Below are 115343 nucleotides of genomic sequence, written 5' to 3'. Positions count from 1 at the left end.
CGGCAGTGGGAGGTCACTGTGGTGATCGCCGCCCAGGCCGGGCTGGCGGCGGCGCTCGCGGCCCTGATCGCCAAGCACTTCCTCGGCCCGGGTTCGCACGTCTTCGCTCCGGCCGCCGCCGTCGGTACGATCGCCACCGCCATCGGGCAGCGGGCCCGACGCACTTTCGAGCTGCTGTTCGGCGTCGGACTGGGCATCGTCATCGGCGACACGCTGCGCTTCTTCCTCGGTTCGGGACCGTGGCAGACCGGGGTGGTCGTCGGCCTGGCCATCGCCACCGCCCTGCTGGTGGCCGGGAAGGGCGGCCCGCTGGTCGGTCAGGCCGGCGGTACCGCCGTACTGATCGCCACGCTCGCTCCGATGGACCGGGGCCTGGAGGTGCCCCGGATCTTCGACGCGCTCGTCGGTGGGGTGGTCGGTCTGGTGGTGGTCGCGCTGTTGCTGCCGGTCAACCCCATGCGGGTGCTGGACCGGGCGGCGGCGCCGATCTTCACGGTCCTCGCAGAACAACTCGAGAAGCTGGGGCAGGTGCTCCGGCAGCGCGACAGCGATGGGACGAGACACGTCCTGGAAACGCTGCGCGGCACCGAGGGGGATCTGAGTCGATTGCACGACGCGCTGAGCGGCGCGGAGGAGGTGGTGACGATCGCGCCGGCCCGTTGGCACCGCCGCCAGCAGTTCCACAGGTACGCGCGCAGCTCGGAGCACCTCGAACGGTTACTGCTGGACAGCCATGCCCTCGCCCGCTGGTCGACGACCGCTCTGCAGTACGACGAGCCGATCCCGCCGGAGCTGCCGAACGCCATCGGGCGGTTGGGACAGGCGGTGACGAAGATGCGGGCGGAGTGCCGTACCGGCGGCGATCCACGGCGGACCCGGAAGCTGGTCGAGGAGTGCGCCGAGTTGGCCGGCCAGGCCGCCGCGAGTGGAGTCCGGTCGTTCGGCGACGCGATCGTCACCGGCCTGCGTACCGCGTCGAGCGACCTGCTCCGGGCCTGTGGCTACGACCCGGACGACGCCAACCGGATCGTGCGCCGGGCGGCCGGCGCCGGCGAGTCGGCCATCGCCCCGCCGGCCCGGCGTGAGCTGCACCGCGCCCCGCCGACACGGGCTATCCGCGCGCGTCGCCGGGCGCATCTGGCCAACCGCAGACGGAACGACCGGGCCGGCCCCTCCGCGCGGGAGAGGCCGGCCCGGTGAGCATCGGGTCAGGAGGAGTAACCGCGCTCGGCGATCCAGTTGGCGACCTTCGGCAGGCTCATCCAGTACTCGCCCAGCGCCGGGTCGGCCGGGTCGGCGACCCGGATGAGGTCCCCGCCGTCGCGGTAGCCGACAAGCGTCAGGTAGTGGCCACCCTCGTACGAGTGCGGGTTGCCGTCGGTGTCCACGGTCGTGCCCTTGATGTTGGCCACCACCGGGCGGCCGGCGTCGATCGCGGCCAGGACATCCCGGCGTAGCTGCTCGACCTGGTCAGGGCGGGCCACCGAGTCACGGATCTCGGTGGTCCGGTAGTGACCTCCGGTCAACTCGTTGAGCACGCGGGTGGTGTCGAGGGCGGACGGGGTGCCCGCCTCGGTGGTGCCGAGCAGCTTGGCCACGTCGTCCTGGGAGAGCGCCTTGCCCTGGGCCGAGAGCGCGATGCGGGTGGCGGCGGGGCCGCAGTAGAAGAAGTTCGGCTGTGCCTGGTAGTCGACGTCGAGGACCCGCTCGGCGCTGCGGCTGGTCTGGCTCGACGAGGATGGGGCCGCCGGCGCGGGGGCTGCCTGCGCGGCGACGGCGGGGCCGAGGGCGCAACCGCCGGCGACCAGCAGGCCGACGACGGACAGGCCGCTCTTCTGCACGATCGGGTTCATGGTCGAGTCTCCGTTCGGGGGTAGCCGCCTCCGTGGCGGTCTCGGCCGTGGTTACCGGGGACGTAACGGCCCTGCTCCGGGCGGCATTCCGCCGCCGGCTGCCGGTGCGGGCGTCGCGACCTGGCGTAACGACCGCCGACGGTGGGGGATTCCGCGCGCAGGGTGGCTCACGTTCACTGACCGGCAGCGGGGCGCGAATACGACACAGGCGACGTAACGGACGTCAGAGGCTGCCGAGTAGTCCCGTCACAGTGATCTCGATGACGACGCGCTCCGGATTCGGACGCGGGGTCCGATAGCGCTCGGCGTACCGGCGCTCCGCCTCCGCCACGCAGGCCCGGTCCGATCGGAGCACCGCCCGGCCCTCGATCGTCAGCCAGCGACGGCCGTCCACCTGGCAGACGGCCACCGGAGTGCCCTCCGGCCCGGCGGCGGCCACCTGCCGAGCCTTGCGGGACGTGCCGGAGGTGATCACGCGGGCCAGCCCGGCCACCGGATCGAGGGTGACCCCGACGGGTACCACGTGCGGGGTGCCGTCGGCGCGCAGGGTGGTCAGCGTCGCGAGGTGCCGCTCCGCGCAGAACGCCGCCACCCGGTCGTCGTGGATGTCCAGTCGATGATCACCGGCCACGTGCGTCCTCCGTCGTGTGCGCCAAAGCTGATCATCGTACGGAGCGGGTGCGGTCCGGGGCCGACGGGCCGTCCGGCTGCCCGGGCAGACGACGGCCCGCCGCCCGGCGCTTGTGGACGAGCCGCGTGAGGTAGATCAACGCGCCGGCCAGGACGCCCATGTCGTCCAGGTAGATCGGGTCCGGGAGGATGTCCACCGGGAAGATCGTGTAGATCAACGCCCCGTAGAAGGCCACCTTGCCGCCCGCGCCGAGCCCGGTGAGCAGCCGCCTCGTACGCACCACACGCACCGCCAGCACCACCGCGCCGACAAGTGTGGCGAGCGCCAGGATGCCGGCGATCACCACGAGGACCCACGACTGTCGGGACATGCCGTCACGCTAACCCACCGACGCCGAACCGGCCCGGAACGCCCGTCCCGCGCGACTCGTGCGAGCCGCTCCTCCGGGTCAGAACACCGGCACCGCCGCCCGACCACGGGCGACCACCGCGTTCTCCCGGGTCTGCTCGGCGGCCGGCCGGAGGACCTCGCTGAGCGGCAGCACCGAGGCCGACTCCGCCGTGCGCCGTCCGGTGGCCGCGTGGACCTCCGCACGGAGACTGCGCGCCGCCGCCACGGCCAGCTCCGCGGCCCGCCACGCTGCCTGCTCGGTCTCCACGGCGGCGGCGTGCTTGGCCGCCAGGTTGTCGCGGACGGCCCGTTGCAGCACGAGCTCCTGCTCGACGGGGTGCAGCCGCGGATCCCAGCCGTCCCGGTGGGCGAAGACGTCACTGAGTTGCTCCACCGACAGTTCCCGCCGCCAGTACGCGTCCAGCGCGGCCCGGTGCAGGTAGCGCTCGCGGTCGGCGTACTCGGCGGGAGTCCGGGCGGTCTGCGGCAACGGCATCGCGGCTGCCGCGCCGAGCCGCCGTACGCCCGCCTCGGCCGTCTCCAACGCCTGCCAGGCCGCCTCGACGGTCTCCTGCGCGGCCACCCACTCGGCCCGTCGGCGCTGGGCGGTGGCGGCGGCGCGTTCGGCGGCCACCGCGATCTCCTGCGCGTAGCGGCGCTGTTCCCGCTGCTCCTGCACCTGTTCGAGGTGGCTGGGCATGGCCGCGTCGCGGATGCGGGCGGCCGGGTCGAGGCGGAGGCGGAGGCGGCCGGGCCGTACCAGGAGCGCGGCGACGGCGAACACGACCACCCCGAGCAGGCTCAGCCAGATGGCGGCGGCCCGGGGTACGTCGGGCAGGACGGCGGAGAGGACGGTCTGCATGATCAGCACCTCGCGGTCGAATGACGGTGTCGAGGGATGGGTCCCGACCGGAACCGCCCGTCGCTTCGACGCGTCGGGCTCGGGGTGGTCGGGGTGAGCTGTTCCGATGGCGGGCCGGGGCGCAGAGCCGTCGCTGGGCTGGCGTGCCCGAACGGGCGCGGCTGCGCGTCGGGCACCCGGACGACGACCCGGAGGTGGGTCAGACGAAGCGGCGGGTGACCTGGCGGACCGGGGTCAGCGCGCGGGAGGGCCGCGTCGGGGCGGGATGCCGCGACCGGGCACGCCGGCCGGAGCGTGCTCCGTGCCCACGAGGACCGGACCGGCGGGCGCGGCGACCGCGTCGGCCGGCGTGGCAGGGGCCGGCCGGCTCGTACGCTCGGTGGTCGGTGCGGTGTCGGGCCGGACGGTGTCCACCCGGCTGCTCACGGCGGTCGGGCGCAGTTGCGCCTCCGCGGGCGGCGGGGTGGCGGCGAGGGCGCCGCCGAGACCGACCGCGAGCACCAGCGCGGTGACCGCCAGCCGGGTCAGCTCCCGTAGCGACCGCAGCACGGCCCAGCGGGCCGGGCGGACCAGAGCTACGGACGACACCCGACCAACCTATCGCCCGGCGGGGCGCGGCGCAGCACGACGGTGGGCACAACGGGAGTGACCACGACCACCGTGAGCACAGTGGACGGTGCCGACCAGCGGTCGGGCGGCGGGCCGAAGCACGTGACCCCGCCGGAGTGGGTCCGGCGGGGTCACGTGGGGTCGTGTGCGGTGGCCGGCGATCAGCCCCCGGTGCCGAGCACCGGCGGCGCGGCGTCCCCGCCGTCGCCCCACACCATCTCGTCCTCGGTGAGCCAGGTCAGCCGGTCGTCGGACTCGTCATCCTCGGCACGGCCCCGACCGCCGAGCACTCCGGGACGGCCGTTGCCCGTCAGGCCCTGCCGGCCGGCCGCGGCGGCCCGACCGGGCTCACCGCGCCGGCCGTCGATGCTCCGCCCCACGCCGCTTGCCGAACGGCTCTCCGCCCCGGCGGTGCCGCCGGTCGGCCGGGCCGACGTGGTGGGAGTGCTGCCGGAACCGGCGAGCGCGGAGGTGCGCAGCACCCCGCCGGCCGGTGCGCCGCCCGGTGCCCCGAAGAGCAGGCCCGGGCCGCCCCCGGCGCTCGCGGGCAGGGTGGTCGGCCCGGACAGGCCGGCCAGTCCGGCCGCCCCGCCGGCGAGCAGGGCCCCGCTGACCAGCGGGTCCGCGCCGGCGAGGGAGGTGCCCGCCGGGTCGCTGGCGGCGCCCTCCGGCCCGATGACGACGACCGACGTGCCACCGTCGTGGCCGGGAACCGAGTCACCCCCGGCGGTCGGCCCAGGAGCCACGCCCTCGGGTGTCGCGATCGTCGCGTCGCCCCGGTGCGCGGTGAGACCGGTGGCGATCGGAGCGCGGGACGGCGTCGTGCTGGACGGGCCGCTGCGTGGCGTCGGCCGGTCGTCGTTGACCGTGCGCGGCGTCTCCGGATGCGGCGGAGGCGGGTCCACCACCCGGTCGTAGGCGGAGAGGTCGTAACCGGCGGCCAGCTCGGCCACCAGGTTCACCATCCGCTGGTGGGCCTTCTCCTGCTCTTCCTTGTCCTGCTGGTGGCCCATGATGCCGCCGACCACCGCGCCGGGCAGGCCGAAGGCGGAGCCCTTGAGCACGCCCGAGATGGCCTGGTCGTTGTCGTCGGTCTCCTCGGGGCTCTCCGCCTTCTTGTGCGCGGTGCGCAGTTGGCCGGCCATCATGGTCAGACCCTGCTTGACGCCGGACATGCCCTCGCCCAGGGCATCGGAGTGGTCGACGATCAGCGTCAGCCGCCGCTGGAACTCCCGGCCCGCCGGGCCCGTCCAGGTGTTGCCGAGCTTCTCGAGGTCGCCGCTCAACTCACGGCCGAGACCGTCCAGGATGCCCTTGAGGGCGGCCCACTGGGCGGCGACCCCTTCGATCTGCTCCGGCTTGCCGACCATCACCGCGTCGTACAGCTCCTGGTGGCTCCGACCCTGGTAACGCTGGGTGTACTCAGACACGCCCGTCCCCCTTCGGCTGCAACGCCCGGTCGACCCCGGTCAGCGCCGCGGTGATGTCGGTGGCGTTGGCCGCGTTCCGCGCCTCGGCGGTGCGGTAGTTGGCGAGGATGGTGCCGGTGGCCTGCTGCGCCGCCTGCACGGCCTGCCGGAGCCGTTCGGCCTGCTCCACGTAGGACTGGTGGACCTCGCTGTAGCGGCGCGAATTCTGGGTTGCGTCGGTGAACGAGCCCAGGGCCGGCGGAGTGCACTGCATCTCGGTGTTGAGCTTGCGTAGCACCGACTCGGCCTGACTGAGCCGCATCGCGAGGTGCTGGTGGAAGTCCTCAAGGGACAGCAGGTCGACTTCCGTACGCCCGGTCATGGCAACATCCCCGTCGTTCTGGTTGACAACCGTCAGCGGATCCAGGTTAGTCCACCTCCGCGAGCCGGGGCGACCCGTATGAACCGCTCAGTCGTCGGTGCCGGTCGATACCTCGGGAACCCAGCCGCCGGTGCCGCCACTCGCCGGGGCGCTCGTGTCGGGCGTCGGCGAGCTGGACTGCGAGGGCGGCTGCGACGGCGGCGTGGTCGCCCCCGCGTCACCCGGCGCGAACTGCGCGAGCGCGGACTCCTGGTCCAGGGTCGGCCCGGTCGGGATCAACGCGAGCAGCGAGCCGGGCACCGCCAGCGGGGTGACCCCGTCGTAGCCGAGGGCGGACCGCGCCTCGGGCGAGCCGAGCGGGTACCGGACACCCTGAGGGCTGATCAGGTAGACCGTCGTGCCGGCGGCACCGGAGCCGCTGGTGCCGGCACCGGGCGCAGCCTGGGCCAGTACGCCCTTGCCGCCGGGCAGCAGCACCGACTCGGCCGTGCGCACCGCGTCCCGGGCGCCCTGGCGTACCGGTACCGAACCCGGCTCGGTGTCCGCCAGCTCCGCCGGCACCCGGTCGAACACCTCCAGCGTGGTGGTCGGCGGGCCACCGGCGGTGCCCTCCCGGTACGTCGCGCAGAGCAGCGTCTGTCCGGCCCGGGCCGGATACAGGGTGGGCAGCGTCCTCGGCATCCCGTCCGCGTCCACCCGCTGCTCCGTCAGGAGACGCCCGGCCTGATCGGGCGTGATGTCGGTGATCCGACCGCCGCCACTGATGAGCAGCAGCGCGGTGATCTCACTGATCGAGACGAGACCCTCGCGCGCCAGCACGTAGTGCTGCCCGGCCGCCTGGAAGACCTGGCCGATGGTGGCGGGCCGGCCGGCCACGCTCAACCCGCTGCGCTCACCCAGACCGGGCAGCGACGGCTTGCGCAGCGGCGGTCCGGCCGGTACGGCGTTGAGGAGCTGCTGCCCGACCGGCAGCGGAGCCGTACCCGTCATCCGCAGTGCCGCGACGGCCTGGTCACCGCCCCGCACCTCCAGTCGGGAGTCGGCGGCGAGCAGGTGCCGCTGCCCGTCCACGGTGACCAGCACCGCGCGGTCACCGAGCGGCGTACCGCCGGGCAGCGCCCGATTGATCACGACGCGGGTGGTGGAGTGGCGCGGGTCGACCGGGTCGGGCACGTCGCAGACCGACCACGGCAGACCCGTCAACGACTTGCGGTCCGGCAGCGCGTCCGGGGCTCCGACGATGCCGACGGTACGGCCGCGTGGCCGGTCCCGCAGCGACGCCTGCGACATGGTGCGCACCGTGGGGTCCGGCTCGTTCAGGATTAGCCGCGCGGAGGTGTAGTTGAGCGTCGGGTGCAGCTGCCCCTGGGCGTACACGTAGGTGGCGCCGGTCTCCCGCTCGATGACCAACGTGTTCTCGTCCAGCGGTGCGGTGTTCCCGGTCAACTGGCCGTACGCGCCCACGCCACCGAGGACCACCGCGGCGGCGATCACGCTGCCGAAGACCGCCATGCCGAGCCGTCGCATCGGCAGGTTGGTGGTCTCCGGATCACCCGACAGCAGCGCGGAGACGATCCGGCGGGTGACGAAGCGGTACGCCTGCACCTGATCACGGCGGGTCCGCATGACTTACCTCCGGCGGGGTGGATCCGCGACGATGTCCTCGGGGTGCCGTCGCGGGCTTCCCTACGATAAGGGGCCGACGGCCGGTCCTCGGGGCCACCGCCGGGCCACCCCGCGGCTCAGGGCCGTACCGTCCAGGAGGGACAGTCAGCGATGACGCAGGTTCAGGCGCCACCCGCGGATGCCGCCGTGCGGCCGTCCGGCGTTCCGGCGCGGGTCACCGCCGCGGCCGACCGGCCGGGCCGGGGGCGCATCGGTCCGCTGCTGGTCGGCCAGCTCGTCGTACTCGAGGTCTGTGCCGTCGCCGTCTGGGCCGCGACGGCCGGTCCGACCTGGCTGCTCGCGACGGTGGCTGTCGTGGCGGCGGTGGTCGTGCTGTCCGCGTTCGCCCGACGTGGTGGTCGCTGGTGGTTCGAGGACGTGTTGCTGCGCCGCCGGATGCGTCGCCGACGTGAACGGGCCGCCGCGGCCCTGGCCGGCGGGACGGCCGCAGACCCCCGGCTGGCCGCGCTGGCGCCCGAGCTGGGTGTGATCGAGCTGACCGACCGGGGCACCCGGCTGGGCATCGGGCAGGATGACCAGGGTTGGTTCGCGGCGGTCGCGTTGCAGCCGGCCACCGGCGCCGCGGTCGGCTCGGTGGAGGCGTCGACCGTCGACCGGGCGTTGCGGGTGCTCGGGGACTTCTCGGCGCCGGTCTCCCGAGCCCAGGTGGTCGCGCACACCCTGGTCTGGTATCCGGCTGCGGGCGCGCCACCGGCCGCACACCGGACCGTCTGGGTGGCGCTGCGGCTCACGGTCCGCGACGCACGGGTGGAGACGGTCAGCCGGGGCGGCGGTCTGCCGGGCGTCCACCGCACGCTGGCCGCCGGGATCGGCCGGTTGGGCAAGGCGTTGACGGCGGCCGGGCTGGCCCACCGGCCGCTGGGCCGCGACGAGCTGCGCGCCGCGGTGGTCTCGGCTGCCGGACTGGACCTGGTGCCCGAGCCACCGACGGAGACCTGGTCGGGGCTGCGTGGCGGTGGTTGGACGCACCGCTGCCTGACCCTGCGCGCCCGGCCGGGCGCGCCACTCGGCCCGCTGGTGGACGCGATCACCGCCACGTCCGCGCCCTCGCACACGGTGGCGGCCACGGTGTCGCCCGACGGGCGCGTGGCGGCCCCGCTGCTGCGGGTCGCGGCCATGGACAACCACGTCGAGGCGCTGGTCAAGGTCGTCGGGGACATGGCGCAACGGGCCGGCACGCCGGCCCGGCCGATGGACGGCCAGCACGGGCCGGGCGTCTACGCCAGCGCGCCGGTCGCCTCGGCGCTCGGCGGAGTCGGCCGCCGACAGCCCCGCTGACCGTTCCTTCCGGGCCCAGCCCGGCAGGCGCATCAACCTGCAGTCAGTCGCCCAGGAAATCTAGTCTCGAAAGACTAGATTTCCTGGGCCGGGCCAGTTAGTGTTGTCCCCGTTGACGAGGAAGATCGGTTGAAGACGCCGACGTAACAGGCCGAGCGTCGAAGCAGGGCCCGGAAGTTCTCGGGGCCCGCTCGGTAACCGCGGTGGAACCACATCACCGCGTGCAACATGGCACGTGCACGACAAGACCTTGACGTAACTCCAGGTCAGGGCAACCGCAGGCAGGGCCGATGCAATGTTCGGGGCTCCGCCTGACGCGGCAGGGATCCGCCGCACATGCTCGGGGCCAGGAAGTCGCGTGGGGCTCCGGCATCGACGGACAGCACAGTAGGTCGGTTAAAGCAGAGGAAAGGGAGGGTTTGACGCCGTTGGATCGCCCGCCGTCGGGACGTAGTTCCAGTTCTGCGGTGGACACCGTAATCACTTTGAACGCGAGGTGGTCTCCGGTCACGCTTATGCGATCCTCGCACCGCCTGCTGATGACGGCATGGTGCGGAAACGAGAACCCGACGAACCTGTCGGTAGATGGTGTATTCAACCCGTAACCCTGGGCCCCGGCGCGACATGCGCCGGGGCCCTCGTTCACGAAGAAGGAATGTATGGCCCAACCCGACGACATGCTCAACGATGACGACTACCCCGCCTACACCATGGGCCGGGCCGCCGAGATCGTCGGCGCCTCGCAGGATTTCCTGCGCCGCCTCGACGAGGCGAAACTGATCGTCCCGTTCCGCTCCGCCGGCGGCCACCGCCGCTACTCCCGATACCAGCTGCGCCTGGCCGTACGAGCCCGGGAGATGGTCGACCACGGCACCGCTCTGGAAGCCGCCTGCCGGATCATCATCCTCGAAGACCAGCTGGAAGAGGCCCTTCAGCACCACCGCGACCACGTATGCCGCCAGCAGGGCGGCGCCGCCTGACCCGCACGCTGCACGGTCCTTCTCGGGGTGGAGAAGGACCGTCTGCCGCCAAGGCGGCAGAACGAGATCAACGGGCGGTCGCGGTCTTCGCTGAAAACTACGGCCGTCCCGTCAGGGGCGCAGGTTGACGATCCAGTCGTACATGCCGCAGACCCAGACGGCGAGCGGCACCAACGCGATGATCAGCAGGATCTCGACGATGTCGAGCAGCCGACCCCACACCGGTGAGATCCGCTTGCCGGCGACGGACAGGCCGTAGATCAGGCTGACCACGGCCGCCAGCAGCAGCCCACCGAGGATCAGGCCGAGCCGGACCGCCAGTGCGCCGCCCGCGAAGGTCGCGGCGGCCGCCAGGCCCAGCCCGACGGTGCCGGCGAGCAGCACCGGAACGCGCTGCGCCCGGCCCAGTAGCGGACGCGCCCGCAGCAACGACAGCAGGGCCAGCACCAGACACAGCAGCACGGCCGCCAGCCCGCCGTCCAGGGCCAGCACCACCTCCGCGCCGAGGACCAGCAACGACAACGTCCACAACAGAGCGGTGAGGAACGCGTCGGCGCGGTCGCTGCGCTCAAGCACCCGCCGCCCGTCCACCGTCTCGCTGTCGGTCTTCAGGTCGTCCGGGCCGGTGGGGATCGACGGCACCGGCAGGCGGGCCAGCCGGTAGGCCACCATCGGCAGCGCCGGCACCAGGCCGAAGGCGACGGCCGCCACCACCGCGGCGCCGGCTGCGGCGTCGATGCTGAGGAGCAGGCAGAGCAGCGCGCCCACGCCGGCCCCCGCGCCGAGACCGATCGCGGCGAAGAAGAGGGGGTACCGGTCGTCACCGACCGCCAGCACGGCCACCGCCCCGGCGACCACCACGGCGGTGGCCGCGAGCAGGACGTGTGGGCTGGCCAACTCGGTCAGCTTCCGGTCCCCGGCGAGCAGCAGCAGGCCACCGGTACCCGCGTAGAGCAGCCCGGCCATCGCCAGCACCGAGCCCGTCCGACTGTCGCCCATGGCCCGGGCGAGCACCGCCGCGCCGACCAGCAGCGCCACCGCGACCAACAGGGCGGCCAGCGCGGCGGGCAGGTGCGGAGGGCCGGTGAACAGGGCCGCCACCGCGCCCGCGCCGAACGCCGCCGCGGCGAACAGCACGGCGAACGACCGGGTCGCGTCGACCTGCCAGGAGCCTGGCCGTTGCGTGGTGGCGGTGGCGACCGCGTCCACCACGTCGTCGAAGACGATCTCCGGGGCGGCTGCGGAGCGCGGGTTGAAGTACAGCACCTCGCCGTCGCGGACACCGAGCTGCGCGGCGGTACGACCACCGTCCAGCGGCGCCGAGCCCAGCCGGGACAACGCCCAGCCGCCGTGCCGCACCCCGTCGTCGGCCAGGTCCTCCCCCGCGTAGCGCAGCAGGGTGGGCAGCAGGTCGGCCATCGGTACGTCCGAGGGCAGCGCCAGGTCCATCCGGGTACGGGGGGCCACAATGGTGATCCGGCTCAGACCGCCGGTCGCCGACTTCGTAGCCACAGTGGCCTCCTGGTGTCCATCTATGATCAGCGGGCCGCGGCGCCACGGTGCGGGTGCACCGCGCCCACGGGAGATTACCTACGATGACGGGCACGTACAGTGCCCACCCGCGAGCTTCGCGTCGCGTCGGCACGACGGCAGGGCCGCTTCTGGGGAGGAGACAGCCGTGAGCACGGTGGTGTTCCGCCGACCTCCGCGTCAACCGGGGCCGGCATTGCCGCGTGGCGAGGTGGTGCTGGAGTCCCCGCCCGAGCTGCCCGAGCCGACACCGCGCGGGATGGGGCAGCTGCTCATGATCCTGCCGATGGTCTGCGGCGTCGGCGCGATGGCGTTCCTCTACGCCGGTCGGGGCAGCGGCATGATGACGTACGTCGCCGGTGGCCTGTTCGGAGTGTCGATGCTCGGCATGGCCATCGGCTCGCTCGGCAACGGCGGCAACGACAAGGCCGAGCTGAACGCCGACCGCCGCGACTACATGCGTTACCTGGCGCAGATGCGCAAGCGCACCCGTCGTGCGGCTGCCCAGCAGCGGGACGCGATGGACTGGCGGCACCCCGAGCCCGACGCGCTCTGGTCGATCGCGGCGTCCCGTCGGCTGTGGGAGCGTCGGATCACCGAGCCGGACTTCGGCGAGACGCGGATCGCGATGGGCCCGCAGCGGCTCGCCGTGGAGATCGTCCCCCCGGAGACCAAGCCGGTCGAGGACCTGGAGCCGATGAGCGCCATCGCGCTGCGCCGGTTCGTCCGCGCGCACACCACGGTGCCCGAACTGCCGACCGCGCTGTCGGTCCGCGCGTTCAGCCGGGTGGTGCTGCGCGGTGACCGGGACCCGGTGCTCGACCTGACGCGGGCGGCCCTGGGCCAGCTCGTGACCTTCCACGCCCCCGACGACCTGGTGGTCGCGGTGGTCGCCGCGCCCGACCGGCAGCCGGTCTGGGAATGGGTGAAGTGGTTGCCGCACGCCCACCACAGTGGTCGGACGGACGCCGCCGGAGCGCGTCGTCTGGTCTTCGCCAGCCTGGCCGAGGCCGAGGAGTCCCTCGCCGCCGAGCTGGCCGGGCGACCCCGCTTCGCGGCCGAGGCGAAGCCGCTGACCACCGCGCCGCACCTCGTCGTGGTGGTTGACGGTGGCGAGATCTCCCCGACCTGCCAACTGGTGGGTCAGGGTCTGCTCGGCGTCACCCTGATCGACCTGTCCGGGACGGTGCCGCGCGACGCCGGCCGCTGGTTGCTCTGCCTGGACGCGGGCGACGGCAACGCGCTCGACCTCATCCGGGGCAATTCGACCTCGCGTCTCGGCCGGCCCGACCGGCTCTCCGCCGAGGCGGCCGAAGGGCTGGCCCGGCAGATCGCGCCGTACCGGCTGTCGCAGCAGCAGACCAGCAACGAGGAGCCGCTGGCCCGCAGCATGGAGCTTCCGGACCTGCTCGGCGTCGGCGACGCCGCGGCGGTGGACGTACACCAGACGTGGCGGCCGCGCGGTCACCGCGACCGGCTGCGCATCCCGCTGGGTGTCGGCCCGGACGGCAACGTGGTCGAGCTGGACTTCAAGGAGTCCGCGCACGAGGGCATGGGCCCGCACGGCCTGGTCATCGGCGCGACCGGTTCCGGCAAGAGCGAACTGCTCCGTACGGTGGTGGCCGCGCTCGCGGTGACCCACTCGTCGGAGGAGCTGAACTTCGTCCTGGTGGACTTCAAGGGCGGCGCGACGTTCGCCTCGTTGGAGGCGTTGCCGCACACCAGCGCGGTGATCACCAACCTGGCGGACGAGCTGCCGTTGGTCGACCGGATGCGTGACGCGCTCGCCGGCGAAATGGTACGGCGGCAGGAGTTGCTGCGGGCGGCGGGCAACTACGTCTCGCGGTTCGAGTACGAGAAGGCGCGTGCGGCGGGGGAACCGTTGGCGCCCATGCCGAGCTTGTTGATCATCTGTGACGAGTTCAGCGAGTTGTTGGCCGCGAAGCCGGACTTCATCGACCTGTTCGTGATGATCGGCCGATTGGGTCGGTCGTTGGGCGTGCACCTGTTGCTGGCCTCGCAGCGGCTGGAGGAGGGCAAGCTGCGGGGTCTGGACACCCACCTGTCGTACCGGATCGGGTTGCGGACCTTCTCGGCCGTGGAGAGCCGGATCGTGCTCGGCGTACCCGACGCGTACGAGCTGCCGAGCGCGCCGGGGCACGGTTACCTGAAGACGGACACCAACACCATGCTGCGGTTCCGGGCCGCGTACGTCTCGGGGCCGTACCGGGCGCCCGGCCAGCAGGCCTCCACGTCACAGGCCCTCGTGCAGCGCCGGATCGTGCCGTACGGCGTCAACTTCATCCCCGCGCAGGTTCCGCAGGTGTCGGTGGACACCGCGCCGGAGCCGGAGCAGCCGACCGACGGCAAGGCCGTGGCGATGTTGGACGTGCTGATCGAGCAGCTCAAGGGGCGGGGCCGACCGGCTCACCAGGTGTGGCTGCCGCCGCTGGCCGACCCACCGGGCCTGGGCGAGCTGCTCGGCCCGCTGGCCGTCGACCCGACCTACGGGTTGTGCACGGCGTCCTGGCCGGGCCGGGGACGCCTGACGGTGCCGGTCGGCGTGGTGGACCGCCCGTACGAGCAGCGCCGCGATCCGATGATGGTCGAGCTGGCCGGCGCGGGCGGCAACGTGGTCATCGTGGGCGGGTCGCTCAGCGGCAAGAGCACCATGCTGCGGTCGCTGCTGGCCTCGTTGGCGCTCACCCACACGTCCCGCGAGGTGCAGTTCTTCTGTCTGGACTTCGGCGGTGGCGCGCTGCGCAGCCTCGAACGGCTGCCGCACATGGCCGGGGTGGCCGGGCGACGGGACGTCGAGGCGGTGCGCCGCACGGTGGCCGAGGTGGTCGCGGTGCTGGACGACCGGGAGACACGCTTCGCCCAGCACGGCATCGACTCGGTGGCGAGCTACCGACGTCGGCGGGCGGCCGGCGAGTTCGCCGACGACCCGTTCGGCGACGTGTTCCTGGTGGTGGACGGCTGGAACACGCTGCGCCAGGACTACGAGGAGCTGGAGCAGACCATCACCACGCTCGCCAACCGGGGCCTCGGCTTCGGGGTGCACGTCGTGCTCACGGCGGTGCGGTGGGCGGAGATCCGGATCAACATGCGGGACCTGCTCGGCACCAAGCTGGAGCTGCGCCTCGGCGACGCCGCCGAGTCCGAGATCGACCGGCGCTCGGCGATGAACGTGCCGGAGAAGTCGCCCGGTCGCGGCCTGACCCGGGACAAGCTGCACTTCCTGACGGCCATCTCGCGGATCGACGGTCGGCGCGACATCGAGGACCTGAGCGAGGCGTCGATCGCGCTCGCCGGACACGTGGCGGCGAACTGGCCGGGGCGTCCCGCGCCGAAGGTACGGCTGCTGCCGCGCCGGCTGCCGGTGCCCGAGCTGGCGCGCATCATCGACCGGTCGGCGCCCGGCCTGCCGATCGGTGTCAACGAGTCGGCGCTCGCGCCGGTCTACCTGGACCTGGCGAACGAGCCGCACCTGACCGTCTTCGGCGACGCCGAGTGCGGCAAGACCAACCTGCTGCGGCTCATCGCCCGGGGCATCACCGAGCGGTACACGCCCGCCCAGGCCCGGCTGGTGATCGCCGACTACCGGCGGGGCCTGCTGGGCGCGGTCGAGGGCGATCACCTGCTCGACTACGCGCCGTCCAACCAGGCGTTCGCGCAGGGGCTCGCCTCGATCCGCAGCGCGCTGTCCAACCGTCTGCCGGGCCCGGACGTGACCACCGCCCAGTTGCGGGACCGCAGCTGGTGGAAGGGTCCGGACCTGTACATCCTGGTCGACGACTACGACCTGGTCGCCTCCGGTGGCAGCAACCCGCTGAGCGCCCTGCACGAGCTGCTGCCGCAGGCCCGGGACATCGGCCTGCATCTGATCATCACCCGCCGGGTCGGCGGCGTGGCGCGGGCGCTCTACGAGCCGGTGCTGCAACGCCTGCGTGAGCTGGATTCGCCCGGCCTGCTGATGTCCGGCAACCGGGAGGAGGGCGCCGTGTTCGGCACGCTGCGTCCGAGCCCGCAGCCACCCGGTCGGGGCACCCTCGTGCGGCGGCGCGACGGTCAGCAGCTCATTCAGACCGCCTGGTCCGAGCCGGCCTGATCGAGCCGTCCGGGTGGTCCGTACGGGTCGTCCCACCGGTCCGATCCACCATCATCCATCGAACCGTCCCGGTCAGGGCTGCGGTGGCTGGACGGATTCCGCTACCGTCTCTGGTGGAGTGTCCGTCGGTGGGGTGTTGCTGCCTTGCCGCGGGGGAGAGGCGCGGCAAAGCCGCAGCCACACAACATGACGGAAGGGTGTGAAGCATGGCGTTCGAGGTCTCAGCTGCGAGTCTGCATACTGCCGCGAGTGACGTGCGGTCCACGCGCAGCGAGGTCGACGGTGAGCTGAAGAAGCTGTGGAACGTGGTCGACGACCTGGCCATGGCGTGGAAGGGTCAGGCGTCCACGGGGTTCCAGTCGCTCATGGCTCGCTGGAACGAGGACACCGTGAGTCTGCTGACCGCGATGGACAACATCGCGGACCTGCTCGACAAGTCGGGTACGACGCACCAGGTCAACGACGAGGAGCAGCAGCAGATGCTGGACAAGTTCCACTCTGCTCTCAACCCGTGATCCGTAGCCAGCAGAGGAGGAAAACGTGACGATCAAGGTTGACTACGCGGTCCTCGAGAGCAGCAACCAGCAGATGCAGGCCATCTCGAAGACCATCGACGAGAAGCTGGACACGCTGCGGTCGATGCTGTCCAAGCTCGAGTGGGAGGGCGAGGACCGCACCGCCTACGAGCAGCACCAGGCGAAGTGGGACTCGTCGGTCCGGGACATCAACCGGATCCTGAACGAGATCGGTGGTGCCGTCGGCATCGCCCGCGAAAACTACGTCTCCACCGAGATGAGCAACTCCAAGGTGTGGGGCTGACACAATCACCGATGCGGCTCCGGTCCGGCTCGACCGGGCCGGAGCCGCATCGTGTTGGCGTCGGTGAGATACGGGAGAGCGATGCGTACGGGGAAGCCTTTCCGATCGACACGGGCCGTGGGCGCGGCCGCGCTGGCGCTGTGCGCCGCGCTGGCCCCTGCGGTGACCGTCGCGCCGACGCCGGCCCGGGCCGCTGACACGGTCCGTGGCCTTCAGTGGTACCTGGACTATCTCAAGATCCCCGCCGCGCACCAGATCACCAAGGGTGCGGGTGTCGTGGTCGCCGTCGTCGACACCGGAGTCGAGGCAAGTCATCCTGACCTGCGCGGTCAGGTGCTCGCGGGGCACGGCACCAACCCCCTTGCGGCCTCGGACGGCCGGCGTGACGACGACAAGGTCAAGGGGCACGGCACCTCGATGGCCGGCATCATCGCCGGGCGCGGCGGTGGCGCGATGCACGAGTTGGGCATCGCCCCGGCCGCGAAGATCCTCCCGGTCTCGACCGGTGCCGACTCCGACGGCCAGGACGTGGTCCTGGGCGTCCGGTGGGCCGCGGACAATGGTGCCGACATCATCAACCTCTCGCTCGGCGACGAGGGGGCGGCTCCGCCGGAGCTGGTGGACGCCATCAACTACGCGCTGAGCAAGGATGTCGTGGTGGTGGCGTCCGCCGGCAACACCGAGCAGGGCGACCGCCAGGTCATCGCGCCGGCCAACATCCCCGGCGTCGTCGCCGTCAGCGGATTCGACAAGCGGGGCGGCTTCTCTTCCGGCTCGGTGCAGGGCCCGGAGACCGTCCTCGCGAGTCCGATGGAGAGCATCATCGCCCCGGCGCCCAAGGCGGTCTCGCCGAACGGATATACGGTAGCCAGCGGCACCAGTCCGGCGGCGGCCATCATCTCCGGGGTGGTGGCGCTGATCCGCGCGAAGTACCCGAAGCTCGACGCGCCCAATGTCATCAGCCGCTTGATCGAGACCGCTCGCGACGCCGGTCCGGCCGGCCGGGACCCGCAGTTCGGCTTCGGCCGGGTCGACCCGGTCGCCGCCCTGACCCGCTCGGTACCCACCGTGACGGCGAACCCCCTGTTGAAGGGCGAGGCGGCCGGCCCGACCGGCCCCGGCCGCGCGACCCGACCGGGTGAGGACGACGGCCCGGCGGTCGAGTTCGGCGTATCGAACAAGGCCGGTGCGATCGTTCAACTGGGACTCTGCCTCGGCGTACCGATCATCGGGTTGATCGTGCTGTTCGTGGTGCTGCGACGCCGCAAGCGGCGCACGCCGCCGGCGGCCGTCGGCCCGTACCCGGGCGCACCCGGCATGCCGCCACCCGGCTGGCCCGCCACCCAGTCGGCACCGGCCGGCTACGGCCCGCCGCAGCAGCCCGGCCCGGGGTACGGCCCGGCACCGGGCCAGCCCGGCCCGGGGTACCCGCCGCCCGGCCATCCCACCCAGGGTTATCCGCCGGCGCCGACCGCTCCGGCGACACCGCCGGCCGGGTCCGGCTGGCCGGGCTCGGGCCCGCCGTCGCCGGGCCCACACCAGCAGCAGTGAGCGCACACCACCAGTCAGGGTTTCGGGGAGGGGACCGATGACGGACGACAGGACCACCCAGCCGGAACGGTACGTGAACGACGACCTCTACATCCCGGTTCCGGTGGGCGGGATACCGACGTCGGGCCTCGCCGTGACCGGCCTGGAACTCGACAACGTCAACCACGCCGCGACGCCGGAGGGCCTGATCGCCGCGCCCGGTGAGGCCGGCGTCAAGACCGAGTGGGACGCGACCAGCCTGGACTCGGCCATCACCTGGCTGGAGACCCACGCCGCGTACCTGAACAAGCTCTCCTACGACATGGTCGACATCCAGGACCTGATGGGTGGGGCGGCCAGCGGCGTGGCGGGCGGAGCCGGTGGCCAGCCGAGCCCGCTCGGGGGGTTCGACTGGGCGGCCCGGCTGGCCGCCAAGCACCAGGGGCTCTACCAGGGCACCGAGTCCGGTGTCCGCAAGCTCTCGCAGAGCCTGTACGACGCGGCGGAGGCGCTGCGCCAGGTCAAGCAGAACTACGAGACGGCGGAGGAGCAGAACAGGATGTCCGCCGCCGAGATGCAGCGTGTCTTCGGCGACGTGGCCGGCAACGGCGACGGACGCTAGGACGGGGGAGGACAGCAGATGGGCCTGAGCTGGGAAGAGATGTGCCAGAAGGTCGTCATCGACGGCCGGCCGGGTGACGTGGAGAGCGCCGCACTCGGTTGGGAGCAACTGCTCAAGAATCTCAACAACGTCAAGCAGAGCCTCGAGTCCAACATCAAGGATCTGGGTACGACCTGGAAGGGCCCGGCGTACGAGGCGTTCAAGGGTCACGTCGAGCAGATCGCCAAGGACACCGGGCACATCGTGGCGGACGCCGAGAAGGGCAACGGCATCGTCCAGTCGCTCAAGTCCGCCGCCGACGATCTCACCAAGGCCCAGCGGGAGTTCCCGATCCCGGCGACCTGCGTCAACGACGTGCTGGAGGCGCGCAACGCCAAGCTGACCCTCGGGGTGGGCTTCTTCGAGGCGAAGGTCTCGCCGGACTTCCTGGGCTGGTTCGACCCGGTGACCGCCATCGCCGACTGGATCAACGACCAGTCGGAGGACGCCGCCCGGGTCTACGAGCAGGTGCGCGGTGACTACCAGGCCAAAGCCCCCGGCACCCCCGGCGACGCTTACAACCCTGCAGAGAAGGCGACGCAGCCCGAGATTCCCGACCTGGACACCGGTGGTGGCGGCGGTGGCGGTGGCGGTGGCGTGCCGAAGCTCGGCGGCGGTGGCGGCGGTGGTGGCCTCGGTGCCACCCCCTCGATCGGTACCAGCGACCTGCCGGGCACCGGCGACCTGCCCAGCGGGTCCGGCACCCACCCCGACCTCTCCGGCGGGTACGACACCCCCGGCACGGGTGACTACCCGGGCACCGGCGGTGTACCCGGCGTGGACGACGAGTTCAGCAGCGGCCTCGCGGGCGCGGGCGGTGGCGGTTCCCCCGGGCTCGGCTCCGGCCTCGGCTCCGGTGGCCTGGGCTCCTCCGCCGGGCTCGGCGGCGGTGGCGGCCTGGGTAGCGCCGGGGGAGGCGCCGGCGCTCTCGCGGGTGGCGGCGCGCTCGGTCGGGCGGTCTCCCCGGGCGTGGGCCCGATGATGGGTGGCGGCGCGGCGGGTGCCGGTCGCGGTGGCGGCCGGGGTGCCGGTGGTCGGCTCGGCGCGGGCGGCAAGCTGGCCGGTGGCATGGCGCCCGGTATGGGTGGCGTCGCCGGTGGCGGCGGCGGTGCGGGCCGCGGCGGCGCCGGTCGCGGCGCGACGGGCCCAGGGGGGCGTGGTGCGGGCGCGCGCGGCGCCGGTGGCCTGGCCGGCGCGGGTACCGGTGCCGGTTACGGCGAGGAGGACGGCGCCCGCAACACCTGGCTGGAAGAGGACGAGGACGTGTGGGGCGCGGACGGCGGCGGCACCTCCGGCATCCTGCGCTGAGCGCTGCGGCACGGCGCTGGTGAGGTAGACCGCATCAGCGCCGTGACCGGGCTCAGCCGGCGACCGGCTGGTCGGTGCGGCGGCCGGCACGCCAGCCGCGTTGGCGGCCCCGCGCCACGATCGGCCGAGTGATCAGCAGCAGTACGGTGAGCAGGGCGCCGACCACGGCCGCCCAGATCGCCGCGGTGCGCTGCCAACTCAGCGGATCGGCTGCGGAGGCGGGCGGGGCGAGCGCGCCGACCGGCGGGTTGGTGCGGGTGCCCAGCAGGCTCGACACCGCCCGGTACGGGTTGACCACCCCGTACCCGACCTCGGCGTTGCGGCCCTGCGGCGGGTTGTCCGCCGTACGCTCCAGCCGGTCGGCGACCTGCTCCGGAGTGAGGTCCGGGTAGGCGGCCCGGACGAGCGCCGCCGTCCCCGAGACGTACGCGGCGGCGAAGCTGGTGCCACCCGCCGGCTCGGGGAGGTAGCCGGCCCCACCGGGCGCGGGGCCGACGATGTTGAGGCCCGGCGCGGCGACGTCGACGTAGCTGCCACTGACCGAGGTGCCGACGTGCCCGTCCTGCTCGTCCACGCCGGCGACGGCGATGACGCCCGGGTAGGCGGCCGGGTACGCCGGCTTGTCCTCCTGTGTCTCCTGCCGGTTGCCGGCGGCGGCGACCAGGATCACCCGCTTGGCGAGGGCGCGTTCGACGGCCCGGGCCAGTTCGGGTCGGGGCAGGGTCACCAGGGACAGGTTGATCACGTCGGCGCCGTTGTCGACCGCCCAGTCGATGGCCGCGGCGATCTGCCCGGGCAGCGCCTCGTCGTTGGTGCCCTTGGCGTTGGGCAGCACCCGGATGGGCAGGATGCGGGCCGCCGGGGCGATACCGCTGAACGGCGCTCCGGTGCCGTCCTGGCCGGCGATGATGCCGGCGACCATCGTGCCGTGGCCCGCCAGGTCGCACTGGCCTCGGTTGTCGGTCAGGTTGTTGAAGTCGCGCCCGGGGAGAACCTGGTTCTTCAGGGCGGGGTGGATGGCCGAGACCCCGGAGTCGATGACCGCCACCGTCACCCCGGCGCCTCGCGAGATCGGCCAGGCCGAGACCGGATCGAGCCGATGTAGCGCCCACGGCATCTCCACCAGGCCGTCCTCACCGGGCGGGCCGCAGACGGGTGCCGCCGCTGCCGCTGAGACGCATGGGGCCACTACCAGGGTGATCCCGAGCAGGGTCGCGATCGTTCCATTGAGGACAGCGCGGACGGTACGGCGGGGTGGTTCGGTCGCGCTCGGCGGCAGGCATTCGCGCACCCGCAGAGATTACCGCTGCGCCGCGTCGCGCAGCGGCCCGGCGACGCCGGCCGACGTCGGGGCGCACGACGGTCGTCAGGGAGTGTCGTCGCCGGGGGTGGGGGTGAACAGCGCGAGGAGGTCACCGACCTGCACTTCGGCCTCGGCGGGGTGCCGGAACCGGCCGGCGGGGTTGAGGGTGTACTCGTTGCGCCGCCCCACCCGGGTGCGGTGCAGGTAACCCTCGGCCTCCAGGTCGGCGACGATGGCCTGGGCGGCCCGCTCGGTGACGCCCACCTCCGCCGCCACATCACGGAGCCGGGCGGTGGGGTCGCGGGCGATGGCGAGCAGCACATGGCCGTGGTTGGTAAGAAATGTCCAGTTCCGGCCGCCTCCGGCCGTCGTGCTCGCCATCGTGGGGGGCCGCCTTTCCGGGTCAACGTATGAAATCTAAATCACGCATATCTTGACGCATCTTGCCGTGCGTGTGACCGTTGAGCGCGAGCCAGCGCCCGCCGCCGGCCCGGTTGAAAAGACCGTTGAGCAGGTCAAACGCGTGAGACGAGGTGCGGGGATGAGCCGTTCCGGTACGCCCGGCGGGCAGCCGGGCACGCAGCGGACCGTCGAGCAGGCGCCGGTCGCCACCGAGCCGGCCCGAGCGTACGCCGAGCTGGTCTCTGGCAACCGTCGCTTCGTCGCCGGAGAGCCGCGCCACCCCAACCAGGATGCCGGGCACCGGGCCGCCGTGGCGGACGGGCAGCACCCCTTCGCGGTGATCGTCGGCTGCTCCGACTCGCGGCTGGCCGCCGAGATCATCTTCGACCGGGGGCTGGGTGACCTCTTCGTCGTCCGGACCGCCGGGCACACCACCGGGCCAGAGGTGCTGGGCAGCGTCGAGTACGCGGTGGCCGTCCTCGGCGCTCCGCTGGTGGTGGTGCTCGGGCACGACTCCTGCGGCGCCGTGCAGGCGGCCCGCGAATCGGCGGCCACCGGCATCGCGCCCCCGGGACATCTCCCAGCGGTGGTCGACGCGGTGCTGCCCAGCCTGCGACGAGCCACGGCCGAGGGCGTGCACGACATCGACGGCATCGTCGACATCCACATCGCGCAGACGGTCGAGACGCTGCTCGGGCAGTCGCCCGTGCTGGCCGACGAGGTGGCGCGGGGGCGGTGCGCGGTGGTGGGGATGTCGTACCGGCTCGCCGCCGGGGCGGTGCGACCCGTGACCCCCGTACCGGCCGGCGACGCCTCGGACGACCCGGCCGCGACCGCCGCCGCCTGACACGCGACGAGGGCCGCCCCGCTCGACGCGGGACGGCCCTCGAACTGTTGGGCGTCGGATCAGAGCAGCGACATGTGTACGTGGTCGGTGTGGTTCGACGGCCCGCTGTACGACTTCCAGCCGGTCGCCGGGAACCAGATCTGCCGGTTCCAGATCACGTAGTAGATGCCGAGCCGGTCGGCGTTGCGGATGAGGAACGCGGCCACGTTGTTGCCGTACATCCGGGTGTCGTCGTTGTGCCACGGGCTGAAGCCGCTCTTCTGCAACGACCAGTCACAGGCGCGACCCTTCGGGTGCTCGTACGGTCCACCGTTGCGGTGGCAGCCCACGAACCGGTTGAACCCGGCCCGCTTGACCTCCTTGTACGCGTGCAGCGTGCGCGGCGTGACGCAGCCGGAGGTGGTCGGGTCCTTCTCGCTGCACGACTGGGGCTTCCAGTCGCCGTCGGCGGTGCGACCCGGGCCGATCCGGGCGACCGGGGAGGTGGCGTCCACCAGACCGCCGGTGAAGCCCTTGCCGCCGACCAGCGCGAGCGCCTTGTCCGCGTCGCGCTTGTCCTTCGCCATCAGCGCGGTCTGCTTCTGCTGCTCCCGGACCTCGGTGTCGAGGGCCAGCTTGGCCTCCTCGGCGCGGGACTTCACCGCGTTGACCTCGGCGAGCTTCTTTTCGTTGACCATGTTCATCTCGTCGAGCGCCGCGGCCCGCTGGACGAACGAGTCCGGGGCGTCGGCCTCCAGCAGCATCGCGATCGCGCCGACCCGTCCGGTCCGGTACGACTGAGCGGCGATCTGCGCGACCTGCGGGGCCAGCGCGGCCAGGTCGGCCTTCGCCCGGTCGACCTCTGCCGCGAGTTCGACCTGCCGCTTCTTGGACTTGTCCAGTTTGGACTTGGCCGCCACGTAGTCCCGGTTGGTCTGCTCGATGACGTCGGTGAGCAGCTTGGGCTCGTCGCCGTCCTCCTCGTGCCCGGACGGTGTGGGGGTCGTCGGGGCGGCGTGGGCCGGGAGGGGTCCGGCGAGCACGGTCAGCGCGGCGAACACGGCCACCACGGGCGTCAACCAGCGGCGTAGGGGTGCCGTCACAATCTTCCCTTCCGTCGACCGCCGACCGGGTTAGCTGACGGGTTCGGGGCGGAAGTGGCCCCTACCGCTGTCGCGGATTCACCCCAGGTACCTGGGTCCCCGGCTCGCCGGTTGGCGATTGGGCGGTGGCACCGCAGGCGCCGCTGCGCGCCTTCGTCGGTGACCGGCAGCGAGGTTACCCGAGAGTCCACCGCCTGAGCTACGTCCTGATGCCGACTAAAAGCGTCATTTCGCCATGGCGTTGAGTGACCAGTGACGCGGTTCTCAGGGCGGGTGCCCGATCCGGTCACGCTGAGGAGTGTCACCATGCCGTATCCGTGCTCCTGTTCGGCTCTGGCCACCCGGTGGTGGCGGTGGATGGGGGTGTGTTCCGCTGTGGATCGGGCCGGTCGGCCCGATCCGTCGGCGGGGAACTGAGAGCGGCGAGCGCCTCCGCGCGGTCCGCGCGGGGGCGCGGTGGCGGGGCGTCCGCGTCGGGCGTGGCCGTCGACCCGGCCGCGGTCACCACCGCGGCCAGCCCGGTGGTGAGGGGTACGGCGGCGATCAGGCCGAGGGTGGCGACCGCGCTGCGGACGATCTCCTGTGCGAGGAACTCGCTGGTCAGAATCTGCCCGATGGGGCGCGAGTCGGCGGTGAGCAGAAGCAGCAGCGGCAGTGACGCGCCCGCGTACGCCAGCACGATGGTGTTGACCGTGGAGGCGATGTGCGCCCGGCCGACCCGGGTGGCGGCCCGGTAGAGCTGTCGTCGACCCAGCCCGGGGTTGGCGTTCGCCAGCTCGGTGACGGTGGCGGCCTGGGTGACGGTCACGTCGTCGAGTACCCCGAGTGAGCCGATGATGATCCCGGCGAGCAGCAGGCCGCGCAGGTCCACCTCCGCCTGGAACATCGAGAGCGTGGTGGCGTCCTCGCTGCCGAAGCCGGTGAGCTGGGTGGCGGCCGTGGCGATGGTCGCGAGGACGCCGGTGAGCACCAGGCTGCCCAGGGTGCCGAGGACCGCGACGGAGGTCTGCGCGGTCACCCCGTGTGTCAGGTAGAGCACCACGAACATGATCAGGGCCGCGCCGACCACCGCCACCAGCAGCGGTGACCGGCCCGCGCCGATGGCCGGCAACACGAAGGTGAGCAGGATGGCGAAGCTGGCGGCTAGGCCGGCGAGCGCGGCCAGACCCCGCCACCGGCCGAACGCGACGATGGCGGCGGCGAAGACCCCCACGAGCCACACCAGTGGCGTCCCGCGCTGGTGCTCGGCGATGTTCCAGGTGCTGAGGGTGGGATCGGTCGGATCGGTCAGCTCGACCAGGACGACGTCGTCGCCCACCTCGACCCGAGGCGCTCCGGGGCCGGCGGGGACGGGCGTGCTCACCTGCCGGTCGGCGCGCGGCCCGTCTTCGAGGAGTACGTCCACCGTGCCGCACGGCCCGCCGCTCGGCGTGCCCTCCGGGCTCGTCGAGGGTGGGCACGGTTCGGTCACCACCCGGGTCACCGTGCCGTGGTGGCGCGGCAGATCCGCCCCACCGCCGCTCTTCGGTGCGCCGTCCCGTGGCCACAGCACCACGGCGGCGACGACGGTGGCCACGAAGAGCGGCACCACCGTCGCGATGAGGATCCGTCGTACCCGGGGCGGGGCGGGTCGAGCGGAATGGCTGTGGTCGGAACCCAATGCGAGACTCCCAACGATCCGGTGCGGGGTACGTGCCGGCGGCCTCTGCGGTTCAGTTCCGCCGGACGAACGCGGGCACGAGCGCGTCGGTTCGCCGCCTGACGACCCGGCAATCACGGAGAGTGATGAAGTGGTCGGGTCGGCGCCGTACGGGGCCGCGCCGTGGCGGCGCCGTCGCCCGTCTCGGCGGCGGGATCCGGTGGGTCATCGCTGGACGATGCTAACCAGCGCGGCGGGGGGTCGCAGGTCGTGCGGACGTGTCGGGGGAGTCGAACCGCTGACACCGCCCCGGGCGCGGCGGATGGTGGAGTCATGCCTGAGCCACCCACCGAGCACCGACAGCACGACAAGCACGCCGGGCACGACAAGCACGCCGGGCACGACAAGCACGCCGGGCACGACAAGCACGCCGGGCACGACAAGCACGCCGGGCACGACCCGGCCCTGTTCCGTCGGCGGTTCTGGGTCTGTCTGGTGCTCACCGTGCCGGTGGTGCTGACCAGTGACCTGGTGGTGGACCGGCTCGGGCTCCGGCTGGACGCGCCGGGTCGCTCCTGGGTGGGGCCGGTGCTCGGTTCGGTGGTGTTCCTCTGGGGTGGCTGGCCGTTCCTGGTCGGCGCGGTACGTGAGATCCGGGACCGCGCGCCGGGCATGATGCTGCTGGTCGCGATGGCGATCACCGTGGCGTACACCGCGTCGCTGGCGACCAGCCTGGGCGCCTTCGACCTGGACTTCTGGTGGGAGCTGGCCGCGCTGGTCACCATCATGCTGCTCGGGCACTGGCAGGAGATGAAGGCCATCGGGCAGGCCCGTGGGGCGCTCGCGGCACTGGCGGCGCTGCTGCCCGACGAGGCCGAGCGGGTGGCGGCGGACGGGCGGGTCGAGCGCGTACCTGTCGACGGGCTGCGGGTCGACGACGTGGTGCTGGTCCGACCCGGGGGTCGGGTGCCGGCCGACGGCCGGGTCGTCGACGGCGACGCGGAGTTGGACGAATCGATGATCACGGGCGAGTCGCGCCCGGTTGCCCGGTCGGCGGGCGATCGGGTGGTGGCCGGCACGGTCGCCACCGATTCGGCGATCCGGGTCCGGGTCGAGGCGCTGGGCGACGAGACCGCGCTCGCGGGCATCCAACGCATGGTCGCGCAGGCGCAGCGCTCGGGCGGGCAGGCTCAACTGCTCGCCGACCGGTTCGCCGCCGCGCTCTTCTACGTGGCCGCCGGTACCGCCGTGCTCACCCTGGTGGTCTGGACCGCGCTCGGTGAGCCCGACGAGGCGGTGGTGCGTACCGTCACCGTTCTGGTGATCGCCTGCCCGCACGCGCTCGGCCTGGCCATCCCACTCGTCGTCGCGCTCTCCACGGCGCTGGCGGCGCGAAGCGGGATCCTGGTCAAGGACCGGCTCGCGTTGGAGCGGATGCGGACCGTCGACGCGGTGCTGTTCGACAAGACCGGCACGCTGACCCGGGGCGCGCACGAGGTCACCGACCTGGTGACGGCCCCCGGCGTGGGCCGGGACGAGGCGCTGCGGATCGCCGCCGGTGTCGAGTCCGACAGCGAACATCCGCTGGCCCGCGCGATCGTGGCGGCGGCCGGACCCGGTGGGTCGGCCCGTGCCGGCGGCTTCCGCTCGCTGCCGGGTCGCGGGGTGCGGGCCATCGTCGACGGTACGGAGTACGCGGTGGGCGGGCCGACCCTGCTGCGTGAGCGGGGTGGACCGCTGTCGGACGAGCTGCGGGAGGCGACCGGCCGCTGGTCGTCACGCGGTGCCGTGGTGCTGTATCTCCTGCGGTTGCCGGACACGGTGCTCGGGGCGTTCGCGCTCACCGACGCGGTGCGGCCGGAGGCCCGCAAGGCCATCGCCGAGCTGCGGGCCGATGGCGTCCGCACCATTGCCATGATCACCGGGGACGCGCGGTCGGTGGCCGAGTCGGTCGCCGCCGACCTGGGCTTCCGGGCCGGGGTGGACGAGGTCTTCGCCGAGGTGCTGCCGGCCGACAAGGACAGCCGGGTGGCGGAACTCCAGCGGCGCGGGCTGACCGTGGCGATGGTCGGTGACGGGGTGAACGACGCGCCGGCGCTGGCCCGCGCCGACGTGGGCATCGCGATCGGGGCGGGCACCGACGTCGCGATCGAGTCCGCCGGGGTCGTGCTGGCGTCGTCCGACCCGCGTGGCGTCGGGGCCGTGGTCCGGCTCTCCCGGGCGTCGTACCGCAAGATGCGGCAGAACCTGGCCTGGGCTGCGGGCTACAACGTGGTGGCGCTGCCGCTGGCGGCGGGGGTGCTCGCCGGGGCCGGGGTGGCGCTGAGCCCGGCGGTGGCGGCCGTGCTGATGTCCGCGTCCACCATCGTGGTGGCGCTCAACGCGCAGTTGCTGCGCCGGGTACGTCTCGATTCCGGGCGGGAGTGAGGCGCTCAGCCGCGCTTCATGAGTCGGCCGACGGCCGCCATCATCTCGCTGGCCATCTCGTCGGCCCGACCCTCGGCCGCCCCCTCGTGCATGCAGTGCCGGGCATGCCCGTCGAGCAGGCCCAGGGCCACCTTGTCGAGCGCGGCCTGGATCGCGGAGATCTGGGTGAGCACGTCGATGCAGTAGCGGTCCTCGTCGACCATCTTTTCGATGCCCCGGACCTGCCCCTCCACCCGGCGCAGGCGCGCGAGCAGTTGGTCCTTGCTGGCGGTGTACCCGCGGATCGGTGTGGGTGCGGTCATGGCGACGAGGATAGCGTACCCCTGGGGGGTATGGTAGCGTCCGTTCCTGCCGGCATACCCCCACCGGGTACCGGTACTACGAGAGGAGACGTCCGATGGTCGACACGACGTACCAGGTCAAGGGCATGACCTGCGGGCACTGCGTCAGCGCGGTCAGCGCCGAGGTGGGCGCGATCGAGGGCGTACGCGACGTGCGGGTCGACCTCGCCACCGGCCAGGTCACCGTCAGCAGCGAGCAGCCCGTGGACACCGGGGCCGTCCGGGCCGCTGTCGACGAGGCCGGCTACGACCTCGTCGAGGCGTGAGCGGAGGTCCGCGATGACCACGGTGACCAGGCTGGGCGCGTTCGCCCTCGGTCTCACGGCGGTCTTCGGCGCGGCGTACGGGGTCGGTCGGGTGGTCGACCCGGTCGACCCGGTAACCCAGAACCGGCCCGACGTCGCCCACACCTCGGGCCTCACCACGAGCGGCGAGGTGGCCGACCTCGTTCCCGGCGGGTTGCTCGTCTCCGACCGGGGCTACACGCTCCAACCGGTGACCGCGCCCGCCGGCCAGTTCGCGTTCCGGATCGACGGGCCGGACGGTCGGCCGGTCACCAGGTACGACGTCGCGCACGACAGACGGATGCACCTGATCGTCGCCCGCCGGGACCTGTCCGGCTTCCGGCACGTCCACCCCGATCTCGCCCCGGACGGCACCTGGCGGGTCGCCACCCCGCTGGCCGGCGCCGGGCAGTGGCGGGCGTTCGCCGACTTCACCCCGACCGGGGGCGAGCCGTTGACCCTCGGCGTGGACGTGGCCGTCCCCGGCGAGCTGACCGAGCGGACGCTGCCCGCCCCGGCGGCCAGCACCACGGTCGACGGTTACACCGTCACCCTGGCCGGCACGCCGGAGCCCGGCCGGACCTCGGCGCTCACCCTGACGGTGAGCCGTGCCGGGCAGCCGGTCACCGACCTGGAGCCCTACCTGGGTGCGTACGGGCACCTGGTGGCGCTGCGTCGGGGCGATCTGGCGTACCTGCACGTGCACCCGGACGGGACGCCCGGCGACGGACGCACCCCGCCCGGCCCTGCCGTCACCTTCCACGCCGAGGTGCCCTCGGCCGGCGCCTACCGGCTCTACCTCGACTTCCAGCACGGTGGGCAGGTGCACACCGCCGAGTTCACCATCCTGGCGGGCGCCGCCCCGGCCGCGACGGGCGAGCCGACACCGACCGGCGGGGCCGACCACGGCACCCCCGGGCACGGGCACGACTGACGGGACTGGACGATGACCACCACCAGCAGCAGACCGCTGCCCGAGGCGCCGAACCGGATCGAACTGGCGATCGGGGGGATGACCTGCGCTGCGTGCGCGGCGCGGGTCGAGAAGAAGCTCAACCGGATGGACGGCGTGAGCGCCACCGTCAACTACGCCACCGAGAAGGCGACCGTCCGGTACGCCGACGACGTCACCCCGGACGACCTGATCGAGACCGTCCAGAAGACCGGCTACACGGCGGCCCTGCCGACGCCGCCGACCGCCGAGCCGCCGCCGCAGGACCCGCTGCGCGGTCCGCGTACCCGGCTGTGGGTCTCGGCGGTCCTGAGCGTGCCGGTGGTCCTGCTGGCCATGGTGCCGCCCTGGCAGTTCGACTACTGGCAGTGGCTCTCGCTGACGCTGGCCGCCCCGGTGGTCGTCTGGGGTGGGCTGCCGTTCCACCGCGCGGCCTGGACCAACCTGCGGCACGGCGCGGCCACCATGGACACGCTGGTCTCGATCGGCACGCTCGCCGCGTTCGGGTGGTCGCTGTGGGCGCTGTTCCTCGGTGACGCCGGTATGCCCGGGATGACGCACCCGTTCCGTTTCGCCATCACCCGCGGCGACGGCGCCGGCAACATCTACCTGGAGGCCGCCGCCGGGGTCACGGTGTTCATCCTGGCCGGTCGCTACTTCGAGGCCCGGTCCAAGCGGACCGCCGGCGCGGCCCTGCGCGCCCTTCTCGACCTCGGCGCGAAGGAGGTGGCGGTGCTGCGGGACGGGGTCGAGACCCTGGTCCCGGTGGACCGGCTCGCCGTCGGTGACCGGTTCGTGGTCCGTCCCGGCGAGAAGATCGCCACCGACGGTGTCGTCGACGAGGGCACGTCCGCCGTGGACGCCAGCATGCTGACCGGTGAGTCGGTGCCGGTCGAGGTCGGTCCGGGCGACGCCGTGGTCGGCGCGACGATCAACGCGGGCGGCCGGCTGATCGTCACCGCCACCCGGGTCGGCGCGGACACGCAGCTCGCCCGGATGGCCGACCTGGTCGAGCAGGCGCAGAGCGGCAAGGCGGCGGTGCAGCGGTTGGCCGACCGGATCTCCGGGGTGTTCGTGCCGATCGTCATCGCCCTGGCCGTGGGCACCCTCGGCTGGTGGCTCGGCACCGGGGCCGGTCCGACCGCCGCGTTCACCGCCGCCGTGGCCGTGCTGATCATCGCCTGCCCGTGCGCCCTGGGTCTGGCCACGCCGACCGCGCTGCTGGTCGGCACCGGTCGCGGGGCCCAGCTCGGTGTGTTGATCAAGGGACCGGAGGTGCTGGAGTCGACCCGCCGGGTCGACACCGTCGTGCTGGACAAGACCGGCACCGTGACGACCGGTCGGATGACCGTGGTGGGCGTGGTGCCGGCCAGTGGCGAGGACCGCGCGGAGCTGCTCCGGCTCGCCGGTGCGGTGGAGGCCGCGTCCGAGCATCCGATCGCCCGTGCCGTCGCGGTGGCCGCCGCCGAAGCGGGCGAGCTGCCCCGGGTGACCGGCTTCGCCAACCTCGAAGGGCTGGGCGTGACCGGCACGGTCGACGAGCGGGTCGTGCTGCTCGGCCGGGTCCGGCTGCTGCGCGAACGCGGTGTCGAGGTGCCGCCGGAGGTCGAGTGGGCCGTGCGGGACGCCGAGGCCGCCGGTCGTACGGCGATCGTCGCGGGCTGGGACGGGCGGGCCCGGGGCGTGCTCGCGGTCGCCGACGTGGTCCGGCCCACGAGCCGGGCGGCTGTGGCGCGGCTGCGCGCCCTGGGGCTCACTCCGGTCCTGTTGACCGGCGACAACACCACCGTGGCCCGGGCGGTCGCCGCCGAGGTGGGCGTGGACGAGGTGATCGCCGAGGTGCTGCCGGCCGGCAAGGTGGACGTGGTCAAGCGGCTCCAGGCGCAGGGCCGCTCGGTGGCGATGGTCGGTGACGGCGTCAACGACGCGCCGGCGCTGGCCCAGGCCGACCTGGGGCTCGCCATGGGCACCGGCACCGACGTGGCGATCGAGGCGTCCGACCTGACCCTCGTCCGGGGCGACCTGGACGCCGCGGTGGACGCCATCCGGCTGTCCCGGCGCACGCTCGGCATCATCCGGGGCAACCTGTTCTGGGCGTTCGGCTACAACGTGGCGGCCCTGCCGCTGGCCGCCGCCGGGTTGCTCAATCCGATGATCGCCGGCGCCACCATGGCGTTCTCGTCGGTCTTCGTGGTGGCCAACAGCCTGCGGCTGCGCCGCTTCCGTTCGGCCGCTGGCGAACTGTGACGACCGCGATGGTTGGACCGGGGACGACGGGGGTACCTCTGAGTTCGTAGCGACGCTTGCGATGGAGGTTGGCAATGGGATTCGACGACAAGGTCAATAACGCCACCGAGGACGCGGCCGGCAAGCTGAAGGAAGGCGCCGGTCGGGCCACCGACAACGAGCAGCTCGAGGCCGAGGGTCGCGCCGACCAGTCCACGGCCAAGCTCAAGCAGGCCGGCGAGAAGATCAAGGACGCCTTCAAGAGCTGACGTACGACGTAATCCGCACGCCGGGCCGGTGATCATCACCGGCCCGGCGTGCTGTCGTGTCCGGGGCGCCGAACCCTGAGATCCCCCTGATTCCGTCTTCGTGCCGCGCCGCCGCGCCGCCGTACCTGCTAACTTCTATTGGCATGTGCAAGGGCTGGTTATGAGCGCGGCTTCGCCGCCGACCGGCGACGACCTGATCCGGGTGCTGGCCACGCTGGCCAACCCGCACCGGCTGCGGGTCGTCGCCGCGTTGGCCCGCGAGCGCGCGTACGTCAGTGGGCTGGCCCGGCAACTGGGCATCAGCCGCGCGCTGTTGCAGGTCCACCTACGGAAGCTGGCGGCGGCCGGACTGGTCACCGCCCGCATGGAGTTGTCGGAGGACGGGAAGGCCATGAACTACTACGAGGTGGAGCCGTTCGTGCTCACACTCACCCCCCAGGTCATCGCGGCGGCGATCGAGACGCTCACCGTGCCCGACTCGGGCGAGCAGCCGGAGGCGCGGTCATGAGCGAGCACGACTGGACCGAGGTGGTCGGCGCGTTCGGGGTGTTCGCCCTGTTGATCAGCGTGTTCACCGTGACCGTCGTACAGCTCGCCAAGACCCGGCGGGCCCGGTACGAGGCGAACCGCGCGGACGACTACCGCAAGCTCGCCGAGACCGCCGCACAGGCGCAGGCGGAGAACGCCCGACTGCTCGCCGCGATGGACAGTCGGCTGGGCGGAATCGAGACCCGGATGACCACGCTCGAACGTGTCCTGCGCGAGGTCGACTGACCCGCGTGTCGAGGCCCCGGGCCGTCGAGCGGCCACTCGACGGCCCGGGTGGAAGAAGCACCACCTCGCCCGCTGGGCGAGTTTCACCAGCAACGCTCCTTCCAGGAGAGGACAGCACCCCATGCTGCGCGTACGCAAATCCGGAGTCGGCTGGGCGGTGGCCCTGGCCCTCACGGCCGCCGGCCTGACCCCGGCGAGCCCGGCCGTCGCCCGACCCGCCATCGATTGGCACCCCTGCGCCGAGGACACCCCCGAGGAGGAGCCGCCCGTCGCGGAGACCCCGCCCGAGTGCGGCAGCCTGTCGCTGCCGGTCGACTGGAACCGGCCACGGGGGGAGCGTTTCGAACTGGCGTTGGCCCGCCGGGTCGCCACCGACCCGACCGCCCGACAGGGCACCCTGGTCTTCGGCCCGGGCGGGCCGGGTGACAGCGGGGTCGACCGGGTGGTGAACGGCAGTTCCCGGTTCAGCGCCGACCTGCGCCGCCGGTTCGACATCGTCAGCTTCGACCCGCGCGGCACCGGCGGCAGTCACCCGGTGCGCTGCTCCCGCGACCTGCTCGCCAGGCAGCCCCAGGTGATCGCCGACCAGGCCCAGTTCGACGCCACCCTGACCAACAACGCGCTGCTGCGCGCCGACTGCCGGGCCCGTACCGGCGCGCTCTACGACCACGTGGACACGACGAGCGCCGCCCGTGACCTGGACGCGGTCCGTGCCGCGCTCGGCGAACGGCAGCTCACCTTCCACGGCAGCTCGTACGGCACCCTGCTGGGCGAGCGGTACGCCGAGTTGTACCCCGACCGGGTGCGGGCCATGGTGCTGGAGGCCGCGATGGACCACAGCCTGGAGACCCGCGCCTTCCTCGACACCCAGGCCGTCGCCGCCGAGGACGCGTTCGACGAGTTCCTCGACTGGTGTGCCCGGTCCGCCGCCTGCGTCCTGCACGGTCGGGACGTGCGGGCCATCTGGGCCGGGCTGCACGACCGGGCCGAGGCCGGCACGCTGACCGACCCGGACCGGGCCGGTGCCCCGCTGGCCCCCTTCGAGCTGAGCCGCCTCGCCCACAAGCGGCTCTACGAGACCGACCGGTGGCCGGGGCTCGGGCAGTGGATCGACAAGCTGGCGGGTCCCCCGACGCCGGGCGTCACCACGCTGGCGGACGACGCCGTGGTCCCGTACCCCTTCGCGGTCTTCTGCCAGGACTGGAGCCTGCCGGTCCGCGACTACCGCGAGTACGACGCGCTGCTGCGCCGCAGCGCCCGGCTCGCGCCCGACCTGCGCTACCCGCCGGCGCTGTTCGCCCTGGTCACGTGCCTGGGTACGCCCACGGTCGCCAACCCTCAGCACCGGCTGCGGGTACGCACCGACGTGCCGCTGCTGATCGCCGCCACCGTGCACGATCCGGCGAGCGGCTACGCCTGGGCCCGCGCGGTGGCCCGGCAGTTGGGTCGGCACGGGGTGCTGCTCACCTACCAGGGCTGGGGACACGGCAGCTACACCACCAGTCCGTGCGTGGGGCGAGCCGTCGACTCGTACCTGATCGATCAGGTCGTGCCGGCGCGGCCGGCGAGCTGCCCGGCGGTCGACCTGTGACGGGCGGGCGGCGCGGCGGCGGTCACCGCCGCGCCGCCAGTCGGGTGGCGCGCAGCTCCAGGTATCGCTGCTCGGGCAGGCTCGTGGTGCCGCGCGCCGCCGCCAGGTACGCCTCCCGCGCCGCCGCCGGCTCGCCGGCTAGCTCCAGCAGGTGCGCCCGCACGGCCGCGAGGCGGTGGTGCCCGGCGGTGCGCTCGTCGGCGTCCAACGGGCCGAGCAGGTCGAGCCCCGCCCGGGGCCCGTCCACCATCGCCACCGCGACCGCCTGGTTGAGCGTGACCAGCGGGTTCGGGGCGATTCGGCCCAGCAGCCGGTAGAGCGCGACGATCTGCCGCCAGTCCGTCTCCGCCGCCGTCGCCGCCTCCGCGTGCACGGCGGCGATGGCGGCCTGCAGCTGGTACGGGCCGGGCGGCGACCAGGTCAACGCCTCGGTGATCAGCGCGACCCCCTCCGCGATGGCGGCGGCGTCCCAGCGGGAACGGTCCTGTTCCGTCAGCGGCACCAACTCCCCGTCCGCGCCCACCCGTGCCGCCCGGTGCGCGTCGGTGAGCAGCATGAGCGCCAGCAGCCCGGTGACCTCGCCGTCGTCGGGCAGCAGCCCGTGCAGGACGCGGCCGAGTCGGATCGCCTCGGCCGTCAGCTCGGCCCGGCGCAGGTCCGGCCCGCTCGACGCCGTGTACCCCTCGTTGAAGATCAGGTAGAGCACCCGCAGCACCGTCCGCAGCCGCTCCTCCCGCTCGGCCGGTCCGGGCATGGCGAACCGTGCGCCAGCCGCCTCGATCCGCTGCTTGGCCCGCCGGATGCGCTGGCTCATGGTCGCCTCCGGCACCAGGTGCGCCCGGGCGATCTGGGCCGTGCTGAGGCCGCCCACCGCGCGCAGCGTGAGCGCCACCTGCGCCGAGGGGGCCAGCGCCGGATGACAGCAGAGGAACAGCAGGGTCAGCGTGTCGTCCGCGTCCGGCACCGCCGGCTGCGCGTCCGCCGGAGGCGCCACCTGGGCGTACGCCGGCTCGCGCAGCGCCACCGCGACCTCGCGCTGCCGGCGGGCGCTCTCGCTGCGCCACTCGTCGGTGAGCCGGCGGGTCGCCACGGTGAGCAGCCAGGCGCGCGGGTTGTCCGGTACGCCCTGCCCGGGCCACTGCGTCGCGGCGGCCAGCAGCGCCTCCTGGACCGCGTCCTCGCACCTGTCGAACTGGCCGTGCCGACGGACCAGCAGGCCGAGGACCTGCGGCGCGAGTGTGCGCAGCAGATCCTCGACCGTCCGGTCGTCGGTCACATCTCCGTCCCGGCCTCGTCCATGATCGGGCGGACCTCCATCGCGCCGCCGTAGCGCACGTCCGGCCAGCGGGCGGCGATCTCGGCGGCCCGTTGCGGGCTGTCGCAGTCCACGGCCAGGTAGCCGGCGAACTGCTCCTTGCTCTCCATGAACGGCCCGTCGACGATCTCGGGTTGACCGCCGGCCAGCCGGACCGTCTGCGTCTGCGACGGGTCGGCCAGCGCCTGGCCGCCGATCAGCTCACCGGTCTCGGCCAGCTCCTTCATGATCTCGTCGACCTCGCCGAACAGGGCGGTGCGGTCCTCCTCGGTCAGCCCTTCGGTGAAGCCGGGCCGGTTCCAGATCAGCAACATGTACTTCACGGGGATGCTCCTCGGTTCCTGGTCGCGCCCCGGCTGGGGTGCGGCTCACCGGAGGGTCGGAGCCGTCACCCCGTTCCCTACCGCCTACCGAAGAAAATCGCAGAAACGTCCGGCCGTGGCGCTCCCACGCCGGGCGGATCAGGGTCGGCCCGGCACCTGCCGAGGCGTGGAGCCGCCGCCGACGTCCAGGGACGCCCGGTCGGCGGCCGAGGTGCCGGACGACCAGCCCTCGGCGTCGCGCACGCTGAGCCGGTGCCGGGTCACGCCGGGGAACAGCGTCTCCAGCCGCTCCCGGACCGCCTCGCCCCGCGCGGCGAGCACCGGCAACAACCGATCCGCCCCGGCTTCCGTCTGCCCCGCCGCCTCGGTCGCCGCGTCCGTGGCCGTGCGCAGCCGCTCACCGATCCGCAGCGCGAACGCGTTGAGGAAGGACTCGTCCCACACCTTCGTCCGGCGGCCCGACCCCGGTCGACGCTCGGCCCGCCCGCGCAGCATCGCGGCCGTCGCCTGCACCAGCAGCGACGTGTAGAGCAGCTCCACCGCCACGAGGTCCGCCGGCCACCCCAGCACGGTGGTGAAGCCGAGGTCGTCGGACCAGATCGCCTCACACCGGTTCGCCGCCGCCACCTCCTGCACGAGCAGCGCCTTCGCCCCGGCGTACGGGGTCTCCACGCCCAGGCGCACCCCGCTCGGCACGTCGCCCCGCTCGGTGCCGGCCGCCAGCAGCGCCTCGTCGATGCTGTGCCGGGCGATCAGCTCCTGCGCCTTGCCGGTCAACGCCTCCGCCTCGGCCGGGAAGGTGGTCGACTCCGCCTTCGCCAGCAGCGCGCGTACCCGGTCCAGCATCGGCGACCCGCTGCGGGCCGTACCGGCGGCGCGGGGGAGCGCCGCTCCGGTCGATCCCGGCGGCGGGCGCAGCACCGCGATCGGCGGCAGGCTCTCCACCAGCGCGAGTACGTCGACCGCCGCGCGCAGCGCGTCGACCCGGTCCAGCCCCTCCGCGCGGGTCCAGTCGGCCACCAGGTCCTCCGGGCCGACGTCCCGGCCGGCCTTCGAGCCCTGGCCGGCGTCCCGGCCCCGGCTGGCCTTCGAGCCCTGGCCGGCGCTTGAGCCCTGGCCTGCGGCGTCCCGGTCCTGGGCGGCGAGCACGCGGAGCTGGTCGTCCCACCAGGCGGGGACCGGCTCGGCCTGCTCGCGTCGCTGCGCGGCCAGCGCGTCGCGGACCAGTCGGGCCGCGCCGGCGTCGAGCCGACGCCGGACGATCCGGTGTACGTCGACCGGCTGCCAACCGCGCGGCCAGAGCCGCCCGAGGCCGCGAATCAGTCGTCGCGCCAGGGCGGCGTCCACCGCCGTCGCGCCGTCCGCCGTTCCGGTGCCGACCATCAGCCGGTCGAGCTGCCGTTCGGTCTGTCGTACGTCGGTGCCGCGCACCGCCGCCAGCGCGTCGGCGACGAGGTCCTCCGCGTCCGGCACCGGCACCCCCTCGGCCCAGGCGGCCCACAGCGACCCGCCCCCACCATGATCATGCCGTCCCCCACCCCGGACACCCAAAACAGGAAGGTCGACCCCGCCCGTTAGGCGGTGATCAAGAGGTTTGCGTCAGGGTGCAGCCGTTTTCTGACGCCAACCTCTTGATCAACTCTGGGAAGGGGTGGCGGCCAGGGCGGCCGACAGCCGGCGGAGGAACGCGCGGATGTCGTCCTCGCTGTGGGGGGTCCCGGCCTGGTCGTTGAGCGGGTCCGGGTAGCGCAGCGCCTGATCGATCGCGTCCCGCGTCTCGGCCCGGTCGCCCGGGTAGAGCCCGGCGTCCACCCCTTCGGCGACCCGGGTCACCACCGCGTCGTCGAGCGCGCTGTCGAACTGGACCCCGTACAGGATCCCGTTGACGTGGCCCTTCCAACTGTCCGTACCCATGCACTGACTCCCCCCGGACCGTCGGTGCACGACCGTATCAACGCGACACCGGCACGGCTGTCCCGCCGGCTACGACCAGGCGGTCAGGATCTCCTCGACCGGCGACGCGTCCCGCTCCGGATCGGGCGCCGGGACGGGCGGCCCCGTCGGCGTACGGTCGAAGCGCGGCGCCGGTGCGGGTTGCACCTCGCCGTCCACCTCGACGAACGTGCCCCGGGCCGCGTTGTGCGGGTGCCGGTGCGCGTCGCCGGGGGCGAGCACCGGGGCGACGCAGGCATCCCGCTCGGCGAAGACCGCCGTCCACTCGTCGCGCGTCCGCTCGGCGAACCGTTCGGTGAGCCGCCTGCGCAGCTCGTCCCAGCCGCGCGGGTCGTACTGGTGGGGCAGGTCCGCGTCGGTGAGGCCGAGACCGGCCAGCAGTTCGCCGTAGAAGGCCGGTTCCAGCGCGCCGACGGCCATGAAGCCACCGTCGGCCGTGGCGTACGTGTCGTAGAAGGGCGCTCCTCCGTCGAGCAGATTCCGCCCCCGCGGGGCCGCCCACCGGCCGGTGCCGAGCAGCCCGTGCAGAAACGAGGTGAGCAGCGCCGAACCGTCGACCATGGCCGCGTCGACGACCTGGCCGAGGCCCGAGCGCTCCCGTTCGAGCAGCGCGGCCAACACGCCCACGGCCAGCAGCATGCCGCCACCGGCGAAGTCGCCGATCAGGTTCAACGGCGCGTGCGGGCGCTCACCGGCCCGGCCCAACGGTTCCAGCGCTCCGGCGACCGCGATGTAGTCGATGTCGTGGCCGGCCCGTGCGGCCAGCGGGCCGTCCTGACCCCAGCCGGTCATTCGCGCGTACACCAGACGCGGGTTGCGGTCCCGGCAGACGTCCGGGCCGAAGCCGAGGCGCTCGGCGACCCCCGGCCGGTACGCCTCGACCAGCACGTCCGCCCGCTCGACGAGACGCAGCAGGTCCGCCACACCGGTCGGGGACTTCAGGTCCAGCGCGGTCAGCCGCCGGCCGCGCTGCAACGGTCCTCCGCTCGGCGCGGCCAGCCGACCGGCCCCCGGGCCGCCCGGCCGGTCGACGCGCACCACGTCCGCTCCGAGGTCGGCGAGCACCATGCAGCCGAACGGCGCCGGCGCGAGACTGGCCAGCTCGACCACCCGTACGCCGGCCAGCGGTCCGCCTCGCGACGATCCGTCCGTGCCGCGCGTGGACGCCTCAGAGGGCACGGGCGATCAGCTCCTTCATGATCTCGTTGGTGCCGCCGTAGATCTTCTGTACCCGGGCGTCGGCGTACATGCGGGCGATCGGGTACTCCGTCGTGTAGCCGTACCCGCCGAAGACCTGGAGGCACCGGTCGACGACCTCGCACTGCCCGTCGGTGAGCCACGACTTGGCCATCGCGGCCGTCGCGACGTCCAGGTCGCCGCGCGTGTGCCGGACGACGCAGTCGTCCAGGAAGACCCGACTGACCCGGGTACGCGTCGCACACTCCGCGAGCACCATCCGGGTGTTCTGGTGGCCCATCAGCGGCTTGCCGAAGGCGGTGCGCTCCTTGGCGTACGCGACGGTCAGCGCCACCGCCCGTTCCATGGCCGCCACCGCGCCGACGCCGATGACCAGGCGCTCCTGCGGAAGCTGCTGCATCATCTGGACGAAGCCCAGCCCCTCGACGCCGCCGAGCAGGTTGGCCGCCGGCACCCGGAACTCGTCGAAGAACAGCTCGGCCGTGTCGTTGGCGTGCAGCCCGATCTTGGACAGCAGCCGGCCGCGACGGAACCCCTCCGGGTCCCCACCCACCTCGCAGACCAGCAGTGAGATGCCGGCCGCCCGTTGCTCGGGGTCGGTCTTGACCGCCACGATGACCAGGTCGGCCAGACCGCCGTTGGTGATGAACGTCTTCGCGCCGCTGACCAGGTAGTCGTCGCCGTCACGGACCGCCCGCGTCCGCATCGCCTGAAGGTCCGAGCCGCCGTCCGGCTCGGTCATCGCGATCGCGCCCACCAGTTCACCGCCGCACAGGCCGGGCAGCCACCGCCGCTTCTGCTCCTCGCTGCCGTACGCCACGAGGTAGCCGGTGACGATGCCACTGTGTACGGCCAACCCGAGGCTGCCCTCCCCGGCGTACGCCTGCTCGTGCAGCACCACGGCCTCGTGGGTGAAGTCGCCGCCCCCGCCGCCGTACTCCTCGGGCACCGACGGGCCGAGCAGTCCCAGCTCACCCGCGCGGCGGTAGTGCTCGCGGTCCGGGTGCCCCTGCGCCAGCAGGCGTTCGGAGTGCGGCAGCACCTCCTTGGTGAAGAAGGCGCGGGCCAGTTCGGCGAGGTCGTCGTGTTCGGGCCGCCGCCAGGGCGCGGGGGAGCCGTCGGGCGTGGGCATGGCACCACCCTCGCGCCCTGTTGGCAGCATGTCAATAAGCCCTCAACGCCTTGATCGACTCCGCTTCCATGAAGTCGGGCCATCCGCCCGAGCAGGACACCCCGCCTTGCAGGAAATCGAGTCGATCAAGCGGCCTGCCCGGGTGAGGATCGTGCCATGAGAGCAATGCCGCCGGCCCGGCTCGACGGAGCCCAGGTCACGCTGGTCGCCAGCCTCGCGCCGGGGCAGTTGGCGACCGGGGCGACACGGCACTCCGTCAGCAACTTCGCGGAGGTTGTCGCCCATCTCGCGATCGCTCGCTACGACGAGGCCGACGCGGACTTCTACGTCTTCTACTGCACGGGCGACTGGCAGGTCTTGACGGACACGTGCCATTCGACAGAGGCAGAGGCGGTCGCTCAAGCGGTGTTCGAGTTCGGAGACGTGACGTTCACGCGGTCGGTGAGGGAGGGCTACTAAGCCCGCATGCGACCCTCATGGACCCCCGCACGGGGTGATCCACTCCAGATTGGCGATGTGGCGGTATTCAGGCGATCGGATACGCCCAGGTCGGCGATCTCGTGTGGATCAGCCGCCAGATGGGTGCTACTCGGCCTCGTCGCCGTCGGTCGGGCGGGGCGGGCGGTGCTCGGCGATCCACGCCTCCACGTCAGCACGCAGCCAGACCGTGGTGCCGTGCAGTCTCTGGAACGGGGCGGGGAAAGTCGGGTAGCGGATGAGCTGGCGCATGCGGGTCCGGCTCACGCCGAGCAGGTCTTGCACCTCGTGCGGACCGACCAGTGGACCCGGGACTTCACCCATTACCTGACGGTAGGGCGATCAGGCATGCCGAATTAGGTCTACCTACTTGCGCAGCCCTTCCGGATGGGTGAGGGTGAACGTGACGGTCCGAGAAGCGATCGGGTGGTGGCGCGGTGCGGCGAGAGGTGGGCGTGATGGACCAGGCGACGGAGTTGGCGTGGTTGCGGGAGCGGGTCGGGGGACTGGAGACTGCGTTGCACTGCGCACGGCGGGAGCTGTTCGACCTGCGGTGTCGGCTGACGTTGATCGGCCGGGTGGTGCGGGACGTCGACCGGGTGCAGCGCGCGCCGGGAGTGGCGGTCGGTGCGATCAACGCGGCGCTCTACTCCGAGCCGTCAAACCTGCGGCACCTCGGCCGACACCTGGTCCGCCGTCACCGGCTCCGGTGATCACTTGATGCTCACCAGTTGCCAGGAACGCCCGCCGAACTGGTGAGCATCAAGTGATCACTGCCCGGAAGGTGCGCACGCCCCACCGCCTCCGCCGGGCGTCGGGGGAGACGGAATCGAGACGGAGACGGTGGGGCGCGGGTCTCCTAGCGCGGGTGCTTCGGCGGGGTCGGGAACTGGCTCAGCAGCACCGCCACCTCCTGGCGCAGGGTGCCGAGGTACGGGTGGAAGGCGTCGCCGGGGCACTCGGTCGGGTCGGCCCCGATGGTTGCCCAGTCCCGGTGCCCGGAGATGACGTCGACCGTGCCACTCGCTCCGCTGACCGGGTTGACGTAGTCGGTCCGGCCGGCGGGGGCGAGTCGACCCGCGGCGGCGAGGCCCGCCAGGACGAACACCAATGACCGGTGCGCGGCGGCGCTGGGCTGGCGGGACGTGAACCGGCCCAGCAGGCAGACGCCGATGTTGCCGGCGTTGTAGCCGCCGACGTGCGCCGCGTTGACCATGAGCGGCCGGCGGTCGCTGCCGAGGCCCGGCCCGTACACCGGGAGGGGTCCCGGATCGGAGTAGCGGCCCTCGTAGATCCGCCCCGCCTCGTCGATCAGCAGGTGATAGCCGATGTCGCCGAACTCCTGGAGGACGCACTGGTCGTAGTAGATGGCACGGACCGTCGCGGCCGGGTCCGGGTCCTCGTTGTGCTCGTACACGCCGCTGTGGTGGACGGTCAGCGTCTGCACCGGAAAGAACTCGGCCGGCCACAGTTCGCTGCCGTCGTCGGCGAGGCGCAGCGACTCGTCCGCACCCCACCGGGATCGGGGCAGGTACGTCGGCTTCCGGCCACCTCGCGGAACCGGAAGGTTGTTCGTTCGCGGGTTGGCGACCGTCCGCCGGGGCCCGTCGACCGTGTTCAGCTCGGCGACGGTGGCGTCGGAGCCGTCGGCGGTCTGCACCTCGTACGCGGTCGCGCCGTTGGCGACCACGACGTTCGAGCGGGCCGCTGGCCGGCCGCCGTCCCGGCCGTTCTGGCACGCGTTCAGCTCCAGCCAGTCGCTCCACCCCTTGCCGGTGCGCAGGCGTACCGCCGCCGAGGGGCCGCCGTGCCGGATGGACAGGTGGGTCAGCGGGATGGCCGGCGAGGTCACCACCGTCCTGCTCATCAGGCGACCGCGCCGAGCGGCCAGCGGAGATGTCACTTCGGCGGAGGTGGCCGGTGCTGCCGTCGCGGAGCCGGCGAACGTGCCGGCGGCCGACAGGCCCACCGCCGCGCCGGCCGCGCCGGAGAGGACTCGACGTCGAGAAACCACAGTTGTGCTCCCTTGCTTGGTGCGCCAGGCGTCAGCCGGCATGCCGGCCGACGGCCCGGGGCCGTGGTGCCCTGGCGAGCCCTGCGGATACATCGCCAGGATGGGGCACTACAGAGGCTAAAACGGCACTCTGGACTTTTGGTTTATTGCCACTGGAGAGCCGCACGAACTCGTTACCTAGCGTGATCATGGCGAGGGCGTGGCCGGCCGGGCGCTGCCGCTAGGGTCGGGCAGATGAGTGTCGAGACCGCTCCCCGCCGCCGCCGGCTGGAGCCGGACGCCCGGCGCGGCCAGATCCTGGCCTGCGCGGTCCGCCTGTTCGGCGAGCAGCCGTACGCCGACGTGTCGACCACCGACGTGGCCCGGGAGGCGGGCGTCGCCCGAGGGCTGGTCAACCACTACTTCGGCACCAAGAAGGACCTCTACCTGGAGGTCGTCCGGGTCATGGTGACCATTCCGGAGGTCGCCCTCGAACGACTGCCCAAGGGTGATCTGCGGAACCGGGTTGACGCCAGCGTCTCGTGGTTCCTCGACGTGGTGTCCCGGCACAGCACGTCGTGGCTCGCGGCGGTCACCGCCCGGGGGATGGGCGGCGACGCCGACGTGGAGCGGGTGCTCGCCGAGGCCGAGGAGGTCGCCGCGGACCGGATGCTGGTCGCCGTCGGGCTGGCCGACGAGGCCGAGGACCACGAGGAGTTGCGGGGAATGGTCCGGGCGTACTGCGGGCTGGCGACGTCCACCGCCCGGGAGTGGCTCCAGCGCGGCGCGTTGACCCGCGCCCAGGTTCACCTGCTGCTCACCACCACGCTGCTGGCCATCGTCGAACAGGTCATCCCGCAGGTCATCGCCGCCGACGAGCCGCTGGGCCCGGTCGACCCCCGCGCCTAGTCACCCGCCCCACAGCGGGCAGGTCCTTGGGGACGACGCCCGACAGCGGAGCAGGCCCCGCGGGCAACGCCCGACGGACGGCAGGCCTCCCGGGCGACGCTCCGCCTCCCGGGCGGCGACCCTGCCCGGCTCAGGCCGCCTGGCGGTCGCCCGTCCGGTCGGCGCGCGTGGCCCGACCGGTCCGCGCCGCCGGGGCAGCGTGCCGGTCGGCGGCCTGCCCGGGGTACGCCCCCGCGTTGACCACCCGCAGCGGCCGTTCGCCCTCCTCGGTGCCGAAGCGCCAGCGCGACGGCGTGGGCTGCCGCTGCGGCGCGGGCCCGCCGGGACGCAGCCCGGGGCGGGACAGCAGCACGGTGATCAGGTAGCCGACCACCAGGAAGCCGTGGCTGACCAGCCGCTCCCCGCTCACCGACCCGGTGGCCAGGTCGTTGACCGAGAGCAGCAGCAGGGTGCCGACGAACGCGCTGAGCATCGGCAGCAGACCCGCCGGTGGGCTGCGGCGTACCGCCACGAAGAGGAAGCCGGCCCCGACCGCCACGTTCCAGGCGGCCGACTCGTGCCACAGGTGCTGGCCGGAGGCGTGCAGGTGCTCCGCGGCCGCTCCCCGGCCCACCTGGGCGAGGCCGAGCACCAGTTGGACCGCGCCGAGCAGCCCGAGCGCCGCGCGCAGCCCGACGACCAGGGTGCCGCGTCCGGGCAGGTGGAGCCGCCACCGCGACCGGCGGGCCGCCGGCGCGTCGTCCGCCCCGGCCCCGGCAGCGCCGCCGATGGCGGCCATGATCGCGTCGGTCCGGTCGGGGACATCAGTGACCAATCGGGTACGAACGCGGCGCGTCACCGCCGCCGCCGTCGCGAACCAGGCCCGGCACGTGGCGCACTCGTCCAGGTGCCCCTGCGCCGCCGCCCGTTCGTCGGCGGTCTCCTCCCCGTCCAACTGCGCGGACAGGATCTCCCGCCACTGCTCACACCCCATGTGTGGGTAGTCGGTCCGCGCGTCGCTCCGGTTCCCGGCGGTCGTCACCCGTTGTGGAATACTCGCCCGATCATGACGCGCTACGGCCTGCTGATCCTGCCCGCCACCAACCGGGTGTACGCCCGATCCGCCATCGACCTCACCCGGGCCGAGCTGGAGATCTTCGGCCGCTCGGCGCTCGACGGCCGGATCGGCGAGCTGGACACCGAGGTCGTCGGCGGCGCGACGTACGTCACGTTCGCGGGTGACGGGCTGACCGAGCGGGATCTGGCCGTCCTGGGCAACCTCTCCGCCGGGTACGCGCTGTTCGAGATCGTCGGTGACCTGCTGCGCCCGGTCGAGTGGAGCCGGCTGGACCGGTACGACGACGACCTGCTCACCATCCAGAAGTACGTGGGCAAGACCAACGAGCAGTTCACCAAGCTGCTGCTCAACGTCACCCTGCTCGCGTCGGACTGGGCCGGCGAGCTGACCGACCGTCGGTTCCGGGTGCTCGACCCGCTCTGCGGTCGGGGCACCACCCTCAACCAGGCGCTGATGTACGGCTTCGACGCGGCGGGGATCGAGCGCGACCAGAAGGACGTCGAGGCGTACCGGGCCTTCGTCACCACCTGGCTGAAGCAGAAGCGCGTGAAGCACCGGGTGCTGGAATCGGGGCCGGTGCGGCGCGAGCGCAAGGTGGTCGGCCGGCGGGTACGCATCGAGCTGGCCCCGACCCGCGAGGAGCACAAGGCGGGCCGCACGCAGTTGCTGGACGTGGTCAACGCCGACACCACCCGGGCGGGCGAGTTCTTCCGGCCGGAGACCGTCGACGTGGTGGTAGCCGACGCCCCGTACGGCGTACAGCACGGCAGTCGTACCGCCGATCAGGGTCTGTCGCGCGACCCGCTGGCGCTGCTCGCGGACGCCGCGCCGGTCTGGGCGCGGTTGCTACGGCCCGGCGGCGCGCTCGGCATCTCGTGGAACACCCACGTCGCGAGCCGGGACGACGCGGCGGCGGCGCTGGCCGACGCCGGCCTGACCGTGGTCGATGACGAGCCCTACCGCGCGTTGCGGCACCGGGTGGACCAGTCGATCATGCGCGACGTGCTGGTGGCCCGCCGCCCGGCCTGACCGGCCCGGCTCCTCTCCTCGGTCTCGGACCGTCGGGTTTGTGCCGCATTTCACCTGATCAGGTGCGTGCGTGAAAACCGCGTCAAGAAAAGGTTCGCCGCCGTCATGGTCGCGTTATGGCCCGTGCCGTCTGAGGCGCACGTGGGCTTTGCTTGCCCGGCGCGACCGGAAGGCGGTCGCGACGAACCTTTCCGGTAAGAGGAGTCAGCGTGTCTGACGTGGTGTTCGTGGTCCTCACGGTGGCGCTGTTCGCAGTGCTCGCCCTGGTGGTCCGGGCGGTGGAGAAGCTGTGAACGCGGTCAACGCCGTCGGTCTGGTGCTCGCGATCGTCCTGGGCGCGTTCCTGGTGTTCGCCCTGCTGTTCCCGGAGCGCTTCTGATGACCATGACAACAGCGGGCGTCATCTTCGTGCTGACGCTGGTGGCGGCGCTCGTCGCCGTCTACAAGCCGTTCGGCGACTACATGTTCCGGGTCGTTTCCGGGACGAAGCAGTCGCGCGTCGAGCGGGGGATCTACCGCCTGGTCGGCGTCGACCCGGCCGCCGAGCAGACCTGGGGCGTGTACGCCCGCAGCGTGCTCGCGTTCTCGGCCGTCTCGATCCTGTTCCTGTACCTGTTTCAGCGGGTGCAGAACCACCTGTGGCTGTCGCTGGGCTTCGACCCGGTGATGACCCACGGCGCGTGGAACACTGCCGTCTCGTTCGTGACCAACACGAACTGGCAGTGGTACTCGGGTGAGTCGACCATGGGCCACCTCGTGCAGATGGCCGGTCTGGCCGTGCAGAACTTCGTCTCGGCGGCGGTCGGCATCGCGGTGGCGGTCGCGTTGGTCCGCGGCTTCGCCCGCAGCCGCACCGGGCAGCTCGGCAACTTCTGGGTCGACCTGACCCGGATCGTGCTGCGGATCCTGGTGCCGATCGCGGTCCTCGGCGCAGTCGTGCTGATGATCGGCGGAGTGGTGCAGAACCTGTCCGCCGGCACCGATGTGAGCACGCTGACCGGCGGCAGCCAGACGATCACCGGTGGCCCGGTCGCCGGCCAGGAAGTGATCAAGGAGCTGGGCACCAACGGCGGCGGCTTCTACAACGTCAACAGCGCGCACCCGTTCGAGAACCCCACCACCTGGACGAACTGGCTGGAGATCTTCCTGATCCTGCTGATCCCGTTCAGCCTGCCCCGGGTCTTCGGCCGGATGGTCGGGCAGAACCGGCAGGGCTACGCCATCGCCGCGGTGATGGGCATCCTCGCCTTCCTCAGCGTCGCCATCACCAACATCTTCGAGCTGGCCGGCCACGGCACGGTCCCGCAGGCGGTCGGCGCGGCGATGGAGGGCAAGGAGGTGCGGTTCGACGTCTCCAACTCGGCCACCTTCGCCGCCGCCACCACGCTGACCTCGACCGGTGCGGTGAACTCGTTCCACGACTCGTTCACCTCGCTCGGTGGCGGGATGCTGCTGGGCAACATGATGCTCGGCGAGGTCGCGCCCGGCGGCACCGGTTCCGGCCTGTACGGCCTGCTGATCCTCGCGGTGATCACGGTCTTCGTGGCGGGGCTGATGGTCGGTCGCACCCCCGAGTACCTGGGCAAGAAGATCGGGTCGCGGGAGATCAAGTTCGCCTCGCTCTACTTTCTGATCACGCCGATCCTGGTGCTCGTCGGCACGGCTGCGGCGTTCGCCACCGGAAACAACTCCACGGCGCTCAACGTCGGGCCGCACGGCCTCTCCGAGGTGCTGTACGCGTTCACCTCGGCCAGCAACAACAACGGCTCCGCCTTCGCGGGCATCACGGTCAACACGGCCTGGTGGAACACCGCACTCGGGTTGTGCATGCTGCTCGGCCGGTTCCTGCCGATCATCTTCGTGCTCGCGTTGGCCGGCTCGCTGGCCCGCCAGGCACCCACCCCCGCGTCCGAGGGCACCCTGCCGACCCACCGACCGCTGTTCATCGGGATGGTCGTCGGCGTCACGGTGGTCCTCGTCGCGCTGACCTTCCTGCCCGCGCTCGCGCTCGGCCCGCTGGCAGAAGGGCTCTGACCATCATGAGGAACGAGGACATGTCCGTCACGTCCGCCCCGACAGAGCAGCTTCCCGGCAGCCCGGCGACGCAGGGCAACCGGATCGGTGGAGGCCTGCTCGACCCCAAGCAGCTCGTCCGGTCCCTGCCGGACGCCGTACGCAAGCTCAACCCGGCCACCCTGTGGCGCAACCCGGTGATGCTGATCGTCGAGGTCGGCGCGGCCTTCACCACCGTCCTGGCGGTGACCGACCCGTCGGTGTTCGCCTGGGCGATCACCGCCTGGCTGTGGCTGACCGTGATCTTCGCCAACCTGGCCGAGGCGGTCGCCGAGGGTCGGGGCAAGGCCCAGGCAGCCGCCCTGCGGCAGGCCAAGCAGGACACCATCGCCACCCGGCTGGTCGACTGGAAGCCCGGCGCGCGGGCCAACACCTACCGCGACGAGGCGGTGCCCGCGCCGGAGCTGCGCCAGGGCGACGTCGTCCTGGTCGAGGCCGGCGGGATCATCCCGGGCGACGGCGACATCGTCGAGGGCATCGCCAGCGTCGACGAGTCGGCGATCACCGGTGAGTCGGCCCCGGTCATCCGCGAGTCCGGCGGCGACCGCAGCGCGGTCACCGGCGGCACCAAGGTGCTCTCCGACCGGATCATCGTGAAGATCACCCAGAAGCCGGGGGAGAGCTTCATCGACCGGATGATCGCCCTGGTCGAGGGCGCGAACCGGCAGAAGACGCCGAACGAGATCGCGCTGAACATCCTGCTCGCCGCGCTCACGGTCATCTTCCTGCTGGCCGTGGTCACCCTCCAGCCGCTGGCGATCTTCTCCAAGGCGTACCAGGCCGCCGCACCGGACAGCGGGGCGATCAACGGCTCCGGTGTGACCGGCGTCGTGCTGGTCTCGCTGCTGGTCTGCCTGATCCCCACCACCATCGGCGCGCTGCTGTCGGCCATCGGCATCGCCGGCATGGACCGCCTCGTCCAGCGCAACGTGCTGGCCATGAGCGGTCGGGCCGTCGAGGCGGCCGGCGACGTCAACACGCTGCTGCTGGACAAGACCGGCACCATCACGCTGGGCAACCGGCAGGCCGCCGAGTTCGTCCCGGTCGAGGGCGTCGACGCCGCGACCGTGGCCGACGCCGCCCAGCTCTCCAGCCTGGCCGACGAGACCCCGGAGGGGCGCTCGGTGGTCGTCCTGGCGAAGAACGAGTTCGGGCTCCGCGAACGCGAGCCTGGCGTCATGCCGCACGCCACCTTCGTACCGTTCACCGCGCAGACCCGGATGAGCGGCGTCGACCTGACCCCGGACGCCAGCGTCGACGGTGGCGCGTCGGGCACGGCCCGCCGGGTCCGCAAGGGCGCCGCCGCAGCGGTCATGAAGTGGGTACGGGAGAACGGCGGTCACCCGACCGAGCAGGTCGGCGAGATCGCGGACGCGATCAGCGGCACCGGCGGCACCCCGCTCGTGGTCGCCGAGCACGTCGACGGTGAGCCGGCCCGTGCGCTCGGCGTCATCCACCTCAAGGACGTGGTCAAGTCCGGCATGCGCGAGCGGTTCGACGAGATGCGCCGGATGGGCATCCGGACCGTGATGATCACCGGTGACAACCCCCGTACCGCGAAGGCCATCGCCGATGAGGCCGGAGTGGACGACTTCCTGGCCGAGGCGACGCCGGAGGACAAGCTCGCGCTGATCAAGCGGGAGCAGGAGGGTGGTCGGCTGGTCGCGATGACCGGTGACGGCACCAACGACGCGCCGGCGCTCGCCCAGGCCGACGTCGGGGTGGCGATGAACACCGGTACGTCGGCCGCCAAGGAGGCCGGCAACATGGTCGACCTCGACTCCGACCCGACCAAGCTGATCGAGATCGTGGAGATCGGCAAGCAGTTGCTGATCACCCGGGGAGCGCTGACCACGTTCAGCATCTCCAACGACATCGCGAAGTACTTCGCGATCATCCCGGCCATGTTCGCCGGCCTCTACCCGAGCCTGGACGCGCTGAACATCATGCGGCTGGCCAGCCCGGAGTCGGCGATCCTGTCCGCCGTCATCTTCAACGCCCTGGTGATCATCGCGCTGATCCCGCTCGCCCTGCGCGGCGTGCGGTACCGGCCGGCCGCCGCGTCGAAGCTGCTCAGCCGCAACCTGCTGGTCTACGGGCTGGGCGGCATCATCGTGCCGTTCATCGGGATCAAGATCATCGACCTGCTCATCCAGTTCATCCCGGGGATTTCGTGATGCGTCTACCCACCTGGATCGCCCAACACCTCGCCGCCCTGCGCGCCCTGCTCGTCTTCACGGTGCTGCTCGGCCTGGTCTACCCGCTGGCCCTGGTCGCGCTCGGCCAACTGCCCGGCCTCAACCACAAGGCCGACGGTTCGCTGATCACCTCGGGCGGCGCCACCGTTGGCAGTTCGCTGATCGGCCAGTCCTTCACCGACGCGGACGGCAACCCCGTCGCCCGCTACTTCCAGTCCCGCCCGTCGGCCGCCGGCGACGGCTACGACCCGACGTCCACCTCGGCCAGCAACCTCGGCCCGGAGAGCGTCGTCGACACCATCGCCAGCGACCCGGAGGAGTCCAGCGAGAGCCTGCTCACCCAGGTCTGCGGGCGCAGCAAGGCGGTCGGCGAGCTGAACGGCGTCGACGGTCGGCGTCCGTTCTGCACCGACGACGGGGTGGGCGCCGTACTCGCGGTGTTCCGCGCCGACGGCCTGACCGGCCCGGTCACCCGGGTGGTCAGCGTCAACCAGGTCGCCCCGGCGACGCCGTTCGTTCCCTCGTACCAGGGGGTCACCGTGGAGCTGGCCAAGCCCGGCGAGGACTACGTGGCCGCGGGCGGAGTGGTCACCCCGATCCGGGGCGACGCGCCGGCCGACCCGGCGGTGCCCGCCGACGCGGTCACCGCCAGCGCCAGCGGTCTCGACCCGCAGATCAGCCCGGCGTACGCCGAGTTGCAGGTGAACCGGGTCGCGCGGGAGCGCGGCGCGGACCCGGCGGTGGTCCGCAAGCTCGTCGAGGAGCACACCGACGGGCGGGGGCTCGGCTTCATGGGTGCGCCCGGCGTGAACGTGCTGGAACTCAACATCGCCCTCGACAAGCAGTTCCCGGCGCGCTGAGCGTGAAAGGAAGGGCCCCTTACTAACGCATAGCGTTAGTAAGGGGCCCTTCCTTCGACATTGAGAGGATGGTTCCCGTGCCACGCGGAGAACTACGCATCTATCTCGGGGCCGCTCCCGGCGTCGGCAAGACGTACGCGATGTTGGAGGAGGCCCAGCGGCGGGCCGCGCGCGGCACCGACGTGGTGATCGGCTTCGTGGAGACGCACGGCCGGCAGCACACCGCCGCGATGATCGGCGACCTGGAGCAGGTGCCCCGCCGCACGATGACCTACCGGGGCGCCGAGTTCACCGAGATGGACGTGGACGCGGTGCTGGCCCGCCGGCCGGAGATCGCGGTCGTCGACGAGCTGGCCCACAGCAACGTGCCCGGCTCGCGGCACGACAAACGCTGGCAGGACGTCCAGGAACTGCTGGACGCGGGGATCGACGTGCTGTCCACGGTCAACGTGCAGCACCTGGAATCGGTGAACGACGTCGTCGCGCAGATCACCGGCACCACCCAGCGGGAGACCGTGCCGGACGAGATCGTCCGCGCCGCCGAGCAGGTCGAGCTGGTCGACATGACCCCCGAGGCGCTGCGCCGGCGGATGGCGCACGGCAACATCTACCGCCCCGACAAGATCGACGCCGCGCTGGGCAACTACTTCCGGGTCGGCAACCTCACCGCGCTGCGCGAACTGGCGCTGCTCTGGCTGGCCGACAAGGTCGACGAGCAGCTCGACAGGTACCGCAGCCAGCAGGGCATCGCCGCCACCTGGGAGGCCCGGGAACGGGTCGTGGTGGCGCTGACCGGCGGCCCGGAGGGTGAGACGCTGATCCGCCGGGCCGCCCGGATCGCGGCCCGCAGCAAGGGCGCCGACCTGCTCGCCGTGCACGTGGCCCGCAGCGACGGTCTGGCCGGCGCCGACCCGGCCCAACTCGCCCGCCAACGGGTGCTCGTGGAGAGCCTGGGCGGCACATACCACCAGGTGCTCGGCACCGACGTGCCGGCCGCGCTGCTCGACTTCGCCCAGGGCGTGAACGCCACCCAGCTCGTGCTCGGCGCGAGTCGGCGGGGTCGCCTCGCGCAGATCTTCGCCCGGGGCGTCGGGGTGACCACCACCGCGCTCTCCGGCTCGATCGACGTACACCTGGTCACCCACAAGCAGGCCGGCAAGGGCCGGCGGGCGTCGGCCGTGCCCGCGGCGCTGTCCCGACGTCGCCGGCTGCTCGGCTTCGGCCTGGCGGTGCTCGGCATGCCGCTGCTCACCCTGCTGCTCAAGGCGCTGCCCGACCTGACGCTGACCAACGACATCCTGCTGTTCCTCGCCGGAGTGGTCGGGGTCGCGCTGGTCGGCGGGGTGTGGCCGGCGCTGGTGGCCGCGCTCGGCGGGTCGCTGCTGCTCAACTGGTTCTTCACCCCGCCGTACCGGACGCTCACCATCGCCGAGGCCGACAACCTGCTCGCGCTCGCCGTCTTCGTCGGGGTGGCCCTCGCGGTGAGCTGGATCGTCGACGTGGCCGCCCGGCGGACCCGCGAGGCCGCGCGCGCCGCCGCCGACGCGCAGACCCTCGCCGCCGTCGCCGGTGGGGTGCTGCGCGGCGAACGTCCGCTGGCCGCCCTGCTCGACCAGCTCCGCGAGACGTTCGGGCTGCGCGCGGTGAGTCTGCTGGAGCTGGCCGAGGAGGCGAGCGGTCGCCCCGAGCGGGCCCGCGAGGAACACGCCTGGTGCGTCGTGGCCAGCGTCGGTGAGCAGCCGGCCTGCACGCCGGACGACGGCGAGACCGCGGTACCCGTCGACGAGCGCATCACCGTGGTGCTCAGCGGCCGGCGGTTGGAGGCCGCCGACCGGCGGATCGTCGAGGCGTTCGCCGCCCAGGCCGCCGTCGCGCTACGCCAGGAACGGCTCGCCGAGGAGGCCGCCACCGCCCGGCCCCTCGCCGAAGCCGACCGGATGCGCACCGCGCTGCTCGCGGCGGTCAGCCACGACCTGCGTACGCCCCTGGCGTCGGCTAAGGCGGCGGTGACCAGCCTGCGCAGCCACGACATCGAGTTCGACGAGGCGGACCGCGAGGAGTTGCTGGAGACCGCCGAGGAGTCGCTCGACCGCCTCGCCCGACTGGTCGCGAACCTGCTCGACATGAGTCGCCTTCAGGCCGGCGCGCTGGGCATCACGTCGACGACCATCGGTCTGGAGGACGCCGTACCCCTGGCCCTGGACGAACTTGGCCCGGCGGCCGCGACCGTCGCCACGGACATCCCGGCCGACCTGCCGGCGGCCACCGCCGACCCCGGCCTGCTGGAACGGGTGCTGGTCAACGTCATCGCCAACGCGCTGCGCTACAGCCCGCCCGACCAGCCGCCCACGATCACCGCCAGCGCGCACGCCGGTGAGGTCGAGCTGCGGATCATCGATCGTGGGCCCGGCATCCCGGAGGACAAGTGGGAGCACGTCTTCCTGCCGTTCCAGCGCCTCGGTGACCGGGACAACCAGACCGGCGTCGGCCTCGGGCTCGCCCTGTCCCGGGGGTTGGCCGAGGCGATGGGTGGCAGCATCACCCCCGAGACCACCCCCGGCGGGGGTCTCACCATGGTGCTGCGGCTGCCCGCCGCCGCCCAGACCAGCCCGGAGGAGCCGCAGGAATGACGCGCATCCTGGTCGTCGACGACGAACCGCAGATCCTGCGGGCCCTGCGGATCAACCTGCGCGCCCGCCGGTACGACGTGGACGTCGCCGCGACCGGGGCCGCCGCGTTGAAGGCCGCCGCCAGCCACCCGCCCGACCTGGTGGTCCTGGACCTCGGCCTGCCCGACATCGACGGCGTCGAGGTGATCCGTGGCCTGCGCGGCTGGACGGCCGTGCCGATCATCGTGCTCTCCGGTCGGGCCGGCAGCGAGGACAAGGTCGCCGCGCTGGACGCGGGCGCGGACGACTACGTCACCAAGCCGTTCGGGGTGGAGGAGCTGCTGGCCCGCATCCGCGCGGTGACCCGGCGGCTCGGCGGCCCCACCGAGGCCGTGCCGGCGCTGCGGATCGGCCGGCACACCGTCGACCTGGCCGACCACCGCGTCTGGCGCGACGACGACACCGAGGTCAAGCTGACCCCCACGCAGTGGAGCGTGCTGGAGAAGCTGCTGCGCCACCCCGGCAAGCTGGTCAGCCAACGCCAGCTCCTGCAGGAGGTGTGGGGGCCGGAGTACCAGAACGAGACCAACTACCTGCGGCAGTACCTGGCCCAGCTCCGGCGCAAGTTGGAGGACGATCCGGCCCGCCCCCGCCACCTCATCACCGAGCCGGGCATGGGCTACCGCTACCGTCCCTGACCGTTGACACCCGCCCGCCGAGATTGAAGAATTTCGCTAGCAGTGGCAGCGGCGTGCTTCTGTAACCGTCCCCTCCGGTTACCCCTTGGAGTGCGCCGTGTCCCTGCCCCTGTCCCGTCGCCGGCTGTTGACCGCCGGGGGCGCCGGCCTCGTCCTGGCCGGCCTGGCCGACCCGTTCCGCGCCGGCCCCGTCAGAGCCGCCGTCACCACCGCCGACCTGGTCGTCTACGGCGCCACCGCCGGCGGGTTGGCCGCCGCGATAACCATGCGCCGACTCGGCCGCACCGCCGTGGTGGTCGAACCCACCAGCCACGTCGGCGGGCTGAGCACCGCCGGGCTCGGGGCCACCGACACCGGCGTCCAGGCGTCCATCGGCGGGCTGGCCGCCGAGTTCTACCGCCGGGTGTACGTCAAGTACCACGGCGGGACGCTCACGCCGACTTCCCCGCTGCGGATGACCTTCGAACCGCACGTCGCCACCGAGATCTTCGCCGAGATGCTGGCCGAGGCGGGCGTCCCGGTGGTCGTCGGAGCCCGACTGTCCAGCCTCGGCCGCGCCGGCAACCGGATCACCGAGCTGCGCACCGAGGACGGCTCGGTCTACGCAGGTGGCGTGTTCGTCGACGCCACCTACGAGGGTGACCTGCTCGCCATGGCGGGGGTGAGCTTCACCGTGGGGAGGGAGTCCAACGACACGTACGGCGAGACGATCAACGGGGTGCAGTCCCGCAACACCCACCAGTTCGTCTACCCCGTCGACCCGTACGTGACGGCCGGCTCGCCGGCCAGCGGCCTGCTGCCGGGCATCTCCACCACCCCGCTCGCCCCGCAGGGCAGCGGTGACGACCGGATCCAGGCGTACTGCTTCCGGATGTGCCTCACCCAGGCGGCGAACCGCATCCCGTTCGCCAGGCCGTCCGGCTACGACCCGATCCGGTACGAGCTGCTGTTGCGCCACATCCAGGCCGGCTACACCGGGCCGTACTTCACCACCGCATCCATCGGCGGCGGCAAGACCGACTCCAACAACAACGGCGCGGTCTCCACCGACGACATCGGCTTCAACTACGCGTACCCGACGGCGAGCTGGGCCGTCCGCGAGAGCATCATCGCCGAGCACCGCACATACCAGCAGGGACTGATGTGGTTCCTGGCCAACGACCCCCGGCTGCCGGCGACCGTGCGCGACTCGACCGCCCGGTGGGGGCTGCCCGTCGACGAGTTCACCGGCACGGGTGGCTGGCCACCGCTGCTCTACATCCGCGAGGCCCGCCGGATGGTCTCCGCGTACGTGATGACCGAGGCCGACTGCCGGGGTCGGACGCGGGTCACCGACTCGGTGGGCCTGGCCAGCTACACGATGGACTCACACAACTGCCAGCGGGTGGTGGTCGACGGGCGGGTCCGCAACGAGGGGGACGTGCAGATCAGCGTCCCGCAGCCGTACCCGGTGAGCTACCGCGCGATCGTCCCGCACCAGAACCAGTGCGCCAACCTGCTCGTGCCCGTCTGCCTGTCGGCCAGCCACATCGCGTACGGCTCGATCCGGATGGAGCCCGTGTTCATGATCCTCGGGCAGGCGGCGGCCACCGCGGCGTCGCTGGCGCTCACCGGCGACCTCGCCGTGCAGGCCGTCTCCGTACCCGCCCTGCAGGCCCGGCTGCGCCAGGACGGCGCGGTGCTCGACTGGGGAACGCCCGGCGAGGTGATCGTGGACAACGCCTCGACCAGCGGGGTTACCCGGGCCGGGACGTGGCTGCGCAGCACCAGCATCGGCGGCTACTACGGCGCGGACTACGAGCACGACGGCAACACCGCCAAGGGCGTCAACCGGCTGCGGTTCCGCCCGACGCTGCCCACCGCCGGCTCGTGGACCGTGCACCTGCGCTGGACCGCCGACCCGAACCGGGCGACGAACGTGCCGGTGGACATCGCGTACTCCGGTGGGGTGACCACCCGGACCGTCGACCAGCGGCAGTCCGGCGGCCAGTGGGTGTCGATGGGCACCTACCCGTTCACCGCGGGCAGCGACGGGAGCGTGCTGATCCGCACGGAGGACACCGACGGCTACGTGGTCGCCGACGCCGTGCGCTTCGTACCGGCCTGAACGGGCGCGTCTCCGCTCAGTACTCGACGCCGACCAGCCCTTCGGAGACGGTCCACAGCCGGGCCGCGTCGTCCGTACTGCGGGCCGCACGGTAAACGGTCAACTCGGTCGGCGCGCCGGTGAACTGCCCCAGACCGTCCGGCCCGTAGAACCGGCCGCCCTGCGCCCGCTCGCTGCTGGCCGCGTAGAGGGCGGGCCGCAGGCCGGCATCCACCGACTGGACCAGGATGCCCCAGCGGGCCAGCCGGCTCATCAGGGCGTGGTGTGGCGAGGGCCGGCTTCGGCCCAGGTTGGGCCCGGACGCGTACAGGTTGGTCATGGTGGTGCCGGGGTGCGCCACGTTGCTGGTGACGCCCCAACCGCCGGCCCGACTGCGCCTGTCGAACTCCAGCCCGAAGTGCAGCGTGGCCAGCTTGGAGGCGTTGTACGCGCGGACCGCCCCGTACCGTCGGGTGCTCTGCAGGTCGTCCCAGTCCAGCCTGCCGGAGCGTGCGGCGCTGCTCGACATGGACGTGACCCGGGCTCGTCCGGCCCGCAGCAGCGGCAGCAACCGTCCGGTCAGCGCGAAGTGGCCGAGGTGGTTGGTGCCGAACTGCAGCTCGAAGCCGTCGGCGGTGGTGTGTCGGGTGGGTGGCGTCATCACACCGGCGTTGTTGATCAGGAGGTGGATCGGTCGCCCCTCGCCGAGCAGTGTGTCGGCCAGTGCGGCCACCGAGTCCAGCGAGGCGAGGTCGAGCTGCCGGGTCGACACGGTGGCGCCCGGCGCGGCGGCCCGGACGGCGTCCAGCGCGGCGTCACCCTTGGTTGGGTTGCGGACCGGCAGCACCACCTCCGCTCCGGCGCGGGCCAGCCGCTTGGCCAGGGCGAGCCCCAGCCCGTCACTGCCGCCGGTCACCACGGCGAGCTTTCCGGTCAGGTCCCCAACGGTCTCATCGAGCACGACAACCTCCACGTCGCGGCGTCCTTCATCGGTCGCCGACAACACTGGGTCGGTTCGCGCCCGGTATTCAGGGTGACCTCGTCCAGGGATCGCCGATCCCTGGCTGGCGGACCGCTGCTCAGACAGGGCGAGTAACGTTCCGAACGGACCAAGATCGGCGTACGAGGAGGCTCGGTGCAGACGACGACGGTGGACATCCCGACCAGCGACGGAACGGCGGACGCGAGCCTGACCCGGCCCGACGGTGACGGCCCGTTCCCCGCCGTGCTCCTCTTCATGGACGCCTTCGGCCCCCGGCCCCGACTGGTGGAGATGGCCGAGCGGATCGCCGAACGCGGTTACCTGGTGCTCACGCCCCACCTGTTCTACCGGGCCGGCCGGGCGCCCCTGTTCGACCTGTCCCGGCTCGGCGAGGCCGACCAGCGAGGGGCCCTCTTCGAGAAGATCGTGCCGCTGATCGGGGCGCTGACCCCCGACGTGATCAGCCGGGACACCGCCGCGTACCTGGACTTCCTGGCCGCCCGCGACGACGTCCGGCCGGGCCCGGTCGTGATCACCGGCTACTGCATGGGCGGTACGAACGCGCTGCGGGCCATCGAGGCGTACCCGGACCGCGTCGCGGCCGTCGCCAGCTTCCACGCCGGGCGGGTCGTCACCGACGCGCCGGACAGCCCGCACCTGGGCGTCGGCTCGATCAGCGGCGAGCTGTACTTCGGGCACGCCGACGCGGACCAGTCCATGACGCCCGAGCAGATCGCCACCCTGGAGCAGGCGCTCGACGCCGCCGGGGTGCGCTACCGCTCCGAGGTGTACGAGGGCGCGCACCACGGCTTCACGATGGCCGACACCCCGATGTACCACGAGCAGGCCACCGAGCGGCACTGGGCGGCCCTGTTCGACCTGCTGGACCGTGTCCTGCCGGTGCGCTGACGCGGGCGAACAGCGCGAGGTGCATGACGCTGCCCCGAACCACGATCTCCACCAACGGGGTGTCCGGGACGAACAGCTCATGTCGGTCGGCCACCCGACGGGCTACCCGCCGCCCGCACGGCCATGCCTACCCGGTCAGGGGCGCAGCAGCACCGGGCCGGCGTCGATCCTCACCCGGAACAGCGCGTACGGCTTGCGTCGCAGGTCCCGGCCCCGCTGGTACTGCGGCTGCCGGTGCAGCTGGTTCGCGGTCACGTAGAGGTGCCCGTCGGCGGCCACCGACATGGTGTCCGGCCACAGCAGGCGCGGGTCGTGTACGAAGGTCTCGTACTCGCCGTCCGGCAGTCGCCGCAGCACGGCGTTGTGCTCGTACGAGGTGAAGTAGAGCCGCCCCTTGTCGTCGGACTCCAGGCCGTCCGACCCGGTGCCCTTGTCCCCCTCGTCGACGACGGTCGCCGCGACCGCCTCCTGCGTCACCGACGGGTCGGCCAACGCCTCGGCCGAGACGCTGTGCAGGTGCCGGGACAGCAGCGGGGAGTAGTACAGCCGCTCGCCGTCGGCCGAGATGGCGATGCCGTCGGAGCCCATCGCCAGCGGCTTCGGCGGGCCGTCCGGCGGCCGGTTCATGAGCGGACGACCCTCGACGAAGGGGCGGAAGGTCGTCACCGGGTCCGCCTTCGTGGACGGGTGATCGTGCAGCCGCCGCCAGGAGGCGCCGCTGGCCAGGTCCACCACGATGATCCCGTTCGGCCCGGAGTCCGTCGAGTCGGTGAGGTAGGCGACCCCGGCCTCGCTCCGACGCAGGTCGAAGCGGACGTCGTTGAGGTACGTCGTCGGCGGCGCCACGTCCTGCGGAAAGGTGATCACCTGGGCCACGGTGTCGCTGTCCAGGTCGATCCGCACCAGCTTCGGCCCACCCGGCTTCGTGGGCTGGAGCTTCGGGCTGCCGGTGTCCACCACCCAGAGCCGGTCCGCCGGGTCCACCACGATGCTCTGCACCGACACGAACGCCCCCGCGTCGTCGATGCCGGACGGGCTGTTCCACGCCTGGTCGGGGAAGGGCACCTCCCGGCCGTCGCGCAGTTCGACCACGCCGGCCGGCGGGTCGTCACCCCACTGCGGGAAGTTGACGAAGATCCGCCCCTGGTGCGAGACGCTCACCCCGGTCGGCATCGGGCCGGTGAAGGTGTGCACCAATTCCAACTCGCCAACCGGCTCGTCGCCGACCGGCTCGTTCATGACGAACGCTCCACGGTGCTCATCGTCCAGCCCCCTGTCGGTCGACCCACTGCCGCTTCCGGCGTGGCTATTCCCGCCCCGGCGTCCGATATGCCTCTGCCGCTCGCCGCAGTCCGGCGTGGCTCGTCGGTGGCCGCCCGACGTCGGGTCAGACCGGTTCGGCGTGGGTCGTCGGTGGCCGTCCGACGTCGGGTCAGACGGCGTGGGCGTGGGAGATGGGCAGGCCGGGGACACCGACGTCGACCGCGAGCAGCGCGCCGTCGAGCGGACCGGGCGACGTGAGGCCGACCGAGGCGGTGCCGATGAAGAGACGCCGCAGGTCGGCGCCGCCGAGGCAGATGCCGGCCGGCTGGGCCGCCGGTAGCTGGATCTCCCGGTCCAGGCTGCCGTCCGGCCGGTAGCGGCGGACGGCGGAGCCGCCCCACAACGCGACCCAGAGGTGCTCCGCCGCGTCGACCGTCATCCCGTCCGGGCTGCCCTCGTCCGGGGACAGCCGCACGAACGGCGTCCGCCCGTGCAGGTCACCGGTGGCCGGGTCGACGGCGAACCGGTCGATCTCGCCACGCGGCGTGTCCGCGAGGTACATGGTGGTGCCGGTGGCGTCGAACGCCGGCCCGTTCGGGATGGACATGCCGGTCACGGCGGACACCGGCGCGGTGCCCGGGGTCAGCCGGAACAGCGTGCCGCCGCCGGGGGTCTGCGCGTACGTCATGCTGCCGGTCCAGAAGCGGCCGTGCGGGTCGGCGACCGCATCGTTCATCCGGGTGGGCTCGGGCGCGTCGGCGACCAGTTCGGCGATCGGCCGGGGAGCGCCGGCAGCGGGCAGCACGGCGACGCCGGTGCCGGCGGCGGCGAGCCACTCGCCGGGTCGGTCGGCCACCGGGGCGACCGCGCCGAGCGGGACGTCGAGCCGGCGTAGCTCCTTCAGCGGGGCGGGCCGGTCGCCGTCGGTCTCCAGCAGACGCCCGGCCAGCAGGTCGACCAGGACCAGCCGGTCGTCGACCCAGCGCAACCCCTCGCCCAGCTCCAACCGCTCCGTGTTCCAGACGGTCGGTTCGGTCAGCTCCATCTCGTTCCTCCTGCGGTTTCCCGGCGGTGGCAGGGGTCCGTGCCGTTGCGCGGACCGTACCGCGCGCCCACCCCATCCACGCTCCCGCGCCGGCTCAGGCCGGGACCAGCTCCCGGCAGCGACGCAGCGCGGCGAGAGCGAGCGGCGCGTCCCGGCCCGCGATCCCGGCCTCCAGTTCGGCGACCGCCCCAGCCGCGCGGGCCGGATCAGCCGCCGTCACGGCCGCCTCGGCCAGCACCAGTACGGCATCGGCGGCCCACGCCAGGATGCCCTTGGCCCGCACCAGCGTCAGCGCCTCGGTCGCGTGCCGCACTGCCTCGTCCGGCAGCCCGCGCAGGACCAGCCGAGCCAGCGCCGAGAGCGCCTGCACCAGCGGCCAGATCGCGCCGACCCGCCGCGCGTCCGTCACCACCAGACGCAGCGCGCCGTCGGCCGCCCGTACCTCGTCGTCGCCGGTGGCCGTGCGGGCCAGCACGGTGGCCAGGTCGGCCCGCGCGTCGAGCAGGGTCACCGGCATCCGCTCGGCGCTGACCACCAGCCGGGACAGCCGTTCGGCCAACCCGTCGAACCGCCCGGCGGCCCGGTCCAGCGACAGCTCGGTCGCCTCCACGAGGGAGGCGAGCCGCTGGTAACCGGTCTCCTCGACCAGCTCGCGGCCGTCCGCGAGAAGCGCCGTGGCCCGGGACAGGTGCCCGGCGTGCAGCGCGCCCTGCGCCCAGTTCAGGCAGGCCCGCGCGTGTTCGCGGGGTCGGTCGACCAGGTCGGCGGAGCCGCGCAGCTCCTCGACGATCGCCCACGCGCCCGGGTCGCCCAGCTCCAGCAGCAGCGAGGCGCGCGCGATGCGTACCGCGAGGTGCGCCGCCGGGTCCCGGCTGGCGACCGCGGCGGCCTCCGCCTCCGTGCACCGCGCCAGGTGGTCGTCGACGTGCCGGCCGACCACCGTGTCGGGGGCCGCCAGCACCGCGAGGGCCGGGGCCCGGCGGCGCGGTGCCCGCAGGTACGGCACGGCTCGTTCGATTTCGGTGTACCCGCGCAGGGCCTCGCCCTGCTGACGCAGCATCCGGCCGAGCACCAGACCCAGTTCGCCCCGGGTGCCGGGCGGCAGCCGGCGGTCGGCCAACAGCCGTTCCAGGACCGGGATCGCGGTTGCCTGGCTGAGCCCGTCGATGGCCGACCGGCCGAGTTTGCCGGCCAGCCGTGCCCGTACCGGTCGGGGCAGCTCCGCGACGTCCATCGTCTGGAGCAGGAAGTCGGCGGCGGTCGCGTCGTCGCCGCGCTCGGTGGCCAGGTCGGCGGCGGCTTCGGCGTTACGGACGAAGTCGGCGCCGCTACCCGCCAGCCGGTAGTGGTGGGCGAGCTGGGCGACCGGGCGGGGCAACTCCTGCTCCAGCACCCGGGCGACGCGCAGGTGCAACCACTCCCGGGTCTCCCGGGGCATCAGGTGGTACACGATCTGGCGGGCCAGGTCATGACGGAACCGCAACCCCTCGCCGTCGTCGTGCAGCACGCCGGCCCGGTGCGCGGCGGCCAGCGCCGCGCCCACGGTCGTCCGGTCCTCGGCGAGCGCCGCGGCGAGGACACGTTGATCGGGCGCCCGACCGAGCACGGCGGCGGCGCCGAGCACCTCGCGGGTGGCGTCGTCGAGCGGGCGTAGTCGCCAGAGCAGCACATCCTGTAGGACGAACGGCACGCTGTCGTCGGCCAGGGGGTCGCCGCCGCGCTCGGCGAGCGTCCGCAGCACCTCCTCCACCACGAACGGGATGCCGGCGGTGCGGTCGAGCAGGGTGGCGGTGAGCCGGGGCGACGGCTCGTCCAACCGCAGGGTCCGGGCGGCCAGTCGACGCACGTCGTCCGCGTCGAGAGGACCCAACGGAACGCGGGTGACCGCCCGGGGCGTACGCGAGAGCACGTCGTGGATCGGTGTGCTGCCACCCGGCGGCGGCGTGCGGGCCGTGAGCAGCACGGCCAGACCGTCCACCGGGCGGGCGCTGAGGTAGCCGAGGAATTCGCAGGTCGCCGGGTCGGCCCAGTGCAGGTCCTCGAGCAGCAGCGTGGCCGGGCTCAGCGCGGCCAGCACCGCGGCGGCGGCCCGCAGCAGGCGGTGCCGTTCGGCCGCCGGGTCGGCCAACGGTGGCGGCGCGGCGGGCAGCGCGTCGGCCAGTTCGGGCAGGAGCGGCGCCAGGGCGCCCGCTACCGGGTTGAGGGTGTCGACCGGTCCGAGCCGGTCCGCGCCCGCTCGGATGGCATCCAGCAGGACGCCGAAGGGAAACGGCTCCGGTACGTCGTCGCACTCGCCGACCAGGTGCGGTCCGCCAAGTGTGGCGAGGAGTTCGGTGACCAGTCGGCTCTTGCCGATGCCGGGCTCGCCTTCGAGCAGGACCAGGCAGGGCGGGGCCTCGACGAGGCGGCGTAGCTGGGCCAGTTCGGCTCTGCGTCCGACGAACTCGACGGGTCCGCGCAGGCGTGCGGGGCGAACGGAGGTGGAACCCCCGCCGCCCCGCGTCGTGTTGTCGTCGTCGCCGCTCACCGTGGGGCGAGCAGATCACCCGTGCGCGGGGGGTCGGCCGCCCGGCGGTCCGGTGGTGACTCAGGTCACACGCCGTCCGCCGGGCGTTGCCGATGTCAGGACTGGACGGTGACCGGCACGGTCTTGAGCGACCCGTCGCCGTTGCGGAACTCCAGTACCCCGAGGTAACGCCGCCCCGGCAGGAGCCCCGACCAGCGCAGGGTGAGCTTCGCCGTCGCGCCCGGCTGCACGCTGCGCTGCGCCGGGTCGATGGTGGACCGGCCGGTCGAGGTGCCCGGCGCGCCCGGCAGGTAGCTGGTGATGGTGTACGCGTTGGTCTCGTCCGCGATGTTCTCGGTGAACTCCTGCTCCACGACCACGATGTAGTCGCCGGGACCGTCCGGGAGCGTCACCTTGGCACCGTCACGGCCGCTGGCCGTGGCGGTGACGAACTTCCCGTTCCGGTCGTAGACGTTGAGGCTGAACTCCGTGCACTCCATCACCCCCTCCTCGTCGTCCCAGTCGATGTGGGAGCAGGTGGGCCGCGCCGAGGTCACCTGCACGAGTGGACTGCGGGTGCCGGACGGCACGTGCAGGGTGGTCCTGCTGATCGAGGCGGGCAGCGGGACCGGAAGGTTGTCCGACGTGCTCCAGTCCCAGCTCGGCCCGTCGCCCTTGAGGGTCACCGCGGTGCTGGTGCCCGAGGTCAGGCCGGCGAGCTGGGAGATCAGCTTGCCCCGGTAGCCGACCTCGGCGGCGATCGAGACGCTGCCGGAGGTCCCCTTGCCGACGACGGCGTCGGGGGCGACCAGCCCCGAGTTGTGCACGATCAGCGGGGTGCGTACGCGGTGCTTGAACTGGTCGCTCCAGGTGAGCGAGCCGTCGGCCCAGGTGTCGAACGCGCCGCCCGTGTTGGTGACCTCCACGCTGAAGCGCGCGGACTTACCGGGACGGATCTGCATCTTCGCCGGGGTGACCTTGACCTTGTAGCCCGGTGGGGCCTGCACCGAGGAGGAGTAGGTGCTGGTCTTGTCGCCGACGTTGGTGACGGTCCGGGTGACCGTCTGCTTGCCCACCATCCGGCCGAACGCGATCGACGGGTAGTTGAGCTGTGCGGTGTCGATGGCGCCCGTGGTGTCGCAGCCCTCCAGGTCGCCGAGGCCGAAGTCGCCGCCACGGTCGGCGGAGACCCCGCAGAGGTACCTGATCCAGTCCCGCTGGTCGGAGTCGTACACCAGGCCCGGGTCGAAGGCGCCGCCCGGCTTGACCTGACCGGCCCCGTAGTTGAGCGGGGTGGCGTCCCGGGTGCCGATCTTGATCGGGTTGCCCTTGTCGGTCTTGTCGGTGGCGCTGGTCATCAGCGCCGACCGGACCGCGGCCGGCGACCAGTCGGGGTGCTTGGCCAGCAGCAGAGCGGCGATACCGGCGATGTGCGGCGCCGCCATCGAGGTGCCGGACTCCAGCGCGAAGTCCTCGCCGCCGATGGACGGCGAGAACGCCGCCACGATGTCCTGCCCGGGAGCGCTGATGTCCGGCTTGAGCAGCTCACCGGCGTTCAGGTTTGACGGTCCCGCCGACGAGAACGCGGCGACCGACGGCGCTTCGACGATCTCCAGCTTGGCCGGCGAGATGGTCGCCGTGGGGTTGCCCTTGGCGACGTACGCGGTGACCGTAGCCAGGTCCACCTCGTTGATGTGCACGGTGGGGACCGTCTGGACGTCGGCGTTGAGGGAGTTCAGCTCGTCGTTGTAGAGCACCATCCCGATGCCGCCGGCCCGCGCCACCTCGACGCTCTTGTCGGTACGCGGGATCTCGCCGCGGAGGCAGAGCACGATCGCGCCCTTGACCTTGGCCGGGTCCAGCGTGTCGTCGGCGCAGAGGCCCGCGCCGTACGCGCCGTCCGGGTCGAGCGCGCTGTCCCGCGCGAAGACCAGCCGCGCCGGCCCGACACCGGTCTCGCCCAGGCCCGCCCCGGTGATCCGGGTGCCGTCACCGAGGGTCAGCGTCCGGTTGTTCTGCCGGTCGGTGGTGCTCGCGGCCACCGTGGTCACCCACGGCGTCGAGTTGTCGACCGTGTTGGGGTACGGGCCGGAGTTGCCGGCGGCCGCCGCCACGAACACCCCGGCCGCCGCCGCGTTGAAGAACGCCGCGTCGACCGCGCCGAACTGCTCGCTGTCGTCACCGATCGAGTAGTTGATCACGTCCACGCCGTCGGCGACCGCGTCGTCGATAGCGTGCACGATGTCGATGTCCGTACCGGACGCCGAGCCGGCGCCGTTGTCGTACAGCGCCTTGTAGATCGCCAGCCGGGCGGCCGGCGCCATACCGGAGATCATGCCGAGGTCGCGGCCGCCCTGCGTCGCCCGTACGCCGTGGTTACCGGCGGCGGTGCTGGCGGTGTGGGTGCCGTGACCGTTGCGGTCCCGGGGCGAGGCGTAGTCGTCCGGGAACGCGTCGGCGATGCCGCTGTCGTTGTACCAGCGCGCACCGATCACCTTGTTGTTGCAGGTGACCGGCGCCTCGACGCCGACATCGCAGGTGCCCTTCCACTTGGCGTCGATGATCGCCTGGTCCGGCCGGGGCGTGGGCAACGCCGCGAAGCTCGCGCTCTCCGGCCAGTACCCGCTGTCGATGACGCCGACGATGACGCCCTCACCGGCGCGGGACTCACCACCGAACTCCTGCTTCCACACCCCACCCTTTCCGGTGAGGCCGAGGTAGTCGGGCGTGTGCGAGGTGGCCGCGTGCACCGTGCGGCTCTCGTACACCGCCCGCACACCGCGCGTCGCGCGCAACCGGGCCGCCTGCGGCCCGGTCAGGTCCGCGGCGAAGCCGTTGAACGCGGTCTCCAGGGTGACCCGGGTGCGGTCGGCCGGTACGCCGACGCTGGCCAGGACAGCCGAGCGCTTCTGCCGTAGGTGCTCGCGGTAGGCGTTGGCGGTGCCGGAGGTGCGGTTCAGCTTGCCGCCGGGCGCCGGCTTCGTCGCCGCGATCCCAGGGACCCCACCGGTGTACGTCGCCAGCGGCTCCTCGGCGAGCTGGACCAGGTAACGGGCCGTCGGGCCACTGCTGGTCGGGGCGGCGGTGGCGCTACCCGGCAGGCTGGTCAGGCCGGCCGCGGTCAGCGCCACGGCGGCCAGCATGCCGACGCCGCGTCTGGTCCGTCCGGGCCGATGTGTGATCGGTTGTGGCACGTCGTTGCCTCCACGTTCGGTGCCGGCCGTCACGACTGATGACGGTGGCCGAAACGTAGGATCGGCGCCGATCTTCCAGAAGCACTCGTAACCTTCCCGTCATCTTGGAAACAAGCTCGTAACGCAACGGGTACTTTGCGCGTCATTTCCAACGGCGATTCCGCTGCTGCTGCTGCTGCCGCCGCCACTGGTCGTGCTAGTGCGCGTGCCAGGCGGTGCCTGTGTTCGTGCTCGCGCCGGGATGCCGGTGCTCGTGCCGGTGTCTGTGCTCGTGCCGGTGTCTGTGTTCGTGCCGGTGTCTGTGTTCGTGCCGGTGTCTGTGCTCGTGCCTGCCGGTGTCTGTGTTCGTGCCGGCCCGCCTGTGCCTGTGCGGCCCGACGCTGTCGAGAGAGCAGCAGGCCGTCGTGCTCGTGCGGTCCGTGCCCGTGCGTGCCCGTGCCCGTGCCGCCCATCTCGCAACCTGTCCATGGCGTGCCTGTTTCCTCTTCTGCGCACGGACGCTCCTGGTCGCGGGCATGGTTCGCCTACTGAAGGTCTTGCTCGTCGGACGGGTTGGCTTATCTGCGTCGGTGGTAGTGGTTGCGGCGTGGGACTTGTTCGGGATCGAGCCATGCCGGTGGGACGAACACCGGGTGGCCGTCACCGCCGAGTCGGACGTGCCAGTCGCCGTGATGGATGTGGCGGTGGTGGTGGCCACAGAGGAGGACGGCATTGTCGAGGCTGGTCTCGCCGCCATTTGCCCAGTGTCTGATGTGGTGGGCTTCGCACCAGCGGGGTGGGCGGTCGCAGCCGGGGAATGCGCATCCACGGTCACGTAGGACGAGCGCGCGGCGCAGCGGCCCGTTGATCAGGCGACGTTGTCGACCGACGTCGAGGACCTGTCCGGCGCTGTCGAGGACGGTGGGCAGGATGGCGGCGTCGCAGGCGAGGCGGCGCACTGTATTCGGGGTCAGCGTGGGGCCGGTGTCGAGAAGGCCGCCGCTGAGCTGCCGGGTCAGCGTGTCGTAGGCGGTGGTGACGACGAGCTGAGCGGAGTCGCCGCCCCTGGTGGGCAGCTCCCCGGTGCGCAGGGCGAGTCGACAGATGTCGGCGAGCGCGTCATGGCGGCGCTGGCCGGGACTGCGTGTGTCGTCGAGGCCGGTTGGTGCGGTCAGTGGATCGATGGCGGCGCGGAGCAGGCCGGCGGTTTCGGCGTCGAGGGTGCCGGTGAGGCGGAGGCGGCCGTCGGTGAGGGTGGAGAGACTGACGTGGCGCTCGCGGGCGGCGCGCCGGGCTTCGGCGTCGAGGGCTGCCTTGGCGGTGGCGTCGGCGGTCTCGGGCGCGACGTGGTCGAGGATGCGGGTGCCGAGTTTGCGCAGCAGGGTGGGCTCGAATTGCCCGGCCCAGTCGACGAGCACCGTGACGGCCTTGTCGGCGGCTTCCGGGCCGGCGGTAGCGTGAACGGCGGTGACGGTGTCGATGATGACCCGAGCCTGGTCGAGCGTGATGTCGGCGTCGGCCAGCGCCTGTCGTATCGCGGGGTGGCCGGCGTCGAGGGTGCTGGCGAGGTCGACGAGGCGGCGGGCCGTCGGGTTGGTGAGGTGGAGGCGTTCGCGCAGCCATATCGCCGTGGACGACGCGCCTTGAGCGATCGCCGTTCCCCTGCCGTCCAACTCTCGAATCAGGGCCAGTTTGACGGCGGCGAGGCGCTGCTCGGTGCGGTGTGCGGCGTCGAGGGCGGCGATGAGATCGTCCGCGGGAAGGGCCCAAACCGCCGTTTCGGCGCAGGCCACGACCGCAGCCTCTGCCTGCGTCAACCCCTCCAGCATGACTTGAGAATAGAACACCTGTACGACAATTCTACGACCAAGATCGATCGGTGCCTGGTGCCTGGTGCCTGGTGCGCGGTGCCCGGCCCGGTGCGCGGTGCCCGACCGCCCTGGCCGCACCGAACGGCTGCCTGATTGCCCCCGACCACACCGAACGACAACCTGACCGCACCGACCGCCTGACCGCACCGACCGCCTGGCCGCGCCGACCGCCTGACCGCCGCACCGACGGGCTCGGTCCCGAACCGCCCCGACTGGCCCTGACCGCGCCGAGCGGCCTGACCGCCCCGAGCGGCCCCGAGCGCCCCAAGTGGCCCCGAGCGCCCCGAGCGCCCGGAGCGCCCCGAGCGCCCCGAGCGGCGGCGGCAGGCCTGGCTGCGTCACTGTCGGCGGATCAGGCCCGGTCCCGCGGTGATGTCGATCTCGCCGTCCTCGACGTCGTGTCCGGCGGCGCAGCGGAGCACCGCGCGGACCGGCTCGCCGCAGTCGTGGTGGGTGGCGCGGATGCCGGGGCCGGCCTCGTCGGCGCTCCAGGTGTCGCCCCAGTTGCGCAGCGCGGTGATGACGGGCAGCAGGTCGTGGCCCTTGCGGGTGAGTTGGTACTCGTGGCGGGTGCGCTGGCCCGGCTCCCGGTAGGGGATTCGTTCGAGGAGGCCGGCGGCGACCATCTCCTTGAGTCGGGCCGCCATGGCGGGCTCGCCGACTCCGACGCGGCGGACGAAGTCGTCGAACCGTCGCGTGCCGAGCAGTGCCTCCCGCATGATCAGGATGGTCGAGCGGCTGCCCACGATGTCCATCGCCCGTGCGACGGAGCAGTTCTCCATCGACCAGGATTCGCGGTCGTCCCGTAGGTCCTCCATGTCATCCAGCTTACCTGACTTGCGTTGACGCTAGCCAGGTGATTCACTGGGAGTCGCCTGACTTGCTCACATGTAAGCCAGCCTGAACTCCGACCCGAGGACGTCCAGTGACCACCAGCAGCACGGTCCCGAGCGGAACCGCCGTCAGCACCCGAGCCGCCGTTCGCGGTTCCCGCCCGGTGACGCTGATCGCCATGTGCCTGGGCGCGATGATCACGTTCCTGCAGATCACCGCCACGGTCTCCGCCCTGACCACGATCCAGGCCGACCTCGAGGTCGATCCGACCACCGTGATCTGGATCCCCAGCGCCTACACCCTGGTCGTGGCGAGCCTGGTGCTGTCCGCCGCCACCCTGGGTAACCGCTATGGACGCCGGCGCATGTTCGGCGTCGGCATTCTCGCGATGATCGCCGGCGGCGTCGCCGTGGCCAGCGCGCCCACCGTGGCCTGGGTGATCGTCGGGCAGTTGGTCGCCGGCCTCGGTGGTGCCCTGATCCTGCCGAACAGCCTGGCTATCCTCGGCGCGACGTTCACCGACCCGCACCGCCGTACCGAGGTCATCACCGCCTGGTCGGCCGCCTCCGGCATCGGCCTGGCGATCGGCCCGCTCATCGCCGGTGCGCTGCTGCGTCAGCACTCCTGGCACAGCGTCTACGTGTCGACGATCGTGCTCGGCGTGGTCACCCTTGTCGTCACCGCGATCGGGGTGGCCGAGTCGCGGCCCAGCGCGGGCCGACTCGACCTGCCCGGACTGCTGCTGGGCACCGTCGCCATCGCCGCCGCCGTCTACGCCATGATCCAGGGCGGACGGGACGGCTACACCAGCGGAGTCGTGTCGACCGCATGGATCGTCTCGGCCGTCGCGCTCGTCGCGTTCGTGCTGATCGAGTTGCGCACCAGCGCGCCGATGCTCGACGTACGGCTGTTCCGCTCGGCGTCGTTCAGCGCCGTCATGGTCGTCGCCGCGGTGTCGCTGTTCGGCTTCACCGGTGTGGCGATCCTGCTCGTCCTCTTCCACGAACGTGCCCAGGCGCTCAGTCCGCTGGATACCGGTTGGCGGATGCTGGTGCTCTTCGGCGCGTACGTCCTCGTGGCCTTCGCCGCCGGGCGGGCCATCCGGCGTACCGGATTCAAGGCGCCGCTCACCCTCGGCCTGGTGCTCGGCGCGGTGGCCGCCTTCGGGCTGGCGGCGCAGGGCCCGACCACGACGTTCGACCACCGCTGGGCGCTGTTCGTGCTGTTCGGCGCGGCCAGCGGTCTGGTGGTGGCGCCGGCGACGGCGGCGGCGCTGGCCAGCGTGGCTCCCGCCCAGGCCGGCATGGCCTCCGGCGCGGTCAACGCCTCCCGGCAGGTCGGCTCGGTGCTCGGCTCGTCCCTGCTGGGCACGCTGCTCACCACCACGATGGCGGCCGACCTGCCGGACCGCCTCGCCGCCCACCAGGTGGGCGAACCCACCCGCAGCGCCGTGCGGGCGGCGGTCGCCGCCGGCGCGACCGGCGACCAGCCGCTGCCCGAACCGGTCCGGTCGGCGCTCGCGGAGGCCATGACCTCCGGAGTCCAGGCCGGTCTGCGGGTCACCGGCATCGTCTTCCTCGTCACCGCCGTCCTCGCGCTCACCCTCATCCGCAACCGCCCCCACCAGCGCTGACGCGAGCCCCGCCAGCGCCGGGCCGCCGCCCGGCAAGCACGAGCCGGGGGTACGCGTCAGCGCCCGGTTCCGCGATCAGCCGCCGATCGTGTCGAGGTCCTCGATCGCGTCGGCCGGCAGCGTCAGGTCGGCCGCGGCGAGGTTCTCCCGGAGGTGCGCCAGCGTCGACGTGCCGGGGATCAGCGCCATGGCGGGGGAACGCTGCAGCAGCCAGGCCAGCGCGACCTGCTGCGCTGAGGCGCCCACCCGGTCGGCCACGGCGTTGAGCGTGTCGGACTGCAACGGCGTGAACCCGCCGAGCGGGAAGAACGCGGCGAAGGCGATGTTCTCCGCCGCGCACCGGTCGACGAGCGGGTCGTCCTGTCGGTTGGCGAGGTTGTAGAGGTTCTGCACGGTGACCACCGGGGCGATGGCCTGGGCCTCGTCGAGCTGGGCGAGCGTGACGTTGCTGAGCCCCAGGTGTCGGATCAGGCCCTCCTGTCGCAGCTCGGCCAAGGCGCCGAACTGCTCGGAGAGGGGATCGTCGCCGGTGCCCTCGGCCACGCCGACCCGCAGGTTGACCACGTCGAGGACGTCCAGGCCGAGGTGCCGGAGGTTGTCGTGGACCTGGGCCTTCAGCTCGTCCGGTCGGAGCGCGGGGAGCCAGGAGGCGTCGTCGCCGCGCCGCGCGCCGACCTTGGTGACCAGGTGCAGATCCTCGGGGTACGGATGCAGCGCCTCGCGGATCAGCTCGTTGACCACCACCGGACCGTAGAAGTCGCTGGTGTCGATGTGGCGTACGCCCCGGTCGACCGCCTCGCGGAGAACGGCGAGAGCCTGCGCGTGGTCGCGCGGGGGGCCGAAGACGTGCGGGCCGGCGAGCTGCATCGCGCCGTAGCCCATCCGGCTCAGGGTGAGGCCGTCGGCGGGAGTCAGTGCGCCGCCAGGAAGATTGTCGCTCATGTGGTCCCTCTATCCGTTGTCGTAGCGGTTATGCGCACGACAACTCTCCTTCGTCTCCGCCCGACCGGCGGGGCGAGGTCTTCCTCAGCGTGACGCGGCCCGGGACAGGGGCTTGACGCGGCTTTGTTTGTGAGTGCACACTTACAAACATGCGATCCACCGCCGAGGCCCGTCGGGCCGTCGTTCTGAACGCCGCCGTGTCGGCCTTCGCGCGTACCGGCTTCCACGCCACGCCGGTCACCGCGGTCGCGGCCGCCGCCGGCATCTCCGAGGCGTACGTCTTCCGGCTCTTCGCCGGAAAGCTCGGGTTGTTCGTGGCGGCGGCCGAGGCGTGCTTCGAGCGGATCGTCGCGGCGCTGGAGATGGGCGCGGAGCGCGCCGGGGACGCCGGCCCGGACGAGATCCTGGACGCGATGGGCCGCGCCTACGCCGAGTTGATCGCCGACCGCGATCTCCTGCTGCTCCAGGTGCAGGCGCAGGCCGTCACGGACGTCCCCGAGATCGCCGCGGCGGTGCGGGCCGGCTACAAGCGCGTCGCCACCTTCGTGCAGAACCGGTCCGGCGCGGGCGATGCCCAGGTGCAGCAGTTCTTCGCGTACGGCCAGCTCTGCCACCTGATCGTGACGGCCGGCCTGGAGCAGGTGCCCGAGCCGTGGGCCCGGGCGCTGACCGCCGGCATCCAGCACCCCTGATTTCGACGTCCCACCACGGGCCGCTGCGGCGGCCCACTTTTTCCACCCGACACGTGAGTGAGTGAACACTCACAAACCAAAGGAGAGTAGCGATGACCAGCAGCGAGATGATCACCGAAGTGGTGCTGCCCGGCGTGGTCGAGCCGGATGGGCTCCAGATCAACCGACGCTCCATGCCCGTACCGGCCGCCGGACAGGCGCTCGTCGAGGTCGAGGCCACCGGCATCTCGTACGCCGAGCAGAGCATGCGCCGGGACCTCTACCCCGGTCAGCCGGCGTTTCCGTTCGTACCCGGCTACGACCTCGTCGGCACCGTTCGCGCGGTGGGACCGGGAGGGGACGCCTCGCTGGTCGGCACCCGGGTCGCGGTGGTCACCAAGACCGGCGCCTGGACCACGCACGCCGTCGTGGACGTCCACGACCTCACGCCCGTACCGTCCGGCCTGGATCCGGCCGCGGTCGAGACCGTCGTCGTGAACGGGGTGACCGCCTGGCAGATGCTGGACCGTGCCCGGCTGCGGTCCGGGCAGACCATCCTCGTGCACGGCGCGAACGGCGGTGTGGGGACGGTCCTCGTCCAACTCGGACGCCACCTCGGGTTGCGGGTCATCGGCACCGCGGCCCCGCGACACCACGAGGCGCTGCGGGCGCTCGGCGTCGAACCGCTCGACTACCGCGCCCCGGACCTGGCCGCACGTGTCCGGCAGTTGTCTCCCGACGGTGTCGACGCCGTCTTCGATCCGGTGGCCGGACCGGGCGTACGCACCTCGTACCGACTGCTCGCCCCCGGTGGCACGCTCGTCGTCTACGGCAACGCCTCGGCCAACGGTGCCGCACGGTCGATCGTCTGGGTCTTCGTGAAGCTGCTGGCCCGCCTCTACACCTGGAACGCCCTGCCGAACGGCCACCGGGTCGGCTTCTACAACTTCTGGGCCGGCAGCCGCACGCGCGGCGCGGCGTTCCGGCGGCGGCTGCGCGCCGACCTCGGCAGCGTGCTCGACCTGCTCCGGCAGGGCGTGCTCGTGCCGCAGATCGCCGCCCGCTACCCCCTGACCGAGGTCTCCGAGGCGCTGGCCTTCGCCGAGGCCCGCACCCGGCCGGGCAAGGTGGTGCTGGAGCCCTGAGCCGGCTCAGCCGGCCTCCTCGCCGAGATGCCCGCGCAGGCTGACCAGCGCCCGGGTGAGCAGCCGGGAGACGTGCATCTGGGAGACGCCGATCCGCTCGGCGATCTGGACCTGGGTCAGGTTGCCGTGGAACCGCAGGCTGATGATCCGGCGCTCGCGTTCGGGCAGCGTGGCGAGCGCCGGGCCGAGGGCGACGCGGAGGTCGACGAGGTCCAGTTCGTGGTCGTCCACCCCGAGGGTGTCGCCGAGTTCCAAAGTGCCGTCGGCGCCCATGGGCGCGGACAGGGACGTCGTCCGGTACGCCCGGGCCCCCTCCAGCCCTTCCAGCACGGCCTCCTCAGAGACGTCGAGGTGGGTGGCGATGTCGGCGACCGTCGGCGAGCGGCCCAGGGTGTGCGTCAACGTGCTGTTGGCGGCGCTGATCGACAGCCGGAGTTCCTGGAGGCGGCGAGGGACCCGTACGGCCCAGGTGCGGTCCCGGAAGTATCGCTTGATCTCGCCGACGATGGTGGGGATGGCGTACCCACTGAAGTCGACGCCGCGGGCGGCGTCGAAGTGGTCGACGGCCTTGACGAGACCGACCATGGCGGTCTGCGTCAGGTCCTCGTCGGGCACGCCGCGCCCGGAGTAACGGCGGGCCAGGTGGCGGGCGAGCGGCATCCACGCCTCGATGGCACGGTCCCGCAGGGCCGGTCGGCGCGGATCGTCGGCCGGGGTGGTGACCAGTTCGACGATGAGTTGTTCGGTGCTGGCGGTGCTCCGACGGGTGGTGCCGGTGCCGGTCGTGTGCTCCACAGTGGTGACCATGAAACTGGTCCTCTCCACGGGTGCCCATCAGCGAGGTCGACCGGAGAGAGATCCGAACCGGCTGCCGCCGGAGCGCATGGACGGACGGCTGCGCTGTCGAGGAGGGTCCACAACCCGGGCCTCGCCACCGCGTCATGTCGTTCACGTGCCGGCCCCGACGCTACCCGAAAGTGCCAGCCATTACTAGCCGAAAGTATGAGTGGGTCAAGGTAGGGCGAGGTCAGGCGCACATTGGCAGTTCGCTTCCGGGCTTCTAGGGTGGTCAGGACACGGGGGAGGTGGAGCGTGGTCGACGCTGGCGACGCGGCGCGTTGGCTACAGCTCAACGCACCCCGGGGTGGCCCCGACGAGCTGTCGCTCCTCGTCGCTCGGGTGGCCCCGGCGATCGGCGCCACCGAGATCGTGATCTACCTGGCGGACTACACCCAGTCGTGCCTCGTGCCCATGCCGGACGCCGGTCCGACCCGGGACGAGCTGACGATCGAGACGACCCTGGCCGGACGGGCGTTCACGACCCTCGACGTGCAGCGAGCCGCGGACAGTCCGGACCGACTCTGGGTGCCTCTGCTGCTCGGCTGCGAGCGGCTGGGTGTCCTGGAGGTCGTGTCGCCGGCCGCCGGTGACCCGGCGTTGGACGGGCCCGCCTGGGAGTTGGCGGTCAACGTCTCCCAGGTCCTGGTGAACCGCCGGCTCTACGGCGATGTCGTCGAGCGGATGCGACGTCGCCTCCCGATGCAGGTCGCTGCCGAGATCGTGTGGGGGCTGCTGCCGCCGCTGACCTTTGCCACCGACGAACTGGTGATCACCGCGATCCTCGAACCGTGCTACGACGTCGGCGGGGACATCTTCGACTACGCGCTCAACGGCGACGTGCTCAGCGTCGGACTCTTCGACACCTGCGGGCACGGCATCAAGGCGAGCACCCTGGCCTCGCTGGTGGTCAGCGCGTACCGCAACGCTCGCCGGTCCGGCCTCGACCTCGTCGACACGGCGATCAGTATCGACCGGTGGGTGCGCTCCGAGCACCCCAGCTACTTCGCGACCGCGCTGCTCGCCGAGCTGGACCGGCGGACCGGTCGGCTCAAAATGATCAACGCGGGCCACCCCGGCGCCATGCTGCTGCGCGCCGGCAAGGCCATCCGGGAGCTGCCGGGGCCGACCGCGCTGCCGCTCGGCCTGGGTCACCTGACGGCGGCCAGACCCGAGGTGTACGAGGAGGAGCTGCACCCGGGCGACCGCATCCTCGCCTACACCGACGGCATCACTGATGCGCGCAGCGCCGACGGGGAGCGGTTCGGGCTGGACCGGCTCGTCGACTTCGTCAACCGTGCCCTCAATGACCGGCTGCCCAGCCCGGAGACGATGCGCCGCCTGGTGCGTGCCGTCCTCGCGTACCAGGACGAGCAGCTCGACGACGACGCCACCGCCCTGATCCTGGAGTGGCAACCGCCGCACGTGCCGCTGGGGCACCTGCGTCACGTCGCCGTGCCCCACCCCTGACCGCCGAGTGGGATTTTGCACTCCCAGTGCACTTGTCTGGGGTTCGGAGGCTGTCTAGCGTCACACCATGGCTGACTCGTGGACCTTCGCCGTGGCCCGTGACGATCTCTCCCGGACCACGCTCACCGACGACGACGTGCCCGAGTTGCCCGATGGTGCGGCGCTGCTGCGCGTCGACCGCGTCGGCCTCACCGCCAACAACGTGACCTACGCGGTGCTGGGCGAGGCGATGCGCTACTGGGAGTTCTTCCCGCCCGGCCCGCGCGGGCTCGACGCGCAGTGGGGGCTCGTCCCGCTGTGGGGATTCGCCGAGGTGGTCGCGTCGACGGTCGCCGACGTCGAGGTGGGCCAACGGGTCTACGGCTATCTACCGTCCGCCGCCCACCTGGTGGTCCGGCCCGACCGGGTGGACGCGTCCGGGTTCCGCGACGCGAGCCCGCACCGCGCCGAGCTGCCCTCGCCGTACAACGCGTACCGGGCGACCAACGGCGACCCGGCCTACCAGGCCGAGCAGGAGGATCTGCTGATCCTGTTCCGGCCGCTCTTCTTCACCTCCTTCATGCTGGCCGACCAGGTCGTCGACAACGACTTCTACGGCGCGCGGTCGCTGGTGCTGTCGTCGGCGTCGAGCAAGACGGCGTACGCCGCCGCGTGCGAACTGCACGGCCGCGGCGCGCGCCTGATCGGGCTCACCTCGCCCGGCAACGTCGCGTTCACGCGGTCACTGGGCTGCTACGACGACGTCGTCCCGTACGACGCGATCGACACCCTCGACGTGGTCGACACCGCGTACCTCGACCTGTCCGGCGGGCCCGCGACCCGGGCCGCGCTCCGCGAACACCTCGGCGACCGGCTCGTCCGGGACATCGCCGTCGGGCTCACCACCCAGACGCCCAACGCCGACGCCGCCGGAGAGGTCTTCTTCGCGCCCGTGCAGATGCGCAAGCGCGGTAGGGACTGGGGGCGCGACGGCCTCGACGCGCGGTTCACCGACGCCTGGCAGCGGTTCGTCCCGAAGGTGAGCGGATGGCTCGACGTGCGGGTCGGCCACGGTCCGGAGGCGCTGCGGGACGCCTGGCTCGACGTCCTCGCCGGTCGTACGCCCCCACGGGTGGGCCACGTCATCCAGCTCTAGCCGCGTTACGGCACGATGGCGTCGACGTAGCCGCCGTCGACCCGGACCGCAGCGCCCGTCGTCGCCGAGGCGAGCGGAGAGGCGAGGTACGTGACCATGTTGGCGATCTCCTCCGGCTCGATGAGCCGCTGGAGCAGCGACTGCGGCCGGTGCAGCCGCATGAACTCCCGCTGGGCCTCATCCCACGGGAGGCTGTCGCCCACCAGATCGGCGACGAGGTCCTCCACGCCGCCGGTGTGGGTCGGCCCGGCGAGCACCGAGTTGACGGTCACGCCGGTGCCGGCCGCGGCCTTCGCGAACCCGCGCGAGACGCCGAGCAGGGCGGTCTTCGAGACGCCGTAGTGGATCATTTCGGCGGGGATGACGACGGCCGAGTCACTGGCGATGTACTGCACCCGTCCCCAACCGCGGTCCATCATCGCCGGCAGGTAGGCGCGGGTCAGCCGGACACCGGCCAGCACGTTCACCTCGAAGTAGCGACGCCACTCGTCGTCCGAGATCTCCAACGGCTCGGTCGGTCCGAAGATGCCGAGGTTGTTGACCAGGATGTCGACGCTGGGCAGCAGGTCGAGCGTGCGAGCCGCACCCTCGTCGGTCGACACGTCCGCGTCCACCTCGACGACCTCCGCGCCGGGGACCTCGTCGCGTAGCGCCTTCGCCGCGCGCCGCACGCTGGCGGCGGTACGGCCGTTCACGGCCACCCGCGCCCCCGCCCGGGCGAGCCCGACCGTGATGGCCGCGCCGATGCCCTGGGTCGAGCCGGTGACCAGCGCGGTCCTACCGGCAAGATCGATCTGAATCGTCATGTCCCGTCCCCGTCCTTGCGCACCGCACCCGCTTACCGCAGCCTCGACCGTAACGGTGTCGGCCGGACCCGGCAGGGTGAGTCGGACAGCTCACGCCCGACGGCCGCGGCCGGTGTCCGGTCCGAGCAGAAAACCGTAATCTGACCTGCCACCGCTCGTCTCCGATCAGGAGGCGGTCAGCGCGCACAGGCGCTGTTCGGACCGAGCGCACAAGGAGTGGAACCCATGTCGTCAGCCGGTCGGGCAGTTGCCGATCCCGGGTTGGTCGTCGCGGCGCGACAGGGCGACCGGCGCGCTCTAGACGACCTCGTGGCGGCCTCGCTTCCGCTGGTCTACAACATCGTCGGGCGCGCGCTGCGCGGTCACGCCGACGTCGACGACGTCGTCCAGGAGACTCTGGTACGGGTGATCCGGCACCTGCCCACCCTCAACGACCCGGAGGCGTACCGGTCCTGGCTGGTGGCGATCACCATCCGGCAGGTACGCGACTGGGACCAGCGCCGACGCCTCGCCCTCAACCGGGACGCCGGGCTGGACGCGATCCACAACGTGCCCGACCCCGCCTCCGACTTCGCCGGGATGACGATCCTCCGGCTCGGCCTCACCGACCAGCGACGTGAGGTCGCCGAGGCCACCCGGTGGCTCGATCCGGACGACCAGGAACTGCTGTCGCTGTGGTGGTTGGAGGAGACCGGCGAGCTGACGCGTACCGAGATCGCCGAGGCGGCGAATCTGTCGCCGGGGCACGTCGCGGTCCGCATCCACCGGATGAAGGAGCAGATCCAGAGCGCTCGCGGGGTCGTCCGCGCGCTGCACGAACGACCCGGGTGCCCGGACCTGCACGCCGTGACGGCCGAGTGGGACGGCAACCCGAGCCCGCTGTGGCGCAAGCGGTTGGGCCGACACGTCCGGGACTGTGCGTTCTGCGGTCACCTGGGCGCCGCCTTCCTGCCGATCGACCGGCTGCTCGCGGGGATGTCGCTGCTGCCGCTGCCGGCCGGCCTCAGCGCCCACCTCCCGCAGGCGACCGCGCCCATGGCCGTCGCACCGACCGTCGGGCCGTCGTCGAACGTTGCCGGCCTGGCGGCGCACGCGCCAAGTGGCCTGCTGCCGTCCCTCGCGGCTTCGGTGGCGGTGGCGGTCACCGCGGTCACCGCGTTGGTGGTGCTCCTGCCGGCTGATCCGGCCGCCGCGCCGCAGGCCACGCCCTCCTGGGCGGCGGCGCCGCCCGCCTCGCCCACCGTCGTCGCCTCGCCGAGCAAGGCGCCGTCGCCGAGCGTCCGTCCGTCGCCCTCGAAGGCGCCGGTCGTACCGGCGGTCAGCTCCGCGCGCAAGGGCGTGGGGGTGTGGAACTTCGCGGGCGCGAGTCAGGCGTTGGCCAACTCGAAGGCCGGTTGGTACTACACCTGGGGCACCCAGCATCCCGGCATCACCACTCCCAAGGGCGCGGCGTTCGTTCCCATGATCCGCAGCGCGGAGAACGTCAACGCCGGAGAGCTGGCCCGGGCCCGGGCGGCCGGGCCCTACCTGCTCGGCTTCAACGAGCCGGACCTGCCCGAGCAGGCCAACATGACCGTCGACCAGGCACTGGACCTGTGGCCGCAACTGATGGCGACCGGCAGCAAACTGAGCAGTCCGGCGGTCGCCTGGGGCGGGGCGGATCCGCAGGGTTGGCTGGGCAGGTTCATGGCCGGCGCCGAGGCCCGGGGCCACCGCGTCGACTTCATCGCCCTGCACTGGTACGGGGGCGACTTCACGACGGCCGCGGCCGTGAACCAGCTCCGGCAGTACCTGCAAGCCGTCTACCAGCGGTACAAGAAGCCGATCTGGCTGACCGAGTTCGCGCTGATCCGCTACGACGGCGGGCGTCAGGTGTTCCCCAGTCAGGAGCAGCAGGCCGCCTTCCTCACCGCGGCCACCAGCATGCTCGGCCAGCTCTCCTACGTGCAGCGGTACGCCTGGTTCGGCCTGCCCGCGACCGACAAGGACAAGTCCGGGTTGTTCAGCGACGGTTCCAAGGCGACGGCTGTCGGCCGCGCGTTCCAGGCGGCGCGCTGATGACCGGTTCCGCGCTCAAGACCCCCGCCTGGCGGATCGCCGGCGTCGCCGTGACCCTGGCCGCGACGACGTTGGCCGTCGGTCTGACCTGGAACGCGAGCCGCCCGGACCAACCCGCCGCGCCCGCGTCGTCAACTCCCGCGCCGGCCGCGTCGGTGCTGCTCAACGGCACCGACGACGCCTTCATCCAACTGCTGCTCCCGATGGACGAGGGTGTCCTCGCGCTGATCGACCATCTCGACACCCGTCCGTCGGCGACCGACCCCGCGCTGCGCGCCATCCTCGGTGACATCCGGACGGCACACCGGGCCGAGGCGTCGGAGCTGCGGAGTCTGCTGGCCGCCGGCAACGTCCCCGAACAGAACATCCACGAGGGGCACCAGATGCCCGGCATGGTGACGGACGACCGCCTCACCGAGCTACGCGCCGCCCCCGACGCCGAGGTGCCGTCCCGGGCCGTGGGTCTGCTCCGGGCGCATCTTGAGCAGACGGTGGTGCTGTGCCGGGGCGAGCAGAACGCCGGGGGCAGCCCGGAGGTGCGGGCGCTCGCCGGCCGGATCCAGACGACGCGGGCCGCCGAGCTGAGCGCTCTGGCGGGTCGTCCCGGCTCGACCGGCGATGCGGACCACTGACCTGTACGACACCGTCGGCGGTCCGGCGCGGGTGTCGCGGGCTGCCCATCGTGCCGCGACGACCGGGTACGCGGACAGCGTCCGGCGAGGTCGTACCGGTGGGGCAGGGTCACCCCGCCCGGGTGCCGCGACCACACCGACGGCGGGTTGGCGCGGTGGGCACCGCCGTGCCACGGGTCACGCCACCCTGGTTCGGGCGAGCGCGCTGGTGGGCCTGGGGTGGCTGCTCGCGATCCTCGCCGCGCCGCACGTCACCCTCTCCCCGGGCGGGCGGATGCTCGCCCTCTTCTGCCACCTGACCTGCCTGGTGGTGGGCTTCGGCGCGGTGTTGACGGTGGACTGGTTCAGCCTGCGCTGGCTGTTGCGTCGCGAACCGCTCGACGCCGTGCTGAACGCGGCACGGGCGGCTCACCCGCTCATCTGGCTGGGCCTCGTCGGTCTGGTGGTCAGCGGCGCGGCGTTGGGACCGGACACGTCCTCCGCGCTGGTGTGGGTCAAGCTGGTCGCGGTGCTCGTGGTCGGCGTCAACGGGCTCTTCCTCGGCCGGGTACGGGATCGACTCGTCGCGGTCCAGGACGGCCCGCGCTGGTCCGCTCTGCTGCCCGGCGTCGCCGCCGCCCTCACCTCCCAGCTCGGCTGGTGGGCCGCGACGCTGATCGGCTTCCTCAGCGCGAATCGCTGATCCGGTGGTCAGCCGGCCGGGTGGTCGGCCTCGAAGCGGGACCGGGTGAGGAACGCGAGCTGGGCGCGCTTGTCCGGCATGTCGATCTCGGCGTCGAAGGTGAACCCCTCGATCTCCAGGCGGCGCAGCGCGAGGTGGTTGCGGACGTCCGGCTCGACGACGATCCGCCGCGCGGCCGGGTCGCGGAACAGGAACCGCGCCAGGGCCGGACCGACCGCGTCGGTGAGACCACGGGCGAGGTGCCGGGCCGGGCTGAGCAGCAGGTGCATCCCGATGTCGCCGGGCTGTACGGCGTACCGCTCGCCGACCGGGTCCGCCTCGGGCTGGTAGGTCTGGAACAGGCCGACCGGCTCCCCGTCGACGCGGATCAGGTACGCGTGGTGCGTGGGCAGGCCGTCGACGAAGGTGTAGATCTCGCGGACCTGGTCGAGGGTGTGTGTCCCCATGCCCCAGAACGAGTTTCGGGGCAGCGTGACCCAGCGGTGCAGGAGTGCCGCGTCCCGGTCGGGCGCCACGGGTGTCAGCGTGAACTCGCCGAGGCCGGTGATCTTCTCCTGGTATGTCATGTCGTGCTCCTTTGCTGCTGCGGGCTGGGGTGGCGCGAGGGGGACGCGCGTTCCGCCTGCGGCGAAGGTAGGTTAGCCTGCCCTAACGAAGGCTCGCCTTACCTGGAGGGGTGCGTGAAGCGGAACTGGGAAGCCCTGGTCCTCAAGGCCATGGGAGGCCGGGACTTTCAGTTGACGGTGCGGGCCACCGAGTCGGTGGACGGGCACTACCAGCGGCTGCTCCTGGACGACGGCGGCCTGCTGGCGGCGTGCGGCGTCCACCCCACGATGTGGGTCCGACTGTGGTTCGACAACGACGGGCGGGCGCACCAGCGGGCGTACACGCTCGTCGACCCCGACCCGGCCACCGGCCGGTTCAGCCTCGAATTCGCCATCCACGATGGCTGCGCCGCCCGCTGGGCGACCTCGGCGCGGGTGGGCGACACCATCGTCGCCACCGTGCAGGGCAGTGCCTTCGCACTGCCCGACCCCGCGCCGGAGCACCTCTACCTCGTCGGCGACGCGGCCTCCCTGCCGGCGGTCAACAGCCTGCTCGACGCCGGCGCCGACATCCCGGCGACGATCTGGCTCGAGTACGCCCACGAGGGCGAGAAGGCCCTCGCGCCGCGCGCCCGGGCGCACCACGACGTGACCTGGGTGCCCCGGGACGCCGACGGCCAGCACCTCGTCGACACCGTCCGCTCCGATCTGCCGGCCAACGACGCGGCCCACTACTGGGTCGCCTGCGAGGCGGCCACCACCCGGGGCATCACCCGGCACATCCGCCGGACGCTGGGCGTGGACAAGGATCGGCTGACCTCGCTCGGCTACTGGAGAGCCCCGTGAGAGGCCGGCTCGGCACCCTCACCGCGCTGTACGTCACGCAGTACCTCGGCATCGGCTTCATCACCGTCGGACTGACCGCCATCCTGCGCGACGGCGGCACCTCGCTGGACACCCTCGCGCTGCTCCAGGTCGTCGGCGTGATCTGGCCCGTCAAGTTCCTCTGGGCGCCGATCCTCGACCGGTACGGCTCCCGTCGGCACGGCCACTACCGATCCTGGCTGCTCGTCCTCCAGAGCGCCCTGGTGTTGGCCCTGCTGGCCCTGCTGCCGTTTCCCCGTCCGGCCGACGCGCTCGGTCCGGTCATCGCGATCTGCGCCGCGTACGTCTTCTTCTCCGCCACCCAGGACATCGCCGTGGACGCCGTCGCCGTGCGGATGCTCCACGAGGCGGACCGGGGGACCGGCAACGGCATCCAGGTGGCGGCGAGCTACCTCGGCAACCTGCTCGGCGGCGGCGCCTGCGTACTGGTCTACGACCGGTTCGGCTGGGTGCCGGCGGTCGGCCTGCTGGCCGCGATGACCGCGGTCGGGCTGCTGGTGGTGTGGCGGTTCGCCGAGCCGGCCCGTACCGATCGGGTCGACCGCGTCGGTACCGCCTACCGGGCGCTGCTGTCGGTGTTCGGCCAGCCCGGCTGCCGGCGGTGGACCTTCGGCGTCGTGCCACTGGTCTACGTCGGCGCGGGCATGGCGTACGCGCTGGTCACGCCCGCCCTGGTGGACGCGGGATGGTCGTTGGGCCGGATCGGGGTGGTGACCGGTGTGGTGACCAGCGCGCCGGCCATCGTGGCCGGGCTGGTCGCCGGGGTCGGCGTCGGCCGGTTCGGTCGCGGCCCGATGCTCGTGGCGGGCGGGGTGGCCCTCGTGGTGTCGACGACGATGCTGCTGCCGTTGCTGAACGGCCGTGCCCCGCTGGGCGGGACCGTCATCGCGCTCTGCTGCTTCATGGTGGCCTACACGATCGCCAACGTCGTGCTCTACACGGTCAACATGGACTATTCACGGCCGGGAACCGGTGGCACCGATTTCACCGTCCTGTCGTCGTTCGGCCTGGTGTGCTCGTTCGTCGCCTCCTCGCTGGGCCTGGCGGCCGCGGACCGGGTCGGCTACCCGCCGGTGGCGGTCGCCGCCGTCGTGCTGGTGGCCGCCGGGGTCGCCCTCGGTCTGGCGCACCAGCGTCGGTTCCCGCGCACACCCCACGCCGCCTCCGACCCGGCGACCGAGCGCAGGTCGGCCGGCGTACGGGCGGCGGTGTGACGCTCACCCAGCCGGTCGCCGCTCCCACGGCGTCGGCCCGACCACCACACCGCTGGCTCGTCCTGGCCGTGCTCTGCGTCGCCCAGCTCGTCGTGGTGCTGGACAACACGGTGCTGACCGTGGCGGTGCCCGTGCTCACCAGCGAGCTGGGCGCCAGCACCGCCGACGCGCAGTGGATGATCAACGCGTACGCCCTGGCCCTGTCGGGGCTGCTGCTCACGGCCGGCGCGGCCGCGGACCGGTACGGGCGACGCCGGATGCTGCTCGCCGGGCTCGTCCTGTTCGGACTCGGCTCGCTGGCGGCGGGCCTCGCGAGCAGCAGCGGTCAGTTGATCGCCGCACGGGCGGGGATGGGCGTCGGCGGGGCGCTGCTGGTCACGTCGACGCTCGCGGTGGCGATGCAGGTCTTCGACGGGCCCGAACGCTCCCGCGCCATCGGCATCTGGGCCGCCACCAGCGCGTTCGGCTTCGCGGTCGGGCCGCCGATCGGTGGCACCATCCTGGCCCACCTGCCGTGGGGTGCCATCTTCCTGCTGAACGTCCCCATCGTGCTGGTCTGCCTGCTCGTCGGGCGGGCGCTCGTTCCCGAGTCCCGTGGCACGACCGGGGGCCGGCTCGACGGGTGGGGCGCGACGCTCTCCACCGCGGGGCTGACCGCGGTCGTCTTCGCGATCATCGCCGGGCCGGAGCGGGGTTGGGCCTCGACCGAGGTGGTCGGTACGGCGGGTGCCGGCGTACTCCTGCTCGGCTGGTTCGTCCGCTGGGAGCGGCGGATCGCCCACCCTATGCTGGACCTGCACTTCTTCCGGAACCGGCAGTTCGTCGGCGCGGTGTCCGGGGTCGTCCTGGTCACCTTCGGGGCGACCGGCGCGCTGTTCCTGCTGACCCAGCACCTCCAGTTCGTCCGTGGCTATCCGGCCTGGGAGGCGGGCCTGCGCATGGCCCCCTTCGCGCTGTCCATCGTGCTGCTCAACGTCAGCGGGGTAGCGGCCGCCGTGATCCGTCGTCTCGGGCTGGCCGCCGCCATCGCCGTCGGCATGACCCTGCTCGCGGCCGGCCTCGCGGCGGTGACCCTCCGGTCGGACGACGGGTACGGGGTGCTGCTCGCTGGCCTGCTCGTCATGGGCGTCGGCTGCGCGCTGGCCAACCCGGCGATCGTGGAGGCGGTGATGAGCGCGATCCCGGCCGAGAAGGCCGGCGCCGGCGCCGGAGTGGACGGGACCATGACCGAGGTCGGCAGCAGCCTCGGCATCGCCGTACTCGGCGCGGTCCTGAACGCTCGGTTCGCGGCGCTGCTGCCCGCCGCGCTGGCCGGCGCGGACTCGTTCCCGGCGGCGCTCGCCGCCGCGGGGGAGGGACCGCAGCGGGCGGCCGTGACCAGCGCCTTCGCCTCCGCGCTGGAGACCGGGCAACTGGTCGGCGCGGCCGCGGTGCTGGCCGGTGGTCTGCTCGCCGCCGCACTGCTGCGCCGCGCGGACACCGCCCGGACGTCGGCGGCCGGCGGCTAGGCCGGCGGCTCGACCGCCTCGGCGAGCACCTCCAGCACGTGCCGGTACGGCTGTCCGGTGGCCCGACTCATGCCCATCTCGCAGGTGCGGTTGCAGGAGGCGTACGCGTCGTGCGGGCGCTCGTTGACCTCGGCGGCCTGGGCCGCGGTCGCGCCGGCGGTGACCTCGGGGTGCAGCAGTCCCCGGTCACCCGCGAAGGCGCAGCAGCCCCAACTGTCCGGCACGGTCACCGTGTCGGCGACCGCCCGAGCCACCGTGTGCAGGTCGTCGACGCCGTCGAGGTGCACGGTCGAGCAGGTGGGGTGCAGCGCGAGCGAACCGAGTCGCCGGGGCTCGGGCAGCGCCGGCAGCAGGTGCCGCGCGGTGAAGGTGACACTGTCGACGAAGCGCAGCCCGGCGTACCGCGCCCGGTCTTCCTCGGCGAGCGCGGCGGTCAACTGGGCGAGACCGTGGGTACAGGACGACGCGTCGCACACGACGGGCAGCCGGCCGTGGTCGCTGGCGGCCCAGAGCACGGCCAGGGTGCGCTCGGCCATCTCGCGGTGCCCGGCCGGGTAGCCCTTGGACTGCCAGGGCGTCCCGCAGCACAGACCCGCCGTGCCGGCCGGTACGACCACCGGCACCCCGGCCAGGTCACACAGGCGCAGGAACGCCGCCGCCGAGCCGCCGGACGGACCGTCCTGGGCCGCGAAGACGCTGCCGATGCAGGCCGCGAAGAACACCGCCTGGGCGTCCGGCGCGCTGCGCGGCGTCGGACGGGACGCGCCGGCCCGGGGGATGTCGTCGCTCCACTGTGGTACGAGTTCGGTGCCACCGAGGGACCGGATCACCCCGGTAGCGGCGCGGACCACCGGCGTCGGGGTGACGTGCGCGGCGTTCAGCCCGACCCGGACACCGGTCACGGCGGCCTTCCAGTGCCGCGCCACACCGGCTGCGGTGCGCTGCGCGCGCGGGCTGTGCCGCTCGGCGCGCAGCCGCTTCATCGCGGCTCCGGTGTCGATGCCGACCGGGCAGGCGGTGACGCAGAGGCTGTCGGCGGCGCAGGTGTCCACCGCCGCGTACGCGTAGTCGTCGGTCAACTCCCGGCGGCGCTCCTCGTCACCGGCGGCGGTGGCGAGGGCGATCTGCCGTTGCAGCACGATGCGCTGCCGGGGCGTGGTGGTGACGTCGGCGGTGGGGCAGACCGGCTCGCAGTAGCCGCACTCCACGCAGGCGTCCAACTCCTCGTCGACCGTCGGGACGGCTTTGAGCTGCCGCAGGTGCACGCTCGGGTCGTCGTTGAGCAGCACGCCCGGGTTGAGCAGGCCGCTCGGGTCGCACAGCCGCTTCAGTTCGCGCATGACGTCGTACAGCTCGTCGCCGTACTGCCGGCGGACGAAGGGCGCCATGGCCCGGCCGGTGCCGTGTTCGGCCTTGAGGGTGCCGCCCTCGGCGAGCACGAGGTCGACCATGTCGTCGGTGAACCGCGCGTAGCGGTCGATCTCGGCCGGCGTGTCGAAGGACTGGGTGAGCATGAAGTGCAGGTTGCCGTCGCGCGCGTGTCCGAAGATCACCGCGTCGGCGTACCCGTGCCGCTCGAACAGGTCGATCAGGCCGTCGCAGGTGCCGGTCAGGCGGGGCATCGGCACCGCGATGTCCTCCAGCAGGGCCGTGGTGCCGGGTGGTCGGGCCCCGGCGACCGCCGTGTAGAGGCCCTTGCGCAGGTGCCAGAGCTTGGCCCGCTCGCGCGGGTCACGGGTCAGCTCGGTGCCGGTGACGGCCGGCAGCCGGTCGAGCACTCGCCGGGCGTCGGCGAGCGTCGCGGCCAGGTGCTCCGCGCTGTCCTCGGCGAACTCCACCAGCAGCGCCGCGTGACCGGTGACGGTCATCCCGCGCAGGGTCGCGCTCGCGCCGGGGTCGCGCTGGCTGACCCGCAGCGCGGCCGCGTCCAGCAGCTCGGCGGTACGCGCGCCGGCGGCGAGCAGGGCGGGCAGCGCGTCGGTGGCGTCGGTGAGACCGGGCAGGATGAGCAGCCCGGTGGCGGCATGGGGGTGGATCTCGACGGTGCGGAAGACGGCCTCGGCCACGAAGCCGAGGGTGCCCTCGCTGCCGATCATCAGGTGGGCGAGCATGTCGACCGGGCTGCTGTGGTCGAGCAGCGAGTTCAGTCCGTACCCCATGGTGTTCTTCATCGCGAACAGCCGCTCGACGGTGGCCCGCGAGCCGGGGTCGGACCGCACCCGGTCGCGCAGCCGCAGCAGCCCGGCGTGCAGCTCGGGTTCGGCGGCCCGCAGCCGCTCGTCGGCGTCGCGGGCGGCGGAGTCGACGACCGTGCCGGACGGCAGCACGAAACGTAGCGACTCCATCGTGCGGTACGCGTTGTCGGTGGTACCGCAGGTCATCCCGCTGGAGTTGTTGGCCACCATGCCGCCCACCGTGCAGGCGGCCTCGCTGGCCGGGTCCGGGCCGAGCCGCCGGCCGTAGCGGGCCAGCCGGGCGTTGGCCTGCCGGATCGTCAGCCCTGGCTGGAGCCGGATGCGCCGCCCGTCGTCGAGGACCTCCGCGTCGCGCCAGTCGGTGCGCACGTCGACCAGGACCCCCGCGCCGCCGGCCTGCCCGGCGAGGCTGGTGCCGCCGCCGCGCAGGGTCAGCGGCACCCCGGCCTCGCGGGCGCCGGCCATCAGCGCGCCCACCTCGGCCGCCGAGGCGGCGCGGACCACCGCCTGCGGCTCGAACAGGTACGGCGAGGCGTCGTGCGCCGCCGCGAGCCGCCGGGGCAGCTCGGCGCTGGCCCGGCTCGGGTCGTCGAGGCGGGAGCGCAGCAGGTCGGCGACCTCGCGGGCGCGGACGCCGGCGGCGGTCGGCGCGGGTACGACGGTGCTCATGGGCGGATCCTCCCGTGCGGGGGCGGTCAGTCGGACGCGACGATCAGCAGCCTGGTCGGGGCGGTGCCGCCCGGCGCGGGTAGCCGCAGCGGCTCGCGGCCGGGGGTGATGCTGCCGAGCACCGAAGCGTGCCGCGCGCCGGTGCCCGAAGGCAGGGTGCCCGGCAGCCCGTGCACGGTCAGGTAGCCCAGCAGCGCGAACGCCAGCGCCTCCTTGGCGTCCGACGGGACACCCACCTCGTCGCTGGACGTCAGGTCGACGCCCGGCAGCTCGTCGACGAGCATGCCCATCAGCGTGGGGTTGTGCGCCCCGCCGCCGGAGACCACGAGCCGGGTGACGCCGTGCGCGCGGCAGGCGTCGGCCACCGTGACCGCCGTCAGCCGGGTGAGCGTGGCCAGCACGTCCCGCGAATCCGGGGTGGGCACGTCGGCCAGGGCGGCGAGCAGGTACGGCAGGTGGAACAGCTCCTTGCCGGTGCTCTTCGGGCCGGGCAGCCGGTAGTACGGCTCGTCGAGCAGCCGCCGCAGCAGCGCCGGGCTCACCTGCCCGGCGGCTGCCCCGCGCCCGTCCCGGTCGTACTCCTCGACGCCGCCGCTGAAGTGGCGTACGGCGGCGTCGAGAAGCGCGTTGGCCGGTCCGGTGTCGAACGCGAGAGGGTCGGCGTCCGCTGCGACGACCGTGATGTTGGCGATCCCGCCCAGGTTGAGGGCGGCCGGGATGCCCGGCAGACCGCGCAGCAGCAGCGTGTCGAAGAGGGCGACGAGCGGTGCGCCCTGGCCGCCGGCCGCGACGTCGCGGCTGCGCAGATCGGCCACGACCGGAAGTCCGGTGGCCTCGGCGATCCAGGCCGGCTGACCCAGTTGCAGGGTGCCCCGGACCGTGCCGTCCTCGACCCAGTGGTGCATGGTCTGGCCGTGTGAGACGACCAGGTCGGCCCGCCCCTCGCACAGCTCGGCGAGGGCTCGCGTGCCGGCTGCGGCGAACGCCTGGCCGATGCCGGTGTCCAGCACGCAGATCGCCTCGGTGGTGGTCGGCGCGGGTGGCAGGGCGGCGGCGATCCGGGCCCGCAGCTCGTCCGGGTACGGGTGGCTGAGCCGGCCCAGCGGGCGCATCCGCAGGGTGTCGCCGGTCAGCTCGAACTCCGCGGCGGCGGCTTCGATGCCGTCGTACGAGGTGCCGGACATCAGGCCGATCACGCGCATGGCGGTCTCCTTCATGCCCGGCCCACGGGTGCCGCCGTCGTCTCGTCGTCATCGTCGACGCGGCTGTGGTCGTACGGCGTCGGGGCCGGGTGGAACCAGCTCGACACCACGCCGACGGCCAGGGTGATCAGGACGCCGATCGGCACCAGCCACTGGGCGGCGATGGCGGTCGCGGTGGTGGTGCCGGCCGTCGTCACATCGATCTTGACGTAGCGGACGATGTACGTCATCACCGCGATCGTGACGAGGAACGCGATCACCGCGTCGACCTGGTTGGCCCGCTTCACGAGGCGGCCGAGCAGGAACGCGCCGAGCAGCGCTCCGTAGGTGTAGCCGGCGATGGTCAGACCGGTCAGGTAGACGTTTCCGGTGCTGGAGCTGAACGCGCAGGCGAAGATCGCCATCAGCACCGCCCAGACCAGGGTCATCACCCGGGCGAGCCGGAGCATGGCGTCGTCCGACGGGACCTTCTTGAAGAAGCTGTGGATGAAGTCGGCGACCGTGGAGTTCGACATCGAGTTCAGCGCCGACGACAGCGACCCCATCGCCGCGCCGAGGATGCCGGCGACCAGCAGGCCCGAGATGCCCACCGGCAGGGCGTGCAGGATGAAGTTCGGGTACAGGTTGTCGGTGCTGTTCAGGCCCAGCTCCTTGAAGGTCTGGCCCTTGTTGTACGACCAGAGCAGCGCGCCGACCAGCGAGAACGCCGCGAACTGGATGACCACGAAGATGCCCGAGGAGACCATCGCCAACTGGCCCTCGCGCAGCGTGCGGGTCGACAGGATGCGCTGGACGATGAGCTGGTCCGACCCGTGGCTGGCCATCGCGAAGATGGCGCCACCGATGATCGCGGTCGGCAGCGCGAACGGGCTGGTGAGCACGTGCGCGAGGTCGAAGTTGGTGTCGAAGAGCTGGAACTTGCCGGCGTCCAACGCCTGCGAGTAGCCGTCGAACCCGATGGCGTGGCTGAGCACCGCGACGGCCAGGATCGCCCCGCCGAGGTAGAGGCCCATCTGGATGGCGTCGGTCCAGATGACCGCCTTGATGCCACCGAGGTAGGTGTAGACCACCGTGATCAGTGTCAGCACGATGATGATCGCCTGGTAGCCGACGTTCAGCCCGAACTCGTCGAGGAGCAGCTTGATCGGGATGGCCGAGGCGAACAGTCGTACGCCCTCGGCGAGCAGGCGGGTGAAGACGAAGGTGATCGACGCCAGGCCCTGGAGTTTCAGGCCGAACCGCTCACCGAGGTACTGGTAGGCGCTGACGAAGCCACCCCGCTTGTAGAGCGGGATGAGCACCGCGGCCACGATCACGCGGCCGATCACGTAGCCGAGGGCCAGTTCGACGTTGCCGAAGCCCTGACTGCTGTACGCGCCGCCGGGCACGCTGATCACCGTCAGGACACTGGTCTCGGTGGCGACCACGGAGAACGAGACGGTCCACCAGGGCAGTTTTCCCTCGCCCACGAAGTAGTCCTTGGACGACTTCTGTTTACCGGACAGGCGTAGTCCGACGGCGGCGATCACCACGAGGTACAGCACGATCACGACAAGGTCGAGTTGACGCACGGTTCACTCCCAACCAGCGGGGTTGTCAATAAGTGACGTTGGCCCACACTAACCCGAAACTTTTTGCCAGTGCCCGTCCGGTCTGGTTACGCTGTGGTCTCAGCCTGCCGATACGGGGCGGACGCGAGGCCCAAACGGTGCGTTGCCGGCGGATTCTCAACGATCTGGCGCGCGTCGCCGAACTGGTCAGGGAGCACTCGCCCGGTCGGCGACTGAGTCACCAGCGAGAGGAACGAACACCCCGTGGACCTCAGCACCCTCGGCACCGAGACCCGCAACGACAACACCACCGACCTCGACCGCATGTCGCCCACCGAGATGCTCCTCGCCATGAACGACGAGGACCACACGGTCGCGGACGCCGTCCGCCGGGCCGTGCCGGACATCGCGGCCGCCGTCGACGTCGTCGTGGCCTCGCTGCGCCGAGGCGGTCGGTTGATCTACCTGGGCGCCGGCACCAGCGGCCGGATCGGCATGCTCGACGCCGTCGAGTGCCCACCGACCTTCGGTACGTCGCCCGAGCGGGTCGTCGGTCTGCTCGCCGGCGGGGCGGGAGCGTTCGGCGTCGCCGTCGAGGGCGCGGAGGACGACCCGGACCGTGCCGTCGCCGATCTCGACGCGATCGGGGTCAGCGACCGCGACACGGTGGTGGGGCTCGCGGCCAGCGGTCGTACCCCGTATGTGGTGGGTGGGTTGGCGCACGCCCGCGCGCGGGGGGCGAGCACCGTCTCCGTCGCCTGCAACACCGACGCGGTGATCAGCCGGCACGCCGACGTCGCCATCGAGGTGCCCACCGGCCCCGAGGTGCTCACCGGCTCGACCCGGCTCAAGGCCGGCACCGCCGAGAAGCTCGTCTGCAACATGCTCTCGACCGCCACGATGGCCCGGCTCGGCAAGGTCTACGGCAACCTGATGGTGGACATGAACGCCACCAACGCCAAGCTCGTCGACCGGGCGCGTCGCATCGTCGCCGAGGCCGCCGACACCGATCTCGACACGGCCGCGGAGGCGCTGGCCGCGGCGCACGGCCATGCCAAGACGGCCATCGTGCTGCTGCTCGCGCACTGCACCGCTGAGGAGGCCGCGGCACGGCTGCGCGAGGCCGACGACGACGTCCGGGCGGCCGTCGCGGCCTGACCGGCCGTCGCGCCGGGGCGGTCAGCGGTTGACGTACGCGGCGAGGCCGCCGAGTTCCTCGTTGGCGATGAACACCGACCGCACGTTGAGGATGGCCTCCTCCACGTGCGTGTCGCAGCCCCAGGCCGAGTCGCCCCACGAATCGGCGATCTTGATCCTGGCGGGTGCGGAGCAGCCCTGGACCCCGCCGAGCTGGCAGTGCTCCGGATGCGGTCGGGCGGCCTGGGCGGCCGCGGCGTTACGCATCCGCTCGGTGAGCTCCGCGGCGGCGGCCGCACGCTGCTCCGCCTCGGCGCGCAACTGCCGCTCCGCGCGCACCGCCTTCGCCAGCTCCTCGTGGGCCGCCCTGGCGCGGGCCTCGGCGGCCGTCTTCGCCTGCTCGACGTGGTGACGCTCGATGGCCAGGGCCGCCGTGTCGGCGAAGACCCGGGCCAGGGCCAGGTCGGTGTCCTGCGGGACGCGCGGCGTGCGGTGGTACATGGCGAAGGTGCCCAACAGGCCGCCGTCGCGGGCCAGGATCGGCATCGACCAGCAGGCGGCGAGACCGGCCCGCTCCGCCAGCTCCCGGAAGTCCGCCCAGAAGGGGTCGGTGGCGATGTCGGTGACGATGACCGGCTCCCGCCGGTAGGCGGCGGTGCCGCACGAGCCGACACCCTCGCCGGTGGCGATCCCGTCGATGGCCTGGTTGTAGAACTCGGGCAGGCTCGGCGCGGCGCCGTGGCGCAGGTGCCGGCCGTCCTCGTCGGCGAGCAGCACGGAGACGAGCACCTGCTCGGGCGTCAGATCCTCGATGCAGCGGGCCATCCCGTCCAGCACCTCGGTCAGCGGCGCTTGACGGGCGATCTGCTCCAGCAGGGCGCGGTGCTCGACCATCAACCGCTGGGCGTGCTTGACCTGGGTGATCTCCACGCCGATCACCCGGATCCCGGTCACCGTGCCGTCGGCGTCGCGGCGCGGCTCGTAGGTGAAGTCGAAGAACGCCTCCCGCGCGTACGGGCCGACGCCGAGCATGATCCGGGCGTCCCGACCGGTGTACGGCTCGCCCGTGCGGTAGACCTCGTCCAGCAGGTCGAGGAAGCCCTGACCGGCCAACTCGGGCAGCAGCTCGGCGACCGTGATCCCGGTGCGGGCGCGTTCGGAACCGATGGCGGCGAAGAACGCCGGGTTCGCCGCCTCCACCACGTGCGTGGGCCCCCCGAGGGACGCGAACACCGCGATGGACTGCCCGAACAGCGCCCGCAGATCCTCCTGCGCCGCCTGTCCGGCGTCCGAAGACCGTACGGCGGTCGCCCGCTGGTTCGGTACCGCCGTCATGCTGTGGTCGCCTCTCTCCGGTACGGCTTCCGTCGCTGCACCGCTGGATCGCGGTCCACTCACCCCGGCCAGGATACGAAGAGGGCCGCGAAGCCGCCGGGCAGGGCGCGGATCAGTCGCTCTCGTCCACGAACTTGTAGTAGCTCGCGCGGAATCGTTGCAGCAGCGCGCGCATGAACTCCGGGCCGGCCTCCGGCGACACCCGGTGCGCGCCGGCCGGCACGCCGTTGTCGTAGAAGTCCTGTGCGACTGCACCCCACTCCGGATCGAGAATGGTCAGCGACACCGGTTGGCCGGGCTGCCAATTGAACTCGGCCACCCGATGTTTGGTGTGCTTGGCGAACGTGTACAGCGCCACCCTGGTCGCCGCCTGCTCGGTCATTCCTGCCTCCTGGTTCACTGCGTGCGGCTCACTCACCACGGGCTCGGCGGGCGGAAGGCGTTCCACGCCTCGCCCGTGATCGTGCCGCGGGCACGGATCTCGTTGAAGCGGTCCATCGCACCGGACAGCGCCTGCTCACTCAGGCCGGTGCCGCGCAGCCGCTCGGCCAGCGCCGCCGGGTCGGTGTCCTGGAGCCGGGCCATCGTCTCCGGGCTCAGCGGCCGGTTCATCTGCTGCGTCACGAAGTCCGAGCGCAACGGTTCGGCGTTCGACTCGGGGAACGAGTAACCGTGGTCGATGGCGACCAGCCGGCCGTCGGGCCCGGTCAGGTAGTTGAGCATGTGCCGGTCGGTGTTGCCGCTGATGTAGTCGAGGACCGCCATCCGCTCGCCCTCGACGGCCGAATAGGCGTTGGTCGGGCGGCCCGGGGTCGTGTTCTCCACGAACTCCTGCATCGACCCGGCCCCGTGCGGTCCGTCCCAGCGCGCCGTCGTCGGCACCAGGCCGAAGCCCAGATCCTCGTCCAGGCGCGAGGCGGCGACCTCACGCGGGGCCAACTCGTTCTCCGGGATGGACGAACGAACCTGGACGAACTCGTTCTCCGGCACGTTCGGCTTGTAGACGCCGTGCGTACCGTCGGTGAACGTGACCTCGTACGCGTCGTTGACGTGTCCGCCGGGGTCGAGTTCGGTCATGCTGTGTACCTCTCTGCCGAGCAGCCGCAACTCGGCCTCGCTCGCGTGATCAGGCGTCAGCGGATCGGCGTTGGAGCCGGAGTCCGGCGCGGCATTCCCGTCGGGGTCCGTCGGCTCTTCACCACCGTGCGACGTGCCACCGTCGTGCGACGTGCCACCGTCGTGCGACGTGCCACCGTCGTGCGACGTGCCACCGCCACCGCCCGGCCCGCCACCGCCCGGCCCGCCACCGCCCGGCCCGCCACCGCCCGGTCCGCCACCGCCCGGTCCGCCGCCGCCCGGTCCGCCGCCGCTTGGCCCGCCGCCGCCCGGTCCGCCGCCGCCCGGTCCGCGGTCGACGTCGGGTGGCCAGTCGTCCTGCCGGGCCCACGGCGGCGGCTGGCCGCCGCCCGCCGGGTCGGTGTAGCCGCGCGCGCCCGGACCGGGGGCCGGCATGTCGGTGGAGCGCGACCCGCCCGGGGTACGCCGCAGGCCCCGCAACGCCGTGCGCAGGGCGTCGAGCAGTTCGCCGAGCTTGGAGAGGATTGGCCGCAGGCGGCTGACGCTGCGGGCCAGCGCCGTGAGGAGCCCGGAAACCTTGGCGGCCCACTTGGCGACGAGCGAGGAGACCTGCGCGGCGACCAGGGGAGTGGCCGCGCCCAGGGTCAGGCCGGCCTCGGCGAGCCACACCCACAGCCGGACGGCGAGGACCGAGACGAAGTCGGCGATGAGGTCCCGGACCAGTTCCCGGACCAGCGCCACCAGCAGGCCCGCGCCCTCGACGACGGTGCCGATCAGATCGGTGGCGTCCGCCAGGCCGGCGAGATGACGCAGGTGCTGGTCGCTGTAGCGGCGGTACGCCTCGGACGCGGGGCCCGTCCAGGTGGCGATCTCGGTCCGGACCGCCTCGGACAGGGCGGTGGCCTGGTCGCTGACCTGCCGGGAGACGTTGTGCCACGTCTGCGCGTACGCGGTGATCTGGTCCGGGTCGCCGGCCAGCCAGTCGAGGGCGTCGGAGAGTGGCTTGACGTGCTCGATGAGCCAGGCCACCCCCCACGAGACGATCGAACCGATCGGGTCGACGCAGGTCGCCAGCACCTCCATCGACGTACCGAAGCCGCCGATGGTCAGGTCGACCCAGGAGCCGCTCTCGATGCCGTTGCGCAGGTCGACCAGGCTCTCGACGAGCCCGAGGCCGCTGTACGAGGTGGTGGTGTCCTGCCGGGCAGCGATCAGCGGGTTCGCGACGTCGGTGCTCACCGGTGCATCCGCCCGAGGGAGGTGGAGATCGTCGCGTCGGTGTCGTGGTAGGCGTCCACCGTCTCGTCGAGCGCCCTGGCCGCGCTGTGCAACGCCTCCTGCGCCGCCGCGAGCGCCTCGGCGGCCGGGCCCTGGAGGAAGTCCAGCAGGAAGGGGAGCGCCTGACAGACGGGCAGGTGCCCGTACGCGTCGGCACCCATCCGCACGTACGCGGCCGCGTCGTGTGCGATGCCGATTCCCGTGGAGATCCGGTCGACGGAACGGGCGTGTGTGCTCACCGCCGCCGTGGTGACCTCGAAGCCGGCTGCCTCAGCGCCCACGGTCACCCCACGGGCCGTACCCCTGCTCGTCCTCCTCGGGCACCTCCGGGAAGCGCGACTCGTAGCTGCCCACGACGGCGCGGGCGGTCTCGGAGTCGGCGCCGACGGTCTCGGCGGCCGCCTCGGCCACCTGCGGCGTCAACCGGCCCTGCGCCCGGCGCATCACGGCCAGCACCTCGGCGGCGATCTCGTCCGCCCGCCAGCGCAGCACCCGGTCGTCGAGCCGCAGGTCGGTCATGGCGCCGGACGCGGCGACGGTGACCTGGACCGCGCCGTCCGCGCCCTCGGCGGTCGCCGACATCGCCGCCACGCGCTCCGACAACTCGTGCGCACGGGCGGCCCGCTCGGAGATGCCCGCCGCCCAGGAAGCGACGAAGTCTTCGGTCGCCGCGCCGAAGTCCGCGTTCGGGAACTGCGCCATCAGACCTCCCCCGGGTGACCACCGCCGGCCGCACCCGGGGTCGGCCCGAGGCGGCGCAGCCAGCACACGATACGCCCTCACTCTCCGACGTGGAGCCCGCGCCGTCCGCCCGAACGGCGACTCCCGGCCGCTCGGGTGAGCGGCCGGGAGCCATCGATCGGGGGTACGGGTCTGGCGTGGACCCGCTACCCGCTCAGCCGCGGATCCACTGCTGGTTGCTGCCGCCGGTGCACGTCCAGATCTGCACGGCGGTGCCGTTGGCCGTGCCCGCGCCGTTGACGTCCAGGCAGAGCCCCGAGGCGACGCCGGTGATCGTGCCGTCGCCGTTGACGCGCCACTGCTGGCCGCCGCCGCCGTTGCAGGTCATGATCCGCGCGCGGCTCCCCGTCGAGCTGCTGGCCACGTCGAGGCACTTGTTGCCGTAGACGGTGAGCTGGTTGCTGCTGGTGAGCGTCCACTGCTGGTTCGCGCCGCTGTTGCAGTCCCAGATCTGCACGACCGCGCCGTCGGCCTGGCTCTGGCCGTTGACGTCCAGGCACCGGTTGGAGCCCGCGCCCCGGATCGTGCCGGTCGCACCCGGTTCACCGGAGTTGCCGACCGGCGTGACGGAGAGGTTGTCGAACTGGGCGCTGACTCCCTGACCCGTGCCGTAACCGATCTGGCCGGCGACCCAGGTCGAGTCGGAGGCCGTGCCGACGGTGGTGCCGTCGATGCTCGCCGTGAGGGTGCTCCCGTTGAGCGTCAACGCCAGGGTGTGCCAGCGCCCGGTGCCCAGCGCCGAGGTGTTCCCGCTGGCCAGCGTGCGCCAGTTGCCGCTGGTGTTGTTGCTCCGGATCGACCACGCGCCACCGTCGGTCACCCGGAAGTAGTAGCCGTTCAGGTTCTGCGGCCCCTGGTGGTTGTACGTGTTCGCCCGCCCGATGAGCTGCGCGTAGCCGGACTTCTCCAGCATGACGTCGGAGGAGAGCGTGTAGTTACGCCAGCTCAGGTCACCCAACAGCGTGTACGGCTCGGCCTGGCCGGACGTCCAGAAGATCGGCGTCTGCTCCGACATCTGCCGGACGCACCGGCCCGAGTGGCCGCCCCCGCAGGCCGCGATCTCGAACGAACCCTGCTGGTCCATCAGGTACTTGGCCTCACGCCCGACGTCGTAGCTGTCGAACGTGTCGCTGTACGGCAGCTTCAGGGTGCCCTGCGCGGGGCTGGTCGCCGTGCTCTTGCCCTGCCCGCTGGTGGTGGTGATGCTGTAGACGTAGCCGGGCTGGACGGTGAGCGAGAAACGCCCGCCGCTCGGCGTGAGGTCGCTGCCCCGCACGAAGTGGTCGGCGCTGTTGTTCGACCTGACGTTCGTGGCCCAGACGTGGACGGTGCCGGTGGACAGTCCGCCGGTGACGGTGAAGTCGAGGGTCTGCGCCGATCCGGCGTCCATCGTCTCGATGATGGTGCTGTAGTCGCTGTTGTTGGTGGACTTCAGCGACACGTAGCTGCCGTTGTTGCGGTTGCCGCCGAGGTAGCCGCTCGAAGAGTCGAGGTAGCGCCAGCCCGGGGCGGTGAACTGCGTCGTCTGTGCCATCACCCAGGTGCTCTTGCCGATCGAGTAGGCGCCGGACCAGGGCTGCTGGGCCACCGCCACGCCCGTGGTCGCCCACGGGATGTTGGGGGTGATGGCGGCGATGGCGGGCCAGTTGATGTAGCCGGTCATCTTGCCGTCGATGTAGCCACGGTTGATGCCCCGGGCGAGCGCCTGCGCGCCGGCGTTGTAGTCGTCGGAGCCGTTCTCGCTGGCCCAGAGCGCCTTGCCGGTGGATATCGCGTTGTTGGAGCTGGGGCAGCTGCTCTGGGCGCTGCGGTAGCCGCAGACGTAGTGGCTGCCGAAGACCTGTACGGCGTTGGCGAACGCCGGATCGCGCAGCGACTCGTCGGCGGCGCCCCAGCCGAAGTCGTCCGAGGCAACGATCTTGACGTTGCTGTAGCCGCGGGAGTTCAGGGTGGACCGCAGGTTCTTGTACCAGGTGGCGTTGTAGCCCTTCTCGTTCCATCCGCCGAGGTAGTTGATGGTCAGCCCGTGGGTGCCCGCGCAGTCCAGCCAGGCGACCAGGTACTCGATCGAGTCGTTGGACCAGAAGTTGCCGTTGCCGATCCAGCCCGGTGCTCCCCACGCCAGGCCCGCCAGGGCGATGTTGGGGTTGCGCGTCCGCGCCTGCTCCATCAGCCACCACTCGTAGCCCCGGTTGCAGTTGATGCTGCCCCGGGTGTGCTCGTGACTGGGCTCCGCGCCGGAGGTCGAGTTCGTGTCGCCGCCGATCTCCGTCTTCAGCAGCTGCATCGCAGCGCCACGGCCCGGCTTGAACAGGTAGTCCAGGATGTCACTGCGCTGCGGTTCCGGGTAGTCGATCAGAAGTCTGCTGTTGCCACCGCCGCCACTGACCGCGCCGATCCCGTCGAGCGCCCGTCCACCGGACCCGCCGTTGATCGTGATGGCGGTCGCCGCCTGAGCGGGGGAGGCGACGACGGTCAGTACGGCTGCCGCCCCGACGAGCGCCCCCACCAGGGCGGCCGTTAACCGACGTGGACGTCGCGTGTGTCGCCATGACCGGCGTCGTGCCGCCTCGCCGGCACCGCGCCGCCGACTCTCTCTACCGAACATCTGATTCGCCTCCCGGACCGTCCCGACACCCGAAGCCGTACGGCAGGTTGTCGAGCTGTCGCAAGGCGCTGGGGCCGATGATCGAAGATCGTTGATGAGCAGACGTCGTATGTTAAGCACCGCATGGATCGCCGGTCAATGCCACTACTACGCTCAATTACCGCCATTTGCATCGACGGACTTCGCGCAGAGACCTAAAAAGATTTGATGAATGTGGCCTGTCGGAGTACGGCCGAGTGGCTCGGCGGCGGAACCTGACGGTTCCGCCGCCGAGCGCGATCCCTACCCTTGCGCGCTGGAGGCGACCGCCGGGCTCAGCTTCGGGTCCACCGCTGGTTGGCGGCGCCGCTGCAGTCCCGGATCTCGGCGCGGGTGCCGTTGGCGGTCCCGTTGTTGACCAGGGCGAGGCACCGACCGGACCCGACCCCGGTGATCGAGCCGTCGGAGTTGAACCGCCACCGCTGGTTGGACTGGCCATTGCAGTCCCAGATGATCACCGAGCTGCCGTTCGCCGTGGCGGCGCCGTTGACGTCGAGACACTTGCCGCCGAACACCCGCAGTTCCTGCGACGCCGTCGAGGTCCAGCTCTGGTTGCTCTGGCCGTGGCAGTCCCAGATGATCGCCGCCGAGCCGTTCGTCTGCGAGGCGCCGTTGACGTCCAGGCAGCGGCCGGAGGCGGTGTTGCGCACCGCCGACGTGCTGCTCGGTGGCGGGGTGGTCGGGTTGCCGGTGGGCGACACGGTCGGGCTCGGCGTCGGGTCGGTGCTGCTGAACTGCGTGAAGAACCGCCACACCTCGCCCTTGGTCCAGGTCCGCGCGCCGCTGTCCCCGCCGCCGTCCACCGGGCCGGGGGTGTGCCCGCCGTCGAAGGCGGCCCAGACCACCGGATAGCCGGACCGGCAGCCGGAGTACGTGGTGGTGATGTGGGTCAGGCTGCCCGCTCTCGGCTCGGGAGGGCTCTGTGCCGTGCATCCGTTGTTCCGCACGAACGTGTCCCGCAGGGACCGCCCGGCGGAGATGTTGAGCACCGGGTCCCCGATGCCGTGGATGCCCATGTACGCGATCGGCTGGGTGCCGCCGCCGCAACCGCTGAGCTGGCCGCCGGAGTAGACGGCGACGGCGCGGAAGACGTTGGCGCGGGAGCAGGCCAGCGAGTAGCTCATGCCGCCGCCGTAGCTGAAGCCGAGCGCGAAGAGTTGCGACGTGTCGACGCAGAGGTCGGCCTCGATCAGGCTGATCATGTTGTCGACGAAGGTGACGTCCTGGCCGCCGGGGTTGGCCCAGCCGTTTCCGTTGCCCTGGGGGGCGACGAAGATGGTGCTGTTGTTGGCCTGCTGGCGCAGGCCGTAGTAGGACCAGGCCGCACCGTCGGACCCGCCGCCGTCGACGTCGTTCATGGTGCCGCCGTTCCAGTGGAATCCGAAGATCAGCCGGTACGGGTGGTTCCGGTCGTAGTTGTCAGGGATTCGCAGGATGAAACTACGGTTCTGACCGCTGCTCTGGATGGACCGTTGACCGCTGGTCAGCGTGGGCGCCTTGCCGCACCCGGCGGTTGCTGCGGCCGCTGCGACGTTCGCGGCCGACGCGGTGGTGCTCACGCCACCGGTCACTATCGCCGCACCCACGGTCGCGACGACGAGCGCCGCCGTCGCAAGAGAACCGAGGATGGGTCTACGTCCTGTCATGATGGGCTCCCGCCAATCGGCACGAAGTGATAGGTGAGGGGATCCACGGCGACCACGACACGCCACCGCTCACCGCTGCCGACGCCGCTCGGCGCGGACGAAACCCCGACGCGGTGTGCCCACGGACCGACCGGCTCGTCGCCATGGGTCTGCACCGCTGGTTCCGCCGCCCAAGCGGGACCAGAGGGTCGTCGAATCGTCGGCGGCCACGTCGTACGCCCGAACGCCACGCCCGGCCGTCGATCGGAGCACCCGGTCCACGGCCGAATCGATTCGGCCCCGACGCTAGATCTGGCAGTGAAATATGTCAATGCTGTGTCGAGTGGGTTGCGACCCGACGCGAGGGTCGGCGCTACGGCGCTGCTCGTACCCCGCTGAGGTTCTTGGTGATGCGCAGCAGCACCTGGTCCGGTGGCCCGTCGACGAACGCGGCCACGTCCGAGAGCGCGGCGATCAGCGGTAGTCCACGGCCGCCGATGGTCAGCGGCGCGGGAAGGTCGGCGTCGAGCTTGGCGGCGTCCGGGGTGCTGCCCCGGTTGCCGACCTCGAGGACACAGACGTCGTCGTCGATGCTGATCGTGAGGTCGACGGCGCCGCCGGGATCGGCGTGGATCACCGCGTTGGAGCACGCCTCGCTGATGAGGACCGCCAGGTTGGCGCGAACGTCGTCGCCGATGTCGGTCAGGCTCAGCAGGGTGGCGAGTATGTGCCGGGCTCGGGCCACCGCCGACGGCTGGCGCGGGAGCGACGCAGTCATGTCCACCCGCATCGCTCAGCCCCCTTCCAGACCCGTGCGTCGCCAGCCCGGATCACCCTGTCATACCCACGGCCGGGTGCCCCGATACCCGTGCCGCCACGACGGATCGGGAACCTTCGGAAGGCGTTCGGTCTCGGCATCTGGCACGGTAGGGGGCGAGCAGGCACCGCACAGCGGATCGGCGCAGCGCACGTGAGGGGGAGTGGTGGATTTCGCGTTGGCAACCCGGCGAGGGCGCGTCGGCACGGTGGTGGAGGTCGCCGGCGATCTGGACATGAGCACCACACCGCGTCTGCGGGACGGGCTGCTGGAGGCGGTCGAGAGCGGAACCCGGGTGGTGGTGGTCGACCTCGCTGCCGTCGGGTTCATGGACTCCAGCGGCCTGGGCGCGCTCGTGATCGCCTACAAGGCGATGCGGGCGCGGGACGGCTGGCTCTGCCTGGCTGGAGTCCAGCCTTCGGTACGCAAGGTGCTGTCGATCACATCGGTGGATCGGGTCATCGAATCCTTCGACACCGTGCAGGACGCCGAGGCGGCGTCCCCGGCGGCGTCCTGAGCGTGGTTCAGCGGGTGCTGGCGCGGGCGATGTCAGCGCCGGCGGCGGTACGGCGTGGCCCGTGGCTGTCGTACCAGTCGATGATGAGCAGGGTCGCGTCGTCGGCCAGCACCGGGCCGGCCGTCGCCAGCACCTTGTCCGAGAGCGCCCGGACCGCCTCGCGCGGGTGCAGGTGGGCGATCTCGAGCAGCGCTGCGGCCAGGTCCAGGTCGGCGGCATTGCGTTCGCGCATCCCGTCGGTGACGATCACCAGCCGGTCGCCGGGAAGCAGGGAGATGTCCCCGCTGCGGTAGCGCTCCTCGGGAAACATGCCCAGCGGGAAGTTGCTGGGCAGCTCCACCGGTACGACCCGGTCGCCCCGGACCAGCAGCGGCGGGACGTGCCCGGCGTTGAGCAGTTCGCAGCGACCGGTACGCAGGTCCATCCGGCCCAGCACGGCGGTCACGTACGCGCCGGGCACGTTGGCGTGCTCGGCGACGGCCCGGCTGGCCTGGTCGGCCTGCGCGACGAGGCTGTCGCCGCGACGGCGGGTGTTCCGCAGGCTGCCCACCCCGAGGGTGGCGGTCAGCGCGCTGGCCACGCCGTGCCCCATCGCGTCGGTGACGCTGACGTGCAGCAGGTCCCGGGCGAGGCTGTAGTCGAAGGTGTCCCCGCCGACACTGGCCGCCGGTTCCAGCCATCCGGACAGCGCGAAGGCGCCGGCCTCGCAGGTGAACGCGGCGGGCAGCAGCCGGCGCTGGATCTCCGCGGAGAGGGTGAACGGGCTGCTGCGCTGACCCCACTCGAACAGGTCGGTGTGCCGGCGGTTGGCGATGACCACGAACGCCAGCGCGTGCGCGGTCCGGGCGATCTGCGCGATGATCGACTCGTCCGGCTCCTGCGGAAGGTCGATCTCCAGCAGACCGATGGCCTCGCCGCGTTCGGTGACCGGCGCCAACACGGTCCACCGGCCGTCGCCCGTGAGCACCTGGGTGCCCTGCTGACGAAGGACCTGCTCGCGGGGGCCGCCGTCGAACGGCAGGACCTCGGCGGCCTCCTCGTCGTGGCGACGGCCCGGACCGCCGGGGGTCGGTTGGTGGGTCAGCCGGACCAGCGCGCGGCCGCTGAGGTCGGCGATCAGCAGCGAGACACTGGACGCGTGCAGCGCGGCGGCGATGGTGCCCGTGACCGCCTCGACCGCCTCCACCGGGGCGGCGTCCTCGGCCGCCTGCAACACCCCGGTCAGCACCGCCTGCCCGCTCTCGTCCACCCGTCGAGCATAGGCACCCGCTCGTCGGGCCGGGTGCGCTGCCTCGGCCCTCGCCGGTGCCGTTCAGGCCCAGCGCACCGCCTCGTCATGCCCGAGTCGGGGCAGTCGGACGTGTTCATCGCTGAGTAGTCACACAACTACTTGTCCGGCCGATGCAACTTCCCGGTACGGCGGTTCCGTTCTACCTCAGTCACGAGGAGGCAGTCGACGTGAAAGCCGAAGACGAGCAGGCATTCCGCGAGTTTGTGACGTCAGAGATGGCGTCATTGCGCAAGCTGGCGTACGTGACCTGCGGCGACTGGCACACGGCAGAGGACGCCGTCGCCAACGCGCTGATCAAGCTCTACCCGCGGTGGCGCAAGTTGGACCGACCCGATCTGTACGTCAAGACCATGGTCTATCGGGCCGCGATCGACGAGACCCGTCGGCCGTGGCGGCGCGAGCGACCGACCGGTGATGCCCTGCCGGACGTGGTGGTGCGGGATCCGGCCGTCGCGACCGACGAGCGGATGCGCCTGCGGGTGGCGCTCGACGCGGTGCCGGCCCGGCAGCGGGCCGCGGTCGTGCTTCGGCACTACCTGGGTCTGAGCCTGGAGGACACGGCCGGCGTCCTCAACTGCACGGTCGGCGCGGCCAAGAGCCAGGCCTCGCGGGGCCTGGCGAAACTGCGCGAGTCGCTCGCCGCCGAACGCGTCAATCTCAGCGGGAAGCCGATGGAGGAGTGGACCAATGCAGTTGCGTGACCTGGTGGACACGGTGACGGGTGACGAACCGCCGATGGCCCGTACCGTCGACGACATCATCGCGTTGGGGCGGCGTGCCGAGCGGCGTCGCCGCGTGGGGTTCACGTCGGCCGGTGCGGCGGGCCTGGTCGCGGTCGCGGTCGCCGGCGTGCTCGTCCTGCCCGCCCTGGGCGCCGAACAGAACACCACTCCGGCCCCGGCCCCGGCCGGCGCAACGACGTCCAAGCCCGGCCAGGCCGCGTGGTCCGACGCCGAGCCGTTCACCTTCACCTTCACCGGGTACGACGCCGGCACGCTGCACGTGCAGGACCCGATCGTCGCGTCCACCGCTTACCAGATCGCCTCCGTCTACTCCGACCGTCACGACTCGAACGACAGGCCGGTGAGCGAGGGGGAGGCTGATGCCCCGGGCGTCGGCACCGAGATGGAGAGCAAGAAGGGGGCCGCCGACGACAAGCCGAACCTGTGGGCCTACCTGACCGTCTACCGACCGGGCGCCTTCGACGCCACCGGCATCAAGGGTGGTAAGAGCGTCACCGTGGCGGGGCGCAAGGCCGTGCGGGCGACCCTGCCGGTCGGTCTCGACCCGCGCAATGAGCCGGACACCCGCAACAAGCTGTTCGCCTGGGAGTACACCGACAACGCCTGGGCCGCTGTCACGTCGGTCTCCTCGGACGAGGCCACGCCGACCTTCGAGGACCTGAGCGGCCTGGTCGAGGGCCTGAAGCCCAGCCGGCCGACGCCGGCCCTGGTGCCGTTCACGATGGGCTACGTCCCGGCCGGCTACCAGCCGCTGCAGATCGGCACGCACGCGATGCCCGGCCTCAGCGGCATCGCGGCGGCCCGCGCCGGTGACTACGGGGGCGCGACGTACACCAAGCCCGCCGCGCCCACCTCGGGTCTGACCGCGCCCTACGACTCGGCCGAGGACGGCATCGAGAACGGGTTCAACATCTTCGTCACCCCGAACACCAGCTCGAACCAGTCGCCCGAGCCCGGTGCCACCAGGTGCTACGACGCATCCGAAGAGAGTGGCCGGAACGCCGACGGCGGCTTCTGCAACATCTGGAGCGCCGACGGCAGGGTCGTCCTCCAGGTCAGCTCCGCGGGTCTCGGTGACCAGCTGTCCCAGGCCGAGCTGAAGAAGATCGCCAAGGGGATCACGGTGGCCGACGTCCGCAACGAGTCGAGCTGGACGCCCGCCGCGACAGCGCTCCGCCCGTAACCGCGGCTCCACTGCGCCCCGGCGGTGACCCCTGGCGACGTGGTCCGTGGGTCACTCGTCGAGCAACAGGGCGGCGACGGCCTCCGGCGCTTCGCGCATCGCGTCGTGGCCGGTGGGGAGGTCGTGGACCTGCCAGTCGGGTTGGGCGTCCAGCCGTGCGCGGAGTTCGGCGAAGGGCGTGCGGTCCCAGCCGGAGCAGTAGACGAACTCGCGGCGCGGGACCTGGGTGACGGCGCCGGTGAGTCGGATCGTCTGCAGGAGCGAGGCGAGGGGGTGCGGCCGACGGCGGGGGTCACCGCCGTCCGGCGGTCGGACGGCGTATCCGGTGGCGGCCGCGCCAGCGGCGAACACGTGCCGGAAGTGGTCACTGGTCGCCGACCAGCACGACTCGCCATCGCGCGGTACGTAGGCGTCGAGATGCACCAGCCGTGAGACGCGGCCCTCGGCGCGGTCGGCGGCGGCGGCGATCACCATTCCGGCGTAGCTGTGGCCGACCAGCGTCGCGTTGGTGACCTGGTGTCGATCGAGGTGCCGTAGTACGTCGTCGGCGTGTGTGTCGAGGTTGGCGGTCGCCACCGTCGCGATGTCGTCGTCTGGCCGCAGGCCCGACAGCGTCAGGGCGTGCACCCGGTGGCCGGCGCCCTCCAGGAGCGGAACCACCGCCTCGAACGCCCAGCCACCCTTCCAGCCGCCCGGCACGAGCACGAACGTCGCCATGTCTTCCTCCTCTGCCGCCACCCGAGGCTGGTCGCCGCCGGGGTCACCGTCACCGTCCTGCTGCGCCGAGAGGCGTGCGGCGGCATCCGGGTCCGGGCCAGGAACGCCCGGCGGCGGCCGTACACCGGAAGTTTCGCGCACCTTGGCAGCGGCGCGCGCCTCCGCTACCTTCATGGGAACGCTCCCATGAACTTAGATACATCAATGTGATCAGGAGGAAACACGACGTGGCTATCCTCTCCCTCCGGCGACGCAGATCCACGGCCCTCAGCGTGGCCGCGGTCGCGGGCGCTGCCGCGGCCGGCGTGTGCCTCGCCGTCAGCAGCGCGTCCGCCGGCACGATCTCCGGCCCGCTCTATCGCGACCCGAGTTCGGCGGTCGTACGCTGGGTCGCCGCAAACCCCGGCGACTCGCGCGCCGGCGTCATCCGCGACAAGATCGCGAGCCAGCCGCAGGCCCGCTGGTTCGCCAACTTCAACATCTCGACGGCGCAGTCCGAGGCCGCCGCGTACGTGGGCGCCGCCAATGCCGCGCAGCAGATCCCGGTGATCGCGGTGTACCAGATCACCAACCGGGATTGCGGCGGTGCCAGCGCCGGTGGTGCGCCGGACCTCAACCAGTACCAGAGCTGGGTGTCCAACTTCTCCCGGGGACTGGGCAACCAGACGGTCATCATCATCCTGGAGACCGACTCGCTCGCCCTGCTGACCTGCCTGAACAGCAACGAGATCAACGCCCGTAACCAGGCGATCTCGACGGCCACCCGCACCATCAAGTCGGCCAACCCCAACGCCAAGGTCTACCTCGACGCCGGCCACTCCACCTGGAACAGCGCGGGTGAGACCGCCAACCGGCTCCGGGCAGCCGGCGTGCAGTACGCCGACGGTTTCTTCAGCAACGTGTCGAACTACAACTCGACCTCCAGCGAGGCCAACTTCGGTCGGGCGGTCATCTCCTCCCTCAACGGCATGGGCCTCTCGGGCAAGCGCCAGGTGATCGACACCAGCCGCAACGGCGGCGCCAGCGGAGACTGGTGCGGCGACGACAACACCGACCGCCGTATCGGGATGTACCCGACGACGAACACCGGCGACAGCAACATCGACGCGTACCTCTGGGTGAAGCCTCCGGGCGAGGCGGACGGCTGCCGCTACACCGCCGGTTCGTTCCAGCCCGACCTGGCCTACAGCCTGGCCAACGGCGTGCCCAACCCGCCCACGACGGCCCCGCCGACGACTCCGCCGCCGACGTCCGCCCCGCCGACCACGCCGCCCCCGACCACGCCTCCGCCGACGACCCCGCCGCCCACCACGCCCCCGCCCACCACGCCTCCGCCGACCGGTAACGGCTGCTCCGCGTCGGTGGCGCTCAACCAGTGGTCCGGTGGCTTCACCGCGAGCGTGACGGTCACGGCCGGGTCCGCGGACATCAACGGCTGGACCGTGACCATCACGCTGCCCAGCGGCGCCGCGGTCACCGGGGTCTGGAACGCGCAGGCCAGCGGCACGAGCGGAACCGTCCGGTACACCAACGTGGGCTACAACGGACGCGTGGGCGCCGGGCAGTCGACCAACTTCGGCTTCCAGGGCACCGGCACCGGCCCGGGGGCGACGGCCAGCTGCGCCGCCGCCTGACCCCGACCGAAGTCATGGCCCGGCGCGGAGGACCGCCTCCGCGCCGGGCCAGCACCATCGGGGGGTACGGGCCGGACCGGCCAGCGTCAAGGTGACGAGTCAGCGATCGCCACCGTACGGCGGCCTGTGCGCGGAGACTCAAGCGTGAACTGCGGATTGTCCGATCGGTTGCGGGTCGGGATCACGACGGGCCGTTCCGTTCGCTCGTCTTCGCCCACGGGACATCTCGTGGCCGGCGAGCAACGCCAACGCGACGGCCGTCAGCAGTCCACCGAACAACGGGACGACGCGTACCCCGGCCGTCGCGAGCAGGCCCGCCCCGATGAGCGAGCCGGCCGCGAGGCCGACGTTGAACGCGACGCTGAGGCTGGCCGACGCCATGTCGGTGGTCGAGGGGGCGACCTGCATGATGCGGTGCTGGATCCCCGCGATCAGTGAACTGAACGACATCCCCGCCACGGCGAGCAACGGTATCGCCGCCACCTTGCTCGCGCCGATCCCGTAGAGGCCGAGCATCGCGGCCGTTAGGAGCCCGAGCAGGCCCAGCACGACACCGAGCGGAAACCGGTCCAGGACCCGACCGACCGCCCAGGTGCCGACGACGCCGAACGAGCCCTGGACGAAGAGCAACAAGCCGAGAGACGCCGCGGCGAACCCGCTCACGTCGAGGAGGAAGACGGTCATGTACGTGAACGCGCCCATGGCGCCGGTGACCGCGAGAGTGGTGGCGACGAGGAGCACGACGAAGCGCTGTCGGTCCGGCATCGGCCCGATGTCTCCCGCACTCTGGCGCGGTGTGACACTCGGCAGGAGCAGGGCGATCGCAAGGCAGATGGCGAAGCCGAGGACGGCCATCGCGGCGAAGGCGGCCCGCCACCCGAACTCCCCGCCCAACCAGGTGCCCAGCGGTACGCCGAGGACCGGTCCGAGCGCGTTGCCGATCGAGAGTCGAGCCACGATGCGGCCTCGAACGTTCGCCGGAAACATCGAGATCGCTACGGGAAACACCACTGCCCAGAAGACGCCGTTGGTGGTGGCGGACACCAGTCGTGCGGCGAGCAGCACCTGGTAGGAGTCGGCGAAGGCCGACACCGTCGTCGCGGCGGCGAAGACACCCAGGGTGCCGGCGAGTAGTGGACGCCGTGGCACTCGCCGGGTGACCCGGGTCAGCGGCAGGGCCACGATCATGACCACGACGGCGTACCCGGTCACCAGCAGGCCGGCCTCGGACCTGGAGCGTCCCAGGTCTGGCGCGATCAGCGTGAGCAGACCGATCGGCAGCACCTCGGTGGTGACGTAACAGAACGTGGCGGCGGACAAGGCGACGAGGGCATGGACCGCGCGTCGAGGGTGCGCCATCGGCTACCTCCCAATCCTCACAGGTCGTTATGTGATTCCACCTAACCATGATTAGACGGTAGCGTGAAGCCATAGATGCTCTTTGTTGTCGCGGAGTGCCGGGCCAGGGCCGCACGCAGGGCAACCGCCTTCAGCGGTATAGGTGGTAGCCTCGTCGATATGCCCCTCGATGTGTCCGAGCTGCCGTTGGTTGGCGGGCACCCGGCGCTCGACCTGGTCAACACCCTCGAACGAGGCGGCAACTCGCCGCCCCACGACTTCCTGTCCGACAGCTCCGCCCTGCTGAGCTGGTCGGTCCGGGTGGGAGTGATCAGCGACGCGGAGGCCGACCAGGTCGACCGGGCGTGGCACGACGAGCCGGCGGCGGCGCACGCGGGGCTCACCGCCGTGCGGGACATCCGTGCGGGGCTCCACCTCGTGCTGCTCGCGGTCATCACCGACCCGGACGGTGACACCGTCGCGGCCGGTGCCGCGCTGGTCGGACTGCACGAGCGTTGGTCGGGCGCGGCCGCTCGCGCGAGATTGGTGCTCGGCTCGTCGCGGGTGCGGCTGGCCTACGGCACGGTGCCAGCCATGTTGGTGCCCGACCGGACCGCCGAGGCCGCCTTCGACATCATGCTGACCGCCGATCCGACCCGGGTGCGCCGCTGCCCGGTGCGCGACGGTGGCTGTGGCTGGCTGTTCCTCGATCAGAGCCGCAACGGTTCCCGTCGCTGGTGCCGGATGGCTGACTGCGGCAACGTGGTGAAGGCGCGACGGCTCACCGAACGCCGCCGGGCAGCCCGATCCTCGCCCTCGTAGACATCGGGCGACCTTGACGGGCCGTGCGCCGCAGCCGCACGGTTTCCTGGTCGGCCTCGCCCTGCGGTGCCTAGCCCTGGCAGGGAGTGGTTGGCACAGGCAGGGCTGGCGATACTTCGAGTCATGAACGCGAGAGGACAGCTCGGCGACTTCCTCCAGGCCCGGCGCTCTCAGCTGCGCCCGGAGGACACTGGCGTGCCGACCTACGGTGAGCGGCGGCGCGTTCGAGGACTGCGCCGGGAGGAACTGGCCCTGTTGGCCGGAGTGAGCGTTTCGTACTACTCCCGGTTGGAGCAGGGTCAGGCGGTGAACGCCTCTCCTGAAGTGCTCGACGCGCTCGCCCGGGCGTTGCGGCTCGACGACGCGGAACGCCGCCACCTCGGCGAGCTCGCGGCGGGCACCCGCCGTCGGCCCGCCGCGCGTCGCCCGACTCCGGAGCGGGTGAGCCCAGCGGTCCGCCAGCTCGTCGCGGTGCTCGGGGACGTACCGGTGGTGGTGCTCGGCCGCCGGGCCGACGTGCTGGCCTGGAACACCGCAGGCCATGCCCTCTTCGCCGGCCATCTGCCTCCGGAGATCCCCGAGCGGCCGGGCCGGTACGTGAACATGGCGCGGCTGGTGTTCCTGGACGCGCACACCCGCGACCTGTATGCGGACTGGCCCACCAAGGCCCGCGCGGTGGTGGCGACGCTCCGGATGGCCTCCGGGCAGAACCCGGACGATCCGCTGATGGCCGCGCTGGTCGGCGAGTTGACGGTACGGAGTCCGGAGTTCGCCGCCAGGTGGGCCGACCACCGGGTGAAAGCCGGCGGCGACACCGTCTACCAGATGCGTCACCCGCTGGTTGGCGCGATGGACGTGACGCAGCAGACCCTTCGTACCGAGGACGGCCAGAGCGTCGTGGTCGCCACCACCGAGCCCGGCTCCGCGTCCCACGCCGCGATGACGTTGCTCGTCCACGGTGCCGTCACCACCCGTGCCGGCGCTGTCCAGCCGGCTGCCCTGCGCGACTAACACCACCCCACCGGCCGACAAGAGGTGCTCCGACAGGAGCGCCGGACGCGTCGTGCCCGCACCAGGCCAATCACGAACAGCATGAGTAGGGGAGAGAAATGCGCCCAAGAACGATGACCATCGCAGTCGCTCTCGCGGCGGCCGTGACCGGCGTCGTGACCGTCTTCCCGCCGAGCGCGACGAAGGCTGCGACCGCGCCGGCCCCGCCCGCGGGGCTGGCCCGACCATCCGCCCCGCCGGCGTCCTCGCGGATCGCGGTCCACTTCGACCTGGCCAAGGGGCAGATGCCGGAGAACATCGCGGTCGGCCCGGACGGCACGGCTTACGTCACCTTCGCGGCCGCTCGACAGGTCGCCGCGGTCACCCCGTCCGGCGGGACGCGAATCCTGGCGACTCTGCCCGCCCCGGCCGACGGCGGCGTCAACACACCCGTGCTCAAATTCGCGCTCACGACGGGCATCGTCCGGATGACGGACGGCACCCTCTATTTCCTGTACGCGAGCGGCGATGCCGCCTCCACCGGCCTGTACCGACTACGTCCCGGAAGCGTCCCGCAGCGCATCGCCGCCCTGCCGGCCGGCGGGCTTCCCAACGGTCTGGCGTTCGACGCGGTGGCGAAGAGGTTCTACCTCACCGACTCGGTGCTCGGGACGATCTCGACGGTCGCGCTGGGAGGCGGCCGTGTCGAGGTGTGGTCGTCGGCACCCGAGCTGGCTGCGGCAGGGTTCCTGGGTGCCAACGGCATCAAGGTACGCGCTGACGCGGTGTGGGCGACCAACCTCGACCAGGGCACGCTGCTGCGCATCCCGTCGCGGCACGGTCGGCCCGGACCTGTCCAGGTGGTCGCGACCGGGCTGGTCGGTATCGACGACTTCGCGTTCGTCGGTGTCGGTGACCAACGGGTCATCGCCACGCTGAACGGACCGAACACGGTGGTGAGCATCGACGCGGCCGGTCGGGCGCGAACGTTGCTGACGGCCGGCGACGGGCTGCAGAACCCGACCTCGGTGGCCCTGCGCGGTCGCACTCTCTACGTGCTCAGCGCCGCGTACACCACGGGCGTCGACCCGAACCTGGCCCTGGCAACCCTGCCGCGCCGCTGAGCTGTCCCCGTCGGTCAGACCGCGCCCCGGTCGACCAGGCTGAACGTCGTGTCGATCGGGGCGTCACCGAGATGCTCGACGTAGATCGCTTTCTTCGTCGGGCTCCACTGCACCACCCCGTACTCGTCGCTGATGATCGAGTAGGAGGTGCGTCCCTTGTCGTCCTTGCCCTCCCGGGACAGCGCGAACACGGTTGCGGCGGAGGCGTAACACTCGGCTCCCACCAACGACGCGTACTGCTCTGAATCGATCTTGACGCCGAGGCACGGTCGGTGGTCGACGTCCGGATTCAACGATTTGATCATGAAGTCGACGCCGACCGGCTCGAGCACGAAGAGCGCGTCCTTGCCGGTGCCGTCGCCGGCCTCCAGCTCGCCGTGGAACGGCAGCTTGAGGTCACGGTCGATCTCCACCAGGTGCAGCAGGATCCGCCGCTGACCGGTCAGTATCGCCCGGGTCGGGTCCGTGCTCCTCGACGGTGACGCGGTGGGCGTACCCGATGTGGCCGCCGACACGGAGGTCGCCGGTGCGCTCGCTAGCGGGCTGCCGGTCGGCGTCGAGCCAACGTGATCCGGTCCGGACCCGCTGTTGAGCAGTCGCGGGCCGAACAGTGTGGCGGACACCAACACCGCAATCACCGCCGCGGCTGCTCCGCCCGCCGTGAGCCAGCGACGCCGGCCCCAGCCCGGGCGACCGGCAGCGACGAGACCGGGTGGCATCGACCGCCCGTCCTGGTCACCACCACCCGCGCCCGGAAGCTGGGCCGACTCTCCAGCACCTCCCGCGTACCCTGCCGTCAACAACCCATCGAGCAGGTCGCGGGCGCTGGGACGAGCAGCGGGATTCTTCTCCAACGCCCGGGAGACCAACTCCCGCAACGGCCCATCGAGCCCGGTCAGATCCGGCGGTTGAGTCAGGATCCGCATCGCGGTGGCGGTAGCGGAGTCGCCTCCGAACGGGTTGCGGCCGGTCGCGGCATGGGCGACCAGGGCACCCCAGGCGAAGATGTCCGCAGCCGGGCCCACCGGATAACCGGACGCGGTGTCCAACCGCTCGGGAGCCATGTACGAGACGGTTCCAACCATCTGGTCGGTCCGGGTGTGCTGGCTCGTCGCCTCGAACGCTCGGGCGATACCGAAGTCGATGACCTTGATCCCGCCCGGCGCCACCAGGACGTTCGCCGGCTTCAGGTCCCGGTGGATGACCCCGGCGCGGTGGATGGCGGTGAGCGCGGTAGCCACCCCGACCGCGATGCTGTGTAGCTGCGCCGCCCCCAGCGGCCCCCGCTCCCGGAGCACCTGGGCCAGGCTGGGGCCCTCGACGTACTCCACCACCAAATACGGCGGGTCGTGGTCCGGGTCGGCGTCCAGAACCTCGGCGGTGCAGAACGGTGGGACCTGGCGCGCGCGGTTCACCTCGCTACGGAATCGGCCCCGGAACTCCTCGTCGTGCGAGAGTTCCGGACGGACGACCTTGACCGCCACCCGCCGTCCCTGCGGCGAGCGGGCCAGGAAGACAGTTCCCATGCCACCGTCGCCGAGCCGGTCCAACACGTCGTATCCGCCGAGGCGGGCCGGGTCACCGGGACGCAGCCCGTCGTTCACGCCCGATGCCCGCAGACCGCGACCACCACGTGAACTGTTCCGCCTATCACCCGTTCCCCTTAGGTCAGTCGGACGCCGACCGCAGCCTATCGTCCGCGGCCGGTGGAGACGATGATCGTCGACAGGTGCAGGTGCCGGGTGTAATTGCCCGAAGGGCAAGGAGTAGCTGTGGTCACCGCTCGGGTCGCGCTCCTTGCCGGACGTGGGTGGCCGGAGTGCTGCCCGGCCACCCACCACCCGTCAGATGACGATGTTCACCAGCTTCGGTGCGCGCACAACGACCTTGCGCACCTCGGCGTCCCCGAGCGAGGAGACCACCGCCGCCTCGGCGAGGGCGAGACTGCGCAGCTCGTCCTCGCCGATCTCGGGGGCCACCTCGAGCCGGGCCTTGACCTTGCCCCGGATCTGCACCACACAGGTGACCGTGGGCTGGCGCAGGTATGCCGGGTCGGCCACGGGGAACGGCTGACGAGCCAACGACGTGGGGTATCCCAGCCGCTGCCACAGCTCCTCGGCGATGTGCGGGGCCAGCGGAGCCACGAGCAGCACCGCCTGCTCGGCCACCGTGCGCGGCGTGCTGCCCCGCTTGACCAGGAAGTTGACCAGTTCGATGGCCTTGGCGACCGCGGTGTTGAAGCGCAGCCCGGACAGGTCGGCCGCGATCCCGTTGATGGCCCGGTGCAGGGCCCGCAGGGTCTCGGTATCGGGCTCCTCGTCGGTGACCACGAGATCGCCGGTGTGCTCGTCGACGATGGTGCGCCACAGCCGCTGGAGGAACCGGTGGGAGCCGACGATGGCTCGGGAGTCCCAGGGGCGGGACGCGTCCAGGGGGCCGGTCGCCATCTCGTACAGCCGCAGCGTGTCGGCGCCGTACTCCTCGCGGATCTCATCCGGCGAGACCGCGTTCCGTAGCGACTTGCCCATCTTGCCAGCTTCTCGGCTGACCCGTTCGCCCTTCCAGTACCAGCCGCCGTCGCGCTCCTCTACCTCCGCGGCCGGCACCGGAAAGCCCCGGCTGTCCCGGTAGACGTGGGCGGTGACCATGCCCTGGTTGTAGAGCCGGTGGAACGGCTCGTCGGACGAGACGTGCCCGAGGTCGAAGAGGATCTTCTGCCAGAAGCGCGCGTACAGCAGATGCAGGACGGCCTGCTCTGATCCGCCCACGTACAGATCAACTCCGCCGTGCGGCTTGTGCTCCGTCGGCTCCATCCAGTAGCGGTCGTTCGCGGGGTCGACCATCGCCTGCTGGTTGTCCGGATCGATGTAACGGAACTGGTACCAGCTCGAGCCCGCCCAGTTCGGCATGGTGTTGGTCTCACGCCGATAGGGTCGCGGCCCGTCCCCTCGGCCCAGATCAAGCTCGACCTCGACCCACCCGACGGACCGGGACAGTGGCGTCTCCGGGGTGCTGCTCAGGTCTTGGGGGTCATAGGTGCGCGGAGCGTAGTCGTCGATCTCCGGCAGCCGGACGGGCAGCATCGATTCCGGCAGCGCATGGGCGACGCCGTCCTCGTCGTAGACGATCGGGAAAGGCTCCCCCCAGTACCGCTGCCGGCTGAACAGCCAGTCCCGCAACCGGAAGTTGACCATGCCTTCGCCCGGACCATGCTCCGTCAGCCAGGCCGTGATGCGCTTCTTGGCCTCGGCGACGGTGAGCCCGTCCAGGGACACCGACGTGTTGGCGGAGTTCACGAGTCGTGCGTCATGGGAGACCATGGCATCGGGCCACTCGGCCGGGTCCGTGCCGCGTCCGTCCTTGGGCTCCACCACGCAGCGGATCGGCAGTGTGAAGGCGCGGGCGAACTCGAAGTCACGCTGGTCATGGGCCGGCACGGCCATGATGGCGCCGGTGCCGTACCCCATGAGTACGTAGTCGGCCACGAAGATGGGCAGCAGTTCCCCGTTTACCGGGTTACGAGCATATTTGCCGACGAACACGCCGGTCTTGGCGCGATCCTCAGCCATTCGCTCCAGTTCCGACCTGCTGGCGGCCTGCCTCCGGTACGCAGCGACAGCCTCGGCGGGTGTGGCGTACCCGCCGGTCCAGGTTTCCGGAAGCGACGACTGTTCCGGCCACGTCGCGGTCACCAGTTCGTCCACCATGTCGTGCTCGGGCGCCAGCACCAGATACGTGGCGCCGAACAGGGTGTCGGGACGGGTGGTGAAGACGTCGATCGATCGCTCGACGCCGTCGACGGCGAACTCGACGCGTGCGCCCTCGGAACGACCGATCCAGTTGCGCTGCTGCAGCTTGATCGCTTCGGGCCAGTCCAGCC

General features: G+C 72.1%; 99 protein-coding genes and 1 riboswitch (2 of these 100 only partly in view). Of the genes, 49 read left to right on the top strand and 50 right to left on the bottom strand.

From position 1 onward, the window contains the following. A protein-coding gene (locus tag ACIBTX_RS02090; protein WP_357123989.1) for an FUSC family protein crosses the window boundary here: on the top strand, positions 1–1200 show its 3' portion. It extends 123 nt beyond the left edge of the window; 1200 of the gene's 1323 nt are visible here — the last part of the coding sequence; its start codon lies beyond the left edge, outside the window; its stop codon occupies positions 1198–1200. Between the two features lie 8 nt (positions 1201–1208). On the opposite strand, the gene ACIBTX_RS02085 is transcribed toward ACIBTX_RS02090, so the two are convergent. The 8 genes from ACIBTX_RS02085 to eccB all read right to left on the bottom strand — a co-directional run bounded on the left by ACIBTX_RS02085 (position 1209) and on the right by eccB (position 7762). After that, positions 1209–1853 (bottom strand): C39 family peptidase, encoded by a 645-nt coding sequence (locus tag ACIBTX_RS02085; protein WP_357123992.1) that lies wholly within the window; start codon positions 1851–1853, stop codon positions 1209–1211. Positions 1854–2076: 223 nt separating this feature from the next. Then, positions 2077–2484, bottom strand: a complete 408-nt coding sequence (locus ACIBTX_RS02080; protein WP_357123995.1) for a pyridoxamine 5'-phosphate oxidase family protein — start codon at positions 2482–2484, stop codon at positions 2077–2079. 31 nt (positions 2485–2515) lie between these two features. Next, positions 2516–2854: a YkvA family protein gene (locus ACIBTX_RS02075; RefSeq protein WP_357123998.1), complete on the bottom strand. Its 339-nt coding sequence runs from the start codon at positions 2852–2854 to the stop codon at positions 2516–2518. Positions 2855–2932: 78 nt separating this feature from the next. Continuing rightward, positions 2933–3736 (bottom strand): hypothetical protein, encoded by an 804-nt coding sequence (locus tag ACIBTX_RS02070; protein WP_357124001.1) that lies wholly within the window; start codon positions 3734–3736, stop codon positions 2933–2935. Between the two features lie 234 nt (positions 3737–3970). Then, positions 3971–4324 (bottom strand): hypothetical protein, encoded by a 354-nt coding sequence (locus ACIBTX_RS02065; protein ID WP_357124004.1) that lies wholly within the window; start codon positions 4322–4324, stop codon positions 3971–3973. 182 nt (positions 4325–4506) lie between these two features. Continuing rightward, positions 4507–5775 carry a hypothetical protein gene (locus ACIBTX_RS02060; protein WP_357124007.1) on the bottom strand — a complete coding sequence of 423 codons (1269 nt, stop codon included), beginning with the start codon at positions 5773–5775 and terminating at the stop codon, positions 4507–4509. Further along, on the bottom strand, positions 5768–6136 hold the full coding sequence (locus ACIBTX_RS02055) for a hypothetical protein (protein ID WP_357124010.1): 369 nt from the start codon (positions 6134–6136) through the stop codon (positions 5768–5770). Before ACIBTX_RS02055 ends, ACIBTX_RS02060 begins: the two co-directional genes overlap by 8 nt. An 87-nt stretch (positions 6137–6223) precedes the next feature. Beyond that, positions 6224–7762 carry a type VII secretion protein EccB gene (gene eccB, locus ACIBTX_RS02050; protein ID WP_357124013.1) on the bottom strand — a complete coding sequence of 513 codons (1539 nt, stop codon included), beginning with the start codon at positions 7760–7762 and terminating at the stop codon, positions 6224–6226. A gap of 150 nt (positions 7763–7912) precedes the next feature. Between eccB and ACIBTX_RS02045 the strand changes: the two genes are divergently transcribed. Beyond that, a complete protein-coding gene (locus ACIBTX_RS02045) occupies positions 7913–9100 on the top strand; it encodes a type VII secretion protein EccE (protein WP_357124016.1) in 1188 nt (395 codons plus the stop codon). A gap of 659 nt (positions 9101–9759) precedes the next feature. After that, positions 9760–10080, top strand: coding sequence for a MerR family transcriptional regulator (locus ACIBTX_RS02040; RefSeq protein WP_357124019.1), 321 nt, complete (start codon positions 9760–9762; stop codon positions 10078–10080). A gap of 111 nt (positions 10081–10191) precedes the next feature. Here the strand turns inward: ACIBTX_RS02040 and eccD are convergent, their stop codons facing one another. Beyond that, positions 10192–11592, bottom strand: coding sequence for a type VII secretion integral membrane protein EccD (gene eccD, locus ACIBTX_RS02035; protein WP_357124022.1), 1401 nt, complete (start codon positions 11590–11592; stop codon positions 10192–10194). 166 nt (positions 11593–11758) lie between these two features. On the opposite strand from eccD, the gene eccCa reads away from it, so the two are divergent. The 6 genes from eccCa (at position 11759) to ACIBTX_RS02005 (ending at position 20039) form a co-directional block, all read left to right on the top strand. After that, positions 11759–15721: a type VII secretion protein EccCa gene (gene eccCa, locus ACIBTX_RS02030; RefSeq protein ID WP_357124025.1), complete on the top strand. Its 3963-nt coding sequence runs from the start codon at positions 11759–11761 to the stop codon at positions 15719–15721. Between the two features lie 206 nt (positions 15722–15927). Next, entirely contained in the window at positions 15928–16236 is a 309-nt protein-coding gene (locus ACIBTX_RS02025; protein ID WP_357124028.1) for a WXG100 family type VII secretion target, read from the top strand. Between the two features lie 25 nt (positions 16237–16261). Further along, positions 16262–16540 carry a WXG100 family type VII secretion target gene (locus ACIBTX_RS02020; protein WP_007454922.1) on the top strand — a complete coding sequence of 93 codons (279 nt, stop codon included), beginning with the start codon at positions 16262–16264 and terminating at the stop codon, positions 16538–16540. 117 nt (positions 16541–16657) lie between these two features. Further along, on the top strand, positions 16658–18091 hold the full coding sequence (locus tag ACIBTX_RS02015; protein WP_357124031.1) for a S8 family serine peptidase: 1434 nt from the start codon (positions 16658–16660) through the stop codon (positions 18089–18091). A gap of 37 nt (positions 18092–18128) precedes the next feature. Further along, the gene (locus ACIBTX_RS02010; protein ID WP_234590012.1) at positions 18129–18692 is read left to right on the top strand and encodes a hypothetical protein; all 564 of its coding nucleotides are present in this window, start codon (positions 18129–18131) and stop codon (positions 18690–18692) included. 18 nt (positions 18693–18710) lie between these two features. After that, entirely contained in the window at positions 18711–20039 is a 1329-nt protein-coding gene (locus tag ACIBTX_RS02005) for a WXG100 family type VII secretion target (RefSeq protein ID WP_396831921.1), read from the top strand. 52 nt (positions 20040–20091) lie between these two features. Here the strand turns inward: ACIBTX_RS02005 and mycP are convergent, their stop codons facing one another. Then, entirely contained in the window at positions 20092–21330 is a 1239-nt protein-coding gene (gene mycP, locus ACIBTX_RS02000) for a type VII secretion-associated serine protease mycosin (RefSeq protein ID WP_357124037.1), read from the bottom strand. A gap of 75 nt (positions 21331–21405) precedes the next feature. Further along, on the bottom strand, positions 21406–21723 hold the full coding sequence (locus tag ACIBTX_RS01995; RefSeq protein WP_357124040.1) for a MarR family winged helix-turn-helix transcriptional regulator: 318 nt from the start codon (positions 21721–21723) through the stop codon (positions 21406–21408). 160 nt (positions 21724–21883) lie between these two features. On the opposite strand from ACIBTX_RS01995, the gene ACIBTX_RS01990 reads away from it, so the two are divergent. After that, the gene (locus ACIBTX_RS01990) at positions 21884–22591 is read left to right on the top strand and encodes a carbonic anhydrase (RefSeq protein ID WP_357124043.1); all 708 of its coding nucleotides are present in this window, start codon (positions 21884–21886) and stop codon (positions 22589–22591) included. A gap of 59 nt (positions 22592–22650) precedes the next feature. On the opposite strand, the gene ACIBTX_RS01985 is transcribed toward ACIBTX_RS01990, so the two are convergent. Together ACIBTX_RS01985 and ACIBTX_RS01980 are read right to left on the bottom strand one after the other, a co-directional pair. Further along, positions 22651–23673: a hypothetical protein gene (locus ACIBTX_RS01985; RefSeq protein ID WP_357124047.1), complete on the bottom strand. Its 1023-nt coding sequence runs from the start codon at positions 23671–23673 to the stop codon at positions 22651–22653. A 3-nt stretch (positions 23674–23676) separates the two neighbouring features. Next, positions 23677–23808, bottom strand: a riboswitch (cyclic di-AMP (ydaO/yuaA leader). A 166-nt stretch (positions 23809–23974) separates the two neighbouring features. Beyond that, positions 23975–25333 carry a YibE/F family protein gene (locus ACIBTX_RS01980; protein WP_357124050.1) on the bottom strand — a complete coding sequence of 453 codons (1359 nt, stop codon included), beginning with the start codon at positions 25331–25333 and terminating at the stop codon, positions 23975–23977. 312 nt (positions 25334–25645) lie between these two features. Here ACIBTX_RS01980 and ACIBTX_RS01975 point away from each other — a divergent pair, with 312 nt between their 5' ends. Next, positions 25646–27739, top strand: coding sequence for a copper-translocating P-type ATPase (locus ACIBTX_RS01975; protein ID WP_396831920.1), 2094 nt, complete (start codon positions 25646–25648; stop codon positions 27737–27739). A 5-nt stretch (positions 27740–27744) separates the two neighbouring features. Here the strand turns inward: ACIBTX_RS01975 and ACIBTX_RS01970 are convergent, their stop codons facing one another. After that, positions 27745–28041 carry a metal-sensitive transcriptional regulator gene (locus tag ACIBTX_RS01970; RefSeq protein ID WP_355235159.1) on the bottom strand — a complete coding sequence of 99 codons (297 nt, stop codon included), beginning with the start codon at positions 28039–28041 and terminating at the stop codon, positions 27745–27747. 95 nt (positions 28042–28136) lie between these two features. Between ACIBTX_RS01970 and ACIBTX_RS01965 the strand changes: the two genes are divergently transcribed. The 7 genes from ACIBTX_RS01965 (at position 28137) to ACIBTX_RS01935 (ending at position 34176) form a co-directional block, all read left to right on the top strand. Then, a complete protein-coding gene (locus tag ACIBTX_RS01965) occupies positions 28137–28346 on the top strand; it encodes a copper ion binding protein (RefSeq protein ID WP_357124057.1) in 210 nt (69 codons plus the stop codon). Positions 28347–28359: 13 nt separating this feature from the next. Further along, positions 28360–29298 (top strand): hypothetical protein, encoded by a 939-nt coding sequence (locus tag ACIBTX_RS01960; RefSeq protein WP_357124060.1) that lies wholly within the window; start codon positions 28360–28362, stop codon positions 29296–29298. 12 nt (positions 29299–29310) lie between these two features. Beyond that, complete coding sequence (locus tag ACIBTX_RS01955; RefSeq protein WP_357124063.1) at positions 29311–31563, top strand: heavy metal translocating P-type ATPase; 2253 nt, start codon at positions 29311–29313, stop codon at positions 31561–31563. Between the two features lie 74 nt (positions 31564–31637). Next, positions 31638–31811, top strand: a complete 174-nt coding sequence (locus ACIBTX_RS01950; RefSeq protein WP_278150219.1) for a CsbD family protein — start codon at positions 31638–31640, stop codon at positions 31809–31811. A gap of 160 nt (positions 31812–31971) precedes the next feature. Then, positions 31972–32319, top strand: a complete 348-nt coding sequence (locus ACIBTX_RS01945; RefSeq protein ID WP_357124067.1) for an ArsR family transcriptional regulator — start codon at positions 31972–31974, stop codon at positions 32317–32319. Further along, positions 32316–32585: a hypothetical protein gene (locus tag ACIBTX_RS01940; RefSeq protein ID WP_396831919.1), complete on the top strand. Its 270-nt coding sequence runs from the start codon at positions 32316–32318 to the stop codon at positions 32583–32585. The genes ACIBTX_RS01945 and ACIBTX_RS01940 overlap by 4 nt, the downstream gene beginning before the upstream one ends. A 121-nt stretch (positions 32586–32706) precedes the next feature. Beyond that, positions 32707–34176 (top strand): alpha/beta hydrolase, encoded by a 1470-nt coding sequence (locus ACIBTX_RS01935; RefSeq protein WP_396831918.1) that lies wholly within the window; start codon positions 32707–32709, stop codon positions 34174–34176. Positions 34177–34198: 22 nt separating this feature from the next. Here the strand turns inward: ACIBTX_RS01935 and ACIBTX_RS01930 are convergent, their stop codons facing one another. From ACIBTX_RS01930 to ACIBTX_RS01905, 6 genes are all read right to left on the bottom strand, one after another. Continuing rightward, positions 34199–35452, bottom strand: a complete 1254-nt coding sequence (locus tag ACIBTX_RS01930) for a DUF6596 domain-containing protein (RefSeq protein ID WP_357124077.1) — start codon at positions 35450–35452, stop codon at positions 34199–34201. Continuing rightward, a complete protein-coding gene (locus ACIBTX_RS01925; protein WP_357124669.1) occupies positions 35449–35805 on the bottom strand; it encodes a YciI family protein in 357 nt (118 codons plus the stop codon). Before ACIBTX_RS01925 ends, ACIBTX_RS01930 begins: the two co-directional genes overlap by 4 nt. A gap of 147 nt (positions 35806–35952) precedes the next feature. Next, entirely contained in the window at positions 35953–37287 is a 1335-nt protein-coding gene (locus tag ACIBTX_RS01920) for a DUF2786 domain-containing protein (protein WP_357124080.1), read from the bottom strand. Positions 37288–37449: 162 nt separating this feature from the next. Next, positions 37450–37728 carry a hypothetical protein gene (locus ACIBTX_RS01915; RefSeq protein WP_357396339.1) on the bottom strand — a complete coding sequence of 93 codons (279 nt, stop codon included), beginning with the start codon at positions 37726–37728 and terminating at the stop codon, positions 37450–37452. 69 nt (positions 37729–37797) lie between these two features. Beyond that, positions 37798–38946 carry a CaiB/BaiF CoA-transferase family protein gene (locus tag ACIBTX_RS01910; RefSeq protein ID WP_357396337.1) on the bottom strand — a complete coding sequence of 383 codons (1149 nt, stop codon included), beginning with the start codon at positions 38944–38946 and terminating at the stop codon, positions 37798–37800. Then, positions 38936–40096, bottom strand: coding sequence for an acyl-CoA dehydrogenase family protein (locus ACIBTX_RS01905; protein ID WP_357124089.1), 1161 nt, complete (start codon positions 40094–40096; stop codon positions 38936–38938). The genes ACIBTX_RS01910 and ACIBTX_RS01905 overlap by 11 nt, the downstream gene beginning before the upstream one ends. Positions 40097–40252: 156 nt before the next feature. Between ACIBTX_RS01905 and ACIBTX_RS01900 the strand changes: the two genes are divergently transcribed. Continuing rightward, positions 40253–40555 (top strand): hypothetical protein, encoded by a 303-nt coding sequence (locus ACIBTX_RS01900; protein WP_357396332.1) that lies wholly within the window; start codon positions 40253–40255, stop codon positions 40553–40555. A 126-nt stretch (positions 40556–40681) separates the two neighbouring features. Here the strand turns inward: ACIBTX_RS01900 and ACIBTX_RS01895 are convergent, their stop codons facing one another. Further along, complete coding sequence (locus tag ACIBTX_RS01895) at positions 40682–40897, bottom strand: AlpA family transcriptional regulator (protein ID WP_110564596.1); 216 nt, start codon at positions 40895–40897, stop codon at positions 40682–40684. Positions 40898–41031: 134 nt separating this feature from the next. Here ACIBTX_RS01895 and ACIBTX_RS01890 point away from each other — a divergent pair, with 134 nt between their 5' ends. Continuing rightward, entirely contained in the window at positions 41032–41286 is a 255-nt protein-coding gene (locus ACIBTX_RS01890) for a hypothetical protein (RefSeq protein ID WP_357124098.1), read from the top strand. 146 nt (positions 41287–41432) lie between these two features. Here the strand turns inward: ACIBTX_RS01890 and ACIBTX_RS01885 are convergent, their stop codons facing one another. Further along, positions 41433–42587 carry a peptidoglycan recognition family protein gene (locus ACIBTX_RS01885; protein WP_357124101.1) on the bottom strand — a complete coding sequence of 385 codons (1155 nt, stop codon included), beginning with the start codon at positions 42585–42587 and terminating at the stop codon, positions 41433–41435. Positions 42588–42821: 234 nt separating this feature from the next. Here ACIBTX_RS01885 and ACIBTX_RS01880 point away from each other — a divergent pair, with 234 nt between their 5' ends. Then, positions 42822–43475: a TetR/AcrR family transcriptional regulator gene (locus ACIBTX_RS01880; RefSeq protein ID WP_357124104.1), complete on the top strand. Its 654-nt coding sequence runs from the start codon at positions 42822–42824 to the stop codon at positions 43473–43475. A gap of 130 nt (positions 43476–43605) precedes the next feature. On the opposite strand, the gene ACIBTX_RS01875 is transcribed toward ACIBTX_RS01880, so the two are convergent. Beyond that, entirely contained in the window at positions 43606–44448 is an 843-nt protein-coding gene (locus tag ACIBTX_RS01875; protein ID WP_357124672.1) for a zf-HC2 domain-containing protein, read from the bottom strand. 72 nt (positions 44449–44520) lie between these two features. Between ACIBTX_RS01875 and ACIBTX_RS01870 the strand changes: the two genes are divergently transcribed. The 8 genes from ACIBTX_RS01870 to ACIBTX_RS01835 all read left to right on the top strand — a co-directional run bounded on the left by ACIBTX_RS01870 (position 44521) and on the right by ACIBTX_RS01835 (position 56106). Beyond that, positions 44521–45561, top strand: coding sequence for an SAM-dependent methyltransferase (locus ACIBTX_RS01870; protein ID WP_357124106.1), 1041 nt, complete (start codon positions 44521–44523; stop codon positions 45559–45561). Between the two features lie 289 nt (positions 45562–45850). Beyond that, positions 45851–45940 carry a K(+)-transporting ATPase subunit F gene (gene kdpF / locus ACIBTX_RS01865; RefSeq protein ID WP_036390805.1) on the top strand — a complete coding sequence of 30 codons (90 nt, stop codon included), beginning with the start codon at positions 45851–45853 and terminating at the stop codon, positions 45938–45940. Beyond that, positions 45940–47595 (top strand): potassium-transporting ATPase subunit KdpA, encoded by a 1656-nt coding sequence (gene kdpA / locus ACIBTX_RS01860; protein WP_357124110.1) that lies wholly within the window; start codon positions 45940–45942, stop codon positions 47593–47595. The genes kdpF and kdpA overlap by 1 nt, the downstream gene beginning before the upstream one ends. 20 nt (positions 47596–47615) lie before the next feature. Next, complete coding sequence (gene kdpB, locus ACIBTX_RS01855) at positions 47616–49811, top strand: potassium-transporting ATPase subunit KdpB (RefSeq protein ID WP_357124112.1); 2196 nt, start codon at positions 47616–47618, stop codon at positions 49809–49811. Further along, positions 49811–50692, top strand: a complete 882-nt coding sequence (locus ACIBTX_RS01850) for a potassium-transporting ATPase subunit C (protein ID WP_396831917.1) — start codon at positions 49811–49813, stop codon at positions 50690–50692. The genes kdpB and ACIBTX_RS01850 overlap by 1 nt, the downstream gene beginning before the upstream one ends. A gap of 77 nt (positions 50693–50769) precedes the next feature. Beyond that, the gene (locus tag ACIBTX_RS01845; RefSeq protein ID WP_357171955.1) at positions 50770–53322 is read left to right on the top strand and encodes a DUF4118 domain-containing protein; all 2553 of its coding nucleotides are present in this window, start codon (positions 50770–50772) and stop codon (positions 53320–53322) included. Next, positions 53319–53999 (top strand): response regulator, encoded by a 681-nt coding sequence (locus tag ACIBTX_RS01840; protein ID WP_234586659.1) that lies wholly within the window; start codon positions 53319–53321, stop codon positions 53997–53999. The genes ACIBTX_RS01845 and ACIBTX_RS01840 overlap by 4 nt, the downstream gene beginning before the upstream one ends. A 97-nt stretch (positions 54000–54096) precedes the next feature. Next, complete coding sequence (locus ACIBTX_RS01835) at positions 54097–56106, top strand: FAD-dependent oxidoreductase (protein ID WP_357171954.1); 2010 nt, start codon at positions 54097–54099, stop codon at positions 56104–56106. 16 nt (positions 56107–56122) lie between these two features. Here ACIBTX_RS01835 and ACIBTX_RS01830 read toward each other — a convergent pair whose 3' ends face one another. Further along, entirely contained in the window at positions 56123–57046 is a 924-nt protein-coding gene (locus tag ACIBTX_RS01830; RefSeq protein WP_357171953.1) for an SDR family oxidoreductase, read from the bottom strand. Between the two features lie 174 nt (positions 57047–57220). Between ACIBTX_RS01830 and ACIBTX_RS01825 the strand changes: the two genes are divergently transcribed. Further along, positions 57221–57976 (top strand): dienelactone hydrolase family protein, encoded by a 756-nt coding sequence (locus ACIBTX_RS01825; RefSeq protein ID WP_357124127.1) that lies wholly within the window; start codon positions 57221–57223, stop codon positions 57974–57976. 135 nt (positions 57977–58111) lie between these two features. Here the strand turns inward: ACIBTX_RS01825 and ACIBTX_RS01820 are convergent, their stop codons facing one another. The 6 genes from ACIBTX_RS01820 to ACIBTX_RS01795 form a co-directional block, all read right to left on the bottom strand. Then, a complete protein-coding gene (locus ACIBTX_RS01820) occupies positions 58112–59215 on the bottom strand; it encodes an L-dopachrome tautomerase-related protein (protein WP_396831916.1) in 1104 nt (367 codons plus the stop codon). A 193-nt stretch (positions 59216–59408) separates the two neighbouring features. Then, a complete protein-coding gene (locus ACIBTX_RS01815) occupies positions 59409–60284 on the bottom strand; it encodes an SMP-30/gluconolactonase/LRE family protein (protein ID WP_396831915.1) in 876 nt (291 codons plus the stop codon). 94 nt (positions 60285–60378) lie between these two features. Next, a complete protein-coding gene (locus ACIBTX_RS01810) occupies positions 60379–62811 on the bottom strand; it encodes an ATP-binding protein (RefSeq protein WP_396831914.1) in 2433 nt (810 codons plus the stop codon). A 95-nt stretch (positions 62812–62906) separates the two neighbouring features. Further along, positions 62907–65921, bottom strand: coding sequence for a S8 family serine peptidase (locus ACIBTX_RS01805; RefSeq protein WP_357124140.1), 3015 nt, complete (start codon positions 65919–65921; stop codon positions 62907–62909). A gap of 620 nt (positions 65922–66541) precedes the next feature. Further along, complete coding sequence (locus ACIBTX_RS01800) at positions 66542–67792, bottom strand: DUF222 domain-containing protein (protein WP_357172033.1); 1251 nt, start codon at positions 67790–67792, stop codon at positions 66542–66544. A gap of 380 nt (positions 67793–68172) precedes the next feature. Further along, positions 68173–68652 (bottom strand): helix-turn-helix domain-containing protein, encoded by a 480-nt coding sequence (locus tag ACIBTX_RS01795; protein ID WP_357124143.1) that lies wholly within the window; start codon positions 68650–68652, stop codon positions 68173–68175. Positions 68653–68759: 107 nt separating this feature from the next. Between ACIBTX_RS01795 and ACIBTX_RS01790 the strand changes: the two genes are divergently transcribed. Further along, entirely contained in the window at positions 68760–70301 is a 1542-nt protein-coding gene (locus ACIBTX_RS01790) for an MFS transporter (protein WP_357171948.1), read from the top strand. A 75-nt stretch (positions 70302–70376) separates the two neighbouring features. On the opposite strand, the gene ACIBTX_RS01785 is transcribed toward ACIBTX_RS01790, so the two are convergent. After that, the gene (locus ACIBTX_RS01785) at positions 70377–71243 is read right to left on the bottom strand and encodes an oxidoreductase (protein ID WP_357124149.1); all 867 of its coding nucleotides are present in this window, start codon (positions 71241–71243) and stop codon (positions 70377–70379) included. A gap of 149 nt (positions 71244–71392) precedes the next feature. Between ACIBTX_RS01785 and ACIBTX_RS01780 the strand changes: the two genes are divergently transcribed. Together ACIBTX_RS01780 and ACIBTX_RS01775 are read left to right on the top strand one after the other, a co-directional pair. Then, a complete protein-coding gene (locus ACIBTX_RS01780; RefSeq protein ID WP_357124152.1) occupies positions 71393–71935 on the top strand; it encodes a TetR/AcrR family transcriptional regulator in 543 nt (180 codons plus the stop codon). 92 nt (positions 71936–72027) lie between these two features. Further along, on the top strand, positions 72028–73059 hold the full coding sequence (locus tag ACIBTX_RS01775; RefSeq protein WP_357171947.1) for a medium chain dehydrogenase/reductase family protein: 1032 nt from the start codon (positions 72028–72030) through the stop codon (positions 73057–73059). A gap of 6 nt (positions 73060–73065) precedes the next feature. Here ACIBTX_RS01775 and ACIBTX_RS01770 read toward each other — a convergent pair whose 3' ends face one another. After that, positions 73066–73866 (bottom strand): RNA polymerase sigma factor SigF, encoded by an 801-nt coding sequence (locus ACIBTX_RS01770; RefSeq protein ID WP_357124158.1) that lies wholly within the window; start codon positions 73864–73866, stop codon positions 73066–73068. 285 nt (positions 73867–74151) lie between these two features. Here ACIBTX_RS01770 and ACIBTX_RS01765 point away from each other — a divergent pair, with 285 nt between their 5' ends. After that, positions 74152–75366 carry a PP2C family protein-serine/threonine phosphatase gene (locus tag ACIBTX_RS01765; RefSeq protein WP_396831912.1) on the top strand — a complete coding sequence of 405 codons (1215 nt, stop codon included), beginning with the start codon at positions 74152–74154 and terminating at the stop codon, positions 75364–75366. A gap of 67 nt (positions 75367–75433) precedes the next feature. Beyond that, positions 75434–76501 carry a DUF2855 family protein gene (locus ACIBTX_RS01760; protein ID WP_357171945.1) on the top strand — a complete coding sequence of 356 codons (1068 nt, stop codon included), beginning with the start codon at positions 75434–75436 and terminating at the stop codon, positions 76499–76501. Positions 76502–76506: 5 nt separating this feature from the next. Here ACIBTX_RS01760 and ACIBTX_RS01755 read toward each other — a convergent pair whose 3' ends face one another. Next, on the bottom strand, positions 76507–77307 hold the full coding sequence (locus ACIBTX_RS01755) for an SDR family NAD(P)-dependent oxidoreductase (protein WP_396831909.1): 801 nt from the start codon (positions 77305–77307) through the stop codon (positions 76507–76509). Between the two features lie 225 nt (positions 77308–77532). Here ACIBTX_RS01755 and ACIBTX_RS01750 point away from each other — a divergent pair, with 225 nt between their 5' ends. Genes ACIBTX_RS01750 through ACIBTX_RS01740 form a run of 3 tightly spaced genes read left to right on the top strand, consistent with a single transcriptional unit; the run spans position 77533 to position 80679 of the window. Then, positions 77533–79365, top strand: coding sequence for a sigma-70 family RNA polymerase sigma factor (locus ACIBTX_RS01750; RefSeq protein ID WP_396831908.1), 1833 nt, complete (start codon positions 77533–77535; stop codon positions 79363–79365). Next, entirely contained in the window at positions 79365–79997 is a 633-nt protein-coding gene (locus ACIBTX_RS01745; RefSeq protein ID WP_396831907.1) for a DUF305 domain-containing protein, read from the top strand. The genes ACIBTX_RS01750 and ACIBTX_RS01745 overlap by 1 nt, the downstream gene beginning before the upstream one ends. After that, positions 79984–80679: a hypothetical protein gene (locus tag ACIBTX_RS01740; RefSeq protein ID WP_396831906.1), complete on the top strand. Its 696-nt coding sequence runs from the start codon at positions 79984–79986 to the stop codon at positions 80677–80679. Before ACIBTX_RS01745 ends, ACIBTX_RS01740 begins: the two co-directional genes overlap by 14 nt. Before the next feature lie 8 nt (positions 80680–80687). On the opposite strand, the gene ACIBTX_RS01735 is transcribed toward ACIBTX_RS01740, so the two are convergent. Continuing rightward, positions 80688–81245 carry a GNAT family N-acetyltransferase gene (locus ACIBTX_RS01735; protein WP_357171940.1) on the bottom strand — a complete coding sequence of 186 codons (558 nt, stop codon included), beginning with the start codon at positions 81243–81245 and terminating at the stop codon, positions 80688–80690. 114 nt (positions 81246–81359) lie between these two features. Between ACIBTX_RS01735 and ACIBTX_RS01730 the strand changes: the two genes are divergently transcribed. From ACIBTX_RS01730 to ACIBTX_RS01720, 3 genes are read left to right on the top strand one after another with little or no spacing between them, the layout of a single operon-like run. Then, positions 81360–82070, top strand: a complete 711-nt coding sequence (locus ACIBTX_RS01730; RefSeq protein ID WP_357124183.1) for a siderophore-interacting protein — start codon at positions 81360–81362, stop codon at positions 82068–82070. Continuing rightward, a complete protein-coding gene (locus ACIBTX_RS01725; RefSeq protein ID WP_396831905.1) occupies positions 82067–83323 on the top strand; it encodes an MFS transporter in 1257 nt (418 codons plus the stop codon). The genes ACIBTX_RS01730 and ACIBTX_RS01725 overlap by 4 nt, the downstream gene beginning before the upstream one ends. After that, complete coding sequence (locus ACIBTX_RS01720) at positions 83320–84831, top strand: MFS transporter (protein WP_396831904.1); 1512 nt, start codon at positions 83320–83322, stop codon at positions 84829–84831. The genes ACIBTX_RS01725 and ACIBTX_RS01720 overlap by 4 nt, the downstream gene beginning before the upstream one ends. On the opposite strand, the gene ACIBTX_RS01715 is transcribed toward ACIBTX_RS01720, so the two are convergent. From ACIBTX_RS01715 to ACIBTX_RS01705, 3 genes are read right to left on the bottom strand one after another with little or no spacing between them, the layout of a single operon-like run. Beyond that, the gene (locus tag ACIBTX_RS01715; RefSeq protein WP_396831903.1) at positions 84828–87695 is read right to left on the bottom strand and encodes an FAD-binding and (Fe-S)-binding domain-containing protein; all 2868 of its coding nucleotides are present in this window, start codon (positions 87693–87695) and stop codon (positions 84828–84830) included. The genes ACIBTX_RS01720 and ACIBTX_RS01715 overlap by 4 nt on opposite strands. A gap of 26 nt (positions 87696–87721) precedes the next feature. Next, entirely contained in the window at positions 87722–88897 is a 1176-nt protein-coding gene (locus ACIBTX_RS01710) for an anhydro-N-acetylmuramic acid kinase (protein ID WP_357171936.1), read from the bottom strand. Positions 88898–88908: 11 nt separating this feature from the next. Then, positions 88909–90468 carry a sodium:solute symporter gene (locus ACIBTX_RS01705; RefSeq protein WP_357171935.1) on the bottom strand — a complete coding sequence of 520 codons (1560 nt, stop codon included), beginning with the start codon at positions 90466–90468 and terminating at the stop codon, positions 88909–88911. Between the two features lie 243 nt (positions 90469–90711). Here ACIBTX_RS01705 and murQ point away from each other — a divergent pair, with 243 nt between their 5' ends. After that, a complete protein-coding gene (murQ, locus tag ACIBTX_RS01700) occupies positions 90712–91605 on the top strand; it encodes an N-acetylmuramic acid 6-phosphate etherase (RefSeq protein WP_357124201.1) in 894 nt (297 codons plus the stop codon). Between the two features lie 21 nt (positions 91606–91626). On the opposite strand, the gene ACIBTX_RS01695 is transcribed toward murQ, so the two are convergent. From ACIBTX_RS01695 to ACIBTX_RS01660, 8 genes are all read right to left on the bottom strand, one after another. Continuing rightward, complete coding sequence (locus ACIBTX_RS01695) at positions 91627–92919, bottom strand: GAF domain-containing protein (RefSeq protein WP_357171934.1); 1293 nt, start codon at positions 92917–92919, stop codon at positions 91627–91629. A 112-nt stretch (positions 92920–93031) separates the two neighbouring features. Then, positions 93032–93301, bottom strand: a complete 270-nt coding sequence (locus ACIBTX_RS01690) for a hypothetical protein (RefSeq protein WP_357124207.1) — start codon at positions 93299–93301, stop codon at positions 93032–93034. Positions 93302–93333: 32 nt separating this feature from the next. After that, complete coding sequence (locus ACIBTX_RS01685; protein WP_357171933.1) at positions 93334–95235, bottom strand: hypothetical protein; 1902 nt, start codon at positions 95233–95235, stop codon at positions 93334–93336. Then, positions 95232–95555 carry a hypothetical protein gene (locus ACIBTX_RS01680; RefSeq protein ID WP_396831902.1) on the bottom strand — a complete coding sequence of 108 codons (324 nt, stop codon included), beginning with the start codon at positions 95553–95555 and terminating at the stop codon, positions 95232–95234. Before ACIBTX_RS01680 ends, ACIBTX_RS01685 begins: the two co-directional genes overlap by 4 nt. Beyond that, a complete protein-coding gene (locus tag ACIBTX_RS01675; protein ID WP_357124216.1) occupies positions 95545–95976 on the bottom strand; it encodes a YbaB/EbfC family nucleoid-associated protein in 432 nt (143 codons plus the stop codon). Before ACIBTX_RS01675 ends, ACIBTX_RS01680 begins: the two co-directional genes overlap by 11 nt. A 193-nt stretch (positions 95977–96169) precedes the next feature. Beyond that, positions 96170–98623, bottom strand: coding sequence for a ricin-type beta-trefoil lectin domain protein (locus ACIBTX_RS01670; RefSeq protein WP_357124220.1), 2454 nt, complete (start codon positions 98621–98623; stop codon positions 96170–96172). A gap of 314 nt (positions 98624–98937) precedes the next feature. Then, on the bottom strand, positions 98938–100308 hold the full coding sequence (locus ACIBTX_RS01665; protein ID WP_357124223.1) for a ricin-type beta-trefoil lectin domain protein: 1371 nt from the start codon (positions 100306–100308) through the stop codon (positions 98938–98940). Positions 100309–100660: 352 nt separating this feature from the next. Continuing rightward, positions 100661–101065: an ATP-binding protein gene (locus tag ACIBTX_RS01660; RefSeq protein ID WP_396831901.1), complete on the bottom strand. Its 405-nt coding sequence runs from the start codon at positions 101063–101065 to the stop codon at positions 100661–100663. 217 nt (positions 101066–101282) lie between these two features. Between ACIBTX_RS01660 and ACIBTX_RS01655 the strand changes: the two genes are divergently transcribed. Further along, entirely contained in the window at positions 101283–101621 is a 339-nt protein-coding gene (locus ACIBTX_RS01655; protein ID WP_357421791.1) for an STAS domain-containing protein, read from the top strand. A 7-nt stretch (positions 101622–101628) separates the two neighbouring features. Here ACIBTX_RS01655 and ACIBTX_RS01650 read toward each other — a convergent pair whose 3' ends face one another. Then, positions 101629–102870 (bottom strand): PP2C family protein-serine/threonine phosphatase, encoded by a 1242-nt coding sequence (locus tag ACIBTX_RS01650; protein WP_357171932.1) that lies wholly within the window; start codon positions 102868–102870, stop codon positions 101629–101631. 209 nt (positions 102871–103079) lie between these two features. Between ACIBTX_RS01650 and ACIBTX_RS01645 the strand changes: the two genes are divergently transcribed. Both ACIBTX_RS01645 and ACIBTX_RS01640 read left to right on the top strand, forming a co-directional pair. Further along, the gene (locus ACIBTX_RS01645; RefSeq protein WP_357124236.1) at positions 103080–103613 is read left to right on the top strand and encodes a SigE family RNA polymerase sigma factor; all 534 of its coding nucleotides are present in this window, start codon (positions 103080–103082) and stop codon (positions 103611–103613) included. Next, positions 103600–104838 (top strand): hypothetical protein, encoded by a 1239-nt coding sequence (locus ACIBTX_RS01640; protein WP_357171931.1) that lies wholly within the window; start codon positions 103600–103602, stop codon positions 104836–104838. Before ACIBTX_RS01645 ends, ACIBTX_RS01640 begins: the two co-directional genes overlap by 14 nt. Before the next feature lie 51 nt (positions 104839–104889). Here the strand turns inward: ACIBTX_RS01640 and ACIBTX_RS01635 are convergent, their stop codons facing one another. Beyond that, complete coding sequence (locus tag ACIBTX_RS01635) at positions 104890–105729, bottom strand: alpha/beta hydrolase family protein (RefSeq protein ID WP_357124242.1); 840 nt, start codon at positions 105727–105729, stop codon at positions 104890–104892. Positions 105730–105782: 53 nt separating this feature from the next. On the opposite strand from ACIBTX_RS01635, the gene ACIBTX_RS01630 reads away from it, so the two are divergent. Next, positions 105783–107189: a glycoside hydrolase family 6 protein gene (locus ACIBTX_RS01630; protein ID WP_357124245.1), complete on the top strand. Its 1407-nt coding sequence runs from the start codon at positions 105783–105785 to the stop codon at positions 107187–107189. A gap of 138 nt (positions 107190–107327) precedes the next feature. Here ACIBTX_RS01630 and ACIBTX_RS01625 read toward each other — a convergent pair whose 3' ends face one another. Next, the gene (locus ACIBTX_RS01625) at positions 107328–108548 is read right to left on the bottom strand and encodes an MFS transporter (protein ID WP_357171929.1); all 1221 of its coding nucleotides are present in this window, start codon (positions 108546–108548) and stop codon (positions 107328–107330) included. Positions 108549–108707: 159 nt separating this feature from the next. Between ACIBTX_RS01625 and ACIBTX_RS01620 the strand changes: the two genes are divergently transcribed. The 3 genes from ACIBTX_RS01620 to ACIBTX_RS01610 all read left to right on the top strand — a co-directional run bounded on the left by ACIBTX_RS01620 (position 108708) and on the right by ACIBTX_RS01610 (position 111463). Beyond that, positions 108708–109349: a CGNR zinc finger domain-containing protein gene (locus tag ACIBTX_RS01620; RefSeq protein ID WP_357171928.1), complete on the top strand. Its 642-nt coding sequence runs from the start codon at positions 108708–108710 to the stop codon at positions 109347–109349. Positions 109350–109472: 123 nt separating this feature from the next. Continuing rightward, entirely contained in the window at positions 109473–110360 is an 888-nt protein-coding gene (locus ACIBTX_RS01615) for a helix-turn-helix transcriptional regulator (RefSeq protein ID WP_357124254.1), read from the top strand. Between the two features lie 113 nt (positions 110361–110473). After that, the gene (locus ACIBTX_RS01610; protein WP_357171927.1) at positions 110474–111463 is read left to right on the top strand and encodes a hypothetical protein; all 990 of its coding nucleotides are present in this window, start codon (positions 110474–110476) and stop codon (positions 111461–111463) included. Positions 111464–111477: 14 nt separating this feature from the next. Here the strand turns inward: ACIBTX_RS01610 and ACIBTX_RS01605 are convergent, their stop codons facing one another. Further along, positions 111478–113067, bottom strand: a complete 1590-nt coding sequence (locus ACIBTX_RS01605; RefSeq protein ID WP_396831899.1) for a serine/threonine-protein kinase — start codon at positions 113065–113067, stop codon at positions 111478–111480. 240 nt (positions 113068–113307) lie between these two features. Next, on the bottom strand, positions 113308–115343 hold the 3' portion of the coding sequence (gene leuS / locus ACIBTX_RS01600) for a leucine--tRNA ligase (protein ID WP_396832126.1). Its footprint extends 841 nt past the window's final position; only the last 2036 of its 2877 coding nucleotides appear in the window; the start codon falls outside the window, past its right edge; its stop codon occupies positions 113308–113310.

It is taken from the genome of Micromonospora sp. NPDC049359, assembly GCF_044466585.1.
In the GTDB taxonomy this organism is placed as follows: Bacteria; Actinomycetota; Actinomycetes; order Mycobacteriales; family Micromonosporaceae; genus Micromonospora.
The sequence above is the reverse complement of the archived record's forward strand: the minus strand, read 5'-3'. Positions and strand labels throughout refer to the sequence as shown.

Excerpts from the sequence above, each read along its gene's own strand:
- ACIBTX_RS01635 (WP_357124242.1), bottom strand. The coding sequence starts at position 105,729 with ATGAAGGTAGCGGAGGCGCGCGCCGCTGCCAAGGTGCGCGAAACTTCC.
- ACIBTX_RS01950 (WP_278150219.1), top strand. The coding sequence starts at position 31,638 with ATGGGATTCGACGACAAGGTCAATAACGCCACCGAGGACGCGGCCGGC.
- ACIBTX_RS01815 (WP_396831915.1), bottom strand. The coding sequence starts at position 60,284 with ATGGAGCTGACCGAACCGACCGTCTGGAACACGGAGCGGTTGGAGCTG.
- ACIBTX_RS02005 (WP_396831921.1), top strand. The coding sequence starts at position 18,711 with ATGGGCCTGAGCTGGGAAGAGATGTGCCAGAAGGTCGTCATCGACGGC.
- ACIBTX_RS01800 (WP_357172033.1), bottom strand. The coding sequence starts at position 67,792 with ATGCTGGAGGGGTTGACGCAGGCAGAGGCTGCGGTCGTGGCCTGCGCC.
- ACIBTX_RS01870 (WP_357124106.1), top strand. The coding sequence starts at position 44,521 with ATGACGCGCTACGGCCTGCTGATCCTGCCCGCCACCAACCGGGTGTAC.
- ACIBTX_RS02070 (WP_357124001.1), bottom strand. The coding sequence starts at position 3,736 with ATGCAGACCGTCCTCTCCGCCGTCCTGCCCGACGTACCCCGGGCCGCC.
- ACIBTX_RS01840 (WP_234586659.1), top strand. The coding sequence starts at position 53,319 with ATGACGCGCATCCTGGTCGTCGACGACGAACCGCAGATCCTGCGGGCC.
- ACIBTX_RS01970 (WP_355235159.1), bottom strand. The coding sequence starts at position 28,041 with ATGACCGCACCCACACCGATCCGCGGGTACACCGCCAGCAAGGACCAA.
- ACIBTX_RS01785 (WP_357124149.1), bottom strand. The coding sequence starts at position 71,243 with ATGAGCGACAATCTTCCTGGCGGCGCACTGACTCCCGCCGACGGCCTC.
- ACIBTX_RS01755 (WP_396831909.1), bottom strand. The coding sequence starts at position 77,307 with ATGACGATTCAGATCGATCTTGCCGGTAGGACCGCGCTGGTCACCGGC.
- ACIBTX_RS01715 (WP_396831903.1), bottom strand. The coding sequence starts at position 87,695 with ATGAGCACCGTCGTACCCGCGCCGACCGCCGCCGGCGTCCGCGCCCGC.
- kdpB (WP_357124112.1), top strand. The coding sequence starts at position 47,616 with ATGTCCGTCACGTCCGCCCCGACAGAGCAGCTTCCCGGCAGCCCGGCG.
- kdpA (WP_357124110.1), top strand. The coding sequence starts at position 45,940 with ATGACCATGACAACAGCGGGCGTCATCTTCGTGCTGACGCTGGTGGCG.
- ACIBTX_RS01745 (WP_396831907.1), top strand. The coding sequence starts at position 79,365 with ATGACCGGTTCCGCGCTCAAGACCCCCGCCTGGCGGATCGCCGGCGTC.
- ACIBTX_RS01710 (WP_357171936.1), bottom strand. The coding sequence starts at position 88,897 with ATGCGCGTGATCGGCCTGATGTCCGGCACCTCGTACGACGGCATCGAA.
- ACIBTX_RS02010 (WP_234590012.1), top strand. The coding sequence starts at position 18,129 with ATGACGGACGACAGGACCACCCAGCCGGAACGGTACGTGAACGACGAC.
- ACIBTX_RS01780 (WP_357124152.1), top strand. The coding sequence starts at position 71,393 with ATGCGATCCACCGCCGAGGCCCGTCGGGCCGTCGTTCTGAACGCCGCC.
- ACIBTX_RS01670 (WP_357124220.1), bottom strand. The coding sequence starts at position 98,623 with ATGTTCGGTAGAGAGAGTCGGCGGCGCGGTGCCGGCGAGGCGGCACGA.
- ACIBTX_RS01955 (WP_357124063.1), top strand. The coding sequence starts at position 29,311 with ATGACCACCACCAGCAGCAGACCGCTGCCCGAGGCGCCGAACCGGATC.
- ACIBTX_RS01945 (WP_357124067.1), top strand. The coding sequence starts at position 31,972 with ATGAGCGCGGCTTCGCCGCCGACCGGCGACGACCTGATCCGGGTGCTG.
- ACIBTX_RS01750 (WP_396831908.1), top strand. The coding sequence starts at position 77,533 with ATGTCGTCAGCCGGTCGGGCAGTTGCCGATCCCGGGTTGGTCGTCGCG.
- ACIBTX_RS01975 (WP_396831920.1), top strand. The coding sequence starts at position 25,646 with ATGCCTGAGCCACCCACCGAGCACCGACAGCACGACAAGCACGCCGGG.
- ACIBTX_RS01620 (WP_357171928.1), top strand. The coding sequence starts at position 108,708 with ATGCCCCTCGATGTGTCCGAGCTGCCGTTGGTTGGCGGGCACCCGGCG.
- ACIBTX_RS01990 (WP_357124043.1), top strand. The coding sequence starts at position 21,884 with ATGAGCCGTTCCGGTACGCCCGGCGGGCAGCCGGGCACGCAGCGGACC.
- ACIBTX_RS01905 (WP_357124089.1), bottom strand. The coding sequence starts at position 40,096 with ATGCCCACGCCCGACGGCTCCCCCGCGCCCTGGCGGCGGCCCGAACAC.
- eccB (WP_357124013.1), bottom strand. The coding sequence starts at position 7,762 with ATGCGGACCCGCCGTGATCAGGTGCAGGCGTACCGCTTCGTCACCCGC.
- ACIBTX_RS01770 (WP_357124158.1), bottom strand. The coding sequence starts at position 73,866 with ATGGTCACCACTGTGGAGCACACGACCGGCACCGGCACCACCCGTCGG.
- ACIBTX_RS01895 (WP_110564596.1), bottom strand. The coding sequence starts at position 40,897 with ATGGGTGAAGTCCCGGGTCCACTGGTCGGTCCGCACGAGGTGCAAGAC.
- ACIBTX_RS01900 (WP_357396332.1), top strand. The coding sequence starts at position 40,253 with ATGAGAGCAATGCCGCCGGCCCGGCTCGACGGAGCCCAGGTCACGCTG.
- ACIBTX_RS01875 (WP_357124672.1), bottom strand. The coding sequence starts at position 44,448 with ATGGGGTGTGAGCAGTGGCGGGAGATCCTGTCCGCGCAGTTGGACGGG.
- ACIBTX_RS01640 (WP_357171931.1), top strand. The coding sequence starts at position 103,600 with ATGCAGTTGCGTGACCTGGTGGACACGGTGACGGGTGACGAACCGCCG.
- ACIBTX_RS01940 (WP_396831919.1), top strand. The coding sequence starts at position 32,316 with ATGAGCGAGCACGACTGGACCGAGGTGGTCGGCGCGTTCGGGGTGTTC.
- ACIBTX_RS01690 (WP_357124207.1), bottom strand. The coding sequence starts at position 93,301 with ATGACCGAGCAGGCGGCGACCAGGGTGGCGCTGTACACGTTCGCCAAG.
- ACIBTX_RS01760 (WP_357171945.1), top strand. The coding sequence starts at position 75,434 with ATGGCTGACTCGTGGACCTTCGCCGTGGCCCGTGACGATCTCTCCCGG.
- ACIBTX_RS01610 (WP_357171927.1), top strand. The coding sequence starts at position 110,474 with ATGACCATCGCAGTCGCTCTCGCGGCGGCCGTGACCGGCGTCGTGACC.
- ACIBTX_RS01665 (WP_357124223.1), bottom strand. The coding sequence starts at position 100,308 with ATGACAGGACGTAGACCCATCCTCGGTTCTCTTGCGACGGCGGCGCTC.
- ACIBTX_RS01775 (WP_357171947.1), top strand. The coding sequence starts at position 72,028 with ATGACCAGCAGCGAGATGATCACCGAAGTGGTGCTGCCCGGCGTGGTC.
- ACIBTX_RS02055 (WP_357124010.1), bottom strand. The coding sequence starts at position 6,136 with ATGACCGGGCGTACGGAAGTCGACCTGCTGTCCCTTGAGGACTTCCAC.
- ACIBTX_RS02085 (WP_357123992.1), bottom strand. The coding sequence starts at position 1,853 with ATGAACCCGATCGTGCAGAAGAGCGGCCTGTCCGTCGTCGGCCTGCTG.
- ACIBTX_RS01625 (WP_357171929.1), bottom strand. The coding sequence starts at position 108,548 with ATGGCGCACCCTCGACGCGCGGTCCATGCCCTCGTCGCCTTGTCCGCC.
- ACIBTX_RS01660 (WP_396831901.1), bottom strand. The coding sequence starts at position 101,065 with ATGACTGCGTCGCTCCCGCGCCAGCCGTCGGCGGTGGCCCGAGCCCGG.
- ACIBTX_RS02025 (WP_357124028.1), top strand. The coding sequence starts at position 15,928 with ATGGCGTTCGAGGTCTCAGCTGCGAGTCTGCATACTGCCGCGAGTGAC.
- ACIBTX_RS01995 (WP_357124040.1), bottom strand. The coding sequence starts at position 21,723 with ATGGCGAGCACGACGGCCGGAGGCGGCCGGAACTGGACATTTCTTACC.
- ACIBTX_RS01960 (WP_357124060.1), top strand. The coding sequence starts at position 28,360 with ATGACCACGGTGACCAGGCTGGGCGCGTTCGCCCTCGGTCTCACGGCG.
- ACIBTX_RS01850 (WP_396831917.1), top strand. The coding sequence starts at position 49,811 with ATGCGTCTACCCACCTGGATCGCCCAACACCTCGCCGCCCTGCGCGCC.
- ACIBTX_RS01915 (WP_357396339.1), bottom strand. The coding sequence starts at position 37,728 with ATGGGTACGGACAGTTGGAAGGGCCACGTCAACGGGATCCTGTACGGG.
- ACIBTX_RS01615 (WP_357124254.1), top strand. The coding sequence starts at position 109,473 with ATGAACGCGAGAGGACAGCTCGGCGACTTCCTCCAGGCCCGGCGCTCT.
- ACIBTX_RS02045 (WP_357124016.1), top strand. The coding sequence starts at position 7,913 with ATGACGCAGGTTCAGGCGCCACCCGCGGATGCCGCCGTGCGGCCGTCC.
- ACIBTX_RS01935 (WP_396831918.1), top strand. The coding sequence starts at position 32,707 with ATGCTGCGCGTACGCAAATCCGGAGTCGGCTGGGCGGTGGCCCTGGCC.
- ACIBTX_RS01890 (WP_357124098.1), top strand. The coding sequence starts at position 41,032 with ATGGACCAGGCGACGGAGTTGGCGTGGTTGCGGGAGCGGGTCGGGGGA.
- ACIBTX_RS01795 (WP_357124143.1), bottom strand. The coding sequence starts at position 68,652 with ATGGAGGACCTACGGGACGACCGCGAATCCTGGTCGATGGAGAACTGC.
- ACIBTX_RS02040 (WP_357124019.1), top strand. The coding sequence starts at position 9,760 with ATGGCCCAACCCGACGACATGCTCAACGATGACGACTACCCCGCCTAC.
- ACIBTX_RS02075 (WP_357123998.1), bottom strand. The coding sequence starts at position 2,854 with ATGTCCCGACAGTCGTGGGTCCTCGTGGTGATCGCCGGCATCCTGGCG.
- ACIBTX_RS01735 (WP_357171940.1), bottom strand. The coding sequence starts at position 81,245 with ATGACATACCAGGAGAAGATCACCGGCCTCGGCGAGTTCACGCTGACA.
- ACIBTX_RS01965 (WP_357124057.1), top strand. The coding sequence starts at position 28,137 with ATGGTCGACACGACGTACCAGGTCAAGGGCATGACCTGCGGGCACTGC.
- ACIBTX_RS01880 (WP_357124104.1), top strand. The coding sequence starts at position 42,822 with ATGAGTGTCGAGACCGCTCCCCGCCGCCGCCGGCTGGAGCCGGACGCC.
- ACIBTX_RS01695 (WP_357171934.1), bottom strand. The coding sequence starts at position 92,919 with ATGACGGCGGTACCGAACCAGCGGGCGACCGCCGTACGGTCTTCGGAC.
- ACIBTX_RS01740 (WP_396831906.1), top strand. The coding sequence starts at position 79,984 with ATGCGGACCACTGACCTGTACGACACCGTCGGCGGTCCGGCGCGGGTG.
- ACIBTX_RS01675 (WP_357124216.1), bottom strand. The coding sequence starts at position 95,976 with ATGGCGCAGTTCCCGAACGCGGACTTCGGCGCGGCGACCGAAGACTTC.
- ACIBTX_RS01925 (WP_357124669.1), bottom strand. The coding sequence starts at position 35,805 with ATGTTGCTGATCTGGAACCGGCCCGGCTTCACCGAAGGGCTGACCGAG.
- ACIBTX_RS01820 (WP_396831916.1), bottom strand. The coding sequence starts at position 59,215 with ATGAACGAGCCGGTCGGCGACGAGCCGGTTGGCGAGTTGGAATTGGTG.